This is a genomic window from Streptomyces avicenniae (genome assembly GCF_000719135.1).
Lineage (GTDB): Bacteria > Actinomycetota > Actinomycetes > Streptomycetales > Streptomycetaceae > Streptomyces > Streptomyces avicenniae.
Window position 1 is genome coordinate 168,844 of record NZ_JOEK01000006.1, and the last position, 85,220, is coordinate 254,063.

At 73.0% G+C, this 85,220-nt stretch carries 86 protein-coding genes and 1 pseudogene (1 of these 87 running past the window's edge); 39 read left to right on the top strand and 48 right to left on the bottom strand.

Annotated elements, in window-relative coordinates:
• Positions 1–456 carry the 5' portion of a GDP-L-fucose synthase family protein gene (locus IF27_RS12135; RefSeq protein WP_052849498.1) on the bottom strand. Its footprint begins 495 nt before the window's first position, so 456 of the gene's 951 nt are visible here — the first part of the coding sequence; the start codon lies at positions 454–456; its stop codon lies off the left edge, out of view.
• Positions 457–556: 100 nt separating this feature from the next.
• Here IF27_RS12135 and gmd point away from each other — a divergent pair, with 100 nt between their 5' ends.
• The 4 genes from gmd to IF27_RS12155 all read left to right on the top strand — a co-directional run bounded on the left by gmd (position 557) and on the right by IF27_RS12155 (position 5,818).
• A complete protein-coding gene (gene gmd / locus IF27_RS12140) occupies positions 557–1,585 on the top strand; it encodes a GDP-mannose 4,6-dehydratase (protein ID WP_052849499.1) in 1,029 nt (342 codons plus the stop codon).
• 101 nt (positions 1,586–1,686) lie between these two features.
• Positions 1,687–4,482 (top strand): LamG-like jellyroll fold domain-containing protein, encoded by a 2,796-nt coding sequence (locus IF27_RS12145; protein ID WP_110945814.1) that lies wholly within the window; start codon positions 1,687–1,689, stop codon positions 4,480–4,482.
• Positions 4,482–4,985: a hypothetical protein gene (locus IF27_RS12150; protein ID WP_190232912.1), complete on the top strand. Its 504-nt coding sequence runs from the start codon at positions 4,482–4,484 to the stop codon at positions 4,983–4,985. Before IF27_RS12145 ends, IF27_RS12150 begins: the two co-directional genes overlap by 1 nt.
• Positions 4,982–5,818: a glycosyltransferase family 2 protein gene (locus IF27_RS12155; protein ID WP_052849501.1), complete on the top strand. Its 837-nt coding sequence runs from the start codon at positions 4,982–4,984 to the stop codon at positions 5,816–5,818. The genes IF27_RS12150 and IF27_RS12155 overlap by 4 nt, the downstream gene beginning before the upstream one ends.
• Before the next feature lie 85 nt (positions 5,819–5,903).
• Here IF27_RS12155 and IF27_RS12160 read toward each other — a convergent pair whose 3' ends face one another.
• The 3 genes from IF27_RS12160 to IF27_RS12170 form a co-directional block, all read right to left on the bottom strand.
• Complete coding sequence (locus IF27_RS12160; RefSeq protein ID WP_052849502.1) at positions 5,904–8,156, bottom strand: ABC transporter permease family protein; 2,253 nt, start codon at positions 8,154–8,156, stop codon at positions 5,904–5,906.
• Positions 8,153–8,749: an ABC transporter ATP-binding protein gene (locus IF27_RS12165; protein ID WP_110945793.1), complete on the bottom strand. Its 597-nt coding sequence runs from the start codon at positions 8,747–8,749 to the stop codon at positions 8,153–8,155. The genes IF27_RS12160 and IF27_RS12165 overlap by 4 nt, the downstream gene beginning before the upstream one ends.
• A gap of 136 nt (positions 8,750–8,885) precedes the next feature.
• Positions 8,886–9,308 (bottom strand): hypothetical protein, encoded by a 423-nt coding sequence (locus IF27_RS12170; protein WP_190232913.1) that lies wholly within the window; start codon positions 9,306–9,308, stop codon positions 8,886–8,888.
• Between the two features lie 432 nt (positions 9,309–9,740).
• On the opposite strand from IF27_RS12170, the gene IF27_RS12175 reads away from it, so the two are divergent.
• Positions 9,741–10,472, top strand: a complete 732-nt coding sequence (locus IF27_RS12175; RefSeq protein WP_052849505.1) for a B3/B4 domain-containing protein — start codon at positions 9,741–9,743, stop codon at positions 10,470–10,472.
• 75 nt (positions 10,473–10,547) lie between these two features.
• On the top strand, positions 10,548–11,549 hold the full coding sequence (locus IF27_RS12180; RefSeq protein WP_052849506.1) for an acyltransferase family protein: 1,002 nt from the start codon (positions 10,548–10,550) through the stop codon (positions 11,547–11,549).
• Between the two features lie 77 nt (positions 11,550–11,626).
• Here IF27_RS12180 and IF27_RS12185 read toward each other — a convergent pair whose 3' ends face one another.
• The 3 genes from IF27_RS12185 to IF27_RS12195 form a co-directional block, all read right to left on the bottom strand.
• Positions 11,627–13,540, bottom strand: coding sequence for a TgpA N-terminal domain-containing protein (locus IF27_RS12185; protein WP_052849507.1), 1,914 nt, complete (start codon positions 13,538–13,540; stop codon positions 11,627–11,629).
• Between the two features lie 113 nt (positions 13,541–13,653).
• A complete protein-coding gene (locus tag IF27_RS12190; protein ID WP_052849508.1) occupies positions 13,654–14,784 on the bottom strand; it encodes a glycosyltransferase in 1,131 nt (376 codons plus the stop codon).
• 182 nt (positions 14,785–14,966) lie between these two features.
• A complete protein-coding gene (locus IF27_RS12195) occupies positions 14,967–15,335 on the bottom strand; it encodes a DUF4267 domain-containing protein (protein WP_052849509.1) in 369 nt (122 codons plus the stop codon).
• Between the two features lie 128 nt (positions 15,336–15,463).
• Here IF27_RS12195 and IF27_RS12200 point away from each other — a divergent pair, with 128 nt between their 5' ends.
• On the top strand, positions 15,464–16,054 hold the full coding sequence (locus tag IF27_RS12200; RefSeq protein ID WP_052849510.1) for a TetR/AcrR family transcriptional regulator: 591 nt from the start codon (positions 15,464–15,466) through the stop codon (positions 16,052–16,054).
• 120 nt (positions 16,055–16,174) lie between these two features.
• Here IF27_RS12200 and IF27_RS12205 read toward each other — a convergent pair whose 3' ends face one another.
• The 5 genes from IF27_RS12205 to IF27_RS12225 form a co-directional block, all read right to left on the bottom strand.
• Positions 16,175–16,750 carry a DUF5709 domain-containing protein gene (locus tag IF27_RS12205; RefSeq protein ID WP_052849511.1) on the bottom strand — a complete coding sequence of 192 codons (576 nt, stop codon included), beginning with the start codon at positions 16,748–16,750 and terminating at the stop codon, positions 16,175–16,177.
• 52 nt (positions 16,751–16,802) lie between these two features.
• Complete coding sequence (locus tag IF27_RS12210; protein ID WP_052849512.1) at positions 16,803–17,744, bottom strand: Rieske (2Fe-2S) protein; 942 nt, start codon at positions 17,742–17,744, stop codon at positions 16,803–16,805.
• Between the two features lie 156 nt (positions 17,745–17,900).
• On the bottom strand, positions 17,901–18,845 hold the full coding sequence (locus tag IF27_RS12215; protein WP_052849513.1) for an alpha/beta hydrolase: 945 nt from the start codon (positions 18,843–18,845) through the stop codon (positions 17,901–17,903).
• Positions 18,846–19,078: 233 nt separating this feature from the next.
• Complete coding sequence (locus tag IF27_RS12220) at positions 19,079–21,556, bottom strand: PQQ-dependent sugar dehydrogenase (protein WP_052849514.1); 2,478 nt, start codon at positions 21,554–21,556, stop codon at positions 19,079–19,081.
• A gap of 123 nt (positions 21,557–21,679) precedes the next feature.
• The gene (locus tag IF27_RS12225; RefSeq protein ID WP_190232914.1) at positions 21,680–23,422 is read right to left on the bottom strand and encodes a ThuA domain-containing protein; all 1,743 of its coding nucleotides are present in this window, start codon (positions 23,420–23,422) and stop codon (positions 21,680–21,682) included.
• A gap of 831 nt (positions 23,423–24,253) precedes the next feature.
• On the opposite strand from IF27_RS12225, the gene IF27_RS12230 reads away from it, so the two are divergent.
• Positions 24,254–24,874 carry a hypothetical protein gene (locus tag IF27_RS12230; RefSeq protein WP_052849515.1) on the top strand — a complete coding sequence of 207 codons (621 nt, stop codon included), beginning with the start codon at positions 24,254–24,256 and terminating at the stop codon, positions 24,872–24,874.
• Positions 24,875–24,972: 98 nt separating this feature from the next.
• Positions 24,973–25,470: a GNAT family N-acetyltransferase gene (locus tag IF27_RS12235; protein ID WP_052849516.1), complete on the top strand. Its 498-nt coding sequence runs from the start codon at positions 24,973–24,975 to the stop codon at positions 25,468–25,470.
• Here IF27_RS12235 and IF27_RS12240 read toward each other — a convergent pair.
• Entirely contained in the window at positions 25,467–25,979 is a 513-nt protein-coding gene (locus tag IF27_RS12240; protein WP_052849517.1) for a DinB family protein, read from the bottom strand. The genes IF27_RS12235 and IF27_RS12240 overlap by 4 nt on opposite strands.
• 215 nt (positions 25,980–26,194) lie before the next feature.
• On the opposite strand from IF27_RS12240, the gene tgmA reads away from it, so the two are divergent.
• The 4 genes from tgmA to IF27_RS12255 all read left to right on the top strand — a co-directional run bounded on the left by tgmA (position 26,195) and on the right by IF27_RS12255 (position 29,263).
• On the top strand, positions 26,195–26,512 hold the full coding sequence (gene tgmA / locus IF27_RS30180) for a putative ATP-grasp-modified RiPP (RefSeq protein WP_110945797.1): 318 nt from the start codon (positions 26,195–26,197) through the stop codon (positions 26,510–26,512).
• Between the two features lie 20 nt (positions 26,513–26,532).
• Positions 26,533–27,465: an ATP-grasp ribosomal peptide maturase gene (gene tgmB, locus IF27_RS12245; RefSeq protein WP_263053837.1), complete on the top strand. Its 933-nt coding sequence runs from the start codon at positions 26,533–26,535 to the stop codon at positions 27,463–27,465.
• Complete coding sequence (gene tgmC, locus IF27_RS12250; RefSeq protein ID WP_052849519.1) at positions 27,462–28,652, top strand: ATP-grasp peptide maturase system methyltransferase; 1,191 nt, start codon at positions 27,462–27,464, stop codon at positions 28,650–28,652. Before tgmB ends, tgmC begins: the two co-directional genes overlap by 4 nt.
• Positions 28,653–28,714: 62 nt before the next feature.
• A complete protein-coding gene (locus IF27_RS12255; protein ID WP_052849520.1) occupies positions 28,715–29,263 on the top strand; it encodes a hypothetical protein in 549 nt (182 codons plus the stop codon).
• Between the two features lie 145 nt (positions 29,264–29,408).
• Here IF27_RS12255 and IF27_RS12260 read toward each other — a convergent pair whose 3' ends face one another.
• The 3 genes from IF27_RS12260 to IF27_RS12270 form a co-directional block, all read right to left on the bottom strand.
• The gene (locus IF27_RS12260; protein WP_052849590.1) at positions 29,409–29,633 is read right to left on the bottom strand and encodes a DUF397 domain-containing protein; all 225 of its coding nucleotides are present in this window, start codon (positions 29,631–29,633) and stop codon (positions 29,409–29,411) included.
• A gap of 126 nt (positions 29,634–29,759) precedes the next feature.
• Positions 29,760–29,975, bottom strand: coding sequence for a DUF397 domain-containing protein (locus tag IF27_RS12265; RefSeq protein ID WP_223291024.1), 216 nt, complete (start codon positions 29,973–29,975; stop codon positions 29,760–29,762).
• Between the two features lie 19 nt (positions 29,976–29,994).
• The gene (locus IF27_RS12270) at positions 29,995–30,867 is read right to left on the bottom strand and encodes a helix-turn-helix domain-containing protein (protein WP_052849522.1); all 873 of its coding nucleotides are present in this window, start codon (positions 30,865–30,867) and stop codon (positions 29,995–29,997) included.
• 228 nt (positions 30,868–31,095) lie between these two features.
• Between IF27_RS12270 and IF27_RS12275 the strand changes: the two genes are divergently transcribed.
• The 4 genes from IF27_RS12275 to IF27_RS12285 all read left to right on the top strand — a co-directional run bounded on the left by IF27_RS12275 (position 31,096) and on the right by IF27_RS12285 (position 32,480).
• Positions 31,096–31,524 (top strand): ATP-binding protein, encoded by a 429-nt coding sequence (locus IF27_RS12275; RefSeq protein WP_052849523.1) that lies wholly within the window; start codon positions 31,096–31,098, stop codon positions 31,522–31,524.
• Positions 31,521–31,667 carry a hypothetical protein gene (locus tag IF27_RS30990; RefSeq protein WP_190232915.1) on the top strand — a complete coding sequence of 49 codons (147 nt, stop codon included), beginning with the start codon at positions 31,521–31,523 and terminating at the stop codon, positions 31,665–31,667. Before IF27_RS12275 ends, IF27_RS30990 begins: the two co-directional genes overlap by 4 nt.
• Entirely contained in the window at positions 31,664–32,047 is a 384-nt protein-coding gene (locus IF27_RS30995) for a hypothetical protein (RefSeq protein ID WP_052849524.1), read from the top strand. The genes IF27_RS30990 and IF27_RS30995 overlap by 4 nt, the downstream gene beginning before the upstream one ends.
• A 79-nt stretch (positions 32,048–32,126) precedes the next feature.
• Positions 32,127–32,480: a hypothetical protein gene (locus IF27_RS12285; protein WP_052849525.1), complete on the top strand. Its 354-nt coding sequence runs from the start codon at positions 32,127–32,129 to the stop codon at positions 32,478–32,480.
• Between the two features lie 29 nt (positions 32,481–32,509).
• On the opposite strand, the gene IF27_RS12290 is transcribed toward IF27_RS12285, so the two are convergent.
• A complete protein-coding gene (locus IF27_RS12290) occupies positions 32,510–33,712 on the bottom strand; it encodes an erythromycin esterase family protein (protein WP_052849526.1) in 1,203 nt (400 codons plus the stop codon).
• Positions 33,713–33,770: 58 nt separating this feature from the next.
• Between IF27_RS12290 and IF27_RS12295 the strand changes: the two genes are divergently transcribed.
• From IF27_RS12295 to IF27_RS12320, 6 genes are all read left to right on the top strand, one after another.
• Positions 33,771–34,493 (top strand): TioE family transcriptional regulator, encoded by a 723-nt coding sequence (locus tag IF27_RS12295; RefSeq protein WP_052849527.1) that lies wholly within the window; start codon positions 33,771–33,773, stop codon positions 34,491–34,493.
• Positions 34,494–34,514: 21 nt separating this feature from the next.
• Positions 34,515–34,808, top strand: a complete 294-nt coding sequence (locus IF27_RS12300) for an ArsR/SmtB family transcription factor (protein WP_052849528.1) — start codon at positions 34,515–34,517, stop codon at positions 34,806–34,808.
• A complete protein-coding gene (locus tag IF27_RS12305) occupies positions 34,805–35,191 on the top strand; it encodes a VOC family protein (RefSeq protein ID WP_052849529.1) in 387 nt (128 codons plus the stop codon). The genes IF27_RS12300 and IF27_RS12305 overlap by 4 nt, the downstream gene beginning before the upstream one ends.
• Before the next feature lie 91 nt (positions 35,192–35,282).
• The gene (locus IF27_RS12310; RefSeq protein WP_052849530.1) at positions 35,283–35,717 is read left to right on the top strand and encodes an HIT family protein; all 435 of its coding nucleotides are present in this window, start codon (positions 35,283–35,285) and stop codon (positions 35,715–35,717) included.
• Between the two features lie 96 nt (positions 35,718–35,813).
• Positions 35,814–37,553: an ABC transporter transmembrane domain-containing protein gene (locus tag IF27_RS12315; RefSeq protein ID WP_052849531.1), complete on the top strand. Its 1,740-nt coding sequence runs from the start codon at positions 35,814–35,816 to the stop codon at positions 37,551–37,553.
• The gene (locus IF27_RS12320) at positions 37,550–39,310 is read left to right on the top strand and encodes an ABC transporter ATP-binding protein (RefSeq protein WP_052849532.1); all 1,761 of its coding nucleotides are present in this window, start codon (positions 37,550–37,552) and stop codon (positions 39,308–39,310) included. Before IF27_RS12315 ends, IF27_RS12320 begins: the two co-directional genes overlap by 4 nt.
• 39 nt (positions 39,311–39,349) lie before the next feature.
• Here the strand turns inward: IF27_RS12320 and IF27_RS12325 are convergent, their stop codons facing one another.
• Positions 39,350–39,847: an FBP domain-containing protein gene (locus tag IF27_RS12325; RefSeq protein ID WP_052849533.1), complete on the bottom strand. Its 498-nt coding sequence runs from the start codon at positions 39,845–39,847 to the stop codon at positions 39,350–39,352.
• A gap of 68 nt (positions 39,848–39,915) precedes the next feature.
• Here IF27_RS12325 and IF27_RS12330 point away from each other — a divergent pair, with 68 nt between their 5' ends.
• From IF27_RS12330 to IF27_RS12340, 3 genes are read left to right on the top strand one after another with little or no spacing between them, the layout of a single operon-like run.
• Positions 39,916–40,485, top strand: a complete 570-nt coding sequence (locus tag IF27_RS12330; protein WP_052849534.1) for a TetR/AcrR family transcriptional regulator — start codon at positions 39,916–39,918, stop codon at positions 40,483–40,485.
• A gap of 41 nt (positions 40,486–40,526) precedes the next feature.
• Positions 40,527–41,324 (top strand): DUF4253 domain-containing protein, encoded by a 798-nt coding sequence (locus IF27_RS12335; RefSeq protein ID WP_223291025.1) that lies wholly within the window; start codon positions 40,527–40,529, stop codon positions 41,322–41,324.
• 48 nt (positions 41,325–41,372) lie between these two features.
• A complete protein-coding gene (locus IF27_RS12340) occupies positions 41,373–42,152 on the top strand; it encodes a DUF4253 domain-containing protein (protein ID WP_052849535.1) in 780 nt (259 codons plus the stop codon).
• Between the two features lie 16 nt (positions 42,153–42,168).
• Here the strand turns inward: IF27_RS12340 and IF27_RS12345 are convergent, their stop codons facing one another.
• From IF27_RS12345 to IF27_RS32050, 6 genes are all read right to left on the bottom strand, one after another.
• Positions 42,169–42,762: a 3'-5' exonuclease gene (locus IF27_RS12345; RefSeq protein ID WP_052849536.1), complete on the bottom strand. Its 594-nt coding sequence runs from the start codon at positions 42,760–42,762 to the stop codon at positions 42,169–42,171.
• Between the two features lie 80 nt (positions 42,763–42,842).
• On the bottom strand, positions 42,843–43,130 hold the full coding sequence (locus IF27_RS12350) for a hypothetical protein (protein WP_052849537.1): 288 nt from the start codon (positions 43,128–43,130) through the stop codon (positions 42,843–42,845).
• A 21-nt stretch (positions 43,131–43,151) separates the two neighbouring features.
• Positions 43,152–43,472 carry an Imm32 family immunity protein gene (locus tag IF27_RS31000; protein WP_190232916.1) on the bottom strand — a complete coding sequence of 107 codons (321 nt, stop codon included), beginning with the start codon at positions 43,470–43,472 and terminating at the stop codon, positions 43,152–43,154.
• 162 nt (positions 43,473–43,634) lie between these two features.
• On the bottom strand, positions 43,635–44,102 hold the full coding sequence (locus tag IF27_RS12355) for a hypothetical protein (RefSeq protein WP_190232917.1): 468 nt from the start codon (positions 44,100–44,102) through the stop codon (positions 43,635–43,637).
• Positions 44,103–45,184: 1,082 nt separating this feature from the next.
• Positions 45,185–45,565: a hypothetical protein gene (locus tag IF27_RS31005; RefSeq protein ID WP_190232918.1), complete on the bottom strand. Its 381-nt coding sequence runs from the start codon at positions 45,563–45,565 to the stop codon at positions 45,185–45,187.
• A 59-nt stretch (positions 45,566–45,624) separates the two neighbouring features.
• The gene (locus tag IF27_RS32050) at positions 45,625–45,954 is read right to left on the bottom strand and encodes a hypothetical protein (protein ID WP_110945800.1); all 330 of its coding nucleotides are present in this window, start codon (positions 45,952–45,954) and stop codon (positions 45,625–45,627) included.
• 267 nt (positions 45,955–46,221) lie between these two features.
• Between IF27_RS32050 and IF27_RS12360 the strand changes: the two genes are divergently transcribed.
• Complete coding sequence (locus IF27_RS12360) at positions 46,222–47,694, top strand: O-antigen polymerase (RefSeq protein ID WP_223291026.1); 1,473 nt, start codon at positions 46,222–46,224, stop codon at positions 47,692–47,694.
• 4 nt (positions 47,695–47,698) lie between these two features.
• Here the strand turns inward: IF27_RS12360 and IF27_RS12365 are convergent, their stop codons facing one another.
• From IF27_RS12365 to IF27_RS12375, 3 genes are all read right to left on the bottom strand, one after another.
• A complete protein-coding gene (locus tag IF27_RS12365) occupies positions 47,699–48,880 on the bottom strand; it encodes an MATE family efflux transporter (RefSeq protein ID WP_052849593.1) in 1,182 nt (393 codons plus the stop codon).
• Between the two features lie 110 nt (positions 48,881–48,990).
• Positions 48,991–50,754, bottom strand: coding sequence for a lipopolysaccharide biosynthesis protein (locus IF27_RS12370; protein WP_052849539.1), 1,764 nt, complete (start codon positions 50,752–50,754; stop codon positions 48,991–48,993).
• Positions 50,751–52,073, bottom strand: a complete 1,323-nt coding sequence (locus tag IF27_RS12375; RefSeq protein WP_052849594.1) for a glycosyltransferase — start codon at positions 52,071–52,073, stop codon at positions 50,751–50,753. The genes IF27_RS12370 and IF27_RS12375 overlap by 4 nt, the downstream gene beginning before the upstream one ends.
• A gap of 203 nt (positions 52,074–52,276) precedes the next feature.
• On the opposite strand from IF27_RS12375, the gene IF27_RS12380 reads away from it, so the two are divergent.
• Positions 52,277–52,801, top strand: coding sequence for an FAD synthase family protein (locus IF27_RS12380; protein WP_110945803.1), 525 nt, complete (start codon positions 52,277–52,279; stop codon positions 52,799–52,801).
• On the opposite strand, the gene IF27_RS12385 is transcribed toward IF27_RS12380, so the two are convergent.
• Positions 52,696–53,484 (bottom strand): CDP-alcohol phosphatidyltransferase family protein, encoded by a 789-nt coding sequence (locus IF27_RS12385; protein WP_223291027.1) that lies wholly within the window; start codon positions 53,482–53,484, stop codon positions 52,696–52,698. The genes IF27_RS12380 and IF27_RS12385 overlap by 106 nt on opposite strands.
• A 97-nt stretch (positions 53,485–53,581) precedes the next feature.
• On the opposite strand from IF27_RS12385, the gene IF27_RS12390 reads away from it, so the two are divergent.
• Positions 53,582–54,556: an SCO2278 family lipoprotein gene (locus tag IF27_RS12390; RefSeq protein WP_052849541.1), complete on the top strand. Its 975-nt coding sequence runs from the start codon at positions 53,582–53,584 to the stop codon at positions 54,554–54,556.
• 36 nt (positions 54,557–54,592) lie between these two features.
• On the opposite strand, the gene IF27_RS12395 is transcribed toward IF27_RS12390, so the two are convergent.
• Positions 54,593–55,309 carry a bifunctional DNA primase/polymerase gene (locus tag IF27_RS12395; protein WP_052849542.1) on the bottom strand — a complete coding sequence of 239 codons (717 nt, stop codon included), beginning with the start codon at positions 55,307–55,309 and terminating at the stop codon, positions 54,593–54,595.
• Between the two features lie 270 nt (positions 55,310–55,579).
• Positions 55,580–56,947 carry a multidrug effflux MFS transporter gene (locus tag IF27_RS12400; protein ID WP_052849543.1) on the bottom strand — a complete coding sequence of 456 codons (1,368 nt, stop codon included), beginning with the start codon at positions 56,945–56,947 and terminating at the stop codon, positions 55,580–55,582.
• Positions 56,948–57,552: 605 nt separating this feature from the next.
• Between IF27_RS12400 and IF27_RS12405 the strand changes: the two genes are divergently transcribed.
• Positions 57,553–58,515 (top strand): YihY/virulence factor BrkB family protein, encoded by a 963-nt coding sequence (locus IF27_RS12405; RefSeq protein ID WP_052849544.1) that lies wholly within the window; start codon positions 57,553–57,555, stop codon positions 58,513–58,515.
• Between the two features lie 81 nt (positions 58,516–58,596).
• On the opposite strand, the gene IF27_RS12410 is transcribed toward IF27_RS12405, so the two are convergent.
• Positions 58,597–59,814, bottom strand: coding sequence for an alginate lyase family protein (locus IF27_RS12410; RefSeq protein ID WP_052849545.1), 1,218 nt, complete (start codon positions 59,812–59,814; stop codon positions 58,597–58,599).
• A gap of 413 nt (positions 59,815–60,227) precedes the next feature.
• Here IF27_RS12410 and IF27_RS12415 point away from each other — a divergent pair, with 413 nt between their 5' ends.
• Entirely contained in the window at positions 60,228–60,794 is a 567-nt protein-coding gene (locus IF27_RS12415) for a hypothetical protein (protein ID WP_052849546.1), read from the top strand.
• 82 nt (positions 60,795–60,876) lie between these two features.
• Here the strand turns inward: IF27_RS12415 and IF27_RS12420 are convergent, their stop codons facing one another.
• The 8 genes from IF27_RS12420 to IF27_RS12455 form a co-directional block, all read right to left on the bottom strand.
• Positions 60,877–62,268, bottom strand: coding sequence for an alkaline phosphatase family protein (locus IF27_RS12420; RefSeq protein ID WP_052849547.1), 1,392 nt, complete (start codon positions 62,266–62,268; stop codon positions 60,877–60,879).
• Positions 62,265–63,455 carry a metabolite traffic protein EboE gene (eboE, locus tag IF27_RS12425; protein WP_052849548.1) on the bottom strand — a complete coding sequence of 397 codons (1,191 nt, stop codon included), beginning with the start codon at positions 63,453–63,455 and terminating at the stop codon, positions 62,265–62,267. Before eboE ends, IF27_RS12420 begins: the two co-directional genes overlap by 4 nt.
• Positions 63,456–63,461: 6 nt before the next feature.
• Entirely contained in the window at positions 63,462–64,337 is an 876-nt protein-coding gene (locus IF27_RS12430; protein WP_052849549.1) for a TatD family hydrolase, read from the bottom strand.
• Positions 64,337–64,876 (bottom strand): EboA domain-containing protein, encoded by a 540-nt coding sequence (locus tag IF27_RS12435; protein WP_420822005.1) that lies wholly within the window; start codon positions 64,874–64,876, stop codon positions 64,337–64,339. Before IF27_RS12435 ends, IF27_RS12430 begins: the two co-directional genes overlap by 1 nt.
• Positions 64,877–64,887: 11 nt before the next feature.
• Positions 64,888–65,766: a sugar phosphate isomerase/epimerase family protein gene (locus tag IF27_RS12440; RefSeq protein WP_052849551.1), complete on the bottom strand. Its 879-nt coding sequence runs from the start codon at positions 65,764–65,766 to the stop codon at positions 64,888–64,890.
• The gene (locus tag IF27_RS12445) at positions 65,763–66,632 is read right to left on the bottom strand and encodes an SCO3242 family prenyltransferase (protein ID WP_052849552.1); all 870 of its coding nucleotides are present in this window, start codon (positions 66,630–66,632) and stop codon (positions 65,763–65,765) included. The genes IF27_RS12440 and IF27_RS12445 overlap by 4 nt, the downstream gene beginning before the upstream one ends.
• Positions 66,629–67,690, bottom strand: coding sequence for an inositol-3-phosphate synthase (locus IF27_RS12450; RefSeq protein WP_052849553.1), 1,062 nt, complete (start codon positions 67,688–67,690; stop codon positions 66,629–66,631). The genes IF27_RS12445 and IF27_RS12450 overlap by 4 nt, the downstream gene beginning before the upstream one ends.
• A 525-nt stretch (positions 67,691–68,215) precedes the next feature.
• Positions 68,216–68,731 (bottom strand): hypothetical protein, encoded by a 516-nt coding sequence (locus tag IF27_RS12455; protein WP_052849554.1) that lies wholly within the window; start codon positions 68,729–68,731, stop codon positions 68,216–68,218.
• A gap of 104 nt (positions 68,732–68,835) precedes the next feature.
• Here IF27_RS12455 and IF27_RS12460 point away from each other — a divergent pair, with 104 nt between their 5' ends.
• The gene (locus IF27_RS12460; RefSeq protein WP_110945804.1) at positions 68,836–69,582 is read left to right on the top strand and encodes a TetR/AcrR family transcriptional regulator; all 747 of its coding nucleotides are present in this window, start codon (positions 68,836–68,838) and stop codon (positions 69,580–69,582) included.
• Here IF27_RS12460 and IF27_RS12465 read toward each other — a convergent pair.
• Positions 69,551–70,738, bottom strand: coding sequence for a benzoate/H(+) symporter BenE family transporter (locus IF27_RS12465; RefSeq protein WP_052849556.1), 1,188 nt, complete (start codon positions 70,736–70,738; stop codon positions 69,551–69,553). The genes IF27_RS12460 and IF27_RS12465 overlap by 32 nt on opposite strands.
• A gap of 351 nt (positions 70,739–71,089) precedes the next feature.
• On the opposite strand from IF27_RS12465, the gene IF27_RS12470 reads away from it, so the two are divergent.
• The 4 genes from IF27_RS12470 (at position 71,090) to IF27_RS12485 (ending at position 76,042) form a co-directional block, all read left to right on the top strand.
• On the top strand, positions 71,090–72,442 hold the full coding sequence (locus tag IF27_RS12470; protein WP_420822003.1) for a serine hydrolase domain-containing protein: 1,353 nt from the start codon (positions 71,090–71,092) through the stop codon (positions 72,440–72,442).
• Between the two features lie 311 nt (positions 72,443–72,753).
• The gene (locus IF27_RS12475; protein WP_052849558.1) at positions 72,754–73,374 is read left to right on the top strand and encodes a winged helix-turn-helix domain-containing protein; all 621 of its coding nucleotides are present in this window, start codon (positions 72,754–72,756) and stop codon (positions 73,372–73,374) included.
• A complete protein-coding gene (locus IF27_RS12480; RefSeq protein ID WP_052849559.1) occupies positions 73,371–74,660 on the top strand; it encodes an MFS transporter in 1,290 nt (429 codons plus the stop codon). Before IF27_RS12475 ends, IF27_RS12480 begins: the two co-directional genes overlap by 4 nt.
• A 152-nt stretch (positions 74,661–74,812) precedes the next feature.
• Positions 74,813–76,042 (top strand): glycosyltransferase, encoded by a 1,230-nt coding sequence (locus IF27_RS12485; protein ID WP_052849560.1) that lies wholly within the window; start codon positions 74,813–74,815, stop codon positions 76,040–76,042.
• Here IF27_RS12485 and IF27_RS12490 read toward each other — a convergent pair.
• Together IF27_RS12490 and IF27_RS12495 are read right to left on the bottom strand one after the other, a co-directional pair.
• Positions 76,005–76,745: a hypothetical protein gene (locus IF27_RS12490; RefSeq protein ID WP_052849561.1), complete on the bottom strand. Its 741-nt coding sequence runs from the start codon at positions 76,743–76,745 to the stop codon at positions 76,005–76,007. The two genes, IF27_RS12485 and IF27_RS12490, sit on opposite strands and share 38 nt — an antisense overlap.
• Before the next feature lie 90 nt (positions 76,746–76,835).
• Entirely contained in the window at positions 76,836–77,654 is an 819-nt protein-coding gene (locus IF27_RS12495) for a helix-turn-helix transcriptional regulator (RefSeq protein ID WP_052849562.1), read from the bottom strand.
• A gap of 103 nt (positions 77,655–77,757) precedes the next feature.
• Between IF27_RS12495 and IF27_RS12500 the strand changes: the two genes are divergently transcribed.
• On the top strand, positions 77,758–78,189 hold the full coding sequence (locus IF27_RS12500) for a DUF2000 domain-containing protein (protein ID WP_052849596.1): 432 nt from the start codon (positions 77,758–77,760) through the stop codon (positions 78,187–78,189).
• Positions 78,190–78,210: 21 nt separating this feature from the next.
• Here IF27_RS12500 and IF27_RS12505 read toward each other — a convergent pair whose 3' ends face one another.
• Together IF27_RS12505 and IF27_RS12510 are read right to left on the bottom strand one after the other, a co-directional pair.
• The gene (locus IF27_RS12505) at positions 78,211–78,804 is read right to left on the bottom strand and encodes a dihydrofolate reductase family protein (RefSeq protein ID WP_052849563.1); all 594 of its coding nucleotides are present in this window, start codon (positions 78,802–78,804) and stop codon (positions 78,211–78,213) included.
• Positions 78,805–78,889: 85 nt separating this feature from the next.
• Complete coding sequence (locus IF27_RS12510) at positions 78,890–80,074, bottom strand: cytochrome P450 (RefSeq protein ID WP_052849564.1); 1,185 nt, start codon at positions 80,072–80,074, stop codon at positions 78,890–78,892.
• Between the two features lie 151 nt (positions 80,075–80,225).
• On the opposite strand from IF27_RS12510, the gene IF27_RS12515 reads away from it, so the two are divergent.
• Both IF27_RS12515 and IF27_RS12520 read left to right on the top strand, forming a co-directional pair.
• Complete coding sequence (locus tag IF27_RS12515; RefSeq protein ID WP_052849565.1) at positions 80,226–80,816, top strand: DUF6232 family protein; 591 nt, start codon at positions 80,226–80,228, stop codon at positions 80,814–80,816.
• Positions 80,813–81,154 (top strand): hypothetical protein, encoded by a 342-nt coding sequence (locus tag IF27_RS12520; RefSeq protein WP_052849566.1) that lies wholly within the window; start codon positions 80,813–80,815, stop codon positions 81,152–81,154. The genes IF27_RS12515 and IF27_RS12520 overlap by 4 nt, the downstream gene beginning before the upstream one ends.
• Before the next feature lie 77 nt (positions 81,155–81,231).
• On the opposite strand, the gene IF27_RS12525 is transcribed toward IF27_RS12520, so the two are convergent.
• The 4 genes and pseudogenes from IF27_RS12525 to IF27_RS12540 form a co-directional block, all read right to left on the bottom strand.
• Complete coding sequence (locus tag IF27_RS12525) at positions 81,232–82,041, bottom strand: DUF1295 domain-containing protein (RefSeq protein ID WP_052849567.1); 810 nt, start codon at positions 82,039–82,041, stop codon at positions 81,232–81,234.
• Complete coding sequence (locus tag IF27_RS12530; protein WP_052849568.1) at positions 82,038–83,354, bottom strand: SAM-dependent methyltransferase; 1,317 nt, start codon at positions 83,352–83,354, stop codon at positions 82,038–82,040. The genes IF27_RS12525 and IF27_RS12530 overlap by 4 nt, the downstream gene beginning before the upstream one ends.
• Complete coding sequence (locus IF27_RS12535; RefSeq protein ID WP_052849569.1) at positions 83,351–84,616, bottom strand: SAM-dependent methyltransferase; 1,266 nt, start codon at positions 84,614–84,616, stop codon at positions 83,351–83,353. The genes IF27_RS12530 and IF27_RS12535 overlap by 4 nt, the downstream gene beginning before the upstream one ends.
• Positions 84,616–85,161, bottom strand: a pseudogene (locus IF27_RS12540) (DUF1365 domain-containing protein); the annotation flags it as partial. The gene IF27_RS12535 and the pseudogene IF27_RS12540, both read right to left, overlap by 1 nt.
• Positions 85,162–85,220: the final 59 nt, after the last annotated feature.

Here is an 85,220-nt window from a genome sequence, read left to right on the forward strand (position 1 = left end):
GCGGATCTGCGTGATCCCCGCGATCTTGGCGAGCGCGTACGCCTCGTTGGTCGGCTCCAACGGGCCCGTCAGCAGCGCCTCTTCCGGGATGGGCTGCGGCGCGAGCCGGGGATAGATGCAGGAGGAGCCGAGGAACAGCAGGCGGGGGACGTCGGCCGCGTGCGCGCCGGAGATGACGCTGAGCTGGATGCGCAGGTTGTCTTCGAGGAACGGCACGGGGAAGCGCTGGTTCGCCATGATCCCGCCCACGGTGGCGGCGGCCAGGACGACGGCGTCCGGCCTGACGGCGGCGAGCCAGGCGCGCGTGCGGTCGGCGTCGCGCAGGTCGAGCTGCTCCCTGGTCCTGGTCAGGACCTCGTGCCCCTCGTCCGCGAGGGCGCGGGCGAGGGCGGAGCCGGCGAGACCGCGGTGCCCGGCGACGAACACGCGGGCGGTGGGCGGCAGGAGGGTCGTCATGGCCCGGATTCTGCCAGCGGGGCGGCGCCGCGCGCGGGCGTTCCGCGCGGCGTGGGGCACGTGAACGGAAAGCGCAGGAGAGACAGTTGGGGGAACTTCCATGACGGACAACGCCTCGGGCAGGACGGCGCTGATCACCGGCGTCACCGGGCAGGACGGCTCGTACCTGACCGAGCTGCTGCTCGCGAAGGGCTACACGGTGCACGGGCTGCTGCGCCGCTCGTCGTCGTTCAACACCGAGCGCATCGACCACCTCTACCAGGGCCCGCAGATGCCGGAGCGCACGCTGGTGCTGCACCACGCGGACCTCTCGGACGGTGTCGCGCTGGTCAACCTGCTGCGTGAGGTGCGGCCGGACGAGGTGTACAACCTCGGCGCGCAGTCACACGTGCGGGTGTCGTTCGACGCGCCGCTGTACACGGGGGACGTCACGGGCCTCGGGACGCTGCGGCTGCTGGAGGCGATCAGGGCCAGCGGGGTGGAGACGCGGATCTACCAGGCGTCGTCGTCGGAGATGTACGGCTCGGTGCCGCCGCCGCAGAACGAGCGCACGCCGTTCCACCCGCGCAGCCCGTACGGCTGCGCCAAGGTGTTCAGCTACTGGTCCACCGTCAACTACCGCGAGGCATACGGGCTTTACGCGGTCAATGGCATTCTGTTCAACCATGAGTCGCCGCGCCGGGGGGAGACGTTCGTGACGCGCAAGATCACGCGCGCGGTCGCCCGGATCAGGGCCGGGCTCCAGGAGCGCCTGTACATGGGGAACCTGGACGCCGTCCGCGACTGGGGCTACGCGCCGGAGTACGTCGAGGCCATGTGGCGCATGCTCCAGCGGGACGAGCCGGACGACTACGTGGTCGCGACGGGGGTCCCGGCGACCGTGCGGGACTTCCTCGGCGCGGCGTTCGCCGCCGGGGGCCTGGACTGGACGGAACACGTCCGCTTCGACCCCAAGTACGAGCGGCCGAGCGAGGTGGACGCCCTGGTGGGGGACGCGTCGAAGGCGCGCGACCTGCTGGGCTGGGAACCGGCCGTGCGCTGGCGTGAGTTGGCCGGGCTGATGGTGGAGGCCGACATCGCCTCCCTCGACGCCGAGTTGAGCGGCGCCAGTGTGCGGATCGACCGGTGAGACGGGCGGGGCCGATGCGGGACGGGCGAGACGGGCAGGACGGGCAGGACGTGCGGAGGATGGGTGAGGCCATGTCGGACAGAGGCGCTCCGATGAGCGTGATGGTGGGGCGGGCCCTCGCGGCGCGGCTGCGCGTGCGGCCGGGGGCGCTGCCGGGCCGCCGTCTGGTGGGGATCGGGGCGGTGGCCGCGCTGACGGCCGGGCTCCTCGTCGCCGCGGGACCGGCGCCCGAGGAGGCCGAGGCGCTGACGGCGCCGCTGACCATGACGGCCGAGGATCTGCCGACGTGGCAGACGAACGGCATCGTCTACGCGCTGGCCGAGGCGGACGGCGTGGTGTACGTCGGCGGCACGTTCTCGACGGTCAGGCCGCCGGGCGCCGATCCGGGGACGCAGGAACAGCCGGTCGCCAACTTCGTGGCGCTGGACGCCGCGACGGGCGCGCCGGTCGAGGGCTGCGACCTGTCGTTCACGGTCGGCTCCGGCACGGCGACGATCCGCTCGCTCGCGGTGTCGCCCGACAAGGGCACGCTGTACGTGGGCGGCACGTTCGGCTCGGTGAACGGCGTCGGCGCCAGCAGCGTCGCCGCGTTCGACCTGCCGACCTGCGCGCGCGCCCCGTTCCCGGTCGCGGCGAACGGCATCGTGCGCGCCATCGCGGCGGGCGAGGACCGGGTGTACCTGGGCGGCGACTTCACGCAGCTCGCCGGGCAGCCGCGGTCGCGCTTCGGCGCGGTGACGACGGCGGGCGCCGTGGTCGCGGGCTGGCGGGCCGACGCGGACGAGATCGGCAAGGCCGTCGCGCTCACCCCGGACGGCGAACACGTCCTGCTGGGCGGCGACTTCTTCGAGGTCAACGGCGCGAACTCGCACGCCCTGGCCGTCGTGGACGCGGGCACGGGCGCCAACGTCCGTACGTATCCCGAGGGGTTCATCGAGACCAACTCGACGGTCCAGTCCATCGCGACGGACGGCACGAGCTTCTACACCGGCAACGAGGGCACGGGCGGCGGGGTGTTCGACGGCCGCATCGCGCTGAGCCTCGACACCTTCGACCAGCGCTGGCGCGACACGTGCCTGGGCGCGACGCAGAGCGTGACGGTGCACGGCGGCGTGCTCTACAGCGGGCACCACGCGCACGACTGCGCGAGCATGGGCGAGTTCCCGAACCAGGAGCGCTACCACCTGTTCGCGCAGGCCGTGACGGGCACGGCGAAGCTCGGCTGGTTCCCCAACACGAACGACGGCCTCGGCGAACAGCTCGGCCCGCGCGTCCTCATCCCGGTGACCGACCACCCGGACGACGCGCGTGACTTCCTGTGGGTCGGCGGCGGGTTCACGACGGTCAACGGTGTCGCGCAGTGGGGCCTCACGCGCTTCGCGACCGGCCCGGACACGGGCCTGCCCTCCACGCCGGAGACGCACGCGGCGAGCCCGGCGGCCGACCGTGTGGACGTGAGCTGGCGCGCGAGCCTGGACCTGGACGACAGCCTGCTGACGTACCGCGTCTACCGCAACGGCGCGAGCACGCCCGTGCACACGGTCGAGGGCTCATCGCTGCCCTGGGTGCGCCCGCAACTCACCTGGTCAGACCCGGACGTCGAGGCAGGGGAGACGCACAGCTACCGCGTCACGGCCACCGACGGCGCGGGCAACGTCAGCGCGCTGTCCGCCCCCGTGTCGGTGACGGTCGCGAGCGGCACGCAGGCGTACGCGAACGCGGTGCTGGCCGACGACCCGCTGCTGTACTGGCGGTTCGACGAGACGGCGAACAACTACGCGTCCGACGCGTCGGGCAACGGCACGAGCGGTGTCCACCGCGGCGGCCCGGCGCGCGGCACGTCCCCGGCGGCCGTCCCCGGCCCCGGCGCGGCGGCGGTCGGCTACGACGGCACCGACGCGTACACGTACAGCGACGCGCGCCTGCCCGGCATGCAGCGCTTCACGATGGAGACGTGGTTCCGCACGACGACGACGCGCGGCGGCAAGCTGATGGGCCTCGGCAACCTGACGCTCCAGGCCAGCGCCAACCGCGACCCGAACCTGTACATGCTCAACAACGGTCAGCTCACGTTCGGCATCATCAACGGCGGCAACCGCACGCTGACCACCCCCGGCCGCTACAACGACGGGCAGTGGCACCACATCGCCGTGTCCGTCGGCAGCGCGGGGATGCGGCTGTACGTGGACGGGGCGCAGGTCAACTCCAACCCGCTGTTCACGTCGGCCCGTTCCGTCTCCGGCTACCTGCGTACCGGCGGCGACTCGCTGGCGAACTGGGCCAACCGGCCCACGAGCGACTACTTCGCGGGCGAGCTGGACGAGACGGCCCTGTACCCGGCGCAGTTGTCGGCGGCGCGGGTGCGCGCGCACTTCGACGCGGCGTCCGTGCCGTCCGACACGGTGACGCAGCTGGCGCCCGTCGCGGACACGTACGTCAACGGCGCCGCGCCGAGCGCCGTCCACGGCACGCACCAGCAGCTCGCGGTGCGGGGCGCGCCCGCGTACGAGAGCTACCTCGCGTTCGACCTGCCGTCCGCGCCCGCGGGGCAGGTGCTGAAGGCGGCGTCGCTGCGCGTGCGCGTCGGCGGTGACGCGGCGGCGGGCGCGCTGGACGACTTCCCCGTGGTGCCGGTCGAGGGGGCGTGGAGCGAGGCGGCGACGACGTACGCGACCCGCCCCGCGCTCGGGACCACGGCGCTCGGCACGCTGGAGTCGCCCGACGCGCTGAACGGCACGTACACCGTCCCGCTGCAACGCACGGCGGTGCAGGGCGCGTTGGGCGGACAGTTCGCGGTGGCGCTCGTCAGCGAGGGCACCGACAGCCTGTGGCTCGGCTCCCGCGAGTCGGCGGCGGCGAACCGGCCGCAGCTGCTCCTCACATTCGGGGCGCCGTGATGCGGCGGCTGCTGCTGCCCGCCCTGGCGATGGGCGCCGCGCTGCTGGTGACCGCCTGCGGCGGTGGCGGGGACGACGACGCGCGGGGCGCGGACGGCCCTTCGTCGTCGGCGTCCGCGCAGGACACGGAGCCGGGTCAGGACCAGGACCCGCAGCCGGACGGCGGCCAGGACGGCGACGCCCTGCCCGACGAGGGAACCGGCGCGCCCGACGAGGGCACCCCGGAGGCGCCGACCGTTCCCGAGGACGAACTCGCTCCTCCGGACGGCGAGTTCACCGAGGAGCAGCGCGAATACCTCACGGACCGCGTGCCCGAGGGCGTGGACCCCGGGGCGATCCTCGACCTCGGCACCGAGGCGTGCGACCGCCTCGGCTACCTCCAGCGCCACGACCCGGAGTCGATCGGCGCGGCCGTGCGCGACGGGGAGATCCCGGGCGTCGAGGACGCCGTGACGCACCTGTGCCCCGAGTACGCCGACCTGCTGCCCGAGGGGGACGGATGACCCGCCTGCCGATCGTCGTGGCGATCCCCACGAAGAACGAGGCGGCCAACATCACCGGGGCCGTCCGCTCCGTCGCCGCGCACGTCGAGGCCGTCGTCGTCGTGGACTCCGACAGCACCGACGACACGCGCGCCCTCGCGAAGGCGGAGGGCGCCGAGGTCGTCCCGTACACCTGGGACGGGAAGTACCCGAAGAAGAAGCAGTGGATCCTCGACCACGTCCGCACCGACACGGACTGGGTGCTGTTCCTCGACGGTGACGAGACGGTCGGCGGCGAGCTGCTGGCCGAGCTGCGGCGGATCTTCCTGGACGGCCGCCAGGTACGCCCGGCCGCGTTCGACATCCCGCTCGGCTACTGGTTCGCGGGCCGCAGGCTGCGGCACGGGCACACCATCGTGAAGCGCGCCCTCGTGGACCGCTCGCGCGTCCGTTTCCCCGAGCCGGACGACCTGGCGGCGCCCGGCATGGGCGAGCAGGAGGGGCACTACCAGCCGCTGGCCGACCCGGTGTTCCGGCTGCGCGCGCCCATCGAGCACCGGGACCTCGACCCGGTGGGCACCTGGTTCGAGCGGCACAACAGGTACGCGGACTGGGAGGCGTGGCTGGAGACGCACCCGGAGGCGCGGGAGGAGATCAGGACGGCCAAGACGCGGCAGGGGCAGCTCTTCCACCGCGCGCCGCTGAAGCCGCTGCTGTCGTTCGGCTGGGCGTACGTGGCGCGCCGGGGCTTCCTGGACGGCCGCGCCGGGCTGGACTACGCGCTGGCGATGAGCTTCTACCGCTGGCAGATCGGCGTGCGGGCGCGCGAGATGCGGCGCGACACCGACACGTGACCGCACGGCGCCAGGGGGGACCGTCCCCCTGGCGCCGTCACGTCTCAGGCCCGCGGCCCGCCGTCCAGCCGAGGTCGTTCGTCGCCTACTTCCTGGCGCGCAAGGTGATCCAGCTGCTGAGGGCGGCGGTCAGGACGACCGCGGCGGCACCGGCGGCGGCTGCCGTGCCGAAGGGAGCGAGGGTGTCGAGGCGGTCGTCGTTGATGCGGAGGTAGGCGAGGCTGACGGCGACGGCGGCGAAGGTGGCCAGCGCCACGGCGACCACGGAGGTGAACGCCGCCTCGACGAACTGCACGGCGGTGAGCCGGGATCTGGCCACCCCGAGGGCCCGCAGGCCGAACCACTCCCGGCGGCGCCCGCCGTCCTCGACGACGGTGAGGACCGCCCCGAACACGGTGACGGCCGCCGCCGAGCCGAGGCCGAGGAGTACCCAGCTGCCGGTGCTGTCGGTGACCTCGGACATCTGGTAGGAGTTCTCCAGCCGGTAGGCCGGTGAGGAGGCGACCACCCACGCCCGGGCGGCTTCCCAGGCGGTCCGGTCCGTCGCCACCCTCAGGTACGCGGAGTAGGAGAAGGGGTCGTCCACCTCGGCCAGGGCCGGGTCGTCGGGGGGCAGCACCATCCCGGCGCCGACCGGGGTGTCCTGGCCGCCGGGGACGGTCAGCGTCGCGTCGGGTACCGGGATCGTCACCTGACGGGCGCGGTCCCGGGAGCTGAGCAGAAGGGCGCCGGTCGCCGACCGCTCGGTGCCGTGTTCGCCGACGAGGGTCATGCGGTCGCCGGTGCAGCGGGGCAAGGGCTGGTCGAACAGGGCCTCCAGCTGGGGGCAGGTGGCCACCAGTGCCTGGGTTTCCGGCCGCAGCACACCCGGCTCCTGGCCGGACCCCCACAAGGCGACCGAGGGAACGAGGTGCTGCACGACGGGTGGGGGGTCGCTCAGCCTCAGCGGCACCGTCTCCAGCGTCTCCACCCTGGCCAGCAGGTCGTCCTGGCCGTCGGCGCGCGCCTGGGCGACCCAGGAGGTGTGCGGCTGGGCGAGGACCTGGGAAACCGGCTGGGAGGCGCCGACGGCGAAGACCGCGATGCCGATCATCCCCGCGACACGGAAGCGGGACTGGGCGTCCGCCGCGAGTCTGCGGCTCGCCAGCAGCCAGACCAGTCCGGCCTCCACCCGGCCGAGCAGCCGGGCGAGCCGTTGCCCCGTCCACGCCGAGACGCTGGGCAGCCCGGCCCCCAACATCACCACCGACAGCCACAGCAGCGGATCGCGGGGCCGGTGGCGGAAGTACGCCACCGAGACGAGGACAAGACCCAGGGCGAACAGGACGGCGACCAGAGGGCTCGTCAGCCGGACGGGCTTGAGGAAGCGCACCCCGCGCCCGGAGCCCCGGCCGCCGCCGGACACCGTCGCGGCGCCGAACACCCCGGCGACCACCGCGACCCCGACGACCGTCAACGCGGCCTGCCACAGCGGGACGCGGAGGTCGGAACCGAAGAGCCACCTGCCCGTCACCGGCAGGGCGAACATGTCCGGCAGCACCAGCGGCCACACCAGCGCTCCGGTCAGCGCCCCCGCCGCGACGGGCAGCGCCGTCTCGGCCGCACTCCCCAGCCGCGCCCGGGGGACGGGCACACCCAGCAGCCTCAACGCCTGGTAACGGGCGGCGCGCACGGGCCGTCCGAACCGGCTCGCGGTGAGGACCAGGACGAAGGCGGGCATGACGAGGAAGAGCATGCAGCCGAGCGCGGTGTACCAGCCGAACCCCGGGGCCGGACGGCTCCCGAAGCCCTCCAGGGGTCCCTGGAGGGAGTCGAGGTGCTCAGGGGCGACCCCGAGATAGGCGAGGAGCTGACCGGCGCTCCCCACGGCGACATGGGGCAGGACGGCCACGCCCGATCCGGCGAACCACTGCCGGATCTGCCCGTCGTCGTCATCGAGCAGCCGCGCGAGGGCCGGGCTGACCAGCACCTCCCCGGGGCGGGGCCACCGGTCGAGACCCGGCGGGAACGGGCCGCGGGCGAAGGGGTCGCTGACACGTACCACGGTGACCCTGTCCCCACGGTAGTCGTGTTCGAGCTCCGTCCAGCCCGTCTCCCGGGCCTCGGGCCGGCTGAAGACCACCTGGCCGCCGAACCCGGGCGGATCGCCGAGGACCGGTGCCATGGCCGAGGCACGGGCGCTCTCCCGTTCCTGCAAGGCGGCCGTCGCGAACGTCGCCAGCACGCACAACGAGCTGAGCGTGCCGACCAGTACGAGGAGCAGCGCGCGTCGTCGGCCCTGGGCGGAGACCACCACCCGGACGGCCACCGACAGCGTCAGAGGCAGCCAGGTCCTCACGCGTCCGCCACCAGCCGCCCACCCGCGAGCGTCACCTGGCGGTCGGCCCGCGCGGCCAGATGCCGGTCGTGCGTCACCAGCAGCACGGACGCCCCGTGCTCCCTGGCCTGCTCCAGCAGCAGGGCGAAGACCACCTCGGAGTTGGCGTCGTCCAGCGCACCGGTGGGCTCGTCGGCGAAGACCACGTCGGGTCGGTGGACCAACGCCCGTGCTATCGCGGCACGCTGGAGCTCTCCCCCGGAGACCTCGCCGACCGTGCGTGAGCCGAGATGCCCGATCCCCAGGGCCTCCAGTTGCCGGGTCGCCCCACGGCGTGCCTCGGCTGCCCTGACTCCTTGTAGCCGCAGCGGCAGGGAGACGTTGTCCACCAGTGAAAGTTCCGGCACCAGATCGCCGAATTGGAAGACGAATCCGAAATGTGACCGGCGGAGTTCGTCCCGGCGGCCCACCGGCATGCTCTCGATCGGCTGGTCACGGAACAGAACGCTGCCGCGCTCGGGGGTCAGCAGCCCGGAGAGGCAGTGGAGCAGTGTGGTCTTCCCTGACCCGGAAGCCCCCACCACGCCCACCACCTCCCCGGGATCGACGTGCATGTCAACACCTGCCACCGCGACCGACGAGCCGTATCGAACATGGAGATTCCTGGCCCGCAGAACGGGTGGCACGCGTGCACTCCTTCAGCTGTCGAGGAACGACCGGATCACAGCCCTGTACCGGGCAACGGCCAGGTCACGTGGTGGCGGAGACCCAACGCGAGCAGACGTCCGGGTCGTCCTGACGTTCCTTGCACACGTGGAAGTAGATGACCTGAGCGGTGACCGTCACATCGTAGTAGCCCCAGTTCGTGTTGATGTCCTGAGGGCGAGAGACGCGGCTCCTCTCGGTGTGTGCCGAATTCCACGAGTAATCGACGTAGCAGTAGTCGCTGTCGTCGTTGTCGGCGTCCCTGATGCGGAACTGGTTGTCGGCGGAGAGCCACTGCCCCTGACACTGCCCGCCCGAGGCATTGATGATGTCGCTGTCGGCCGCGGCCGGGCCGGTCGCCGTGACCACCAGGCCGAGGCACAGTGCGCCGACAAGGAGACCACTCCTGCGTAAGGAGCGACCCGACGGCTTGAAATTGCGCATGGAATTCCCCTCCCGTTCGTTCATGCCAACCATGAACGAACGCTCGAAAGACTACTCATCACCAGAGAGGGAGCTACAAGAAATCATCCAGCCAAGGCGTAAGAAGTTTTTCGGCCATGCGTGAATCTGTTCGGCATTCAGGATCGATATCTTCACCTGGGATTAGCCCATTCTTCTTGCCTGCATGTCCTCCGGGTCGCCGATATCCTTCGGTAGGAACGGCGGTCGAGCACGGGAGGACCCTGTGGTTGCCCGGGCAGACGGCACCGGCGGCAGCCGTACGAGAAGCGAAGAACGCACGCCCTGCGCCCGCGTCCCAGGGACGGCGGGGTGTCCGGGGCGTGTCGGGAACGCCTCGGGCGACCGGTCGTTGAGGTCGTCGGAGGGACGCGTCACCCGCTGACGCGCGCCCGCACGGACCCGCCCCCGCACCGCCAAGGAACGGAGCCCCCGCCCATGACCGTCTTCCGCCTCGCCCCGGCCGTCGCCGACGCCTTCCCCGACACGCTGATCGCCCTGGTCACCGCCACCGGCCTGCGCGGCCGTGAGCCGTGGCCTGGCGCCGTCGCCGCCGTGGAGGAGCTGGAGCGGCAGGTCGCCGACGGCACGTGGCGGCCCGCCGACGACACCGATCCCCGGATCGAGGCGTGGCACGCCGCCTACCGGTCCTTCGGCACCAACCCGCGCCGCGTCCGCCCCAGCGTGGACGCCCTCGGCCGCCGCTTCGCGAAGAAGGGCGCCCTGCCGCGGATCAACCCCGCCGTCGATGCGTACAACTCCGTCTCGGTGCGGCACGGCCTGCCCGCGGGCGCGTTCGACCTCGACCACCTCGCGGGCGACGTCGTCGTCCGACAGGCCGCGGACGGCGAGGAGTTCACGCCGCTCGGCGAGCCGGGCACCGTCGAGACCACCAAGGCGGGCGAGATCGTCTACGCCGACAGCGGCGGCATCCTCACCCGCCACTGGAACCACCGCGACGCCCACCGCACGCGCGTCACCGAGGACTCGACGCACGTCGTGTTCATCCTGGAGACGGTGCAGGCCCCCCGCGACGGCCACCACGTCGAGGCCGCCGCCGACGCGCTCCGGGCCCTGCTCGCCCCGCACACCGCGGCCACCGCCGTCCACCACCTGACCCCGGCGCACCCCGAGGTGACCGTCCAGGAAGGCGCCGCGTCCCGCGCGTAGTCCCTCGGGAGGACGGCGGGGGATCCCCACCGCCACGGACGACCGCGACGGCGGCCGGTTCCTAGCGTGCGGGGCGTGACCGCTCTCCTGCCACGGCGCGCCGCCGTCCGTGCCCCGTACTGGGACACCATCCGCTACCTGTCCGGGACCCTCGTCCTCTTCGGGCATCTCGTGGACACCCTGCACGACCGGGAGGGCCTGGTCTGGCTGTACCTGGCGACGTGGCCGCTGCGGGTGCCCGTCTTCGCCCTCGTGGCCGGTTGGTTCAGCTCGGCCGCGCCGCTGACGCGTGACGCCGCGCGGCAGGTGGCGTTGACGCTGCTCCTGCCGTACCTGATCGTCGGTTTCCTGCACTCGGCGCAGCAGTGGTGGCTGACGGGCCGGTGGTGGTTCTACGTGGACAGCCCGGCGTGGGGCGCGTGGTTCCTGCTGGCCCTGCCGGTGTGGCGCCTCGCGCTGCCGTGGCTGGCGCGGCTGCGGCGGCCCGTCGTCTGGGCGGTGGCGGCGGCGCTGGTGGCCGGGTACGTGCCGTGGATAGGCGGCTGGTTGGCCCTGTCGCGGACGCTGTGCTTCCTGCCGTTCTTCCTGCTCGGCTGGAAGCTGCGGCAGGGCGCGTACGCGGCGGCGCTGCGGCCCGGCGTGGTGTGGAGCGGACGTGCGGCGGTGGCGGTGCTGGCGGGCGCGGGCGTGCTGGCCTGGTGCGTGCGGCGCCAAGTGGACTACGACTGGCTGGGGATGGCGCAGGCGTACGACTCGGCGGGGGGCCCGGCGATCCGTGCGGCGGTGTTGCTGGCGGGCGTCGTCGGGGCGCTGGCGCTGTTGCGGCTGATGCCGCGCCGCCGGATACCGGTGGTCAGCTGGCTCGGGGCGGGCGGGATGTACGTGTACGTGCTGCATCCGCTGGTGCTGCGTCCGCTGCTGCACGAGGGGGGCGTGGCATGGGCGCGCTCGTGGCCGGAGCAGGCGTCGGTGGTGGTGCTGGCGTGCGTGCTGTCGGCGGGGCTCGCGTCGGCGCCGGTGCGGCGGGTGACGTGGTGGATCGTGCGGCCCGCGCGTGCGGGCGCCGCCGCCCGGTGAGGCGGGCGGCGGCGCGGGGTGGTGCGGGGGTTGGTGCGGGGGTTGGTGCGGGGGTTGGTGCGGGGCGGTGCGGCGGGTCAGGCGTCGGTGCCGTCAGGCGCGGGGAGTTGAAGGCCCTCGATGGTGAAGGTGCACCACGTGTACTCGTAGTTGGCCTCGAACTCGGTGGTCTCCGCCAGGTTGTCCACGTCGAGGTCGGGGGCGCGGTGCAGGAAGTGGTACTCGCCCGCGGGCAGTTCGAGCGTGGTGGTCGGGTAGTCGATGTCCGCGCTGCATCCGGCGTCGCCCGGGTCGCTGGTGTAGACGTCGCACGAGCCGCAGGCGCCCACCGTCCTGCTGCCCGTGCGGGTACCGGTCCACAGGAGTTCCAGCTCGTTGGGCGAGTCGTTGGACACCTCGACCGTGATGGTCGGCCCGCCGCCGCCCGCGCCGGGGCGCGGCGGCAGGGACTCGCCCGCCGCGGGGAGCCGGGCCGCGATCTGGGCGGCGATGAGGATGTCCTGCGTGTAGTCGGCCTCGGGGTGGTCGGGGTCCTCGGCGAGCAGGTCGCGCAGCGTCGCCTCGGAGTCCGTGAAGTCACCGGCGCGGAACTGGGCGGTGCCGCAGGCGAACAGCCCGTCGGGGACGGGCCCTTGGCCGTCGGCGGCGAGCTGCGCGAACTGCTCGCCGGGCAGTTCGCCGAACAGCTCGTTCCAGTCGCGCAGTTGGTCGAGCGCGTCGCAGGGCTGGTCGCCCTCGACGCCGTCGGCCGCCGTGCCCTGGAGCACGCCGAGTTCTTCCGGCAGGCCGGTGGCGAGGGGGGAGTCGGCGTGGTCGCCGAGCAGTTCGGTGAACGGTTCGCGCGCGCCCTCGACGTCGCCCTGGGCGGTGCGGCTCAGGCCGCAGGCGTGCAGCGGCTCGGGCAGCGTGTCCGCGGCCCGTACGGACAGGCGCTCGATGTCGGGGCCTTCGCCGTTCTCGCCCGGCAGGTCGCGGAAGAAGCGCAACGGTGTGAGAGGGCCGCAGGGGTCGTCGGCGTCGGCCGCGGGCGTGGTGGCCTGCTCGTACAGGGCGTCGAGCCGGTCGGGGACCTCGGCCGCCGCGTCCGTGTCGGGGTGGTCGGACCGCACGGCGACGTAGCCGTCGAGGGCGGAGCGGTAGCGCTGCTCGGCCTCCTCGAACGGCTCGTCGCCCGCCTGTTCCACGAGGTCGTCCGCGAGGGCCAGCCGCTCCTGGAGGTCGTCCTCCAGCGCCTGCCGCTGCGCGTCCTCGAAGAAGACGACGGCGCCCGCCGGGATCGCCAGGAGCAGGATGCCCGTGGTGAGCGGTACCAGGAGCGGGCGGCGGCGCGGCGTCTCGGGGCGCGCCAGGCGCCAGGCGTCGGCGGCGAGGACCAGCAGGCCGAGGACGTACAGCGCGACCCACTGCCCGGATATGCCGTCGGCCGTGACGGGCAGGACCGCCCAGAGCAGCAGGCCGGTCAGCAGCAGGCTGGGGACGACCTGCCACCAGCGCCGCAGGTAGAGGTAACCGGCGCCCAGGCCGCTGAGGTTGAGCAGCGCGGCGGTGACGGCGAGCCGCTGGTCCCGGGGCGGGCGGACGGTCGGCGGGGCAGGGGGGAACTGCGGCGCGGACCCGTCGCCGTACATCACGGGGCCGATGCCGTGCGGGGTCGTGGGCGGGGGCGGTCCGTAGGGGCCGCCGTACGGGTTCTGGCTGGCGTAGGGGTTGGCGAACGGGCCGCCCGCGGGGGCGCCGTACGGGGAGCCGGGGGCGGCGGCGGGCGGTGGCCCGAACTGCGGGCCGGGTGGGGGCGCGGACGGTGGCGGCGCGGCGGGCGGCGGTGCGGAGGGCGGAGGCGCGGAAGGCGGAGGGGGCGGCGGGGTGTTCGGGGTGTTCGGGAGGCCGCCGTATCCGGCGCGCGGATCGCCCGGCGGCGGCCCCGGTGCGCCGCCGGGCCCGTCGCCGTGGCCCTCACCGTGGTCGCGGGAGTTGTCGTCGGGACCGGTCATGGAGGTCTCCTCGTACGTTCACTGGTTCAGGGAACCTGCTCCCCCTCGCACACACGGGGAAGCTGACAGTAACGGTTCCCGGTTCGGGGCGATTTGGCGGGGTCGGCGTCCGGTCAGGTGCGTGCGGCGCGGACGCGTGCGTAGATGTCCTGGAGGGTGTCGATCACCGCGTCGAGCGTGAACTCGTCGCGGACGAGGCGCCAGGCGGCGTGTGACGCGGCCTCCTGCGCGGCGGGTTCCAGCAGGTCGAGGACGGCGCGGCCGATCGCCTCGGGTCGGGGGACGACGCGCCCGGCGCCCGCGCGGGCGACGTCGGGCGCGAGCCCGGTGCCCTCCCGCACGACGACGGGCGTGCCCACGGACATCGCTTCGAGCACCGAGACGGAGAAGGCGTCCTGGCTTGAGGGGAGGACGAACACGTCGGCGCCGCGCAGCGCTTCGAGGACGGCGGGGCCGTCGAGCGCGCCGGGGTGGTGGAGCGCGCCGCGCACGCCGAGGCGGTCGGCGAGGGCCAGGGTCCCGGCCAGGGCGCCGGTGTCGGGCCCGGCGAGGACGAAGCGGGTGTCTGGGCGCGCGGCCAGGATCTCGGGCATCGCGCGGACGAAGTCCTCGGGCCGCTTGCCCGCTTGGACGCGCGCGAGGTAGAGCACGGTGGGCGGCCCCGGCGGGCGGGGGCGGCGCTCCTGCGCGGGGACGCCGTTCACGAGCCGGTGCTGCGGCGCGATGGGCCGGGGCGCGAGGACGGCGGCGGTCTCGTGGCGCTCGCGTTCCGTGAGGTGGAGCACGGCGTCGGCGCGGTGCAGGACGCGGCGGACGCCGAGGGCGTCCACGAGGCGGGCGACGCGCTTCTCGGTCGGGTCGATCATGCCGTGGGTCTGGAGGACGAGCGGCGTGCCCGCGCGCAGGGCCAGCAGCGCGACGGGGAGCGTGATCAGGTCGCGCATGAGGTGGACGTGCACGACGTCGGCGGAGCGGACGGCCGACCAGGCGCGGGCGAGCATGCCCGGCGAGGTGATGCCGCTGACCTCGAAGCGCGGCAGGACGTGGCGGGCCTGGAACAGCCGGACGGGCACGCCGTCCACCTCGCGGGGCAGCGGCCCCGGCGGGAACCCGTCCCCGAGCGCGAGGAGCACGGCGCGTCCGCCGCGGGCGTTGAGCCCGCGGCAGAGGTGGAACGCGACCCGTGTCGGGCCGCCGAACGCGTGTGTCGGCGTGTGCAATGTGACGACGTGCATGACCCGCATCCCGGGCGCCCCTCCCCCTGCCACCGTGGATCACCCTAGGCGATCCGGGGCGGGGGCGGGCGCGAACGGGCGTCTTCGGCCGGCCTGTTGTCCTGGCCGCGTCCAGAACGGGTTCCGGCAGGGTTCTGGCCGGGCTCTGGCCGGGTTCTGGCCGGGAAATGGCCGCCGGGTTCAGGCTGGGTTCAGGCCAGGATCAGGACGAGCGCGGCGGCGAGGGCGACGAGGGCCGTGGCCGCGTGGATGCCGTACGCGGCGGCCTTCGGGCCCTTGGCGCCGAGCACGATCGCGGCGTCGGCGAGCGGGGTGAACGTCGAGGCGAGGACGAGCCAGCCGAGGAGCACGTCGTCCCCGTGGAGCAGCCCGACGAGCAGGACGAGCCCGGACGTGATGTCGCGGACGCCCTTGATGTTCGCCCACGGGCGGGGCGCGCCGTGCACGGCGGGCAGGCCGAAGCCCGCCGCCGAGGCCTGCGGCTGGAGCAGGAAGCGCAGCCCGATGGCGATGATCCCGACGGCGATGACGGCGGTGACGACGAGGGCGGCGGTGAGCATGGCGGTGTCCTTCGGTGGTCCGTGGCCGGACGAACACTGTCGGCGACAGTTGTTCTAGCGGCGCTAGCGAATGGCTGGACGCTAGCACTAGCGAGACGAGAATGTCTAGCGCTGCTAGTCTCGGGAGCATGTCCACCGCAGCACGCCGCGCCCGAGAGCGCGCCCAACGACATCAGCTGATCATCACGGCCGCCCGCGAGCTGGCCGAGACGGAAGGATGGGAGGCGGTCACGACCCGGCGGCTCGCGGAGCGCGTCGAGTACAGCCAGCCCGTGCTGTACAGCCACTTCGGCGGCAAGGACGGCATCGTGCGGGCCGTCGCCCTGGAGGGGTTCACGGAGCTGACGGCCGCGCTGCGGCGGGCCAGGGAGAGCGTCCAGGAGCACGGCCCCGAGGACGGCACGGGCCGCACGCTGCGGGCCGTGGGAATGGCCTACTGGGACTTCGCGGCGCGGCATCCCGCGCTCTACCAGGCGATGTTCGTCCTGCCCACGGATCTCAAGTTCGCGCACGAGGAGACGCCGCAGGCGCTGCGGGACGCGTTCGGCGAGTTCGTGGCGGCGTTCGACCCGGCCGACCCCGAGCGGCTGGCCATGGCCGAGGTGTCGTGGGCGTCGCTGCACGGGCTCACCACACTCGGGATGAGCGGCCGGGTGCCCACGGCGACGCAGACGGAGCGGATCGAGCTGCTCGTGACGCTGCTCGTCGGCGGCGGCTGACCAGGCGCCGCGCGCCCCCGCCGCCCGCGCGGCGGCGGCCGGGCCCCTCGCGCGGGGCCCGGCCGCCCGTCGTCAGGCGTGCAGTCGCCGGCCGTCAGCCGGCGACTGCACTCGGGACCGTCACAGGTCCTCCTCGTCCGGGTCGCCCGCCGTGTCCAGGTCCGTCGCGTCGTCGATGTCGGCGATGTGCATCGCCGCCTCCTCCGCCCCCGCGGCGCCGCCGTCGATGCCGACGTCGAGCGCCGTCACGTCGTCGGGCCGCACCGGGCGCGCGTCGTCCGGGCCCGAGTCGAAGCCGGAGTTGGCCGCCGGGTCGGTGTCGGACGCGACGAGGCGCCCGGCCCGGTCCTCGCCCGCCTCGCCGTCCGCGACCGGCTCGCCCCACGCGTCCGGCTGGTCCCCGATCCCGTCCCCGGGCGGGGGCCTGACGTCGGGCACCTCCTCGGACAGCCGCTGGTCGAGCGTCTCGCCCTCCTCCTGCTCGCGGGCGGTGAGGCCGTGGCCCTCCACGGCCAGGGGCTTCTCCGGCGGCGAGTAGCCCATGTCCAGGACGTCGTCGAGGCCGGGCTCGTCGAGGGCGTCCTCCAGGTCCCCGGTGTAGGTGGGGTCGTCCCGGTCGGTGCTCTCGGTCGGCTGGTACACGTCGTCGCCCATCGGGTCGTCCCCCGAGGCGTTCGGCGTGGCGTCCTCCGACATGGCGGCCTCCTCGGTTGTGTGTCGCGGTCGCTTCCGGCCCCCGGGTACCCGCTCAGCCGTTCTTCCTCGCGTGTTCGGGGAAACGGGCCTCGACCCGGCCGTCGATCACCCGCGTCTCGAAGACGGGCTGGGGCGCGGTCGCGGGGCCCTGCACGTTCCAGCCGTCGTCCAGCCGGAAGGTGCTGCCGTGCCACGGGCAGCGCACGCAGCCGTTCTCCAGCTCGCCCTCGGACAGCGGGCCCGCCATGTGCGAGCAGCGATCGGCCAGCACCCGTACCGTGCCGCTCGCCTCGCGGACCACCATGACCGTGATGTCGCCGACCTCGGCCCGGACGGCGCGGCCGACCGGGAGGTCGGACAGCATGGCGATCGCGTGCCACTCGGTGTCGGCCAGCGCGGCGACCTGCTCGGCGTGGTTCGCGCCCGACGCCTGGCGGTACGCGAGGTGCCCGCCCAGCGCGCCGCCGACGGAGACGAGCGTCAGGCCCGCGAGACCGTACGCCCGCCCGGCCATGCGCCGCCCGCGCAGCCGCTTCCACAGCGAGGTGGTGTAGAGGGCGAGGGCGCCCGAGTTCGCGAGCGCGTGGACGAGCCCGACGCGCATCTGCGGCTTGCGCAGGTCGGCCCAGTCGGTCCAGCCGGTGAGCGCGGCGGGCGCGGCCGTCGCCACGCCGAGCGCGATCAGCAGCCCGGCCGCGCGCCGCTTCCCCTTGCCGGGCAGCATGTCGAGGACGGCCGCCGACGTCCACGAGCCCATGGGCAGCTGGACGAGGACCGGGTGCGCCGGGTGCCCGAGGGGCTTGCCGTGCAGGATGTCCCGCAGGTCGGGCGGGAGCGTGTGGACGGCGCGGCGCAGCGGGCCGAGCAGCGGGTCGGCCGCCTGGGACGCCTCGATCCGTTCCACGGTGGCGAGGACCCGGCCCGGCCGGTCGGGCTCGGGCAGCAGGGAGCGGAAGGTGGCGGCGACATCTGGGATTTTGTCCGAAAAGGCCATGCCTCCCGGTTCCACGCCTGCCGGATCCGAAACACCGCGCGGGGCATGTTCCGGCCGTCGGCGGGGTACGGCGGGGGGCCGTGGCGGCGGGGGCCGGGAGCGACACCGTCAGAGGGGGGGACGCCCCCTCCGTGCGTGATCACGGGGCCCCGGGTCTCACAGCCGGGCGGCGAAGAACCGCACGGACGCCTCGACCAGCGGCGCCGGATCGACGCCCTCGAAACAGTGGTCGGCGCCTTCGACAAGCAGGAGTTCGCAGCTCGCGCCCGCGGCCGTCAGCGCGGCTGCCAGATCCACGCTCTGCCGGTGCGGGACGGTCCGGTCGCGGTCGCCGTGCATCAGCAGCATCGGCGGTGCCTCACCCGACACATGGGCGACAGGGCTGGCGCGGAAGGCCACCTCGGGGGCGAGCGGGACCGCCACGCCGAGCAGGCGGGCCTCCGGACTGTCCGCGCTATCAGTTCTATCGGCGCTAGCGGTGCTGTCGGTACCAACAGTACTGTCGGCGCTATCGGCGCTGTCGGGGTCACCCGTGGCCGCCGCGGGCACGTGCTGGTCGAGTGCCACGAAGTCGGTCGGCGGGTACCAGAGCACGGCCGCCCCGACCCGTTCATCGTCGGCCTCGGCGTCCCCCTCGCGCGGACCACGCCCGGCGGTCAGCGCCAGCATGCCCGCCAGGTGGCCGCCCGCGGACTCGCCCCAGACGCCGACCCGGCCCGGGTCCACACCGACGACCGGCGCGGCGGCACGCAGCCAGCGCACGGCCGCCCGTACGTCCTCCAGCTGGGCCGGGAAGACGGCCTCGCCGCTGAGCCGGTACTGGACGGTGGCCATGGCGAACCCCCCGGCGAGCGCGGCCTCCACCGGATCGGTGGCGGGCCTGTCCCCCAGCCACGACTCCGAGACACGGTGCGATCCCCAGAGCCAGGCCCCACCGTGGATCCACACCAGCAGGGGCACCGGCCCCGTCACGCCGGTCGGCACGAACAGGTCGAGCAGCAGCGGCCGGAAGCCCGCGATCTCGGCGTACGTCAGATCGCGGTACACCAGCCGGTCCCCCTCGGGACGCGGGCTCGGCAACTGCGGTACGGCGACGGCCATATGGTCTCCTCTCACGGGCGATGCGGGCGGCTCACGCATCGGCGGGGCACCGGCGGACCCGGCTGTCCTCGTCCCCACGGCCGTGGTGCACCGGCCGGAAGGCTACCCGGCCCGGACTCCGTCGCGCGGTACGGCGGCGGGCAGGTGGACGACAGCGGAGGCGGCCCCCGCGTGGGGAGCCGCCTCCTTGGTGCCCGGATCAGGTGGTGCCCGGATCAGGTGGTGCCGATGGGTCAGGGTGTGCTGACGCCTGGTCCGGTGAACGTGTAGCTGTCCAGGTCGAGGATCGCCCCCGACCCGCCGGTGAACACCACGTACAGGTCACGTGGCGCGTCGTCGGCGTTCGTCACCGGCACGTTGATCTGGGAGTAGGTCTCCCAGCCGCCGGTGTTCGGGACGGTCACCCGCGCGACGACCGGGCCGGTGATCGAGTCGTAGCGGAACGTCGCGACGTTCCCCGCCTTGTCGGAGGAGACCCGCGCCGACAGGCCGGTGACGCCCTGGAGGCTCACCTGGTGGTAGCGCACCCACTCGCCGTTCTGCACGTCACCGAGGCGACGGCCGCCCTCCGCCCCCGACGCGTTGATGATCTGCGGGCCCGACAGCTGCTCGAAGTGCTCGGCCTGCCAGCGCTTCGGCCACAGCGTCAGCTCGGTCTCACCCGTCAGCGGCGCGCTGCCCGGGGCGCCCTCGTCCGCGTAGGAGGCGCGGATGACGTAGAACTGCGTCGCGTCGAGGCCGGAGTGGATCGGCCCCGTGTCGAACGTGGTGGAACAGCCGTTGCCCTGCGCCACCTCGTGCGCGTGCTCCTGGTGGCCGAGCGCCACGCGGACCACGACGTCGGCGCAGTTGATCGGCCCGTCCTGCGGGTCGGTCGCCGACGCGGTGACGGTGACGTTCTCCTCCCACTCGTAGACCCCGCCCGCCGGTGGCTGGGAGATCGTGAGCGTCGGGCGGTTGTTGCCGACGACGACCTGCACGGTCGCGCTGCTGCTGCGCCCCGTGCCGTCGCTGACCGTCAGCCGTGCCCTGAACTCGCCGTTCCCCGTGTAGGTGAACGAGGGGTTGGCGGCCGTCGAGTCGGTGGAGCCGTTGTCGGTGAAGTCCCAGGCGTAGCTGAGCGGATCACCGTCCGGGTCGCTGCTGCCCGCGCTGGAGAACTGCACCGCGAGCGGCGCAAGGCCGTTGTCGCGGTTCACGGACGCGAGGGCCGTCGGCGTCCGTCCGCCCTGCACGTAGTTGATCTTGTACAGACCGGCATCCGGGGCGCCCGAGAAGTAGCCGCTGCCGTACTCCAGCAGGTACAGCGAGCCGTCGGGGCCGAACTCCATGTCGATGGGATGGACGAGGCCCATGCCGTCGAGCACCGACTCGATCGCGGTCGGGTCGCCGTTCACCGGGTCGTTCCCCTCGAACTGCACCTCCTTGATCCAGTTGCGGCAGTACTCGGAGATCAGCAGCTTGTTGTCGTAGTACGCGGGCCACTTGACGTCCGAGTTCAGGTTCGGGTCGTAGTGGTAGACCTCGGCGTGGTTCGGCGAACCGCAGCCGCCCGGGGTGTCGAGCTCGGGCCACTCGACGCTGCCGCCGTGCTGCTCCCACACCAGCGCGCCCTGCGTGGGCGGCAGTTGCTGGAGTCCGGTGTTGTGCGGCGAGTTGTTGACCGGGCCGGTCGAGCCGCCGCACGGGAACCAGCCGCGGGGCTGGTTGGTGGCGAAGTTCCAGTCGTTGTAGGCGACGTTGGGGCCGCCGCAGTAGGGCCAGCCGAAGTTCCCTGGGCCGGTCGCGCGGTTGAACTCGTCGTACGCCGCCGGGCCGCGCGCCGGGATGGTGGCGCCCGCGTCGGGGCCGACCTCGCCCCAGTACAGGGTGTCGTTCGCCTGCTCGTCCACGAAGAGGCGGTACGGGTTGCGCAGCCCCATCACGTAGATCTCGGGGCGGGTGCCCGAGGTGCCGGGGGCGAAGAGGTTCCCCGAGGGGATGGTGTACGTGCCGTTGTCCTCGGGGTGGATGCGGTTGATCTTGCCGCGCAGGTCGTTGGTGTTGCCCGAGGTGCGCTGGGCGTCGTACTGCGGGTGGCGGCCCGGGCGTTCGTCGATGGGCGCCATGCCCTGCGCGTCGCCGCCCGAGTTGGTGTTGTCGCCGACCGCGAAGTAGAGGTTGCCGTCGCTGTCCCAGTCCATGGAACCGGCGGAGTGGCAACACAGGTCGCGTTCCGTCGGCCACTCGATGATCATGTCCTCGGTCGAGGGCGCGATCGTGTTGGTGGCGTCGTTGAAGGTGAACCGCGAGATCCGGTTCACCAGCGGCGTGGAGGCGGGCGAGTAGAAGAGGAACACCCAGCCGTTCGCCTCGAAGTCCGGGTGCAGCGTGATGCCGATCAGCCCGTCCTCGAACCGGGCGTCGAGCGGCAGGGTGAGCGCGACGGTGGTCGTCTCGGTTGCGGGGTCGTAGACCCGCACCTGGCCACCGGCGGCGCTCGTGCCGCGGTTGATGTAGAGGACCTTCTGGTCAGGGGTGACGGCGATCTCGATGGGTTCGCCCATGCCGAGGCCGCCGTCGAGGCGTACCTTCTCGAAGGCGCTGGCGGGGGGCGGCGCCATGGGGGCGACGTCCTCCGCGGCCGGGTCGGCGGCGGACGCGCTGGGCGCGAGCAGCAGGGCGGACAGGGTCAGCAGTGCGGTGAGCAGGGCTAGGGCGCGCGAGAGCACGGCACCTCCAGTGGGCCGGTCGCGGGTGGGGGGTGGTGAGGTGGTGCGGGCGATACGGGGTGGGTGGTGCGGGTGGTGCGGGGTCCGGCGGCCGGTCGGGGCGCGACCGGCCGCCGGACGGCCTCAGCTGCCGAGGACGGCCAGGTCCCAGAGGGAGTAGCCCCACTGGGTGGCCCGTTCCGTCCCGGTGACGCGGACGTACCGTGCGGTGCCCGTGACGGCGAGGTCGTCGAGACCGCCGTCCCCGGACGTGGTGGCGTACGCCTGGTTCCAGGTCGTGCCGTCGGTGGACGTCTGGACGGAGTACGAACGGGCGTGCGCCGTCTCCCAGTTCAGGCGCACGCGCTCCAGCGTGCGGGCCGAGCCGAGGTCCACGGTGATCGACTGCGGGTCGGCGAACGCGCTGCCCCAGCGGGTCGCCGGGTCGCCGTCCACCGCGTTGGCGCCGACGTGGCCGCTGCCCGGCTCGACGCTGGAGACGGTGACGGGGCGGCCCCTGGCCAGGTCGGTGACCGGGTCGCCGCCGCCGTCGTCGTGCTTGATGCGGACGTTGCGGTAGTTGATGTCCCAGCCGTCGCCGTCGTTCTGGAGGCCGATGTAGCCGTTCGCGATGTCACGGTCGCTGGTGTACTCGTTGATCTGCACACCGTTGAGGTAGATCGTGACGTCGCGGCCCTCGACCGTGATCTCGTACGTGTTCCAGGTGCCCGGCGGGTTCAGCGCCGCGTCGCGGGCGGCGACGTCCGGGGCGGAGAAGCTGTAGACGCTGCCTGTGGTGCGGGACGGGTCGGCGTCGGTCGCGTCGATCTGGATCTCGTGGCCGAGGTCCACCGGGCCCCACGGGTCGCCCTGCGGGTCGGGGAAGCCGATGAACACGCCGCCGTTGTCGTCGCCCGGCATCATCCAGTCCACCTTCAGCGAGTAGTCGCCGAAGGTCTGCACCGGGTACCACAGCAGGCCCATGCCGCCGAACGACGTCAGGGTGCCGTCCTCCAGCGTGAACCCGCCGGGGCCCGCCTGCTCCCACGCGTCCAGGCTGGCCTGCGTGCCGTCGAACAGCGGCGTGTAGCCCGTCTCGGGGCGGCAGTCGGCGGCGCGGTTGCCCGAGGCGACCTGGATGCCGCCGAGGATCATCTCGACGAACGCCGGGTCGTCGTAGGACTCGTCGGTGTGGCCGAGGCCGGTGTACCAGGAGCGTCCGCCCTGGTAGTCGTGGCACCAGGCGATGGGGTGGTCGCCGCCCATGGCGCCGCCGTCGTACGACGACTCGTCCAGGCTGGCCAGCACCTTCACGTCCGAGCGCGGGTTGGTGCGGTAGTCGTACCACTCGTCGGTGCGGGTCCACTCCTCGTGCAGGTGCTCGGTGGAGGGGTTCGCGCGGTCCTCGACGTGGATGGTGGCTTCCTGCGTCGCCGGGTGCGACCGGAACCAGGCGCCGACCAGGCCGCCGTACCAGGGCCAGTCGTACTCGGTGTCGGCGGCGGCGTGGATGCCGACGTAGCCGCCGCCGTCGGCGATGTACGCCTCGAACGCGCCCTGTTGGGCCGCGTTCAGGACGTCGCCCGTGGTGGAGAGCCAGACGACGGCCTGGTACTGGGCGAGGTTGGCGGTGGTGAAGGCGGTCGGGTCCTCGGTCGCGGTGACGGAGAACCCGTTCGCCGCGCCGAGGTCCTGGATGGCGGCGATGCCGTCGTCGATGGACGAGTGGCGGAAGCCGGTGGTCCTGGAGAAGACCAGGACGTCGGTCAGCGGGGCGGCGGCGGCCTCCACGGCCCGCGCCGGTGCGGCGGCGGGCGCGGGCCCGGCCGCGGCGGCGGTCAGCGTGCCGGTGAAGGCGAGCGCGGCCCCGAGCAGGGTGGCGGACAACTTTCTGAAACCTCTGTGCACGTGCGTCCTCCGTGGCTCACGACGGAATGGATCGTCGGGCTGTTGCACAGGCGCGCGCCGCCGCACCGGGTGGGGGGACCGGACGCCGGGCCGTGGGGCTGAGGGGGTGGCCATGCGCCGGACTTCGAGCGGGATACAGCCAGAAGGTAGCGGCGTTCGGCCGAACTGGACACCCGTCAGGACGAAACTGACCGCACATTGTCTTCCGACCGGACAAAGAGCCCCCCTGGTCCAGACCAATCCCCCACGGCCCGCGGACAGCCTCGGCCTGACGGGGGCCGCGCCGTCGTCCAGCGGGCGGGCGGTAGAGGCGGGGAAAGGAATTCCCTCCGGTGGGTAAGGACGGGCGGGTGTGGGAGACATATGCCGCGCCCAAGGGACTGGTGCCGGAGGGGGCTCCGTGGGGCGTCCTACCCTTCTTTTACGGGGGGTTCGGGAAAACAGGAGAGGCATGGAGGAATGAAAGGCGGTGAGCGCGTCCAGCGGGCCGACCGAGCGGGGTTGCGGTGTGCCGAGCGGGCGCTCCGGGTGGGCGTCATCCGGTGGCCGAACAGCGGTGGGACGGCGGGGGCGGTCCTCGTGGCGAGGGGGTGACGGCTGAACTCGTGGCGGATTTCGGGCAGCGCGTCGAATTCTGGGAACCCCGTGCGCGGCGGCCACGTCCATGAGTGCGGGTACGCGTTCAACTTCGCGCAAAACGAGATCACTTCCGGTAAATCGATCACGAAGAGCCATGTCATCGCGGCTCGACGGTGACCCTGCGCTCGTTCGGCCGTTCCGCGATTTCCCGCCCTTACCAGGAGGCCCACGGTGAGACACCTTCTCCGGCGCTCCGCCCTCGGCGCGCTCGCCCTGTCGGTCACGGCCCTCGGGCTGGCGGGCTGTTCCTCGTCGCCATCGGATTCCGCGTCCTCGTCGGGGACCGTGGACGCGGACCGCCCGCACTACGCCTCGGTGGCCGCGCTGACGGACGCGGCGGACGCCGTCGTCGTCGGGACGGTCGGCGCGTCCCGTTCCGAGATGTTCACCCCCTCCTACGACGAGGAGGACCCCGAGCAGAACCCGTACGCGGGCACGGACGAGGGCCCGTCGGACGAGGAGTTGGAGGCGGCGTCCCTGCCGGTCACCGTCGCCCGGCTGACGATCACCGAGTCGATCGGCGGGGGCGGCCCGGCCGCCGGTTCGGAGATCGACGTCCTCCAGACCGGCGGTGAGGCGGACGGCGTGACCCTGGAGTTCGAGGGGGACACGCCGCTCGCCGAGGGCGACACCGTGCTGCTCTTCCTGGAGGAGTTCGAGCCGGGCGAGTACTACATCACCGGCGGGCCGCAGGGGCAGTTGGTGCGCAGCGAGGACGGCGCGTTCGTCTCCGTCGCGGCCGACCGTCCCGAACTGACCGTCACCGACGCGGAGCTGGCGACGCTGCGGTGACCGGACGAGGGTTCCCGGGCGTCGGGCGGGAGAGGTGATCCCGCACCGGCGTCCGGGGGCCCCGCCCATCTGCCGGGCGGGCTGGGAGACTTGCTCACGTGATCGTGAGACCGGCGTGTGAAGCGGACTTCGGCGCGTTCCTCGGCCTGGCCGCCCAGGTCGAGCACTGGTTCGGCCGGATGGTCGGGGAACCCGGGTTCCACGCCGCCGTGGAGGAGCACATCCGCGCGTCCACGGCGCTCGTCGCGGTGGCGGCCGGAGGGGACGGGCCCGGCGGGGACGCGCCGCTCGGCGGGCTGCTGTTCGGCGCCGAGCCGCCGACGTACCACGTGCACTGGCTGATCGTGTCGGCGCAGGCCAGGGGGACGGGCGCCGGGCGCGCGCTCGTGGACGACGCCGTCCGCCGTTTCGTCACGGGCCCCGGCAGCCTGGAGGTCGTCACCTTCGGCCCCGACCACCCGGGCGCCGTGACCAGCGGCGCGCGCGTCTTCTACGAACGGCTCGGCTTCACCCCGGCCGAGGCCACCGACCCCGGCCCCGAGGGCGGCTCACGCCAGGTCTACCGCCGGACGGTCCGACCGCCGGGGTCCGTCTAGACGCCGGTGGCGCCGTCGATGCGTTCCCTGATCAGGTCGGCGTGGCCGTTGTGGCGGGCGTACTCCTCGATCATGTGGACGTAGACCCAGCGCAGGCTGACGTCCTGCCCCAGGAAACGGCCGGTGTCGGTCGGCGCGCGGTCGGCGCACAGCTCGCGGGCGCGGGCGATCTCGGTGCGCCAGGTGGCGAGGGCGGCGGCCAGGGTGGCGTCCTCGGCCAGGTCGAAGCCGCCGTCGGGGCCGTCGGGATCGGCCTGCGGATCGTAGATCGGCGGGGCGTGCTCCCCGGCGAACACCCGCCGGAACCAGTTCCGTTCCACCTCGGCCATGTGCTGGACGAGCCCGGTCAGCGTGAACCCGGACGGCGGCACGGACGCGAGGGCGGCCTGCGCGTCGTCCAGTCCCTCGCACTTCATGGCGAGGGTGGCGCGGTGGAAGTCGAGCCAGCTCTCGAGCGTGACGCGCTCATCGGCATTCAGGGGCGGCACGGGGCGTTCGACAGTACTCACCGCCCCATTGTCACCAGCGGGAAAGCAACCTCCGGCATCCCCTGACTCCATGTGCTCCCGCGCGCCCCCGGTGAACGAGGAGCGGGTACCTGGGGGGACCGTACGGTCGGTGTCACGTATCGCCCTCTGCGTTGGTGCCGGACGGCCGCGCGGCACGGCGACAGCGAAGTGACGTCGGATGCGGCGAGAAGCCGTAGTAAGCCCTGGGAGATCACGTGTTCGCTCATTCAGACCGCATTCCCACCGGAAGCCCTCTGCCCGATGGCGTCACCACCCCGCGCCCGTGGGGGGTGCGCCGGATGGTGCCGTATCCGGCGAGCGGTTCACCCGAGTATGTCAGGGCCGAGCTCGCTCCGGACACCCAGACGACCCGTTATCTGGACGCCGACGGCTCGCTGGTCCGGGCGCCGGGACACGGCACCAGCACGGGGACCAATCCGCCCACCGGAACCGGCAACCCGAGCGACGGTAAGGGCCCCGGCGGTCCCAGCGGAGGCGGGGATCAGGACACGGGGAACGACGGCGATCAGTGACCGACGGTTCTCGACCGGTCGTGGTCGTCACCAACCTTGATGACGCGACCACCGACCTGGTGCTCGCCGAACTGCACGGCCGGGAAGTCCCGGTCGTGCGGTTCGACTCAGGTGACTTTCCCGCTCAGCTCACCTTCAGCGCACAGATCGAACGCGAGGGCTGGTCGGGGACGCTGACCACTCCCACCCGGAGCTTGCAACTCGAACACGCCCGGTCACTGCTGTACCGGCGACCCTCGGGGTTCGCGTTCCCTCATCTGGAGGCGCAGGATGCCAGATTCGCCGTCGGGCAGGCCCGCCACGGGCTCGGTGGGCTCCTGACCTCGCTTCCGGACTGTCTCTACGTGAACCACCCGAACCGTATCGGCGACGCCGAGTTCAAGCCCGCCGGGCTCGCGGCGGCGGTCCAATCCGGCTTCACCATCCCGCCCACGCTGCTGACCAACGAACGGGACGCGGCTCAGCGGTTCGCCGAACGGTACGCACCGGTCCTCTACAAACCCCTGAACGTACCGGTCTACCTGCGTGATGGGGTGTCCTGCACGGTTTCCGTGGAACCAGTCACGGCCGACCAACTGGACGACTCAGTCGCGGGCACGGCGCACCTCTTCCAGGCCATCGTCCCGAAGGTCGCCGATATTCGGACCACCGTCATCGGCAGGAAAGTGTTCTCCGTGCGGATCGAGTCAGATGCGCTCGACTGGCGTACCACCTACGGTCGGCACACGTATCGTGCCGTGAGCACTCCCCCGGACGTCACGGCCTCTCTGTTCAGCTATCTCGAACGATTCGGGTTGGTCTTCGGCGCGTTCGACTTCGCCGTGACGGAGGAGGGCAACTGGACGTTCCTTGAGTGCAACCCGTCCGGACAGTGGGCCTGGCTCGAAGACGAGACGGGGCTACCGATGATCTCGGCATTCGCCGACCTGCTCGAAAAGGGAACCAGGCCGTGAACCAGCCCCGACCGACCGCCGCCCGACTGCGGCGGCAGCTTGCCGAACGACTGGCGGAGGGGGGCCACGTCACCTCGCCCGGGTGGCGCTCCGCCGTGGACGCGGTGCCTCGCCACGCCTTCCTCTCCACGGGCGTCTTCCGTCCCGTACCGGGTTCCGCCCCCACCTCGTACACCCCGACGCTGGCCGACGAGCAGTCGGAGGCGTGGCTGGCGCTGTGCTACGCCGACGAGACCTTGGTGACCCAGATCGCCGGAACCGTGCTGCCGCAGGACATCACGGGGAGCATCGCCCGGCAGCCCTCGTCGTCCTCCACCCTTCCGTCCCTGATGCTGGACATGCTCGAAGCACTGGACGTCGAGGACGGCCACCGGGTGCTGGAGATCGGCACCGGCACCGGGTACAACGCCGCGCTCCTCGCCCACCGGGTCGGTGCGGGGAACGTCACGACGGTGGAGACGGACCCCGACGTCGCGCACCGGGCCAGGAGCGCGCTCCACGCGTGCGGCCACCCGGCGACCGTGATCGTCGGTGACGGGCGGTTCGGCTGCCCGGAACGCGCTCCCTACGATCGGGTGATCGCCACGTGCGGCGTCAGCCGAGTCCGTCCGGAGTGGGTGGCCCAGACGAGGCAAGGTGGGGTAATCCTCACCACGGTCCGAGGCGGACTCTGGTCGTCGGGCCTGGCCAAGCTGACGGTCGGGGAGAACGGCACGGCCGAGGGTGTGTTCGTCTCCGAGGCGTCGTTCATGCGGGCCAGGCAGGAGGAGACGAGCGGAAGCGTCATGTTCCCCTCACCGGACGAGGGGAACGCGCGGGCCACCGGCCTCGGGCCTGAGATCGCCGACGACTGGACGGCGAGGTTCGTCATCGACAGCACGCTGGACGGCGTGAACCTCTTCCAGGCCGTGAGCCTCCAGGGGGAGCCACCGGCCGACTACTGGTTCCACGAGCCGTCCGGCTCGTTCGCCGTGGTGGGCGGGAATCCGGGCGATGGCTGGACCGTGCGCCAGGGCGGGCCCGTATCACTGTGGGACACGGTCGAGCGCGCCATCGGCGCGTGGCGGGACGCCGGTTCTCCTTCGGTGACGGACTTCCGTGTCCGCATCACCTCGGACCGGCAGGAGATCTTCACGGAGAAGGCGCCGAACACCCGGTGGGGCAAGCCTGTGGAACGTCTCGCGTGAGCCGAACGGCTGGCTGCGGTCGGTACGGTGCACCGGAACGGACAGTACGAGGAGGTGGTGGAGTGCCGGAGTGGCGTTTCACGGTCGTGCTCAACCGGGGGATGACCGAGAGCGAAGCGGACTGTTTCGACACTCTCGACGAGCCGCTGTGCGCCGACGGCTCCGTCTCCTACACGAGAAACGGGCCAGGCCCGAGCCGTCTCGTGTGCGGGATCGAGGCGCCGAGGCTGCTTGAGGCGGTGGCCAGGGCCGCGTCCGCGATCCGGCGGATTCCGGGGCTGCGGGCTGTCGCCGCCGAACGGGACGACCTGCTGACGCTCGAAGAGGCCGCCGAGCGGCTGCCGGACGGGCCCTCCCGGGACGAACTGACCGCCGTGGCACGCGCACGCGCCGGTGACGGGTTACCGGCGCCGGAAGGGGAGACCGACGGAACGCCGTACTACTCGTGGCCGAGGATCGTGAGCAGTCTGCGCGGCCTCGGGTACGCCGCTCCTGACGCGGATCGCGACATCGAACTCGCCGACCTCGCCCTGCGAACGCGGCACGAGCTGGAGGCCGCCCACGTGCCGGACGCCATCCGACGCGCCTTGGGCCTCTCGGACACGCTGTGAGCGGACAGCTCGCGGCCCGGGGCGTGGGGTGGCTGTGAGCGGCCAGCATCTCGGTGGGCCACGCGGGCGGTCGGGTCTCGCCGCGTGGCCCCGGCTGCGTTAGCCAGCGCTTGACGTCGCACGCAGGCGTGCCACCTGTGGCAGGTCAGAGGTTGTCGAAGTCGCCGAGCGTGATTCCACCTTTGAACGCCGCCCACTCCCCCGCCGTGAAGCGCAGATGCGGGTGATCCGGGTTCTTCGAGTCTCGGACGGCGACCCCGCCATCGGGGAGGGGGGCGAGTTCGAAGCACTGACCAGCGTCGGCGGTAAGGCTGCTCTTCTGCCATGTGAGCGAAGCAGGATCGACCGAGTAGATGCTCTGCTTGTCCATGCTCCCCATGGTCCGACGCCGTAGCGCGTCACCGCCAGGGGGCCGGGCGGAACTGCTGGTCGCATCCGGCAGGAGCGCGCGGCGGATGTCGCACGACCACGCCCCTGCCGTAAACGTGCAGCTGTTCTAGTTACCGTCCGACGAGTCGAAGAACCCTGTGCTCGCCGCCATGATGAATGCGGACCATGCGGCGGGAGAGACGTGCGTCGTTCCCCCAAGACGGTCCTTCGTGTCACGCACCGAGATCTCCGGTACTGCCGCGAGCGCGACCTCGACACAGTTGCCGTTGCTCGCTGTGAAGCTGCTCGTGCGCCACTCAGGCTGAGCGGAAATCGTCGCCACGTCAACAGACTTCGTCATCTCAGGTCAGCTCACTTTCGATACGTTGCAGCAGCTCAAGAGTAGCGTGCAGCGGCAAGGCCGCGTCCGAGAGTCGCTTGAAAACGCGGCTCAGCCGACGCGTCACGCGAGGGTCGTCGCGGAGGGTGGTTGTGGCTTCCGCAGACTCGGTGAAGGCCACATCCGGCTCCCCGTCCTTGTCCGTGGCGAACAGCGAGAAGGCTCCCGTACTCACGGCACGCTCACCAGCCTCGAACGGGATGACACCGAACGTGACATTGGGCAGCGCCACGACTTCTTGCAGCCGCCGCAGCTGCGCCCGCATTACCGATGGACCACCGATCTGAAGGCGGAGCGCCGCCTCCGTCACCGTGGCTTCGAGGACGAGCGGATCGCTCTCGTGCAAGCGTTCCTGCCGACGCATGCGCACCTCCACCAAGCTCTCGACCTGGTCAGGACCGAGCAACGCATAGCCACGCGCCGTCACCGCGTGCGCGTACTCCTCGGTCTGAAGCAGGCCAGGGATCAGCAGCGACTGGAACTCACTACCGCGAACAGCTTCCGCTTCGTAGGCGAGAAACTCAGCGTAGTTCGCGCTGATCACATCGCCGTAGACACTCCACCACGGCGGAATCCGCTGCCGCCCGCGCCTCATCAGGTCAGCCAGATCGTCCCGCTGCTCGCCAGTCACCTCGTAGAGGTTCATGAATCCCTCGAAGTCTGCGGGAGCGCAGGCGCGCTTGCCCAGTTCGATCCGGCTGACCTTGGAGTTGTGGCAGTTCAGATGCGCCCCGACCTCCTCAGCGGTCAAGGCTGCCCCGTCCCGAAGGCGCCTGAGTTCGGCGCCGAGCCGTCTCCGAGCGGCAAGAGGGCTCACATTCGCCACCACAGCCATGGATGACCTCCGATCAAGTCCCGCGCCCGTCAGCGCATGTCGTCAAGCAAGTGTCCCTGGCGCCACTCTCGCGAGTTGATCGTGACAGTGAATTGGCAGATTGCCACTCAGAGGCTTGACCCCCCGCCGGGACACTGCTCATCATAAGGCTGCGACGCTGCGCTCTCGCACCGTCACCACACGTGCTTCTGCCCGGAAGCATCGATCCGCGCTCCAGGAGGTGTCTACATGACGGTTCCGGTTCGGTTGACCGACAAGCAGCTCTACGCCTACGCCTGGGACTTACTCGCCGATGCCCGGGGGATCGAGACGTGGCGGTGGACGTTGGCGCTGGTGCTCCGGTCGTGGGGGGCGTCCGAGGCCGCCGTGGACATCGCCCGAATGGGTCTCTCGGAACTCCTCGCCAACATCGTGCGGCACGTTGACGACCCGCGCTGCCGACTCTCGGCGCTCCTCGACGACGAGCAGGTCAGGGTGCTGGTCGAGGACCGGTCGCCGTCCATGCCGGTCGTCGCCGAGCCCGCGTGGGACGCGGAGTCGGGGCGCGGGCTCTGGATGCTCCGCGCGATGTGCCGGGACATGGGGTGCCGACCCGAACTCGGCGGCAAGACGGTGTGGTTCCTGCTCGACCTCGACCCGGCGGAGGACGCGGCGTGATCCGCACGTTCGCGGGGATCGGGTTCGTCCTCGGGCTGGTGTCGGTGGTCGGCGGGGGCCTGTGGCTCGCGGCGGTCCTGATCCTCCTGTGGATCACACGGACGATCGGCGCGCACGACGACGGCGGGGAGGACGAGGCGTGATCGCGCCATCAGAGGACGGCCCGTACCCGGTGCCTGGCGACGGCTCCGGCTGGCTCGTCGGCGCCTGCTGGCTGTGGTGCGGGCACAAGGTCACGCTCGTCGTCCGGCTCGGCACGGTCTCGACCGCCGTTCCTCCCGCCGAGGCACCGCTCTACGCCTGCGGCCCGTGCACCGAGCGGCTGCACGGCGCCGTCACCGACCACACGGGCGCCGTCGCCTCGTCCCCGATCGACGGCGACGGCTGCGCGGCACCGCTCTACGTCACGCCGGGCGCGGCACCGGTCGCGAAAACCCACCCGCGTCCGCGCGGCCGGTACCGCGAGCCGCGCACCATGCTCGGGCGCCGCTGGCAGCGGGTGATCGACGGGGACGAACCGTAGGCCCCGCAACCCCGAGCGCCACCAGGTCAGTTGAACCGGCCGGGCCCGACCGCCCGGCGGACAGAGAGGAGTTCGGCAGATGCCGTACCACGACCGTCGCACGTTCCCCCCGCCGCGCGGGGCCGCCGCCCGGGGCGGCCTGACGCTGGCCGCCGCCGGGGCGGCGCTCGGCCTGGCCGTGCTGTACGTCCCCCGCACCAGGACCCGGCAGGGCATCCGGCGGCTGGCGGGCCTGGTGGACGAGAGCTGGTACTGGTTCCACCAGGGGCTGCTGGTCTGGCTGGACGAGGACCCCGCCGGGGCGAAGCAGCTCTACGACCGTCCCCCGCCCGGGATCAGGATGGTGCCGGAGGAAGAACTCGTCCGCCGCATCTTCGCCGACCCGGACGACGAACCGCACGACGGCGCGGACTCCCCCGCCGCGACGCGCTGAAGTCCACGCCCCCCAGCCCCCAGCCCCCCTCAGCCGCGCACGGAGTCCTTGAGGAACACGATGCCGTCGCTGTCCGCCAGGTGGGCCGGGTCGAACGACGCGTAGCCGAACCAGGGCGACACGCGGTGCGCGGGCCGCACGTCGCCGAGGGCGGCGGCCAGCCGCGCGGGGTCCACGACGCAACGGTCCTCGGGGAGCGCGTACAGCAGTCCTTCGAGGGTGTCGGGCGGCGGCGTGTCCACGCCCTGGTGGCGGATCGTGCCGAGGGCGGTGGCCACGAAGCGGTAGTCCGCGCCGAGTTCGGCGCTCGCCAGCGCCCCGGCGCTCCACCACTCCAACCGCACCTCGCCCATCCGCACGGTGCTCTTCTCCCGTTGGAGATGGGAGTTGTGGGCGTGGACGAGGGTCGGGTCGCGCTCGGCGAGGGCGAGGAGGTTGCGGACCATCATCTGCCCGCGCAGGCCGACGAGCCTGGTGAGGCGGCCCGTTGACGTGTCGGCGTACCAGTGGTGGTAGAGCAGCAGGCCGGTCGCGGTGCGGGCGTGGAGACGGGCGCGGAAGCGGTCGTCCGGTGGGACCGTCGCGACGGACTCCGGGGCGTGCGCGTCGAGCAGCGCGGCGAGGTCGTCGGCTATCAGGCGCAGTTGAGCGGCTTCGGCCGAACGGCCCACGGACTGAGTCGGGTCCATCATGGCGGCGGGGTTCGTCCACCGGTCGTCGTCGCCGAGGAGGCGGTCGAGTGTGGCCTCGTCGCACGGGAGTTGGTCGGCGTCGAGCCGGGCGGCGAGGTGACGGTGGAGCGCGGTGAGGGCCTGCCGGGGGCTGGCGGCGTAGGCCGTCTCCAGGGGGCCGTCGAAACCGGCGAAGCGGACGTGCTCGGCCGGGGGCCGCCCCTCGTTGTGGGCGCGCATCCAGCGGACCAGCTCGCGGTTGCCGTCGAGGGTGCCCCAGTCGTGGCTGATCCCGTTCCTGACCACCTCCTCCAACTGGCCGTCGCCGCCGGTGACATAGGCGTCCACGAGCAGACCCGCCAGGCAGTCGCTCTCGATCGCGATCGTCCGGTACCCCTCCTGTTCCACGAGCTGCCGGAACAGGTCGTTGCGCAGCCGGAGCAGGGCGTCCTCGTTGTGGGTGGGCTCGCCGAGGGCGAGCAGCCGGGGGCGGCCACGGAGCAGCCGCATGACGGCCTCGGCCTCGACGGCGTGGACCGCGTCCTTGATGTCGGTGGTCATGCCTTCAACGGTATCGTTGAACCTTCGGTTGAGACTTTGGCCCGCTATCGTGGGCCGCATGGCGCCCAACCCTCAAAACGGTGGACGGCTGCGGCCGGTGGATCTGGCGCGCGGGCACGGTCTGTCCACGCAGGCGGTCAGGAACTACGAGGAGGCCGGTGTCCTCCCGGCCGCCGACCGCACGCCCCACGGCTACCGCGTCTACACGCCGCTGCACGCGGCTGCGCTGCGCGCGTTCCTCGCCCTGGTGCCGGGCCACGGCCACCCGGCGGCGACCGCGATCATGCGGGCCGTGAACGAGGGCGCGCCGGAGGAGGCGTACCGCCTGATCGACGGCAGCCACGTCCAGCTCCTCGACGACCGGCGGACCCTCCAGGCCGTGGAGAACGCCCTGCGCGACCTGGAGCCGGGCCCTGCCATGGCGTCGGCGCCCGGCGGCACGTTCATCGGGCCGCTGGCGGAACAGCTCGGCATCAGGCCCGCGACCCTGCGGAAGTGGGAGCGCGCCGGGCTGGTGCGTCCGCGCCGCGACCCGCTGACCGGGTACCGCGTCTACGACGCGGCGGACGTGCGGGACGCACGGCTGGCGCATCAACTCAGGCGCGGCGGCTACCTGTTGGAGCAGATCGCCCCGCTGCTCGCGCAGGTCAGGGCGGCCGGTGGCCTTGAGCCGCTGGAGGCGGCGCTGTCCGACTGGCACGGCCGCCTGTCCGCGCGGGGGCGGGCGCTGCTGGCCGGTGCGGCGGAACTGGAGGCGTACCTGCGCTTGATAGGCAAGTGACCACTTGCCTATGGTGGGGCCGTGGCCGACGACGTGTTCAAGGCGCTGGCCGATCCCACCCGCAGGCACATCCTCGACGAGCTGGCGGAACGGGACGGCCAGTCGCTGTTCGAGATCTGCACACGCCTGGCCAACAAGCACGGCCTGGGGCTGTCCCGCCAGGCGATCAGCCAGCACCTCGCGGTCCTGGAGGCCGCGGGCCTGGTCCGCACGCGGCGCGAGGGCCGCTACAAGTTCCACGACCTCGACACCGCACCGCTTGAGCGCGTCATGACGCGGTGGCTCAGGCACGACACACCGGAGAACCGCCCATGAGAATCCACCTGTCCAGCATCTTCGTGGACGACCAGGACAAGGCCCTGCGCTTCTACACCGACGTGCTGGGCTTCGTGAAGAAGACCGAGGTGCCGCTCGGCGAGTACCGCTGGCTGACCGTGGTGTCGCCCGAGGACCCGGACGGCACCGAGCTGGTGCTGGAGCCCGAGGGCCACCCGGCGGCGCGGCCGTACAAGGAGGCCCTGGCACAGGACGGCATCCCCGTCACCTCCTTCGCCGTGACGGACGTACGCGCGGAGGCCGACCGGCTGCGCGGGCTCGGCGTCCGGTTCACGCAGGAACCGCTGGAGACAGGACCGGTCACGACGGCCGTGTTCGACGACACCTGCGGCAACCTGATCCAGATCGCTCAGTACCACTGACCAGGCCCGAGGGGCGGTGAGGCCCCCTGGAGAGCGGATGCCGGGGGCTGTCTACTGGTCCTTAAGTGCCCCCGAAGCGTGCGAGGTTGTCATGTCCGACGAGGACTGCGTCTTCTGCGAGATCGTCGGCGGACGGGCCGAGGCGAGTGTCGTGTACGAGGACGAACGGGTCATCGGGATCATGGACATCGCACCGGTCACGCCCGGCCATCTGCTGGTCATCCCGAAGCGGCACGCCGTGGGCCTTGAGGACCTGCCGGACGAGGACGGGGTGCGCGTCTGGGAGGTGGGGCGCCTTCTCGCGAAGGCGCTGCGGCGCTCGGGGCTGCGGTGCGAGGGGGTCAACCTCTTCCTCGCGGACGGCAAGGCGGCGTTCCAGGAGATCTTCCACTTCCACCTGCACGTCTTCCCCCGGTTCGCGGGTGACCCGTTCCGCATCGACGCGGACTGGCGCGTGCAGGAGCGCGCGGCGCTGGACGCCACCGCGGGCGCGGTGCGGGAGGGGCTGGCACGCACCGACACGTGACGGCCGACCGCCCGGCCACCCGGCCAACGGCCTTGACAGGCAGCACGGTTACCGTGGCCCGTGTGACGTCCGCGCGACCGGAGGGAGCGTGCGTCGATGAGGGCAGGGGCGGGGCAGGACGTACGGGAGGAGCCGGGCGTCCCCGATGTCCGTTCCTCCGCACGGTACTTGTGGTGGCTGGTGAGCTGTCAGCGTGCCCGCGTCACGGGGGGCGCGCTGCTCGGCAGCGCGTGGATGGTGAGCCTGATGCTCCCGCCCTACCTCCTGTCGCGCGCCGTGGACGACGGGTTGACGCCGGGCGACCGGGGGGCGCTGCTCGGCTGGTCGGGGGCGCTGTTCGCCGTGGGGCTGCTGAACGCCTGGCTGGCGATCATGCGGCACCGGACGATGACCCGGGTGCGTCAGGACGCGTACTTCCGCTCGGCGCGCGTCGTCGTGCGGCAGACGACACGGCTGGGGGCGACGCTGCCGGGACGTGTCGGCGCCGGGGAGGTCGTCGCCATCGGGCACGGGGACATCGCGGTGATCGCCAACACCCTGACGATCACGGGCCCGGGCGTCGGCGCCGTGCTGGCCTACGGGGTCGTCACGCTGCTGATGCTGTCCGTCTCGCCGCTCCTGGCCGGGGTCGTGCTGCTGGGCGTGCCGGTGCTCGCGCTCCTGGTGGGTCCGCTGCTCGGGCGGCTCCAGGCGGCGGAGAGCGCCTACCGCGAGCAGCAGGGGGACCTGACGGCGCGGCTGGTCGATCTCGTCGGGGGGCTGCGGGTCCTCGGCGGGCTCGGCGGGCGGGAGTTGGTCGCCGACCGCTACCGCGACGCGTCGCGGCGGCTGCGCGACGAGGGGTACCGGGTGGGGGCGGTGACCAGCTGGATACAGGCGCTGGCGGTCGGGCTGCCGACCGTCTTCCTGGCGGGCGTCACCTGGCTGGCGGCCCGCGAGGCGGCGACGGACGCGATCACGACCGGCGACCTGGTGGCGGTGTACGGGTACGCCGCGGTGCTCGTCGTGCCCGTGTCGTTCTTCATCGAGGGGAGCCAGGACCTGACGCACGGCCGGGTGGCCGCGCGCCGCGTGGTGCGGTTCCTGCGGCTGGAGCGTGACGAGGAGCCGCACGGGCACGAGGGCGCGCCGCCCACGGCGTCCGCGCTGGAGGACCCGGCGTCCGGCGTGCGGGTGGAGCCCGGCGCGCTGACCGCGCTGGTGAGCGCGCGGGCGGCCGAGTCGGCGGCCGTGGTGGACCGGTTGGCGGGCTTCGCGGCCTCCGACGCCCGCTGGGGCGGCGTGCGGCTGGACGGCATTCCGCGCGCCTGGGTCCGTGACCGCGTGCTGGTCGCGGACAACGAGGCGGACCTGTTCGCGGGCCCGCTGCGGGAGGTCGTCGCCGGGCGCGCGGACCGTACCCCCGAGGAGCTGGACGCGGCCCTCGCCGCGGCTGCGGCGCGGGACATCGTGGGCGGCCTGGAGAACGGCCTCGACACGTGGATCGACGGGCAGGGGCGCAACCTGTCGGGCGGGCAGCGCCAGCGCGTCCGGCTGGTGAGGGCGCTGCTCGCGGAGCCCGACGTGCTCATGACCGTCGAGCCGACGTCCGCGCTCGACGCGCACACCGAGGCCGTCGTCGCCGCCGGTGTGCGGGCGTTCCGGCGGGGACGCACCACCGTCGTCACCACCACGTCCCCGGCCCTGCTGGAGACGGCGGACGTCGTGCACCACCTGACCGACGGCCGGGTCACGGCGTCGGGCACCCACCGTGAACTCCTGCGCCAGGACGCCCGATACCGGGCGCTGGTGGCGCGCGGCACGGGCGACACACCCGGCGAGGAGGCGCACCGATGAGCGCCACCGACGACCACGCCGCCCGCCACCTCCCCGTGGCCGGGCAACGGCGGGTGCGCGCCGCCGCCCGGCTGCTGATCGCCCGGGACGGCCGGGCGTTCGCCGGGATGCTCGCGCTGAACGCCCTCGCCGCGCTGGCGGGACTGGCGAGCCCCTGGCTCGTCGGCCGGATCGTGGACGAGACCACGTCGGGCGCCGGCGTCGGCACGGTGGACCGGCTCGCCGCGGCGATCCTGGTCTGCGCGCTGGCGCAACTGCTGCTCACGCGCTGGGCACGGCTGGTGGGCCACCGCTTCGGGGAGCGCCTGTCGGCGCACGTGCGCGAGCAGTTCGTGGGGCGCGTGCTGGGCCTTCCGCCCTCGGTGGTCGAGCGCGCGGGAACCGGTGACCTGGCGGCGCGCGGCACCGGGGACATCGGCGCGGTCGCCACCACGCTGCGGGACGCGGGCCCCGACATGCTCGTCGCCGCGGTGTACAGCGTCTTCATCCTCGCCGCCGTCTTCCTGCTGAGCCCGCTGCTCGGGGCGTGCGCGCTGGTGGGGATGCTCGGGATCTGGTTCGCCGTCCGCTGGTACCTGCGGCGGGCGACGGCGGCGTACCTCGCGGAGGGGGAGGCGCATTCGGCGCTCGCCGAGATCATGGCGGCCACCGCGGCGGGGGCCAGGACCGTCGAGGCGTTCGGGCTGCGGCAGCGGCGCATCGACGCGTGCCGGGAGGCGGTCGAACGGTGCCGGGTGACGCGGGAGCGGACGCTGCGGCTGCGCTCGGTGCTGTTCCCCTCGGTGGACGTCTCGTACGTCGTCCCGGTCGTCGCCGTGCTGGTCGTGGGGAGCTTCCTGGTCGAGGCGGACGCCGCGACGCTGGGGGTCGTCGTCTCGACGGCCCTGTACGTGCGGCTGCTGGGGCAGCCGCTGGACACGATCCTCCAGCGGGTCGAGCAGGTGCAGAGCGGCGCGGCGTCGTTCGCCCGCGTCGAGGGCCTGGGGGCCGTCCCGGCCGCGCCCGCCGCCGGTGACCGGGCGCCCGTAGGTGGCGCCGTCGGCATCCGGGAGGTCCGCTACGCCTACGAGGGCCGGAGCGACGTGCTGCGCGGCGTGACGCTGGACGTGCGCGCGGGGGAGCGTCTGGCCCTGGTGGGCCCGTCGGGTGCGGGGAAGACGACGTTGGGGCGGCTGCTGGCGGGCATCGGGCGGGCGGGTTCCGGGACGATCACCGTGGGGGGCGTGCCGCTGGACGAGGTGGCGCCGGAGCTGCTGCGCGGGCACGTCATGCTGGTCACGCAGGAGCACCACGTGTTCCGCGGGAGCGTCCGGGACAATCTGCTGCTCGCGCGGCCCGGCGCGGCCGACGCGGAGATGCACGCCGCGCTCGGCGCCGTGGGGGCGGACTGGGTGGCGGGTGCGGGGAGCGGCCTGGACACCGAACTGGGCGAGGGGGCGGACCAGTTGCGCCTGGACGGGGCGCAGGCGCAGCAGCTCGCGCTGGCCCGCGTCGTCCTGGCCGACCCGCACCTCGTCGTCCTGGACGAGGCGACGGCGCTGCTTGACCCACGGACCGCGCGGCACACGGAACGGGGGCTCGCGGCGGTGCTCGCGGGCCGTACCGTCCTCGCGATAGCGCACCGGCTGCACACGGCGCACGACGCCGACCGGATCGCCGTCATGGAGGGCGGTCGCCTCACCGAGGTCGGCACTCATGCGGAGTTGCTGGCCTCGGGGGGCTCGTACGCGTGGCTGTGGCGGTCCTGGCACGGCTGACCCGGCGGCGTGCCAGGAGGTCCCACAGGGGTCATCCGCTCACCCGGTCACCCGCTTGATGAAGGTGTCGAGGTTGCGCAGGGTGCGCTCGATCTTGGCCTCGGTGGGCAGCGTCTCCTCCAGGGTGCGGCCCACGGTCGTGTCGCGGATGCCCCGGATGTAGAGGGAGCAGGCGAGGTCGGCGCACAGGTACTGGCCGACGGTGTTGCCCTGCCGCCCGGCGCTGCCGGTGCGGCGCGCGGCCATCAGCGTCACGCCGCCGCCGCTGTGCGTGGTCAGGCACAGGGTGCACATGCTGCGTGACGTGAAGCCGCGCACGGCGCCGTTGACCGAGCGCAGCGCGATGCCGATGAGGGCGCCGTCGCGCTCGGCTACCAGGTACATGCGTCCGGGGGCGCCGGGGTCGCGCCAGCCGAGGAAGTCGAGGTCGGCCCAGGGGGAGTCCTCGAAGCCCTGCGGCATGTCCAGACGCTTGACCTCGCCCTTGGAGAGGTTGACGAACGACGCGCGGATGTCCGTCTCGGTGAGCGGTCTCATGCTGCCGAGGATAACGCGGGCTAATATATTTAGGCGAACGACTTATTCGTCTAGTCGGTGGAGGGCGCATGGCGCGGACCGGGATCACGGCGGAGCGGCTGACCAGGACGGCCGCCGAGCTGGCGGACGAGGAGGGCTTCGACAACCTCACCGTGTCGGCCGTCGCCCGCCGCCTCGGGGTGAAGGACCCGAGCCTGTACGCGTACATCCGCAACGCGCGCCAGCTGAAGGCCCGGGTCGCGGCGCTGGCCCTGGAGGAGATGGCGGACGCCGCCGCCGAGGCCCTGGCCGGGCGCGCGGGCAAGGACGCGCTGGTCGCGTTCGCCGGCGCCTACCGGGCGTACGCGCACAGGCACCCGGGCCGGTTCACCGCCGCCCGGTTCGAGCTGGGGGGCGAGGCGGTGGCGGAGGAGGCGGCGTACCGCCAGTCGCGGATGGCGCGGGCCGTGCTGCGCGGCTACGGGCTGCCGGAGCCGGACGAGACGGACGCGCTCCGCTTCTTCACCGGCGCGCTCGCGGGCTTCGTGACCTTGGAGACGGCGGGCGGCTTCAGCAGGTCGCCGCGCGAGACGGACGCCTCGTGGGCCTGGCTGCTCGACACGATCGACTTCGCCCTGCGCGAGCGCCCCAGGCCGTGACGGCTGGGGCCGTTGTCAGACCTCACCGCTACCCTCCGATCGTGCACCTCGCCTCTCTGCGGTCCGCCCGCATCGCGCTCCCGCCCGGCCGGATGATCACCTCGGACGAGGGCCACGGCAGCCGTCAGCCCCTGTGGCTCGGCGACGAGCCGCCCTCCCCCGACCTGTGGGGACGCATATGCGGCGCGCACGCCGACTCGGGGCTGTGGCCGCTGCTGCTCCTGCCCCTCGACGGGGACGACGGCTTCCGCCCGTGGGCGACGGGCGAGCTGCGCCCGGAGGACATGTCCTCGCCAGAGGACCACGACGCCGAACTCGTGCTCGCGGCCTGGTGGCGGCGGCACTGGGAGGACGACGAGGAGGACCTGTCGCCGGAGATCCGGCTCGCGCTGACCGCCCCCTACGGCGCGGACTGGCCCGGACTCGCGCCCGCCCCGGGGGACAGCTCGGACGCGGACGTGATGGCCGCCGCGTACGCCGAGGTCTTCGCCGAGGAGTATCCGCAGGCGCGGCTGGGCCTGGTGGAGGCGCCGCGCAGCGCCGACGCACTCGCCGCCGTCGGCTGGCAGGGCCCGCGCGACCACGACGGCGACACCGCCAAGCACGCGGCTGTGCTCCGTAGTTGGGAGGACCGCTTCCACGCCCGCGTGGTCGCCGTGGGTTCCGGCACGCTCTTCCTCAGCGTCGCCGCACCACCGACCACCCGGGACGAAGCCCTCGCCGTCGCGGCCGAACACCTCGCCTTCTCACCCGCCGCGCCATGGCAGCACACTGACCACCTGACCGCCTACGCCGAGCAGCTGATCGACGTCAACAACTGGGAGTTCGACTGGGCCTGACCGGGCCGGAACGCGGCCGTTGTCAGACCTCGGGGTTAGCATCCGGCCGTGAATCTCGACGCACTGCGGTCCGCCGCCATCGACCTCCCGCCCGGCCGGATGATCACGTCGGACGAGGGCGAGGGGGACGTCCAGCCCTTGTGGCTCAGCGACGAACCGCCCGCCATGAACCTGTGGGGCCGCATACGGGCGGCGCACGCGGACACCGGCCTGTGGCCGCTCCTGCTCCTCCCCCTCGACCGGGACGACGACTTCCGTCCGTGGGCGACGGGCGAGCTGTTCCCCGAGAACGTCTCCTCGCCCGGGGACCACGACGCCGCCGCGCTGCTGACCGAGTGGTGGGGGAACCACATCTCCACGGAGGAGGACAGCGCCCCCGCCACCGCGCCCTTCGGACGCGACTGGCCGGGCCTCGCGCAGACCTCTCCCGGCACCGAGGCACCGGACGTACTGGCCGCCGAGTACGCGCTCGCGTTCGCCTCGTTCCAGCCGGAGGCGCGGCTGGGCCTCGTCGCCGCCCCGCGCGGGGCCGACGCACTCGCCGCCGTCGGCTGGGACGGCCCGGTCAACTACGCCGGTGACACCGGCAAGTACGCGGCGGTGCTGCGGAGTTGGGAGGAACGCTTCGGCGTACGTGTGGTGGCCGTCGGCTTCGCCACCCTGTACCTGAGCGTCGCCGCACCACCGACCACCCGTGACGAGGCACTGGCCGTCGCCGCGGAGCACTTCGCGTTCTGCCCGGACAACATATGGCAGGGGCCCGGCGACCTCGCCACCTACGCGGAACGGCTCGTGGACGGCGACTCCTGGCAGTTCTGGTGGGACTGACCCCCGGACCGGTGGTTCAGCGTCGGCTTTGATGGGACGGCTTGGGGGGCACCCCCGGCCAAGCCCCTTGATCGGCCAGCTGAAGAACGAGGGCGGCGATGTTCCACGCGTCGTCGTCGCCCCGGTGGTGGCGGCCTTCCAACGGGAGTTCCGCGATCTTCAGGGCACGCGCCATGCCGACCTGCTTGGGCAGGTCGAAGGCGGCGGCGAACACCGCCTTCGCGTTGATGTGCCGACTCCCGAACGGATAGACCGTCGAACCGGCCTGGCACTGGCGCGTGAACTGCTTGCGGTCGTACTCCCCCCAACTCGCCCAACCGCGCTTACCCGCCTGGTGCTCGGCGGCCAACGTCCCGCACGCCTCGGCGAAGCTGACGCCGGAGTCCACCTCGGCCTGCGTCAGGCCGGTCAACTCCGTGCAGAACGCGCTCACGGCCGAGCGTTCCGGCCGCACGAGAAGGCGTTGACGGCTGACACGCTCACGCGCGACGACGTCCACCACGGTCAGCCCGATCTCGATAATCTCGCTCACCTGCCCTGCTGGCGGACTCGTGTCCCAGCAAGTGGCCTCGACATCCACGACATTCAGCAACCGCGCCCCCTGACCCATGCCGCGAGGCTACCGACCCACCCCACCCCCCAGCACCCCGGTTTCCTCGCGCGACCGATCTCTCGGTGAGACCCGTCCCGTCAAGGAGCCCCATCAACAGCCTTCACCAACCCGCCGGCCAGCGCGAATGCATGCTCCCGAAAGAATCCGATCCTTTCATGAAATGCCTCCTCAGAGGGAATCCAGACCGAGGTGGAAATCAACGCCGCGAACAGTACGTGAATCTCAGACAGCTGGAATTCCGCACTCTCCCCACGAATTTTCTCGATTATCCGCGCAGCGCTCGCGCGATCGACACCGATGCGCACGATTGAAGCCCGGTCTCCGTCGAGGCGATCCGCATGGAACTTGAGCGTCTCGCGGATCAACCGTGAACAACGTCAGCTGCGTCACCCCTTTTCCACCTCCACCCGGATCGCCACAGAATCATCGGACAGCACTCCACCATAGGTGTCAAAATCAAGATGGCGACCGCTCGGCACCCCCTCTTGCACCAAGGTCAAAAGGTGCCGAGCAAGGGACCGCAATCCGGCCGGATTCCCTGAGATCACAACAGTTCTTTCCGGATCTTCCCATACCTCCGCCCGTAGAACGGCTTCGCCATCCCACCATGTCCGCAGACCGAGCTCGGGATCATATCGCGTGACATTCACGGTGATTGACGCATCGGGGCGACTGTTGTCGCCATCTGGATTCACGGCAGATGCCATCCTGATTCCTCCCGGAGAAAGATGTGAACATGAATCACGGGCCCACCACTTCTCGCGCCCGGACCAATCGGATCATCGCGTTCCTCACAATTGATGTGCAGACCAAAAAAAGGGCGGCACAGTCGCTGCGAGTGCGGTGGGACCCGCTCACTGAGTTGTGAATCAGACAGGAGGGAGAATCTTTTGAACTGTCGGATTTCGGACCAGTTCCGGAACCTCTGCCACCATCCGAGAGTGAACAGAATGAAGAAACCTGCGAAACTCGACGATCAGCTCGTCCTGGGGAAGTGACACCACCTCCGGCCTGTTCGACGAGCTCAGCCGAACCAGGTCACCGTCTCGCGTCACACGCACGACCTCGTCGCTTTCCGTGAAACCGAACGCCGCCTCGCCCCCGCTCGAGACACGCCTCACCACACCGGAGATGGACAGGGCCAAGTCAACCAGAGTGACGAACCTTCGCTTGGAGATGAACTCAACACCGTTCACGCTCAGCTCCACGTTGGCGGCGAAGTACTTGTAGCGTAGGTCCATTTCACCGAGGTCCACAGCCCTCTCGCACCTCACATCGTTCCAAGTCCTACGCCAGGGGGAACCAGGCTCCGGGAGCGTGAAAGAGACGGTAATCAACTACTGCTCCTCACCGAAAGGGACTTCAGCCATCAGCACAGCACAGTCGTGAGCCCGCAGCAGACACGGATGAACACAACAGATCAGACATCCCGACCCGCATGCCCCCCAGATTTCCGCAGGAACCGCAGACGATCTTTCGCAGCAGCCCTGATACGCCTCGTTCTCCCATCCGCAACAAGCATATGGAGAACCTCCTCATTTCGAGCCGAGTTAGCCAACTGTAGCTGGAGCCACGCAGACCAGCCCTGCGGACTGGAATCCACCCTTCCCATTTCTACATTCTCCCCGGCGAACCTTTCGAATACCGAGATCTCGCGCGCCCGGGATGCCGCGAATTCGCGCCCCTTCCCAGGCGGAAGCGCCGCCACATATTTCATCCGCAGAGAACTGGACACACATTCCATGATCTTCACAACCACGGACGAGGCAAGTGGCCCGTCCGGCTCCCGCTTGACCAACTCCAGCAGCTCAGGCCATTCCTCTGCGACAGGAATCGCCCGCGAGTAGATACTCCAGCGAACATGTCCACTCTGAAGATCACCATCGCCTCCTCCGACTCTCTCCGCCAGAGAACTCAACCTTTGCTGGAATGACCACGACGCCACGTGCGTTCACCTTGCCGATTCATCCGATGCGCAACCATACTCCTGCCGATCGCAGCGCAAAAGGCACTCACATGGAACACGCGATGTCGGCCAGATCGACAGCTCACACGCCTCTGGGCCTACGGCTTGGGCTCCATTCGTAGGCCATCGGCGCCGTCTCGATGACTTCGCTTGGCCAGGTCTGCCTCACCTGTTCCAGACGCTCCTGATGCTCATCGACCCAGTTCTCTTCCGGGCGACTCGTTTTCTTGCGATGGAGTGAACTGCATCTTCCTCCCATCGCCACATGAGCGATGCAGAGGGCGCAGGACAGTGAGGTTCACACCCCGAGCACCAAGCCCGTGTCGGCAAGGCACCTGTACTCGGCCTCCAGCATGCGACGCCCCACCGCTCACGCAGAGTCATCACTTCATGTCGTCACCCCACGCTGTAGTCCTGCCGGGCATGCCCGGCAGGACTACAGGTGTCATTCGCTCACATGATTTCGAGCGACACGCTTGCAATCGCAGCTAGCACACTGATCTGAACTGGTCCTTCCACCCGGAACCAGACCAACGCCGGGAGTGATGATGAGCGGATCATTTCAAGGGGCAGTCCTTCAGGCCAAAGAAGATCACTCGGCTCCAGAATTTGTGCCGTCACCTGATCCAGCGGCGCGTCACCAGAACCAGGAGGCCGTTCAATCGAGCAAAAGTAAACGTCACGAAAGGCGAGTGCCATATCCGGCTTTTCGGGCCCCCAACGAAGTCCCACCTCCAGCGCATCAATCTCGTCGATGCGGTCCAGCGAGAAACGGTCCAGGAAGTACCCCTGGCACCCCGGGGCGGCCTCAATAAACGACTGAAGCGAGCTCACCGAATCACCATCTCTCCCGTGGAATGTTTCTGAGTAACCTGCCCATCCGGGCCGTACCTTCACCGGTAGTTCTTTTGATTCGGACCAGGATCAATCGAGGGGCCGAGCCTCTGCACCTCGCCATTCGGCCTGATCCAGATCTGACTTCCGTCAGAGTGGCCATAGCGGCGATATCCGCCCCCGGTCTCCGAAGTGAACGAAAAGCCCTGTCCGAACATGTCCTGCTCGGCATCGGCCAGGCTCCTCCCGCGAAGACTGGAGAGGCCGGTGACACCACAGTTGTGAACGAGGACTGGCGTCTCGGCTGCCAGCACATAGTACGTGTGGATGCCCTCGATGGTCAGGTTGTGGACTGTCGCCCTCGTGGTGCTTCTTGAGACGGCGGTGATCTCGGCTGAGGCTCCGGTGCCGGTGTGGAGCTACGCGCCGACGGTCAGGTCGGTGGCGTCTGTCCGGGCCCCGACTTCCGGCAACCAGAAGGGATGTTCCGCAGTCGAAGTGAGTGTGGCGGTGACTCGCTCGCCGCCGTCGGTTTTCAGAGTGGAGGAAAAACCGGAGCGGCGAGGTCGGGGTGGTCGGTCGGTGGCGGGGCGTGAGAATGTGAGGGCCGGTCATCTAGGCTGCGGAGCGGGGGCCCGGGGCGAAGGGGTGGCGTGGTGGCGGTCGAGCTGGCGACGGGGCGGGGAGGCGGCGCGGCGCCTCCGCCGCGTGCGGTGCTGTCGCGCGCGCTGTCGCTACCCCTGATCTGCGGACTGGTCGGCGCGCTGCCGCTGGCCGTGGCGGCGCAGCCGGGCGAGGGCGTGCGGGACACCGCGTTCTGGCTCCAGTTGACGGTCGCCTGCTACGCGGGCGTCCGGCTGTCCGCGATGGTGCTGTCGGGCCGACGGCGGCTGGTGCAGGGCGCGTTCTGGCTGTTCTGCTACCTCGCGATGGGCATCGCGCCGCTCGCGCAGAGCGTCCTGGGACGCGAGCCGACGCCCGTGCTCGGCCCGCGCGGGGACATGGTGCTGGCGACGGCGCTGGTGCTGTGCGGGATGGTGGCGTTCGACGTCGGCGCGCTGCTGGCGCGGCACCGGCCGTCGTTCCGCCGCGCCAGGCGCCCCGCCGCGACGGTGCACCGCACGCGTCTGTACCTCCTGGTGGCCCTCGCGTACGCGGCGAGCATGCTGCTGATCCTTCAACTCGGCGGCCCCGCAATCTTCTTCACCAGCCGCCAGGAGATCAGCGCCGGTCTGAACGAGGCGACGGCGAGCACGTCGGGCGACGCGGGCGGCGAGGCGGGGAACGCGCTGCTGCGCGGCTTCGGCACGGTCCCGGCGATGCTGGCGCTGCTCCTGCTGACGCGCTGGCTGGTGACGTCCCGCCTGGCGCGGCGCCGCCCCTCCGTCGTCCTGCCATGGGCGGGCCTGGTGGTGCTCAACACCATTGTGAACAACCCGGTGTCCAACCCGCGTTACTGGTTCCTGACCGTGCTGTTCGCCCTGCTGTTCACGGTGTTCCCGCGCAGCCCGGTGATGTACCGGGCCGCGCTGGCGCTCGGGGTGGTGATTGCGCTGCTCGTCTTCCCGTTCACCGACCGGTTCCGCTACGACGAGGACGGGCGGCAGCCCGTCGAGTCGAACACGATGCTGGAGCCGCTGGTCATCAAGGACTACGACCAGGTCGGCATGTTCGCGAACACCATCACCTTCGCGGCGGACGGGAACGGCCACGCGTACGGCCGCCAGGTCACCGGCGCCGCGCTGTTCTTCGTGCCGCGCGGCGTCTGGGAGGCGAAGCCGGAGGACACCGGCTTCCTCGTCGGCGGCTGGATGGGCACGAACAGCGCCAACCTCTCCTCGCCCCTGTGGGCCGAACTGTGGCTGGACTTCGGCCCCCTCGGCATGACGGCCGCCTTCCTCGGCATCGGCTACCTGGCCGCCCGCATCGACCGCCGCTACGTGCAGCGCACGCTGGACGACCCGTCGCCGGGCAACGTGCTGGCCGTGATCGTCCCCGTGCTCGCCGGGTACAGCTTCATCCTGCTGCGCGGCTCGCTCCTCCAGGCGTCGGGCCGCATCGGCATCGCCGTCCTGTGCATCCTGCTGGTGACGACGCTGCGCGGGGACGAGCGGGCGCAGCTGCGCTGAGCCGTCAGACGCGGTGCGCGACGCGCAGTTCGACGCTGCCGCGCAGCCACACCGCGCCCGCCTTGGCCGCCGAGCCGAGGCACAGGCCCCAGGCCGCGCCCGTGATGCCGCCGAGCGCGTACCCGACGAGCAGGCACACCACGGACAGCGCGGAGAAGACGACCTGCACCGGAAGCGTCGCGCGCGGGCTGAGGACGCGCAGGAGCAGCAGCCCGCACGTCCCGAAGGCCATGAACGCGTACTGGCTGCCGGTCGCGGTCAGCAGGTCGCGCGCCACCGTCCAGGTGTCGCCGAGGAGCGCGCGGCCCGCCGCGTCGGGCAGCACGAGGAGGACGGCCGCCCAGACGGCGGCGGTCGCGGCGAGCGCCGCCCCGGCGAGGACGGCGGCGCGGGCCTGCCGGTGCGCGCCGGGGGCGCGGTGCAGCAGGGGCGGGCCGAAGCCGGTCGCGGAGTTGAACAGGACGTTCATGGGCCCGAAGAGGGTGCTCGCTCCGCGCAGCGCGCCGACCGCCAGGGGGCTGGCGAGGACGCCGAGGAGGATGATCGCGACCTGGGAGGCGGCGTTGCCGACGCCGAACTCCAGGACGAAGCGGCGCCCGAGGTGGCGGCGGTCCAGCAGCTTCAGCGGGCGGGCGCCGGGGGCGCCCCGGGTGAGGTACGCGAGCAGCGCCGCGGTGAGCAGCAGCGCGGGCAGGGCGGACAGTCCCCAGACGAGGATCATGCGGTCCGCGCCCGTGCCGTAGGGCTGGGACGCGAGCAGGGGCACGGCGACGGCGAGCCGCAACAGGTCGCCGATCAGGGCGAGATGGGGCTTGCCGAGGAGCGAGAAGGCGTAGCGCAGGGTGTCTTGCGTGAGCACGATCGGCAGGACGAGGCCGAGCGCGGTGAGTCCGGCGGGGATGCCGTCGCGGCTCACGGCGAGGGCGAGAAGCGCGAGGACGGCGCCGACCGCGGCGGACGCGCCGAGGGTGAAGAGGGCGGACGCCCGCGCGTGGCGGTGGAGTTGGCGGTCCGTGCCCCGCCGCAGGACGAGGGCCTGGCCGACGTAGGCACCGGCCGCGCCGAGGAGCAGCGTGAAGACGGTGTAGACGACGGCGAAGGACGCGAAGTCGTCCGCCGTGGACTGCCGGGCGGCGCAGACGACCACGGCGATGTTGGTGAGCGCCGCGACACCCTGGTCGGCTATGGACGCGGCGGCGCCGCGCGCGGCGTGTCCGTGCGCGGCGGCGTGGGGCGGGTCGTCGGATGGCGGGTCGTCGGGGGGAGAGGGGGCGGGGTCGGGCTCGGGGTGTCTGGTCACTGCCTGGGGTTGCCGTCTTCCAGTTCTGCGGGGTCGAGGACGCGCAGGCCGAGGGTCTCGGAGCCGATGTCGCGGTAGTCGGGCACGGGCGGGCGCTGCGCGGTGCGCGGGCGTACTCGCTGGGCGGGCGGCTGCGGGTCGGTGGTGGCGGCGCCGTCGCGGCCGTGGCCGCCGGGCGGGCCGTTCCCTTCCTCACGGTCGTCGGGACCGAAGTCGATGCCGCCGCTGCCCCAGGAGTGCAGTACCGCGCCGAGGAGGATACCGCCCGCGCCGACGACGAGTTCGCGCACCCGTGCGAGATCGTCGCGGCGGACCTCGCTCGGGTCGCAGACGACGAGGACGCCGTCCACGCGGTCGGTCAGCGCGATGGCGTCGGCGTACGACAGGACGGCGGGCGCGAGGACGACGACGACGTTGCCCTTGGCGTCGGCGTGGCCGATCAGCCGGGTCGCCGCGGCGGAGGTGAGCGCGCGCGGCACGTTGCGGACGCGGCGTCCCGGCACGAGGTCGAAGATGCCCGACTCCCCCGCGTCGATGGGCACTTGCTCCCCCGGCCATCCGGCGTACGCCGCCTCGCGGTCGCCCGCCGCCCATCCGGGCCGCACGCCGTCCGCCTCGCGCAGCTGCGCGCCGAGGCTCGGCGTGCGCAGGTCGGCCTCGACCAGCAGCGCGTCCATGCCCATCTCGGCGAACGCGGCGGTGAGGTTGACGGAGGCGGCGAGCGGCGTCTCGATGCTGCCGCGCGGGGCGACGACGAGCAGCCTGCGGCGCTGCGCGAACGTCTCGTCGTAGGCCAGGCGGAACGCCACCGAGCGGTACTCCTCGGCGAGCTTGCCCTCGGCGAGCAGCTGGTCGGGGTGGCCGCGCCCGGTGCGCGGCAGGACCCCGAGGACGGGCGCGCGCAGGGCCCGGGTGACGTCGCCGGGCGAGCGGACGGTCGGGTCGAACACGAGGCGCACCCAGGCGGCGAGCAGGCCGAGGCCGATGCCGACGACGTAGCCGAGGCCGAGGAGCAGCGGCAGGCCGGGGCCCGACGGGCTGGTGGGCGGGCTGGCCTCGGTGATGATCCGGCCGCCGGTGGTGTCGAGGGCCTGGAGCCCGGCGATGGAGGCGTTGATCTCGGAGATCTGCCCGGTGACGGTGGACAGGTCGGCGACGGCGGTGTCGTACGTCGATGAGCCCTCGAAGAGGTCGTCGAGCTCGGCCTGCAACTCGTCGCGGCGGGTCAGCAGCGGGGCGCGGCGGCCTTCCAGGGACTCGATGCTGTGCGCGACGGTCCGGTCGGCGTCGGCCTGCCGGTTGTCGAGGTAGGCGCGGACGAAGGCGTTGGCGCGCTCGGCGGCCGTGCCGGGGGCGTCGGCCGAGTAGGCGAAGCGCAGGACCTCGGTGTTGGGCGGATTGGTCACCTGGAGGCCGGACTTGAGCTGCTGCGCGCTGTCGGGCCGCCCCAGCGTCTCGGCGGCGCGGTCGGCGACGATGTCGCTGACGGCGGTGCGGCGCTCGGAGCCCATGGCGATGCGGTCCACGGACGTGGTGGCGGCGAACGGGTCGGTGGTCGGCATCCGCACGGTGACCTCGGCGGTGGCGATGTACGTCTCGTTGGCGCTGAGGCCGAGCCAGCCGCCGCCCGCGAGGCCGAGGAGGATGCCGCAGACGATGAGGAGGCGGTAGCGCAGGAGTTGCCTGAACTGCTCGCGCAGCAGGTCGGGTTCGTCGTACGGGGTGGTGTGCCCGCGTACGTCCTCGCGCGCTGCGCTCATGCGGGTGCTCCCCTTCGTGTGGCGGGACCCGGAGCTTCGCGCACCGGGGCGGTGAGCGCCAGTGCCTCGTCCAGGACGTCGGTGATCCGGCGCAGTCCTGCGGCGCGGGTCAGGTGGGTGCGGGCGTACGCGGCGCCGCGCGCGCCGAGCGCGTCGGCGCGGTCGGGGTCGGCCGCCAGGTCGCGGGCGGCGGCGGCGAGCGCGGCCGGGTCCTCGGGGGTGACGACGAGCCCGGCGCCCGAGCGGCGGACCTCGTCGGCCGTGCCGCCGCCGGGGGCGACGGAGGCGATGACGGGGCGGCTCGCGGCGAAGTACGAGGTCAGCTTGGACGGGACGCTCATGTCGAGGACGGCGGCCCGCTGCGTGACGACGAGGGCGTCGGCGGCGGCCAGGACGGCGGGGAAGTCCGACTCTGCGGCGGGCGGCAGGAGGTGGACGTTCGGCACGTCGGCGGCGAGTGCGGCGAGGTGGGAGCGCTGGCTGCCCTCGCCCATGAGGACGACGCGCAGGTCGGGCGCGTGGCGGGCCGTGGCCACGAGGACGTCGAGCCCCTGCTTGAGGCCCATGTTGCCCGAGTGCAGGAGAACGGGGCGGCCCGGCTCCCAGCCGAGGCGGGCACGGGTGCGCGCACGCTCCGCCGGGTCGGGCGAAGGCGCGGGCACGTGCGACCAGTTGGGGACGAGGCGTACGCGCCCCTCGGGGACGCCGAGCGCCTCCACGCGGGCGCGGAACGTCTCGTGGATGATGCCGACGAGCGTGGCGGCGCGCAGGACGCGGCGCTCGGCGGCGGCGGCGACCGCCGCGGCCCTGCCGCCGCCGCTGATGCCGCTCTGGGCCGCCGCCGCGCCCATCAGGTCCTGGACGACGGGCACGAACGGGACGCCGTGACGGCGGGCGGTGCGGGCGGCGAGGATGCCGCCCGCCAGGCTCGGGATCTGGGCGAGGACGGCGTCGGGGCGGGCCATGCGGGGCGGGGCGGCCAGGCCGTGGGCGAGGATCGTCGCCTCGTACAGGGCGCGGCGGGCGGCGGTCTGGCGTGCGGGCACGGTGTGGCGCCTGCGGTGTATCAGCACGCCCGCGCGTTCCTCGACGGTGCGCCAGCGCCGGGCGTACGCCGGGTCGAGGCGCCAGGCGGGGTAGTGGGGCAGCCCGGCGAGGACGTGGACCTCGGAGTGCCGTTCTGCGGCGAGGTGTTCGGCGAGCTGGGTGGCGTACGGGCCGATCCCGGCCTGCTCTGGCGCGTAGTTGGTGGAGACGAGCAGCAGGCGCTCGCCACGCGCCGGGCGGTGGCCGCCGGGCCCCGCGTCCGGCTTCGGCACGGAGTTGTCGCGCAAGGTGTCGTCGTGCACCGAGTTGTCGCGCACTGTGAGATGCCTCCCCCTGCTGGGTCCCCCGACCACATCAAGTATCAAGCCTATCCGCAGAGTTGTACGCCATGTCAGCATTCGACCGCGCGGAGGGACCACCGGCGGCTATGGTGAGGTGCCAGCGATCGCGACGGGCCAGTGGGGGGTTCGGGCGTATGCCGCAGTCTCGTGAGGCGCCTTCACACCGCGCAGGGCACACCGTCGGCTATGCGCCGGGGGTGTACGACCTCTTCCATGTGGGGCACCTGAACATTCTCCGCCATGCCCGCAGCCGCTGCGACTACCTGGTGGCCGGGGTGGTGTCGGACGAGATGGCGGCGCTCGCCAAGGGCAGGCTGCCGGTGATACCGCTGGTGGAGCGGCTGGAGATCATCCGCGCCGTCCGGTACGTGGACGCGGCGTTCGTGGAGACCGTGCCCGACAAGCTGGAGACGTGGCAACAGGTCAGGTTCGACGTGCTGTTCAAGGGCGACGACTGGCGCGGGACCCCCAAGGGGCAGCGGCTTGAGCGGGACTTCGCGACGGTCGGCGTCGAAGTCGTCTACTTCCCCTACACGGTGCACACCTCAAGCACTCAGCTGCGGGCCGCGCTCGACGCGCTGGCGGCCCCCGCCGCCGTGCCCGCGGCGGACAGCTCCCGGAACCACTTCACCGAGAACGCGGCGCAGAACAGCACGTAGACGCAGGCCAGCAGCGCGTACCCGAGGCGGAACAGCCGCTCGTCGCCGAGCAGGAGGAACAGCGCGCACATCGTGCCGTAGTCCACCGGCAACAGCGCCACGGCGCGCAGCCGCGAGGGCGCGGGCGCCGGGGCGCCGGGCGGCGCGGCGGGCCGGGGGCGCAGCTTGTCGGTGAGGAGCCCGCCGAAGAAGATCATGACGGCGGCGAGTTGGAAGACGGGCGGCACGAGGAGCCAGCGCTCGCCCGGCAGCGCGAAGTGCTGGTGGAAGGTGACGAGGACGGCCGTGTGCAGCGCGGTGATCTTCGCGCAGTCCACGGCGTGGTCCAGCCACTCGCCCGCCGGGCTGGACGTGCCGCGCAGCCGCGCGAGTTGGCCGTCGGCCGCGTCGAGCGCGAAGCCGAGGACGAGCGCGGCCCACACGCACAACGCCAGGGGCCAGGACGGCGGGACGAGCGCGAGCGCCGCGATCCCGGCGAAGCTGACGAGGGCGCTGAGCGCCGTCACCTGGTTCGGCGTGCGCCCGGCGCGGTACGCGGCGGCGGCGAACACGCGGCCCACCGGGCGGTTCACGTACCGGGAGTAGAGGGAGACGCCCTTGCTGGTCTTCTGTGCCTCGCGCAGCCGCGTGAGCGCGGCGCGGAAGGTCATGGTCGCGTCCCCGCCGGTCCCCACCCCTGCCATGGCCGCATCATGTCATGACGCCCCGTCGGTGCAGCCGCGTTCCGCCGGAGTGGATACGATGCGTGCGCCGGTAAGGATCGACGGGGAGGGGCCCACCATGCGGCTGCGAGCGCGGCTGGCGAAGACCACGGCGGGACTGCTGACGTCCCTCACGCTGGCGGCCGGGCTGTCGGGCTGCGTGACGGTGCACGGCGAGGAGGCCGTGGTCCCGGCGGCCACCGACGAGGAGGCGCGCGCCGCGCTGGACCGGTACGTCGAGATCAGCAACGAGGCGAAGCGCGTCTACGACGCCGAGCAGAACCGCACCATCGAGAGCGGCGGCCTGGGCGCCATCGACTTCGCGGGCATCTCGGCCCGCGCCGAGGTCTCGCCCGAGGGGGACGAGGACTTCGACCCGCTGGCCGTCTCCGACACGCGGTTCCACATCCCGCAGCAGGCGGGCTGGCCCAAGTTCTTCGTCGCGGACACGGCGACCAACCAGGGGCGCAACCGCTGGCTGATGTTCTTCACGCGCTCGGGGATCGACGAGGACTGGCGCGTCTCCTACCTGTCCTCGATGCCCGCCGCCGACCTGCCGCGGTTCGCCGAGGACGAGGACGGCCACCTGGAGGACATACCGGTCGGCGCGGACGACGAGGGCCTCGTCCTGCCGCCCGCCGAGCTGAGCTCGGCGTACAGCGTGTATCTCCAGAGCGGCGAGGGGCCGTTCGCGGAGGGCCCCTACACCAGTGAGACGCGCGCGGCCCGCGACGCGGTGAACAACGACCCGGCCTCGCTCACGGAGTTCCGCGACGAGCCCGCGGAGGACGCCGAGTACGCGCCGCTGGCGATGCGGACGGTGGACGGGGACGCGTTCGTGATGTTCACGTCGCTGCACGACCAGCGGCAGACCGTCGCCGAGGGCGAGGAGATCGAGGTCAACGAGCTGACAGCCGCGCTGATGGAGGGCGAGGCGCGGACGTCGCTGACGCTGGACATGGTCGCCATACAGGCCGCGCTCGTCCCGGCGGGCGAGGGGCGGATCCAGCTGCTCACGCAGATGAAGGACGCCGTCGCGATCACCGGCGAGTGACGCGGACGTACGGCCAGGCCGCGGCCTGGCCGTACGTCACCAGGCGTGGGCCTGCTCCGGCTGGGCCGCCAGGTGCTCGGCGCAGGCGTCCGTGAGGGCTTCGAGGAGCGTCAGCGGCTCGGGGAGCGGGCGCTCGGGGCCCTGGAGCCAACGGACGCCGCCGGTGCCCGCCGGGGGGACGCGGGACGGCGGCAGGAGGACGTAGCTGCCCCGGCAGTGCCAGCGCAGGCCCGGGTGCTCGTCCATGGTCTCGGGGTGGCAGTCGAGTTCGCAGGGCCACCACTCGTCCTCGTCGTCCGGGGTGCCGCGCGTGGCGGTGAAGAACAGGACGCGGTCCGGGTCGGCGACGGCGACGGGGCCCGGCTCGATGCCCTCGGCGGCGAGGCGGGCGAGGGCGGCGTACCCGGCGGGCGCGGGGACGTCGAGGACGTCGTGGGCGGCGCCGGTGGCGGTGACGAAGTTGGCGAGCGGGTCGGCGTTCAGCCAGCGGATGATCTGCTCGGGGTCCGTCGTGGCCTGCGTCTGCCAGGCGAGCGAGACGGGGTGGCGTCCCGGGGTGGGACAGCCGATGCGGTCGCAGGAACAGCCGTAGCCCTGCGGGTGGGCGGCGGGCGCGACCGGGAACCCGGCGGTCGCCACCGCGAGCAGCAGTTCCTCACGTGCCCGCGCGGCGGCGGCCCCGGCCGCGGCCTGGCGGTCCGCCCGGCGCAGCCACCGGGGGATGATCCTGCTCTCGCGGCTCTCGCGTCCCATACTCCCCCTACCACCTCACTGGTGTCCGGCCCGTCGAGCCTTGGAGCGTCGGGACCGGGGCTTTTATTCCGCCGTGCCGGGCAATCCTGCCCTGTGGCGTGCCTTGATGGGTAATCGGGAGGTGCGTGCCGTACGCGCACGGTACGCACCTCCGTCACAGGTCGATCACTTTCCGCATCCGATCGCGGCAACAACCGGTACCGGAGCGTTCACACTGTGGTCGTCGGCCGGTCGTCCACCGGGCCGCCGACCGGTTCACGGTGGCGCGTGTCACATCCCGGCCGGTGCGACGGCCCGCCGTCCGCCGCTCCGCCGGGCGCGGCGGGGGCGGCACAGGAGGACGAAGCACAGGCTCGCCAGCAGCGCGGAGACGAGCTGGACGACGGCCATGGGCACGGCCGTGCCCTCCCCCGCGACGCCGACGAGCGGGGAGGCGATCGCGCCGACGAAGAAGGCGGACGCCCCCAGCAGCGCAGAGGCGGACCCCGCCGCGTGTCCCGCGCGGTCGAGCCCTTCCGAGTTGGCGTTGGGCAGGACCAGGGGCATGCAGGCCATGAGGACGAACAGCCCGGCGGAGACGGGCAGCAGGCCGACGTCGCCGAACAGGCCGGACGTCAGCAGCAGCAGCGCCACGCTGTCGGCGACGATGAGCGCGAGCCCGACGCCCATCACCCGCTGCGCGGGGACGCGGCCGACGAACACCTTCCCGTTGACCTGGCTCATGACGACCATGCCGATGGAGTTCGCCATGAACAGCAGGCTGAACGTCTGCGGCGAGGCGCCGTGGATCTCCTGGATCACGAAGGGCGACGCCGACACGTAGGCGAACAGCGCGGCGAACGTCAGCCCGCCGACGAGGAGATGGCCGGTGAAGACGCGGTCGCGGAACAGCCCGCGCATGTCCCGCAGCGCGGGTCTGACGCCACCGGACGTGCGCCGCTCGGCGGGCAGCGTCTCGGGCAGCCAGCGGAAGACGACGGCGACGAGGACGGCGCCGATCACGGCGAGGACGACGAAGATGCCGCGCCAGTCGGTGAAGCGCATCAACTGGCCGCCGAAGACGGGCGCGAGGATCGGCGCGAGCCCGGAGACCAGCATCAGCGAGGAGAAGAACCTGGCCATGGCGACGCCGTCGAACAGGTCGCGGACGACGGCGCGCGCGATGACGATGCCCGCGGAGCCCGCGAGGCCCTGGGCGAAGCGGAAGGCCGTCAGCGTCTCGACGTTCGGGGCGACGGCGCAGGCGGCCGAGGCGAGGACGTAGCCGCTCATGCCGCACAGCAGCGGCCAGCGGCGGCCGAGCTGGTCGCTCATCGGGCCGACGACCAACTGGCCGAGCCCGAGGCCGAGGAGGCAGGCGGTGAGGGTCAACTGCGCGGTGGACGCGCTGGTGTGCAGCGCGTCGCCGACCTCGGGGAGCGCCGGGAGGTAGGTGTCGAGCGAGAGCGGCGGCAGCGCGGACAGGCTGCCGAGGATGAGGGTGAGCAGCAGTCCGGCCCGCTGCCGGCGCGAGAGCTGGGGTGCTCCTGCGGCGCCTGCGCTGGCGGGCCGGGGTGGGGAGGGGACTGCGGTACGGGGGGTGTTCTGGGGGGTGACGGGGACGGGGACGGCCGCCGCGGGTTGGCCGGGCTGTTGCATGCACCTCTCCGGTACTCGGAATGAACGACCCGATCATCCCATGATCTGACCGGCCAACCCCAGGGGTTTACCGCCCCCGCGCGCATGGCGCTCACCACACCGGGGCGACGGCCTCACGCCCCGGCCCGGGCGGATGGGAGCATGGGCCCGTTACGGCTCGGGACCGGGAGAGTGCGATGCAGCCGCAGGACGGGCGGGACGGCCACGACGGGTGGGAGCCGCGGGACGGCCGGGACGGACGGGCCCCCGGGTAGCGCGCGGGGCGCCACGCGCGCCCCCGGCGTACGTCGCCCGCACGGGCGGTCGCGCCCGCTCCCCGCGTCACCCGTTGGAGGGGCGTGCGGCCATGTCCGCGACGGGGGCGGGCAGAAGACGCCGGGTGCGCCCACAGGGACTTCCCCAGGCCGCGCCGGGGGCGCCCCGGGGCGGGGGGACACCGCGCGCGGGACGCGCCCGCCACCGCCGTCCGGCCGACCGGTCGGCGCGCACCGGGCGCGGTGCTGGCACTGTGGTCCCGCACCCCGTACCCCGCATCCGCACCCCGAGCAGCAGTCGCAGCAGCAGCACGCCAGGCCCCACCCCTCGTACGACCCGCAGGACGGACCGTGACCGCCACTCCCTCCCCCATCCCGCCGCCCCCGGCCCATCCCCCGGCCGGAGCACCGGACACCGGGCCGCCCCCCGCGAGAACGAGCCGGTGGGCCCTCGCGCTGCGCCGCACCCCCCTCTCGCTCTGGCGCGACGACATCGACCACTGGGCGGCAGCCCTCACCTACTACTCGGTCCTGGCCGTCTTCCCGACGCTCTTCGTCGCCCTGTCGCTCGTCGGGCTGGCCGATCCGGGCGCGGCGCAGGAGTTGATCAGCCAGGTCACGGCGCTCGTCCCCGCCGACTCGCGCGGCGAGGTGTGGTCGGCGCTGAACGACCTGGCGCAGCAGCGCTCGGCCGCCTGGCTGCTGACGGTGGTCGGGGGCCTGAGCGCGCTCGTGTCGGCGTACAACTACCTGAGCATCTTCCGGCGCGTGCAGCACGGCATGCACGGCGTGATCGACCGCCGTCCGCCCTGGCGCGCCATCCCGCGCACGATGCTCTCCGCCATGGGGCTGCTCGGCCTGCTCGTGGGCAGCGCGACGGTGCTCATCATGACGGCCGAGGTGGTGCGGACGGTCGGGCGGATGCTGGGGCTCGGGGACGCGGGGGCGGCGGCGTGGGCCGTCATGAAGTGGCCGCTGCTGGTGCTGTTCGTGACGGCGCTGGTGCTGGTGCTGTTCCGCACGGGCCCGGTGGACCACGGCGTGCCGCTGCGGGGGGTGGCGGGGGGCGCGGTCGCGGTGGTGCTGTGGCTGGTGGCGTCCGCGGCGTTCGCGCTGTACGCGTCGCACGTCGGCACGTACAACCGGCTCTACGGGTCGCTGGCGGGGATCATCGTCTTCCTGGTCTGGCTGTGGGTGTGCAACCTGAGCCTGCTGACCGGGGCCCAGTTCAACGCGGAACTGGCGCTGCTGGAACGGGCGGAGCGCGGCCAGGCGGGTCCGGTGCGGGATCGCGGGCGGCACGCGGCGCCGTGACGGCGCGCGTCCGGCCCGGTCGCGGGGACCGGGCCGGACGGGGGAGGCCGATCGGCCGGGGAGGGCCGGTCAGGGGGCTCGTCAGTTGGGCTGGTTCGCGTGGGTCAGGGTCTCCCAGGCGACGAACAGGTTGTTGGTGCCCTGCGGGCGCCCGCGCTCGGTGAGCGCCTGCGTGTTGCTCATCGGGATGCCCATGCGGCCGTTGAGGCCGTTGAAGCCCACCTCGGTGATCGGGCCGAGGCCGCGGTGGATCGAGCCGCCGCACAGCCAGGACGGCGGGGCCTCGCCCAGCTCGTACCTGGACTGGAAGCCGAGGGCGTGCCGCAGGCGTTCGGAGATCTGCGGGTACAGGTCCTGGCCCTGGATGCGGCTGGTCTCGGCGACGTGCGAGATGGACGAGAGGCCGTACCCGGTGTGGGTGAAGTCGCGGCACGTCTCCTGCGTGAGGCCGGTGACGAACGTGGACTGGCCCTGCCAGTAGTTGATGATCTCCTGGCGGGTGTCGAGGCCGCTGCCCGGCACGGTGCGCGGCAGGGGGCCGTCCGACTCCAGGTAGATGAACGCGGCGGTGCGGTTCAGGAAGCGGCTGACGGCGCGGTCGTAGCTGGCACGGTCCTCCAGGTAGACGGAGATGCCGACGGCGGCCTCCATCATGGTGAGTTCCCAGTTGCCGTTGCTGTTCGAGCCGTTGATGATCTCCGGCAGGTAGACGTTGCGCAGCATCGTGCCGAAGCGCGCCTGGTTCGGCCAGTTGCCGTAGGTGTAGCGGATGATCTCGGCGGCGCGCGGCCACACGGAGCCCGCCCAGCCGGTCTGGAGCGGCGCGTTGCTGTTGGTGTGGTCGCGGATGGTGGCCGACCAGGCGTCCATCAGCTCGATCGACTTCTGGGCGTAGCGCGCGTCCTGCGTGATGTACCAGGCGAGGGCGGTGGTGTACGCCGCGATGGCGTCCTCACGCTCGTCGGTGCAGCCGTTGTTGGGGTTGGAGTACGAGCCGCACTCCACGACCGCGCGCGGCCTCGGGACGCGGGACAGCGAGGCGTACCGCGAGTTCATCATCTGGCTGTTGGCGCTCGCCCAGGGCTGGGCGCCCGCCTGGACGCGTCCGCGGATGAAGTCGAGCTGCGGACGGCTGACATGGACGCCCGGGTGGGTGAACGTCGCGGGCGCGGCGTAGGCGGCGGGCAGGTCGGTGGTCGCCGCGTCGGGCTCGGCGGGCGCGGCGCCCGCCCCGCTGGGGAGGAGGGCGACGAGCAGGGCGGAGAGAGTCGCGAGCAGTGCCAGGAATCTCTTGGTCATGTGGGGGACGCCTTCCGAGAGGCTGCGGGGACGACGAGAGGTGATCACATTCATGAACTCGGAACCGTTATATGAACATCGCCTGTCCCTGACGCTAGGACTGGACCAATGGACCGTCAAGGCGCCCGCCCATTCCCGGTACAACCGGGGGCGCGCGCGGCGCAGTTCTCCGGCGGGGCGCCCCGGCGGGCGCGGGCCCCGCCGTCCGGGGGGCCGGGAAGCACCCGCGCGGACGGCCGTCCGGCACCCTCGCGCCGACCCCGGCAATCGATTCCGTTCGCGAATCAACTAACCTTGCGCGAAGGCGTTCGCACCCCCCGGAGCCGGGTCTCCGCGCGTCAACTGACGGTCTGTCGGTCACGGGTGGTCCGTCGAGAGTGACGAACCTCAAATGGCCCTCAAGAAACCCCCGCGTGCCCGGTTTCACTGCCATCCTGCCGCCCATGTACGAGATACTCGCGGCGGAGGCGACGACTCCCCAGTGGATCGCCGCGATCGCGTCCGTCCTCAGCGCCCTGGGCGGGGCCGCCGGCTTCGCCGCTCTCGTGATCACCCTCAAGCGGCGCAGGACCGCCGTCCGCCTGCCACCGTTCGAGCTGCGCCGGCTGCTTCACGAACTGGAAGAGATGCTCGGCGAGCTGATCTCCAACGGGGGCATGCCGACCGACTGGTTCCTGGCCCCGGAGCAGCGGCGCACCAGCCAGTTGCTCGCCTCCTACTCGGGCCTGCTGGCCGACGACGAGCTGAACGCCCTCGTGAGCCAGGCGCGGCTCGCGGCGGACGACTGCTGGGCCGCGGCGCCGCCGGTGCTGCCGGGCGCCGCGGCGGCCGGGCTGCCGCCGACCGAGCTGGCGGAGATCGATCAGCGCCTTGAACGGCAGCTCGCCCAGGCTGTGACGGGCCGGGCGGTGCTGCAACGGGCCATCTCACGCCTCGACCAGCTGATGCGGCAGGGGTCGGGCGCGGCGAGTTCGGCCTGACGTCCCCCGTGCCCGTCGGCGCGGGCGGGCACGGGGGACGGGCGCGGGGGCCGGTCGGTGCAGGTCGGTCGGTTCTGGCCGGTCAGTCCTGGGCGGTCCCGTCCAGGCCGTGCAGGCGCAGCAGCAGGTCCTTGACGCCGGTGGCGGGCACGGGCTCGCCGGTCAGGGCGTCGGGGTCGGAGCACAGCAGCACGGGGCCGCGGTTCTCGTCGTCGGGCAGCCGCCCGTGGCTGCCGGAGACCCAGGAGGCGTCGAGCGGCACGACGTTCATCCGGTAGCGCAGGCCCATCTTCTTGCGGGCCAGCGCCAGCGCGGCGCGCGGCTTGGCCATGCGGTCGGCGGGGTCGAAGAACAGCTCGGCCGGGTCGTAGCCGGGCTTGCGGTGGATCTCGACGATGGGCGCGTAGTCGGGGGCGCGGGCGTCGTCGAGCCAGTGGTAGTACGTGAACCAGGCGTCCGGGTCGGCGACGGCGACGAGTTCGCCCGAGCGCGGGTGGTCGAGACCATAGGCGGCCTGCCCCTTGGCGTCCAGGACCTCGGCGACGCCCGGCAGTTCGCTCAGCACCTCACGCGTGCGCTCCAGGTCCTCGGGCTTGCGGACGTAGACGTGCGCGATCTGGTGGTCGGCGACGGCGAACGCGCGGGAGACCCAGGGGTCCAGGTACTCCATCCCGGCCTGCTCGTACGTCTCCAGCAGGCCCGCGAGGCGCAGCGCGCGGTTGATGTGGACGGGGCGGCTGACGGGCTCGATGCCGTACTCGGACAGGACGACGACGGTCGCGTCGGCCGCCTCCGCCTCGGCGAGCAGGGGCTTCAGGACGCCGTCCAGCTCGGCCGCCGCCGCGCGCGCCTCGGGCCCGTCGGGGCCGAAGCGCTGGAGGTCGTAGTCGAGATGCGGCAGGTAGACGAGGGTGAGGTCGGGCCGGTTGCGGCGCAGCAGGTGGATGGCGGCGTCGGCGATCCAGCGCGAGGAGGCGATGGAGGCGGTCGGGCCCCAGTACTGGAAGAGGGGGAACGGGCCGAGGCGCGAGGTGAGTTCGTCGTGCAGCTCGGGCGGCCTGGTGTAGCAGTCGGGGTCCTTGCGGCCGTCGGCGTGGTAGATCGGGCGCGGCGTGACGGTGAAGTCCGTCTCGGCGCCCATGGCGTACCACCAGCAGACGTTGGCCACCGTGTAGCCGGGGTCGGCGCGGCGGGCGGCGTCCCAGATCTTGTCGCCGCCGACGAGCGCGTTGTGCTGGCGCCACAACAGGACGTCGCCGAGGCCGCGGAAGTACCAGCCGTTGCCCACGATGCCGTGTCCTGACGGCGGTTCGCCGGTGAGGAAGGTGGCCTGGGCCGAGCAGGTCACGGCGGGCAGGACGGTCCCGAGCGGCGCGCGCGAGCCCGAGCGGGCGAGACGGGCGAGGCTCGGGATGTGGTCCAGGAGGTCGGGGGTGAGACCCACGACGTCGATCACGACCAGGCGGCGGGTCATGCCTCCTCCTTCAGTCCGAGAGAGAGCAACAGGTCACGGGCGACGGCCAGTTCTGCGGCGATGCCGTTCGCCAGCTCGTCAGGGTCGGTCGGGCGCAGGGCGCGCGGCAGGACCTCCCAGGTGTACGTCTCGACCTCCAGGTGGCGCGTGAGCGGCGCGGGGCCGCCGACGAGGTGGGTGAGGACGCGGTGGAGCACGGGGAGGGTGGACGCGAGCGGCGGCGCGGGGTGGGCGTTCAGCGGGATGTGGTGGTGGACGCGCCAGGGGCCGCGCGCGGGCAGCGGCTCGGGGCCGGTGAGGGCCTCGTCGAGGTCGTCGCGGGCGAGGACGCCCTCGGGGCCCGCGGCGGCCCGTTCGCGGGTCTGGTGCAGGAAGCGCGGCTCGGCGAACTCGGCGAGCGCGGCGCGTACTCCGGGCTGGTCGGGCTCGTCCGCGTGGAGCGCGGCGGACAGTTGGGCCTTGACGATCGGCACCCCGGCGGCGGTCAGCCCGGGGATCGCCTCGTCGGGGTCCTCGAAGGCGGTCGCGAGGTGGCAGGTGTCCACGCAGACGCCGACGCGGTGCGGCGGCGGCGCGCCAGGCCCGGTCAGGACGTCCACGGCCTGCGTGGTCGTCTCCACGACGCAGCCGGGCTCGGGTTCGAGGGCGAGGCGGACGGAGCGTCCCGTCGTCTCCTGGAGCCGGTCGAGCGTGCCGGACAGGTCGGTGAGGCGGGCGAGGGAGCTGGCGCGGGCCTCGGGCGGGAAGGGGGTGCGCCAGGCGAGGGGCAGCGTCGAGATGGCGCCCTCGGGCTCGTCGTCCGGCAGCAGCGCGGCGAGGACGCGGGCGAGCGCGGCGGTGTGGTCCTGCCGCTCCGCCGTCGTCCAGTCGGGCTGGTACACGCGGTACTTGACGCGGTCGGCGCCGAAGCCGCGGTAGGGGAAGCCGTTCAGTGTGACGACTTCGAGGCCGCTGCTGCGCAGCGCCTCGCGCAGGGTGGCGAGGGCGGCCGGGTCGGTGTCGAGGGTGTGGGCGGCCTCGTGGGCGAGCCACAGGCCGATGCCGAGGCGTTCACGGCCGAGGCGCCGCCGTACCGGCTCGCAGTAGGCGCGGAGTTGGGCGAGGACGCCGTCGAGGGTCTCGGCCGGGTGGACGTTGGTGCAGTAGGACAGGTGCACCAGCGAGCCGTCCGGGTGGCGGAAGCGCACGGCCGCTCACCGCCCCGCGGGCGTGGCGGGGGCGCCGCGCAGGATCGAGTTGCCCTCGAACGTCCCGTCGCTGACGGCCTCGTCGGGCGCGTCGAGGTCGAGGCGTCCGCTCTGGCCGTAGAACGCGACCGGGTTGCGCCACAGGACGCGGTCCACGTCGTCGTCGGTGAAGCCTGCCGCGAGCATGGCCTTGCCGACCTTGAGGGTCTTCAGCGGGTCGCTGCGGCCCCAGTCCGCGGCCGAGTTGACCAGCACGCGGTCCAGTCCGTACTCCTTCAGGATGCGGACCATGCGGTCCTCGTCCATCTTGGTGTCGGGGTAGACGGAGAAGCCCATCCAGCAGCCGGAGTCGGCGGCGCGGGCGACCGTCACCTCGTTGAGGTGATCGACGGCGACGCGCTCCGGGGCGAGGCCCGACTCGGCGACGACGGCGAGGGTGCGCTCCAGACCGGCCGGTTTGTCGCGGTGCGGGGTGTGGACGAGGGCGGGCAGCTCGTGCCGCAGGGCCAGTTCGAGCTGGAAGGCCAGGGCGTGGTCCTCGGCCGGGGTCATCGAGTCGTAGCCGATCTCGCCGACGGCGACCACGTTGTCCTTGTCGAGGTAGCGCGGCAGTTCGTCGAGGACGGGCACGCAGCGCGGGTCGTTCGCCTCCTTCGGGTTCAGCGCGATGGTGCAGCGGTGCGCGATCCCGTACTGCGCGGCGCGGTAGGGCTCCCAGCCGAGGAGGGAGTCGAAGTAGTCGAGGAAGCTGCCGACGGAGGTGCGCGGCTGGCCGAGCCAGAACGCGGGCTCCACCAGGGCCTCGACGCCCGCCGCCCGCATCGCCTCGTAGTCGTCGGTGGTCCGCGACGACATGTGGATGTGAGGGTCGAAGATGCGCATCATGCCTCCTGGCCGGTGGCGGCGGGCGGGGTGAGGGCGAGGACGGTGGGCACGTCGGGCGGCACGGGGCGTCCGGCCGCGGCGCGCTCCGCCGCGAAGTCGGCGAGCATGCGGGCGAGTTCCGCGTCGGCGCGCTCCGCGAGGGAGGCGACGGCGGCGACCGGCACGCCGGTGAACACGCACTTGAGGACGGCGTGCCGCCACAGGTGCTGGTCGAGATGGCGGCCCGCGTAGGGGCCGACGGCGGCCTCGATCAGGCCGGTGTCGTTGGCCCGCAGCGCGTCCTCGACCAGGGGCAACGCGGCGTCGCCGACCGGCAGGTCGGGCAGGGCCAGCAGGACGGCGCGGCGCTCGCCCGCGTCGCCGCGCTCGTACAGCCGCGTGACGGTCGCGGCGTCGGCGCGGGCGCCGCGCAGCAGCAGGACGCGGAACGTCTCGGCGGCCTCGCGGCCGACGCGGCGGCGGGCGGCGATGAACTCCCGCTCCCACGCGTCCCCTTCGAGGGCGGCGCCCAGGGCGGCGCGGGCGTCGGGCGGCAGGTCGGTCTCGGTCAGCACGGGGCGGCCTCCCGGTGGGCGGATCGGAGGAAGTCGAGCGAGCGCCGGGCGAGTTCGGGCCCGGCGTGCGAGTGGCGCGGCAGTTCGACGGAGATCAGGCCTGTGTAGCCGGAGGTCTCCAGGGCGGCGAGGACGGGCGGGAAGTCGATCTCGCCCTCGCCGAACGGCAGGTGCTCGTGCACGCCGCGCCGCATGTCGTCGATCTGGACGTGCGCCACCCAGGGCGCGGCGGCCAGGACGCAGGCGGGGACCGGCTCGGGTTCGAGGCAGCGGATGTGCCCGATGTCGAGGGTGAGGGCGAGGCCCGGCGGGTCGCCCAGCAGTTCACGCAGCCGGTGGAACGCGCCCACGGTGTCGAGGAGATGGCCCGGCTCCGGCTCGACCGCGAGCGGCACCCCGGCCTGTTGCGCGTCGGCGAGGACGGGGGCGATCGCGTCGGCGAGCCGCTTCCAGCCCTCGTCCTCCGTCGTGCCCTGGGGCAGCAGGCCGCTGAAGCAGTGCACGGCGGTGGCGCCGAGGTCGGCGCCGACGCGGACCGCCGTGCGCAGGAGCCCGATCCTGCGCTCGCGGTCGGCCGGTTCAGGGTCGAGGAGCCCCGGGCCGTGCTTGCGGGCCGGGTCGAGGACGTAGCGGGCGCCCGTCTCGACGGCGACGCCGAGGCCGAGCGCGTCCAGGCGCCCGGCGACGTGCGCGACGCGTGCGGCCAGGTCGGGGGCGCACGGGTCGAGGTGCATGTGGTCGAGGGTGAGGGCGACGCCCGAGTAGCCGAGGTCGGCGAGCAGGCCGAGGGCGTCGTCGAGCCGCAGGTCGGTGAGGCCGTTGGTGCCGTAGGAGAACCGGGGCGTGGCCGTGCGGCCGGTCGGGCCGGTCATGTCGGGGTCACCTTCCGGGAGAGCCGCCTGGCGGCGGCCATGGCGGCGAGCAGGCCGGGGACGGCGAGCGGCTTGCCGGAGCGGGAGGCGAGGGCGGCCTGGAGCGGGAGCATCGCCTGGAGCCCGCCGATGACCCCGCCGCGCACGCGGTCGGCGCTCGGGGTGCGGGCGGCGTCCACGAGGGGCCTGCCCGCCGTCCAGGCGTAGGCGGCGGCTGCCGTACGGGTGGCGGGCGGGGCGGCGTCGGGCCCGGTGGTGGTCAGCGCCGCCGTGATGGCGGTGGTGGCGCCGAGCGCGGCGAGCGGAGCCGACCGGGGGCCGCCGTACGCCTCGTGCCGCGACAGCGTGGTCACGGAGTACGTGTGCGCGCCCAGCAGCGCCGCCGACGGGAGGGCGGGGAGGACGGACCGGCCGGTGGTGGCGGCGCCGAGGAGGACGTCGAGCGACCGGGCGGCGGCCATCGTCGCGGGGCCCGCCTGCGTGTGCTTGAGGCCCAGGTCGTACGACCAGGCGGCGGCGGCCACGGCGGTGGCGGTGACGGCCGCGCCGCGTGACCTGGTGGCCGCCAGGGCGATCCCGGCGGCCGTCAGCCCGGTGGCCGCCGCGAGGGCGGCGGCGGGTTTCACGCGGCCCGAAGGGATGGGGCGGCCGGGCCGCTCCTGCGCGTCGATGTCACGGTCGGCCCAGTCGTTGAGGGCCATGCCCGCCCAGTACAGGCACACGGAGGCGCCCGCGGCGGGCAGGAGGCGGCGGACGGGGGCGCCTCCCGCCGCCGCGGCGCCCGCGAGGACGTCGCCCGGCACGGTCAGGGCGGCGGGGCCGCGCACGAGCTGGACCCACGCGAGGGCGGTACGCGAAAGGGTCACGGGCGGGTCCGGAGGGATTCCGCGAGGGCGAGCAGTTCGGTGTGCTGGGCGCCGAGATCGGCGGGGCCCGCGTCCGGGTCCTTGAAGAACCAGGCGCAGCCGGGCAGTTCGCCGCTCAGCCCGGCGGCGTGCGCGCGGGCGACGATCCGGGTCAGGTCCAGGACGAGCGGCGCGGCGAGGGCCGAGTCGCAGCCCTGCCAGATCGTCTGGAGGACCATGCGCGTGCCGAGGAAGCCGTCGAACGCGACGTGGTCCCAGGCGGTCTTCCAGTCGCCGAGGGCGGGCACGTTGTCGATGTGCGTGGTGCCCTCGGGCGTGGAGCCCAGGATGTCGGTGAGGACGCGGGCCTTGCCCGCGTTCTTCGCGGCGGCGGCCACCGGGTCGGCGAGGGTGGCGCCGTCGCCGCCGCCGAGCAGGTTGGCGCCCGACCAGGAGCGGACGGCCAGGGCGCGCTGGCTGAACATCGGCGCGAGCGCGGTGCGCAGCAGGGTCTGGCCCGTCTTGCCGTCCCTGCCCGCGAAGGGCAGGCCCGCGGCGCGGGCGCGGTCGGCGAGGCCGGGGGCGCGCATGCCGGTGGCGGGCGTGAAGTTGACGTAGGGACAGCCTGCCTCGATGGCAGCCGCGGCGTAGGCGGTGCTGATCGACGGGTCGGTCTCCACGCTGGCGACGTTCACGACGACGGTGCGCGTGAGGCCGTTGCGGCGGGTGAAGTCGGCGATGTCGTCGGCCAGGTGGTCGCCCGGCTGCTTGATCTCGGCGTCGGCCGCGGCCAGCTCCTCCGCCACGGCGGCGGGCAGGCCGTGCGGCAGGACGCCGCCTTCCACGAGCTGTTCCGCGCGCTTGGGCAGCGGGGTGGTGGCGGTGTCGTGTCCGCCGATGACCAGGCTGTCCAGTGCGGGCAGTCCGGCGTCGGCGAACGGCGGCAGGGCGGTGACCAGGCCGGTGGACGGGAAGAGTCCCGCAGCCAGCGCGGCCCGGCCGGTGATCGTGGTCGTGGCGACGGAGCCTCGGGCGCCGATGAGCCACAGGCCGGTGCGTTCTGGGGCGTCGGGGGTCATGGGGGGACTCCTTCTTCCGGTGGGCCGGTACCGCTGGTGTGCCGGGGTCGCGCGGGCAGCCGCCGGTCACCGGCCGGGGCGGGGCCCTGGCGGGGGACGGGCGGCGGGAGGATCGTGGAAGGGACGGTCTGGGACGAGGGATCGGGACGGTGGCGGGACGTGAGCGGGTGTCGTGCGCGCGCGTGCGCCCTCCGGGTGCGCACGAGAGGATGTGCCGTCGGTCGTGCAGGGACCGTGGCGCGCGCCGTCGCGCCGGGGGCGTGCGGCACGGAGGGGTGCCGCGACGTGACCCACGAGTAGTCCCGTACGGACTGGAAGGTAGCCACTTTCTCCCTTACGGGGAACCCTTTTGACACAGAAAGCGTCTACTTCCTCCCGGCGAAGGACAAAGACCGTAACGGGTGGGGCAGTTGAGGCAGGTGGGACGGAAGGTACGCGTGTGACCGGTCATTTCCGGTCGCCGACGCCCCACCCGCCCCGCACGCCGCACCCGTCGCTCCCTGATGCGGCGTGCGGCCTCCCGTTCTAGGCGACCAGGACGGCGATGCCGCCGGTGAGCAGTCCTACGACGGGGATCAGCGGGCCGCCCTTGAGCGCGGCGCCGAGGTGGAACCGGAGGTCGCGGTACTCGGCCATGTCCTCGGTGCCGGGAAGGAGCAGCAGGCGGGGGCGCAGCCAGGCGAGGACGATCCAGTCGAGGACGACGAGGTCCCAGACCGTCAGCGTGGCGAAGACGAGGGCCGCGCAGACCGCGGCGGGCCAGAACTCCAGGCCGTCGCGCAGCGCGCCGTCGAGGCCGACCATCGCCCCGGTCATCAGGGGAACCCCGCAGACGGCCCAGACGAACACGCCGAAGAGCACCGCCACCCGGCGGCCCCGGGCGCTCTTCTGCCTGCCATAACGGCGCTGGATCGCGGGCGGATAGTCGTCCAGCAGGAAGTCCCTGCTCATGGCCGCCCCGGCGAACACCGCGGCGGTGAACACCACGCCGAGCGCCGCCCCGTAGCCGATTCCGTACCCGAGGACCGCCGACCACTGCATGCCAACCTCCAGAAGATTGTCGAGACCTTGGTGCGTGCGACCCAACCCGCTGCCGCCGTTAAAGTCAACGCACTATGAAGTTCAAGGCTCGTTAGGATGCTGCCGTGGCAGAAGCAGACGGCGCCGGGGCGCGGAGGCGCCCGGAGTTCCGCAAGGGGCGGCCCACCCTGACCAGGGAGAGGATCGCGCGGGCCGCCGTGGAGATCCTGGGTGAGACGGGCCCTGCGGACCTGACGATGCGTGCCGTCGGCGCGCGCCTCGGTGTCTCGCCGCGGGCCCTGTACAACTACGTGGCCGATCGGCGCGACCTGCTCGGCGCGATCGTCGCCGTCTGCCAGGGCGACCGGCCGCAGCCCCGGCTGGACACCGGGCGCTGGCAGGAGAGCCTGCGCGCCTACTGCCGGGAGTTGCGCGCCTGGTACCGCGCGCATCCGGGCATGCTGGCGCTGGCCCGCGCCGAGGACCTGACCGCGTTCGCGTCGGCCGACCTGCTGCGGCCGGACGACATCCTCGTGGGGTTCTTCCTCGACCTCGGCTTCTCCCCGCAGGACGCCTACCGGGCGTGGTCGATCACCGTCCTCCAGGTCTCCGGGTTCGCGGAGGTCTGGGACGCCTGGCACGACCGGCCACCGCCGGGCGCCGACCCGGCGGGCTGGACCGGCGTGCCGCCCGACCCGGCGGCCGGGGAACTGCCGCACCTGCGCCGCCTCGCGGCCGAATCCGCCGTCGAACCCCCTGACGTCCTCTTCGAGTCGGTGCTCGCCATGCTCGTCGCGGGGGTGGAGGCCATGGCGTCCGGGCGCGCGGCGCCTGGCGGGTTCAGCGGCGGGCGGCGGGGCGGGCGCGGGTGACCGCGAGCGTCAGCACGCCCGCCAGCAGCCCCCAGAAGGCCGAGCCGACGCCGAGGAGCGTCACGCCCGACGCCGTGGCGAGGAAGGTGACGACGGCGGCCTCCCTGGCCCGTTCGTCCGTGACGGCGGCGGTCAGCGCGCCGCCGATCGTGCCGAGCAGCCCGATGCCCGCGACGCCGAGGACGAGGGCGGGCGGCAGCGTCGCGAGGAGCGAGCCGACCGTGCCGCCGAAGACGGCGATGACCAGGTAGAACACGCCCACCCACACGGCAGCGACGTAGCGCCGCTCCCGGTCGGGGTGGGCCTCCTCGCCGGTGCAGATGGCAGCGGTGATCGCCGCCAGGTTGAGGCCGAACGCGCCGAACGGGGCGAGCACCGCGTTCACGCCGCCCGTCCAGCCGAGCAGCGGCGAGACGGGCACCTCGTACCCGGCGTTCCGCAGCACGGCGACGCCCGGCAGGTTCTGCGAGGCCATCGTCACGACGAACAGCGGCACGCCCACCCCGACGAGCGCCTGGAGGTCGAACGCGGGCATCACGAACTCGGGGCAGGCTAGGGTGAGTTCGATGTCGCCGAGCGGCAGCCCCTCCCCCAGCGCGGCGGCGACGGCGCCGACCGTGAGCGCGACCAGGACGGCGTACCTGGGCAGCAGGCGGCGGCACACCAGGTAGGCGGCGAACAGGGGGAAGGCCACGCCGAAGCTGCCGTCCATCGTCGCGAACAGCCCCGTGCCGAACTGCACCAGCACGCCCGCGAGCAGCGCGCCCGTCAGCGGCACGGGGATGCGGTCCATGACCCTGGCGAACCAGCCGGTCACGCCGCTCAGCAGGATGAGGACGGACGACAGCAGGAACGCCCCGATGGCCTCCGCCATGGTCACGCCGTCGAGGCTGGTCGCCAGCAGCGCGGCGCCCGGCGTGGACCAGGCGGTGACCACCGGCACGCGGTAGCGCAGCGACAGGCCGATGCCCGTCACGGCTATGCCGACGCTGAGCGCGAGCATCCAGGACGCCACCTGCCCGGCGTCGGCACCGGCGGCGCGCGCGGCGGTGAAGACGACGGCCGCCGAACTCGTCACGCCGACGAGGACGGTGACCAGCGCGGCGGTCACGGCGGAGGGCGGGGCGGCGGCGCGCAGTCGCGCGAGGAGCGTCATGCGCGCGGACTCTAATCCTCGCCGTCCGCGCGGGGACACGGATTTCCGCGCCGGGCGCGCGGATTCAACACCTCGCGTGCGGCGGGCCTTTCACGGCGCTCGGTCGCGGCGAGGACCAGGGCCCCGCACTCCGGCGGATACCGCCCTCGACGGTCCGGTCCTCCCGTGGTCCTCGTGGGATCGAGGTCATCGGTGATCCTGCTCCGTGACGACGGAGCCGTTCGACTCGACGTCCCGCTCGAACCCGGATCTCCGGGGAGATGGTAGAAAGCCGGAATGCCGTCTCAGCGCACCCTCCTTCCCCGTTCGGCGCCTGCCGCCTCGGGGATGTCGTCCCGTTCGATCTCGGCGATGCTGGACAGGCTCGAAGCGCGCTCGGGCGAGACCCACTCCCTCATGGTCGTGCACCGCGGTCACGTCGTGGCCGAAGGGTGGTGGGCGCCGTACTCGGCCGACCGCCCGCACCTCCTCTACTCGCTGACCAAGTCGTTCACGTCGATCGCCGTGGGGCTCGCGATCGGCGACGGGCTGCTCTCGCTGGACGACCGCGTGGTGGACGTGCTGCCCGACCGCGTCCCGGCCGACGTCTCGGAGCAGGGGCGCCGCATCACCGTTCACCACCTGCTGTCCATGACGTCCGGGCACCCCACCGACAGCCTCGCCGAGGCGTGGGAGCGGGAACCGGGCGACCTGGTGAAGGGCTTCCTGAGCCTGCCGTTCGCCACAGCCGAGGGAACACGGCACGTCTACGACAACTCGACCACCTACCTCCTGGCCCGGATGGTGGAGCGCGTCACGGGCCGTGGTCTCCCGGAGTTCCTCGACGCGCGCCTGTTCACGCCGATGGGCATCGACCAGGCCGAGTGGGACCGGGTGGCCAGTGGCGCCGCCTTCGGATTCCACGGACTGCACCTGACGACCGAGAGCGTCGCCGCCTTCGGTGAACTGCTCCGGCGCGGAGGCGTGTGGGGCGACCGACAGCTCGTACCACGCGGGTGGGTGGAGTTGGCGACCAGTCGGCACATCGACAGTGGGTGGACCCTGGACGGGTCGGACCAGGCGGACTTCTCCTACGGCTACGGCTACCAGTTCTGGAGGTCGCGTCACGGCTACCACGGTCATGGCTCCTACGCGCAGCAGTGTGTGGTGGTCCCGTCCCACGATCTCGTCGTCGCCGTGACCGCGGAAGGAGAGTCCCAGGACGTGTTCGACGCGCTGTGGGAGTGCCTGCTGCCCGGCGTGGGTCACGCGGGGAGTGCCCAGGACGACGCGATCCTCGCCGATCGGCTGGAGCGACTGTCGTTGCAGCCGGTGCCGGGGTCGGCCGACCCGGGGCGTACGGTCAGCGCGAGGCTCGACGCCTCGGCCGAGGGGTCGGCACTGCCCGACGGGACGACGGTCACCGTCGATCCCACCGAGGGCGGATGGCTCGTACGCTTCGAGTCGCGCTTCGACGTCGAGGTCGGGCACGGCGACTGGCGGGAGTGCGCGCCGCTCGGCCGGCCGATCGTCGCGGCCGGCGCCTGGCAGGGCAGCACCTTCGTCGCCGATCTGTACGTCATCACCACCCCGCACCGCGTGCGGCTGGCCGTCGATGCCGACGCGGGAACCGCGACGGCGACCTGGAGCACACCGCCGCTGACCGGCCCCAGCCTCGAACTGCATGTGCGGTCGCCGCTGATGACACGGCCTGACGTCGCGTAGGGCGGCGCTCCTGGACCTCCGGGAGGGACGCCGCGGCCTTGACGCGTTCCACGACCGCGAGCCCCGCTTCCGCCTCGTCGCCCGACCCGCCGAGACGCTCGGCGTCCGCCGTCGTGAACGCCCCTGGTCCGGCGCGCTTCCCCCCGCGACCGGCTCGTCGGGCCCGCCTGTCAACTCGGCTTGCCTGAAGAGGAATGCGCCATGTCCGACACCCCTCAGGACGAGACCCGGGGCGGACGGGCGCAGGAATTGCAGAGATCTCTTCGCAGAGGGTCCTTTGCAGAGAGTCGTTCGCAAGGTAGGCTCGCCGCATGCCCGACGAACCCGAGCGCCCCGCGCCGTCCCCCGCGCCGACCTCCCGGCCCAGCCGCCGCCTCGACGCCACGAGCCTGCGCGGCCTGGCCCACCCCCTGCGCATGACCCTGCTCGACCACCTCACCCTCGAAGGGCCCGCCACGGCCACCGGCCTCGCCGCCCGCGTCGGCGAGAGCAGCGGCACCGTCAGCTGGCACCTGCGGCACCTCGCGCGGCACGGCTTCATCACCGAGGACACCGGACGCGGCACGCGCCGCGAGCGCTGGTGGCGCGTCGTGGAGGAGGCCAAGGTCCTGGACACCGCCGAGTTCCGCGGCGACCCCGAGGCGTCCGGCGCGCTCTCCCTCTACCTCCAGGAGACCGTGCGGCGGCAGTTCGCCCGCGTCACGGACTACCTCGGCGAGGCGTGGGACGAGGACTGGCAGCGGGCCGGGGCCGTCGTGGAGTGGCGCGACCTGCGGCTCGACCCGGCCGGACTGCGCGCGCTCCAGGAGGAGTTGCTCGCCGTCCTCGCCCGCCACTCGGAGGCGGCGAAGGCCGCGCAGGCCGGGCCCGACGCGCTGCCGGTGACCGTACAGATCCAGGCGTTCCCGCGCCGGGTCGAGGGGGACGCGTGAGCGCCGGGCAGCGGGGCGGACTCCTGCGCAGGCACCGGGACTTCCGGCTCCTGTGGTGCGGTGAGACGACGGGGAAGTACGGCGCGTCCGTGACGTCGGTGGCGATGCCGCTCGTCGCGGTGTCCACGCTGGACGCGAACGCGTTCCAGGTCGGCCTGCTCAGCGCCTCGGCGTGGGCGCCCTGGCTGCTGATCGGCCTCCCGGCCGGGGCGTGGATCGACCGGATGCGGCGCAGGCCGGTGATGCTGGCGGCGGCGGCCGTCTCGTGCGTCCTGTTCGCACTGGTACCGCTGGCCGCCTGGGCGGGGCGGCTGAGCCTCGGGCTGCTGCTGGCCGTCGCGCTGCTCGGCGGCACCGCGGCCGTCTTCTTCCAGACCGCCTACAGCGCCTACCTGCCCGGCCTCCTCGACCCCGCCGACCAGGCGGAGGGCAACGCGGCGCTGCACGGCAGCGCGTCCGCCGCGCAGATCGCCGGGCTCGGCTCCGCCGGGCTCATCGCCCAGGCCGCCGGGACGGTCAACGCGATGGCGGCCAACGCCGCGACGTTCCTCGTCTCCCTCCTCTGCCTCGCCCGCATCAGGCACCGCGAGCCGCGCCCCACCCCCGCGCGGCGCGCGCTGACGGCCGAAGTCGCCGACGGGCTGCGGCTGGTGGGGCGCGACCGGTGGCTGCGCGCGTTCACGCTGTACGGCGCCGCGACCAACCTGGCGCTGATGGGCTACCAGTCGATCCAGTTCCTCTTCCTCGTCCGCACCCTCGGCATGGCACCCGGCACCGTCGGCGCGCTGATCGCCGTCACGGGGGCGGGGGGCGTCGTCGGCGCACTGGCCGCCCGGCGGACGGCGGCGGCGCTCGGGACGGCACGGGCCGCCCTGCTCTTCGCCCTGCCCGTGCCCTCCCTCGCCCTGCTGATGCCCCTGGCCACCGGCGGCGCGGGCGTGGCCCTGTTCGCGATCGGCGGCTTCGGCGTGACGGCGGGCATCGTCGCCGTGAACATCCTCAAGTCCGGCTTCCAGCAGCGCTGGTGCCCGCCCGCGCTCCTCGGGCGGCTGACGGCCAGCGGCGCGTTCCTCACGTACGGCGCCGTGCCGCTCGGCGCGCTGCTCGGCGGCTGGCTCGGCACGGTCACGGACCTGCGCACGGCCATGTTCGTCACGACGGCCGCCGTCCCCCTGGCCGGACTGCTGCTCCTGTTCTCCCCGCTGCGCCACGTACGCGACCTGCCGACCCGCCCCGCCGCGACGGCCACCCCCGCGCCGCTGGACGCCGAACGGGCGGAGCGCTGAAGGCCGTTGACCGCACGGCGGCGCCGGGGGCCGCCGGGTCACCGGTACGGGTGAGCCGGGGCCGGATCGCGCGCGGCGGGACCGTGGCGGGGTAACCGACGGGTGCCACCGCCGACCGATCAGCGGCCGGGCGCCCCTCCGGGAGGTACCGCATGCGTGTCCTCTGCACGGCGACAGGCGCACCCTCGCACGGCCGGGCGCTGCTGCCCCTGGCGCGGGCGCTGGCCGAGGGCGGGCACGAGGTCACCGTCGTCGCCACCGAGGCCCTGTCCCCCCTCCTCGCCCGGGACGGCATCGGCGTCCGCCCCACGATGCCGCCCCTGCCGCCCCCGCCCCCGTCACCACCGCCGTCATCGTCACCGTCACCGTCCGGCGGCGCCAGCCGCTTCGACCGGCGCACCGCCCAACTCTGCGGCGCCTACGCGCACAAGACCCTCGGCGTCCTGCGCGCGGCCGCCCGCGACGTACGGCCCGACCTCATCCTGCGCCACGGCATGGACCTCGCATCCTGCCTGCTCGCCGAGCAGTTGGACGTACCGCACCTGCCGACCCCCTGCGGCTTCGTCAACATGCTCGACCCCGCCGCGCTGCTCCCCGCCCTCAACGGGCTGCGGGCCGGGCTCGGTCTGCGCCCGCAGGACGACCCGGCCTCCCTCTACCCGCACGGGCGGCTGGACTACATCCCCCCTGCCTACTCGTTCGCCAACTCCCCCATCCCCGTGCTCGCCTACCGGCAGCCGCCGTCGGCCGACGGCGCCGGGCTGCCGCCCTGGGTCGCCGCTCTCCCGGCCGACCGGCCGCTGGTGTTCGCGTCCGTCGGCACCTCCCTGCCGCTGATCCGCAGCCGTTCGCGGGACGGAGGCATGCCCGAGGGCCTGACCGATCCGGCGGCGCAACTGCGCACGATCGTCGCCGCCCTCTCCCGGCTCGACGTCGTCGCGATCGTGGCCACCGCGGGCATCCCCCTCGACGGCCGGGCGACGGGCCCGCACGTCCACCTCATCGACCACCTCCCGCAGCCCCTGCTGCTCGAATGCGCCGACCTGCTGGTGACCCACGGCGGCTACAACTCCGTCAGCGAGGCCATCCGCACGGCCACCCCCATGGCCGTCGCGCCCAACTTCGCCGACCAGCCGCACAACGCGCGCCGCGTCGCGGAACTCGGCCTCGGCCGCCACCTCGGCGACCCCACCCCTGGCGGCCTCGCCGCCGCCTGCCGCGCCCTCCTCGACGACCCGGCCACGACCGCGCGGCTGCGCGCCGCCCGCCTCGCGACGCTCGCCCTGCCCGACATCGCGCGCGTGCCCGACGACCTGGCGGAGATCGCGGCGGGGCGGCCCGTGGTCAGCCGTCCGAGCGAGGACGGCGGCGGTAGGACGTGAGGACGACGCCCGCCCCTGCGGCGACGGTGAGCGCGGCGGTGGTGGCGACGAGCGGCACCGACGACTCCCGTCCCGTCTCGGCGAGTTCGGTGCCGCCGGGCTCGGGGGTGACGACCAGCGTGGGGCCCGGCCGGGTGGACGAGGCTTCGACCGGGTAGGTGAGGCGCGCGTCCTCGCCGCGCAGGCAGTCGGCCTCGCCGGACACGCTCATGCTCCCGAGCCCCACCTCCGCGTATCCGGGCGGGGCCTCGTCCACGCGGACGCGCAGCCGCACCTCGACGCCGTCGCCAGGCCGCACGTCCCTGGCCACGGCGAAGTGCCCGGCGGCGAGGTCGGTCTCGAACACGACGTCCCGCCAGCCGTCCGGCGCCCGCCACTCGATGTCCACCGGCCAGGAGACGCCGTCGTCCTCCGCCGGGTGGGCCCACAGGTCGGCGTACGTGTAGAGGTTCACGAGGGGTTCCTCGCCGGTGTTCGTCCAGCGGACGGCCAGCTCGTCCCAGCCGCCGGGCACGACGATGTCCGGGCCGTCCGTCACCTCGACGGTGACCGGGATGTCGCCGCCCTCCCCCGAGCACTCCACGTGGTCGTCGCCGGTCACCGGCAGCGCGGGGACGTCGGCCGCCCGCGCGGTGCCCGTGACGGGCAGCAGGACGGCGGACGCGGACACCGCGGTCACGGCGAGGGGACGGCTGAGCTTCATACGGGCCTCACAGGGCGGGGATCGACGGTGCCTGACGTCGTGCGTGTGTACGACGCTCGCCGGGGGCCTTCCGTTGTACGCGGCGGCCGGTCAACTCGCGTACAGGCGGCCCGAGTCGGCGTACCGGCCCGGCGTCGTGCCGAGGAGGCGCCTGAAGTGCCGGGTGAGGTGCGGCTGGTCGTGGAACCCGGCCGTGACCGCGGCCTCGGCGGGCCCTGTCCCGTCCAGCAGCAGCCGCCGCGCGAGATCGACGCGCCGCGCGGTCAGGTACCGGTGCGGCGGCATGCCGAACTCCCTGCCGAACGCCCGCACCAGGGACGTCGGGTGGGCGTGCAGCAGCGTGGCGGCCTCCCGCAGCGTGACGCCCTCGGCGACGCGCCCGTCCAGCAGGTCGCGCAGCGCGCCCGCCAGGCCCGCGTCCCGCGTCGGAGGCGGGGCGGCCACGGGCGGCGCGCCCAGGTGCCCGCGCAGCCGCTCGCCGACGAGCGCGAGCAGGCTCTCGGCCTCAAGCCGGTCGTGGCCCGGCGCGGACAGCACGGCGTGCAGCCGGTCGGTCAGGCGGCGCGCGGCAGGGTCGCGCAGGACGGGCCTGTCCACGGACGGGCCGATCAACTCCTCGCCCAGCTCGGTCGGTTCGAGGTACAGGACGCGCTTGCGGAAGCCGCGCGGGGTGGCGGCCTGCCCGTTGTGCGGGACGTGCGGCGGCAGCAGGGTGACGCCCCGGCCGAGGGCGCCGTGCTCGTGCCGCGACAGGTCGTAGCGGACGGCGCCCGCGTCCACGACGAGCAGCGTCCACGTGTCGTGCGTGTGCATCGGGTAGACGTGGCCGGTCATCCGGGCGTGCAGGACCTCGGCGACGCCCGGGAGCGCCGGGCGCCAGGCCGTGATCTCGGAGACCGCGCCGGGCACGGAACCACTTCCCCTCACGGACGGCCCCGCACGGACGCACGGCCGTCGCACCGGCCAGGATCGTACAAGACCGCGCCGCGCGGCCCGCGCGACGATCGCGGGCATGGAGAACGCACCACGACCCGTCCGGTTCGACACGAAGATCGCCGTCCTGCTGCGGGACGACCTGGAGACCTGGCAGCGGCTGAACGTCACCGCGTTCCTCGTCAGCGGGCTCGGCAGCCGCGTCCCCGAGGTGGTCGGCGAGCCCTACGCGGACGCGGACGGCGTCGCGTACCTGCCGATGTTCCGGCAGCCGGTGCTCGTCTTCGAGGGGGCGAAGGAGACGCTGGGCCGGGCGCACGCGCGGGCCGTGGCGCGCGGCCTCGCGACGGCGGTGTTCACGTCCGACCTGTTCGCGACGTCGAACGACCGCGACAACCGTGCCGCCGTGGCCGCCGTGGCGACGGCGGACCTCGATCTCGTCGGCCTGGCCGTCCACGGGCCGCGCGGCGCGGTGGACAAGACGCTCAAGGGCGCCCGCATGCACCCCTGACGCGGCCGCGGGGCGGACGGCCTATGCGCTGTCGCCGCCGCGACGGTACACGGTGATCAGGACGCCGGACGGTGTCGGTCGCGCGCTGGTCAGCTTCAGGCGGCGCAGGGTCCTGCCGTCGGCGAAAAGCTTCTTCCCGCCGCCCAGGACGAGGGGGAGGACCAACAGCCGGTACTCGTCCACGAGGTCGTGCTCGATCAGGGTTCCGAGCAGCTTTCCGCTGCCCAGCACCACCGTCTCCCCCTCCGTCGCCGCCTTGACACGGCCGACCTCCCGCGCAATGTCGGGCCCGATCACGGTGGAGTTGGCCCACGCCGGATCGCCGAGCGTGCGGGAGGCCACGTACTTGGGCATCGCGTTCATCGCGGCCACCGCGGGGTCGTCCCTGTCGGCGTACGGCCAGGTGGCGGCGAAGATCTCGTACGTCCTGCGGCCCAGGAGCAGGGCCCCGGCGCCCGCCGTGGCCTCGCTCATGAACCGCTCCACCGCCTCGTCCACGTACGGCAACACCCAGCCGCCGTGGTCGAACCCGCCCTCCCGGTCCTCGTCGGGCGAGAGGACCGACTGCATCACGCCGTCCAGCGAGACGAAGTTGACGACGGCCAGGTGTCCCATGTGCTGCTCCTCCGTGTGCGGTGCTTCCGAGGTGTTGACCGCGCGCGGGAGCCGACCTCATCGGTCGGGCCGGGGGTACGAGACGTCAGGCCGTGACGCGCAGTTCGCTGAGCCCCCTGATGACGAACTCGGGGCGGCGGCGCGGCTCCGCCGCCAGGCGCAGGCCGGGCAGGCGGGTGGTGAGCGCGGCGAGGGCGGCGGCGATCTCGACGCGGGCGAGGGGCGCGCCGACGCAGTAGTGGATGCCCGCGCCGAAGCCGAGGTGCCGGTTCGGGGTGCGGCCGATGTCGAGGGCGTCCGGGTCGGTGAAGACGGCCGGGTCACGGGCCGCCGCGCCGAGCAGGGCGGCGATCCGGTCGCCGGGCTCCAGCGCGTACCCGGCGACGGTCGTCGGCGCGGTCGCGGTGCGTTCGAAGAGCTGGAGGGGCGCGTCGTGGCGGATCAGTTCCTCGACGGCGGTGGGCAGCAGCGCGGGCGAGGCGACGAGGCGGTCCCACTGGTCGCGGTGGCGCAGCAGCGCGAGGACGCCGTTGCCGATGACGTTGACCGTCGCCTCGTGGCCCGCCATCAGCAACAGCACGGCGGTGCCGACGAGTTCGTCGGCCGTCAGCCGGTCGCCGCCGTCGCGCGCCGCGACGAGGTCGCTGATCAGGTCGTCGCCCGGGTGCCGCGCCCGGTCCTCGGCGAGCGCGGTGAGGTAGGCGACGAACTCGGCGGACGCCGTCTCGGCCGCCGCAGCGCCCTCGGGCGGAAGGCCGAACTCGTACATCTTCACGATCGCGTGCGACCACGGCTGGAGCAGCGGCCGGTCGGCGGTGGGGACACCGAGGAGTTCGGCGATCACCTCGACCGGCAGCGGCCCGGCGAGGTGGACGAGCAGGTCGGCGGAGCCGTCGGCCTCGATCGCGGCGGCGAGCCGGGCCACCATGCCGTCCGCGATCTCCTGGACGCGGGACCGCAGCCGCTCGGTGTGGCCGCGCCCGAAGGCGCCGGAGATGAGCCGCCGCAGCCGCGTGTGGCGGGGCGGCTCGGCCTCCAGCAGGGAGTTGCGGTGCAGCAGGTTGAAGGCGGGGAACGCGGCGGCGGGCTCCTTGTCGCGCCACAGGCGGCCCGCCGCGCGGTCCCGCAGGATCTCGGCGCACGCGGCGTGCGTGACGGCGACCGGCAGCCCCAGGCCCTCGTGCGGGTGCACCGGGCCCGCCGCGCGCAGGGCGGCGAAGGCGGGGTACGGGTCGTCGAGGAAGGCGGGGTCGGCGGGGTCGAACGTCATGCCTCGACGGTAACCGGCCGGCGCGGGCGGCGGCCCGGCGGGCGCCCGCGACTCCCCGCGTCCGGGGCCTTGCGCGGCGTCGCGGGCGGGTGCTCAATGGAGGGCACGGTTTCGGGGGAGCCGTCCGCCGGACCGGCGAGAGGGGGGAGCGATGTCGTCCGAGCAGCGGGGCGTCCGGCCGGGCGCCGACACCTGGGGGCCGCCGCCGCAACTGGGGCACGAGGCCATCGACGTGCGGGTGACCGAGCGTCTGCTGTGGATCGGCGAGGCCGCCTACCCCCTGGCGAACGTCACGCGCATCCACACCTTCCTGCTGCGGCCCCGCTACGGCGCGGCCGGGTTACGTTTCCTGCGGCAGGTGACGACGGCCGCGCTCGCCCTGCTGCTGCTGTTGGTCGTCGCGGAGAACGACCGGGACGTCCGGGAGTTCGCCGACGCCGTCGCGCCGGTGTGGCTGGCGCTGCTGGTCTTCTTCCTCGTCCAGCTGCTGTCGGTGTGGTTCGCGCGCTCGCACTTCGTGCTGGCCGTCGAGACGGCGGGCAGCTCCACGGCGGTGGTCACCAGCAGGAGCCGTGACCTGCTGCGCGGGGTGGTCGGGCGCCTGGCGCACGCCATCGAGCATCCGGGCGCCGAGTTCGTGGTGCGCGTGGAGCGGCTGTCCGTCAACGCCCGCAACTACCACTTCGGCGACACCGTCCACATCAACGGGGGTGTGGGCAACACGGGGGTGAAACGGACATGACCGGCGGCGACATGCACTTCGGCGACAACATCCACATCAACGGCGGCTCGCACCACATAGGCAAGCAGGAGATCACCTACGGCGGCACGGACGACCGGGCCGTGCGCGACGCCCTGGCGCTGCTGCTGATCCGGGTGGACGAGCTGCGCGAGCGGCTGCCGGGCGCGAGCGGCGCGGTCGTCGATGCCTCGCTGCCCGCCGTGGCGGACGTCGGGGCGCTCCCGGCGGAACGGGCCGCCGCCGCGCGGACGGTCGCGGGGATCGCGGCGGCGATCGGCGCGGTCGGGACGCCCGTCGTGGAGGCGGCGAACGCGCTGATCGCGCTGTTCGGGGGCTGAGCTGTCCGAGGGCTGAGCTGTTCGGAGGGCTGAAGGGGCCTGACCCCGCCCGGCCCCCGGGCGGGCGGGGTCAGGGGTCAGGGGCGGCGCGCGCGGGGCGGCCGGGGGAAGAACGCGGCGGTCCGCGCGGCGTACGCGTCCCAGCCGGGGCGGCCCGCCATGTGGCGCTCCAGCAGGGCCGCTCCGCTTCCCTTGGTGAGCAGCAGGCTCATCACCACGGGCGAGACGATCGCGAGCGCCGCCGCGCGCCAGTCGTCGCAGACCATCACGTACAGGCCCCACCAGACGAGGAAGTCGCCGAAGTAGTTGGGATGCCGCGTCCAGCTCCACAGCCCCCGGTCCATGATCCGGCCGTGGTTCGCCGGGTCGGCCTTGAAACGGGCGAGCTGGTGGTCGCCCACGCCCTCGAAGAGCAGTCCGGCCAGCCACAACGCGGCGCCCACCCAGGTCACGGGCCCGGCCGCCGCAGGGACGAAGCAGGCGGCCTGTACCGGCAGCGACACAAGCCACACCAGTGCGCCCTGGAGCAGGTAGACCTTGCGGAGGGCGTAGAGGTTCCGGTTGCCTGGCGCCCGCTCCAGCATGCGCGCGTACCGCGGGTCCTCGCCGTGGCCCCGGCCGCGGCGCGCGATGTGGACGGCGAGCCGGATCCCCCAGGCGGCGGTGAGGGCGAGGGCGAGGGCGCGCCGTACGGGGTCGCCGCTGCCGGACGACAGGCCGTACGCGGTGGCGGCGACGGCCGTGAAGCCGAGGCCCCAGGCGACGTCCACGATCCGGTGCAGCCCTTTCGCGACGGCCACGGCGAACGTGACGAGCAGGACGGCCAGCGCGGCGGCCAGGCAGAGCGCCGAGGTGACGGCGAGGGCGCCCCAGTCGAAGCCGTTCATCGGCCGACCGCCTTCCCGTGCGCGTGGGCGTGCTCGTCGGGGCCGTACCAGGCGTGCGGTGTGGGCGGCAGGCCGCTCGACCCGTCGTCGGCCGGGCGCACCGCGAGGATCTGGTCCACGCCCATGCGGCCCTCGGAGAAGGCGAGCGAGGAACCGGCCAGGTACAGCCGCCACACGCGGGCGACCTCCTCCCCCACCGTGTCCACGGCCTGCGGCCACATCTCCTCAAGCCGGTGCCGCCACGCGTCGATCGTCCACGCGTAGTGCTCGCGCAGCGACTCGGCCGCGCGCACCTCCAACCCGGCCTCCTCCAGCAGCCCCACGGTCGTGCCGAGCGGGCGCATGTGCATGTCGGGCGCGATGTACGCCTCGATGAACGGCCCGCCGCCCGGCGCGTTCGCCCCGCGCGACATCTGCTGGACGAGGAGGCGGCCCTGGGGGCGCAGCGCCCGGTGCAGCACGGCGGCGAAGCCGGGGTACTGGGCCTCGCCGACGTGTTCGCCCATCTCGACGGTCGCGACGGCGTCGTAGCCGCTGCCCAGGACGGCGCGGTAGTCGCGCAGTTCGACGCGGACGCGGTCCTCAAGGCCGCGCGCCCTGACCTGTTCCTGGACGTGGTCGCGCTGCGCGGCGGAGAGCGTGATCGCATCGACGCGCGCCTTGTGGCGTTCGGCGGCGTACAGCGTGAGGGAGCCCCAGCCGCAGCCGACGTCGAGGAGCCGCGTGTCCGGTTCGACGCGCAGCTTGCGGCAGATCAGCTCCAGCTTGTCGCGCTGGGCGTCGGCGAGGCCGTAGTCGGGAGCGTCGCTGGTCCAGTAGCCGCAGGAGTAGGCCATGGCGGGGTCGAGGAGGAGGGCGTAGAAGTCGTTGGACAGGTCGTAGTGGTGGCTGATGGCCGCCCGGTCGCGGGACGTGGTGTGCGGGGTGCCGGTGAGCCGTGCCTGGGAGGCGGGCGCGGGCGGGCGGGGGCCGAGCGCGCCGGTGCGCAGCGCGAGGACGGCGGCGCGGGCGCGTGCGGCGGCGGAGGGGGCCGGGGGGCGCGTGCCGTGTGCGCGGGCGGCGCTCCACAGGGTGCGCAGGCCCTCGGCGAGGTCGCCCTCGACGTCCAGCTCGCCCGTCACGTACGCCTGGGCGAGGCCGAGTTCGTCGGGCTGCCACAGCAGGCGGCGCAGCGCGCGGGGGGTGCGCAGGATGACGAGGGGCGCGCCGGGTGGCCCGGCCTGGCTGCCGTCCCAGGCGCGGATGCGGACGGGCGGGCGGGCGCCGGTGAGCTGCGCCAGGAGGTCGGTCAGCGCGGCGGCGACGTTCTTCACGCGGTCTCCTTGCGGGTGAGCAGCAGGTGCCTCACGTCGAGGTAGCGGGCGGTGAATCCGGCCTCGCAGTAGGCGAGGTAGAAGGTCCACAGGCGGTGGAAGACGGCGTCGAAGCCGAGGGCGGTGACGTCGTCGGCGCGGGCGGTGAAGCGTTCGCGCCACAGGCGGAGCGTCTCGGCGTAGTGCGGCCCGAAGCCGTCGTGCTCGGCGACGCGCAGGCGGGTGTGGCGGCGCACGGTGCGGTCGATGGCCTCGGTGGAGGGGATCTTGCCGCCGGGGAAGACGTACTTGTGGATCCACGTGTAGCCGGTGCGGGTGGCGCGCATGCGGTCGTCCGGCATGGTGATGGCCTGGAGGGCGACCTTGCCGCCGGGCGCGAGGAGCCGGTCGAGCGCGGTGAAGTAGACGGGCCAGAACTCGGCGCCGACCGCCTCGATCATCTCGACGCTGACGATCGCGTCGTAACTGCCCTCGATCTCGCGGTAGTCGCGCAGGAGGACCTGGGCCTTGTCGGCGTGGCCCGCGCGGCGGATGCGGCTCTGGGCGAGCGCGCGCTGCTCGTGCGAGAGGGTGACGGACACGACGTCCGCGCCGCGTGCGGCGGCGCGGATGGCCAACTCGCCCCAGCCGGTGCCGATCTCGAGGAGCCGTGTGCCCGCGCCGACCTCGGCGAGGTCGAGGAGCCGGTCGATCTTGCGGTGCTGGGCGGCCGGGAGGTCCGCCGGGGTGGCGGGGAGGTGGGCGAAGAGGGCGGAGGAGTACGTCAGCGTCTCGTCGAGGAAGAGCGCGAACAGGTCGTTGGACAGGTCGTAGTGGCGCTGGATGTTGCGGCGGGCGCCCTCGGGCGTGTTGCGCTGGGCGGCGGGCTGGCGCTGGGCCCACAGGCGGCGCAGGCGTTGGAGGGGCGCGGGCACGAGCGTGCCGATGTCCCCGGCCAGGACGGTGAGGACGGCGGCGAGTTCGGGCGCGTCCCACTCCCCCGCCATGTAGGACTCGCCGAAGCCGATCAGCCCGTCCGTGCCGAGGCGGCGGAAGAACGCGTCGGGGTCGTGGACCTCCAGCAGCGGACCGCCCGCGCCGAGCGTGCCGCCGTGGGGGAACCGGACGGTGAGCGGCAGGTCGGCGACGGCGCGGCGGACGACGGCGCGGGTGACCGTGAGGCGCGCCCGGGAGGCGCGGGGTATGGCGGCCACGTCGGGCCACAGGGCCCGGTCCACGGGCGGGACCGACCGGTGCGGTTTCCGGGCGACGCGGGCGTTCATCACATGCCTTCCTGGTGGTGCTGGCGGGGGCGGGGCTGCACGGGCAGCCGTCGTAGGAACAGTCGGATGCCGTGCGCGCGGATGGCGGCCGACACGGCGGCGGTGGACCACGGGTGGCGTAGCGCGGCGCGCAGGAGGCCGGTGGGGGTGGCGGGGCGGCGGGTGCCGCGCAGGGTGGCGGTGAACGGGGTGCCGCCGTCGCGGTCGAGGTGGATCGTGACGTCGAGGCGCGCGCCGGGCGCGGGCAGGCGCATGCGGTAGGCGCCGTCCACGGGGAAGAACGGCGAGACGTACAGCTCCTTGGGCACGCTGGCGCGTTGGGTGTCGTCGGTGCGCAGGAGGTAGCAGTGGCGCTGGCCGTACGTGTTGTGCACCTCGGCGACGACGCAGACCTGTGCGCCGTCCGGGTCGTGGCACCAGTAGAGCGTCAGGGGGTTGAAGACGTGGCCGAGGACGCGGGCGTGGGCGAGCATCAGGACGTGGCCGCCGCGCAGGTCCACGCCCTGGGCGGCGAGGTACGCGTCGAGCCCGGCGCGGATGGTGGGGTGGGCTGTCTCTTATACACATCTGACGCTGCCGACGATATGCAGTGTGTAGATCTCGG

Excerpts from the sequence above, each read along its gene's own strand:
- IF27_RS12475 (WP_052849558.1), top strand. The coding sequence starts at position 72,754 with ATGCCCGACGAACCCGAGCGCCCCGCGCCGTCCCCCGCGCCGACCTCC.
- gmd (WP_052849499.1), top strand. The coding sequence starts at position 557 with ATGACGGACAACGCCTCGGGCAGGACGGCGCTGATCACCGGCGTCACC.
- IF27_RS12390 (WP_052849541.1), top strand. The coding sequence starts at position 53,582 with ATGCGGCTGCGAGCGCGGCTGGCGAAGACCACGGCGGGACTGCTGACG.
- IF27_RS12195 (WP_052849509.1), bottom strand. The coding sequence starts at position 15,335 with ATGCTCACCGCCGCCCTCGTCGTCACCGCCGTCATCGCCGTCGGGATC.
- IF27_RS12470 (WP_420822003.1), top strand. The coding sequence starts at position 71,090 with ATGCTGGACAGGCTCGAAGCGCGCTCGGGCGAGACCCACTCCCTCATG.
- IF27_RS12430 (WP_052849549.1), bottom strand. The coding sequence starts at position 64,337 with ATGCGCATCTTCGACCCTCACATCCACATGTCGTCGCGGACCACCGAC.
- IF27_RS12440 (WP_052849551.1), bottom strand. The coding sequence starts at position 65,766 with ATGACCGGCCCGACCGGCCGCACGGCCACGCCCCGGTTCTCCTACGGC.
- IF27_RS12330 (WP_052849534.1), top strand. The coding sequence starts at position 39,916 with ATGGCGCGGACCGGGATCACGGCGGAGCGGCTGACCAGGACGGCCGCC.
- IF27_RS12260 (WP_052849590.1), bottom strand. The coding sequence starts at position 29,633 with ATGGACAAGCAGAGCATCTACTCGGTCGATCCTGCTTCGCTCACATGG.
- IF27_RS12150 (WP_190232912.1), top strand. The coding sequence starts at position 4,482 with ATGCGGCGGCTGCTGCTGCCCGCCCTGGCGATGGGCGCCGCGCTGCTG.
- IF27_RS12500 (WP_052849596.1), top strand. The coding sequence starts at position 77,758 with ATGGAGAACGCACCACGACCCGTCCGGTTCGACACGAAGATCGCCGTC.
- IF27_RS12210 (WP_052849512.1), bottom strand. The coding sequence starts at position 17,744 with ATGGCCTTTTCGGACAAAATCCCAGATGTCGCCGCCACCTTCCGCTCC.
- IF27_RS12345 (WP_052849536.1), bottom strand. The coding sequence starts at position 42,762 with ATGGGTCAGGGGGCGCGGTTGCTGAATGTCGTGGATGTCGAGGCCACT.
- IF27_RS12520 (WP_052849566.1), top strand. The coding sequence starts at position 80,813 with ATGACCGGCGGCGACATGCACTTCGGCGACAACATCCACATCAACGGC.
- IF27_RS12200 (WP_052849510.1), top strand. The coding sequence starts at position 15,464 with ATGTCCACCGCAGCACGCCGCGCCCGAGAGCGCGCCCAACGACATCAG.
- IF27_RS12205 (WP_052849511.1), bottom strand. The coding sequence starts at position 16,750 with ATGTCGGAGGACGCCACGCCGAACGCCTCGGGGGACGACCCGATGGGC.
- IF27_RS12370 (WP_052849539.1), bottom strand. The coding sequence starts at position 50,754 with ATGAGCGCAGCGCGCGAGGACGTACGCGGGCACACCACCCCGTACGAC.
- IF27_RS12305 (WP_052849529.1), top strand. The coding sequence starts at position 34,805 with ATGAGAATCCACCTGTCCAGCATCTTCGTGGACGACCAGGACAAGGCC.
- IF27_RS12535 (WP_052849569.1), bottom strand. The coding sequence starts at position 84,616 with ATGAACGCCCGCGTCGCCCGGAAACCGCACCGGTCGGTCCCGCCCGTG.
- IF27_RS12295 (WP_052849527.1), top strand. The coding sequence starts at position 33,771 with ATGGCGCCCAACCCTCAAAACGGTGGACGGCTGCGGCCGGTGGATCTG.
- IF27_RS12525 (WP_052849567.1), bottom strand. The coding sequence starts at position 82,041 with ATGAACGGCTTCGACTGGGGCGCCCTCGCCGTCACCTCGGCGCTCTGC.
- IF27_RS12285 (WP_052849525.1), top strand. The coding sequence starts at position 32,127 with ATGCCGTACCACGACCGTCGCACGTTCCCCCCGCCGCGCGGGGCCGCC.
- IF27_RS12165 (WP_110945793.1), bottom strand. The coding sequence starts at position 8,749 with ATGCACGTCGATCCCGGGGAGGTGGTGGGCGTGGTGGGGGCTTCCGGG.
- IF27_RS12175 (WP_052849505.1), top strand. The coding sequence starts at position 9,741 with ATGACCGTCTTCCGCCTCGCCCCGGCCGTCGCCGACGCCTTCCCCGAC.
- IF27_RS12320 (WP_052849532.1), top strand. The coding sequence starts at position 37,550 with ATGAGCGCCACCGACGACCACGCCGCCCGCCACCTCCCCGTGGCCGGG.
- IF27_RS12510 (WP_052849564.1), bottom strand. The coding sequence starts at position 80,074 with ATGACGTTCGACCCCGCCGACCCCGCCTTCCTCGACGACCCGTACCCC.
- IF27_RS12485 (WP_052849560.1), top strand. The coding sequence starts at position 74,813 with ATGCGTGTCCTCTGCACGGCGACAGGCGCACCCTCGCACGGCCGGGCG.
- IF27_RS12380 (WP_110945803.1), top strand. The coding sequence starts at position 52,277 with ATGCCGCAGTCTCGTGAGGCGCCTTCACACCGCGCAGGGCACACCGTC.
- IF27_RS12455 (WP_052849554.1), bottom strand. The coding sequence starts at position 68,731 with ATGCAGTGGTCGGCGGTCCTCGGGTACGGAATCGGCTACGGGGCGGCG.
- IF27_RS12505 (WP_052849563.1), bottom strand. The coding sequence starts at position 78,804 with ATGGGACACCTGGCCGTCGTCAACTTCGTCTCGCTGGACGGCGTGATG.
- IF27_RS12270 (WP_052849522.1), bottom strand. The coding sequence starts at position 30,867 with ATGGCTGTGGTGGCGAATGTGAGCCCTCTTGCCGCTCGGAGACGGCTC.
- IF27_RS12185 (WP_052849507.1), bottom strand. The coding sequence starts at position 13,540 with ATGACCGGTCCCGACGACAACTCCCGCGACCACGGTGAGGGCCACGGC.
- IF27_RS12490 (WP_052849561.1), bottom strand. The coding sequence starts at position 76,745 with ATGAAGCTCAGCCGTCCCCTCGCCGTGACCGCGGTGTCCGCGTCCGCC.
- IF27_RS12310 (WP_052849530.1), top strand. The coding sequence starts at position 35,283 with ATGTCCGACGAGGACTGCGTCTTCTGCGAGATCGTCGGCGGACGGGCC.
- IF27_RS31000 (WP_190232916.1), bottom strand. The coding sequence starts at position 43,472 with ATGGCATCTGCCGTGAATCCAGATGGCGACAACAGTCGCCCCGATGCG.
- IF27_RS12215 (WP_052849513.1), bottom strand. The coding sequence starts at position 18,845 with ATGGCCGTCGCCGTACCGCAGTTGCCGAGCCCGCGTCCCGAGGGGGAC.
- IF27_RS12145 (WP_110945814.1), top strand. The coding sequence starts at position 1,687 with ATGGTGGGGCGGGCCCTCGCGGCGCGGCTGCGCGTGCGGCCGGGGGCG.
- IF27_RS12190 (WP_052849508.1), bottom strand. The coding sequence starts at position 14,784 with ATGCGGGTCATGCACGTCGTCACATTGCACACGCCGACACACGCGTTC.
- IF27_RS12170 (WP_190232913.1), bottom strand. The coding sequence starts at position 9,308 with ATGAACGAACGGGAGGGGAATTCCATGCGCAATTTCAAGCCGTCGGGT.
- IF27_RS12515 (WP_052849565.1), top strand. The coding sequence starts at position 80,226 with ATGTCGTCCGAGCAGCGGGGCGTCCGGCCGGGCGCCGACACCTGGGGG.
- IF27_RS12450 (WP_052849553.1), bottom strand. The coding sequence starts at position 67,690 with ATGACCCCCGACGCCCCAGAACGCACCGGCCTGTGGCTCATCGGCGCC.
- IF27_RS12155 (WP_052849501.1), top strand. The coding sequence starts at position 4,982 with ATGACCCGCCTGCCGATCGTCGTGGCGATCCCCACGAAGAACGAGGCG.
- IF27_RS12395 (WP_052849542.1), bottom strand. The coding sequence starts at position 55,309 with ATGGGACGCGAGAGCCGCGAGAGCAGGATCATCCCCCGGTGGCTGCGC.
- IF27_RS12275 (WP_052849523.1), top strand. The coding sequence starts at position 31,096 with ATGACGGTTCCGGTTCGGTTGACCGACAAGCAGCTCTACGCCTACGCC.
- IF27_RS12410 (WP_052849545.1), bottom strand. The coding sequence starts at position 59,814 with ATGACCAAGAGATTCCTGGCACTGCTCGCGACTCTCTCCGCCCTGCTC.
- IF27_RS12290 (WP_052849526.1), bottom strand. The coding sequence starts at position 33,712 with ATGACCACCGACATCAAGGACGCGGTCCACGCCGTCGAGGCCGAGGCC.
- IF27_RS12400 (WP_052849543.1), bottom strand. The coding sequence starts at position 56,947 with ATGCAACAGCCCGGCCAACCCGCGGCGGCCGTCCCCGTCCCCGTCACC.
- IF27_RS12325 (WP_052849533.1), bottom strand. The coding sequence starts at position 39,847 with ATGAGACCGCTCACCGAGACGGACATCCGCGCGTCGTTCGTCAACCTC.
- IF27_RS12315 (WP_052849531.1), top strand. The coding sequence starts at position 35,814 with ATGAGGGCAGGGGCGGGGCAGGACGTACGGGAGGAGCCGGGCGTCCCC.
- IF27_RS12420 (WP_052849547.1), bottom strand. The coding sequence starts at position 62,268 with ATGACCCGCCGCCTGGTCGTGATCGACGTCGTGGGTCTCACCCCCGAC.
- IF27_RS12385 (WP_223291027.1), bottom strand. The coding sequence starts at position 53,484 with ATGGCAGGGGTGGGGACCGGCGGGGACGCGACCATGACCTTCCGCGCC.
- IF27_RS12465 (WP_052849556.1), bottom strand. The coding sequence starts at position 70,738 with ATGACGCTCCTCGCGCGACTGCGCGCCGCCGCCCCGCCCTCCGCCGTG.